Origin of the sequence: Paenibacillus qinlingensis (assembly GCF_031455095.1) — a bacterium.
GTDB classification, from domain to species: Bacteria; Bacillota; Bacilli; order Paenibacillales; family NBRC-103111; genus Paenibacillus_E; species Paenibacillus_E qinlingensis_A.
The window spans coordinates 230,141-345,483 of record NZ_JAVDSB010000001.1 but is presented as its reverse complement, the minus strand read 5'-3'; the positions used below and the strand labels follow the sequence as shown (position 1 = coordinate 345,483).

General features: G+C 45.1%; 81 protein-coding genes, 1 tRNA gene, 2 pseudogenes and 1 riboswitch (2 of these 85 running past the window's edge). Of the genes and pseudogenes, 18 read left to right on the top strand and 66 right to left on the bottom strand.

Annotation, left to right across the window (positions count from 1 at the left end):
• The 11 genes from J2736_RS01485 to J2736_RS01435 all read right to left on the bottom strand — a co-directional run.
• Nucleotides 1–2,008, bottom strand: the 5' portion of a protein-coding gene (locus tag J2736_RS01485; protein ID WP_310222832.1) for a DUF5696 domain-containing protein. 188 nt of this gene lie to the left of the window's left edge; the window shows 2,008 of its 2,196 coding nt (coding positions 1–2,008); the start codon lies at nt 2,006–2,008; its stop codon lies beyond the left edge, outside the window.
• The gene (locus J2736_RS01480) at nt 2,001–4,064 is read right to left on the bottom strand and encodes a YIP1 family protein (protein ID WP_310222830.1); all 2,064 of its coding nucleotides are present in this window, start codon (nt 4,062–4,064) and stop codon (nt 2,001–2,003) included. Before J2736_RS01480 ends, J2736_RS01485 begins: the two co-directional genes overlap by 8 nt.
• 46 nt (nt 4,065–4,110) lie before the next feature.
• A complete protein-coding gene (locus J2736_RS01475) occupies nt 4,111–4,983 on the bottom strand; it encodes a carbohydrate ABC transporter permease (RefSeq protein WP_310222828.1) in 873 nt (290 codons plus the stop codon).
• Nucleotides 4,984–4,985: 2 nt separating this feature from the next.
• Entirely contained in the window at nt 4,986–5,954 is a 969-nt protein-coding gene (locus J2736_RS01470; protein WP_310222826.1) for a carbohydrate ABC transporter permease, read from the bottom strand.
• The gene (locus tag J2736_RS01465; RefSeq protein WP_310225150.1) at nt 5,951–8,935 is read right to left on the bottom strand and encodes an extracellular solute-binding protein; all 2,985 of its coding nucleotides are present in this window, start codon (nt 8,933–8,935) and stop codon (nt 5,951–5,953) included. Before J2736_RS01465 ends, J2736_RS01470 begins: the two co-directional genes overlap by 4 nt.
• A complete protein-coding gene (locus tag J2736_RS01460; protein WP_310225148.1) occupies nt 8,904–10,022 on the bottom strand; it encodes an ABC transporter ATP-binding protein in 1,119 nt (372 codons plus the stop codon). Before J2736_RS01460 ends, J2736_RS01465 begins: the two co-directional genes overlap by 32 nt.
• 90 nt (nt 10,023–10,112) lie before the next feature.
• Complete coding sequence (locus J2736_RS01455; RefSeq protein ID WP_310222823.1) at nt 10,113–11,819, bottom strand: right-handed parallel beta-helix repeat-containing protein; 1,707 nt, start codon at nt 11,817–11,819, stop codon at nt 10,113–10,115.
• 162 nt (nt 11,820–11,981) lie between these two features.
• On the bottom strand, nt 11,982–12,995 hold the full coding sequence (locus J2736_RS01450; RefSeq protein ID WP_310222821.1) for a LacI family DNA-binding transcriptional regulator: 1,014 nt from the start codon (nt 12,993–12,995) through the stop codon (nt 11,982–11,984).
• 244 nt (nt 12,996–13,239) lie between these two features.
• On the bottom strand, nt 13,240–14,442 hold the full coding sequence (locus J2736_RS01445; RefSeq protein ID WP_310222819.1) for an MFS transporter: 1,203 nt from the start codon (nt 14,440–14,442) through the stop codon (nt 13,240–13,242).
• A gap of 63 nt (nt 14,443–14,505) precedes the next feature.
• Complete coding sequence (locus tag J2736_RS01440; RefSeq protein WP_310222818.1) at nt 14,506–15,105, bottom strand: TetR/AcrR family transcriptional regulator; 600 nt, start codon at nt 15,103–15,105, stop codon at nt 14,506–14,508.
• Nucleotides 15,106–15,312: 207 nt separating this feature from the next.
• A complete protein-coding gene (locus J2736_RS01435) occupies nt 15,313–17,253 on the bottom strand; it encodes a beta-mannanase (RefSeq protein WP_310222816.1) in 1,941 nt (646 codons plus the stop codon).
• A 152-nt stretch (nt 17,254–17,405) separates the two neighbouring features.
• Here J2736_RS01435 and J2736_RS01430 point away from each other — a divergent pair, with 152 nt between their 5' ends.
• Nucleotides 17,406–18,311, top strand: a complete 906-nt coding sequence (locus J2736_RS01430; protein ID WP_310222814.1) for an AraC family transcriptional regulator — start codon at nt 17,406–17,408, stop codon at nt 18,309–18,311.
• A 200-nt stretch (nt 18,312–18,511) separates the two neighbouring features.
• On the opposite strand, the gene J2736_RS01425 is transcribed toward J2736_RS01430, so the two are convergent.
• Nucleotides 18,512–18,874 (bottom strand): cupin domain-containing protein, encoded by a 363-nt coding sequence (locus tag J2736_RS01425; RefSeq protein ID WP_310222812.1) that lies wholly within the window; start codon nt 18,872–18,874, stop codon nt 18,512–18,514.
• A gap of 162 nt (nt 18,875–19,036) precedes the next feature.
• On the opposite strand from J2736_RS01425, the gene J2736_RS01420 reads away from it, so the two are divergent.
• The gene (locus J2736_RS01420; RefSeq protein ID WP_310222810.1) at nt 19,037–19,582 is read left to right on the top strand and encodes a helix-turn-helix domain-containing protein; all 546 of its coding nucleotides are present in this window, start codon (nt 19,037–19,039) and stop codon (nt 19,580–19,582) included.
• 89 nt (nt 19,583–19,671) lie between these two features.
• Here J2736_RS01420 and J2736_RS01415 read toward each other — a convergent pair whose 3' ends face one another.
• Both J2736_RS01415 and J2736_RS01410 read right to left on the bottom strand, forming a co-directional pair.
• Nucleotides 19,672–20,610, bottom strand: coding sequence for a 6-bladed beta-propeller (locus J2736_RS01415; protein ID WP_310222807.1), 939 nt, complete (start codon nt 20,608–20,610; stop codon nt 19,672–19,674).
• 266 nt (nt 20,611–20,876) lie between these two features.
• Nucleotides 20,877–21,773 (bottom strand): AraC family transcriptional regulator, encoded by an 897-nt coding sequence (locus J2736_RS01410; RefSeq protein WP_310222804.1) that lies wholly within the window; start codon nt 21,771–21,773, stop codon nt 20,877–20,879.
• 151 nt (nt 21,774–21,924) lie between these two features.
• Here J2736_RS01410 and J2736_RS01405 point away from each other — a divergent pair, with 151 nt between their 5' ends.
• Entirely contained in the window at nt 21,925–24,618 is a 2,694-nt protein-coding gene (locus tag J2736_RS01405) for an MGH1-like glycoside hydrolase domain-containing protein (protein WP_310222802.1), read from the top strand.
• A gap of 59 nt (nt 24,619–24,677) precedes the next feature.
• Here J2736_RS01405 and J2736_RS01400 read toward each other — a convergent pair whose 3' ends face one another.
• On the bottom strand, nt 24,678–25,532 hold the full coding sequence (locus J2736_RS01400) for a helix-turn-helix transcriptional regulator (protein WP_310222800.1): 855 nt from the start codon (nt 25,530–25,532) through the stop codon (nt 24,678–24,680).
• A 122-nt stretch (nt 25,533–25,654) separates the two neighbouring features.
• Here J2736_RS01400 and J2736_RS01395 point away from each other — a divergent pair, with 122 nt between their 5' ends.
• Both J2736_RS01395 and J2736_RS01390 read left to right on the top strand, forming a co-directional pair.
• Nucleotides 25,655–27,028: a DUF455 family protein gene (locus J2736_RS01395; protein ID WP_310222798.1), complete on the top strand. Its 1,374-nt coding sequence runs from the start codon at nt 25,655–25,657 to the stop codon at nt 27,026–27,028.
• A gap of 20 nt (nt 27,029–27,048) precedes the next feature.
• On the top strand, nt 27,049–28,908 hold the full coding sequence (locus J2736_RS01390; RefSeq protein ID WP_310222796.1) for a heparinase II/III family protein: 1,860 nt from the start codon (nt 27,049–27,051) through the stop codon (nt 28,906–28,908).
• Nucleotides 28,909–29,248: 340 nt separating this feature from the next.
• Here the strand turns inward: J2736_RS01390 and J2736_RS01385 are convergent, their stop codons facing one another.
• The 9 genes from J2736_RS01385 to J2736_RS01345 form a co-directional block, all read right to left on the bottom strand.
• Nucleotides 29,249–30,121 carry a phytanoyl-CoA dioxygenase family protein gene (locus tag J2736_RS01385; RefSeq protein WP_310222794.1) on the bottom strand — a complete coding sequence of 291 codons (873 nt, stop codon included), beginning with the start codon at nt 30,119–30,121 and terminating at the stop codon, nt 29,249–29,251.
• A gap of 129 nt (nt 30,122–30,250) precedes the next feature.
• Nucleotides 30,251–31,084, bottom strand: coding sequence for an AraC family transcriptional regulator (locus J2736_RS01380; protein ID WP_310222792.1), 834 nt, complete (start codon nt 31,082–31,084; stop codon nt 30,251–30,253).
• 113 nt (nt 31,085–31,197) lie between these two features.
• Nucleotides 31,198–32,361: a DUF4317 domain-containing protein gene (locus tag J2736_RS01375; RefSeq protein ID WP_310222790.1), complete on the bottom strand. Its 1,164-nt coding sequence runs from the start codon at nt 32,359–32,361 to the stop codon at nt 31,198–31,200.
• Between the two features lie 200 nt (nt 32,362–32,561).
• On the bottom strand, nt 32,562–33,323 hold the full coding sequence (locus tag J2736_RS01370) for a DeoR/GlpR family DNA-binding transcription regulator (protein ID WP_310222788.1): 762 nt from the start codon (nt 33,321–33,323) through the stop codon (nt 32,562–32,564).
• A gap of 78 nt (nt 33,324–33,401) precedes the next feature.
• Nucleotides 33,402–33,950: a D-lyxose/D-mannose family sugar isomerase gene (locus J2736_RS01365; RefSeq protein ID WP_310222785.1), complete on the bottom strand. Its 549-nt coding sequence runs from the start codon at nt 33,948–33,950 to the stop codon at nt 33,402–33,404.
• A complete protein-coding gene (locus J2736_RS01360) occupies nt 33,937–35,172 on the bottom strand; it encodes a carbohydrate kinase family protein (protein WP_310222783.1) in 1,236 nt (411 codons plus the stop codon). Before J2736_RS01360 ends, J2736_RS01365 begins: the two co-directional genes overlap by 14 nt.
• 2 nt (nt 35,173–35,174) lie before the next feature.
• Nucleotides 35,175–36,332 (bottom strand): Gfo/Idh/MocA family protein, encoded by a 1,158-nt coding sequence (locus tag J2736_RS01355; protein WP_310222781.1) that lies wholly within the window; start codon nt 36,330–36,332, stop codon nt 35,175–35,177.
• A gap of 29 nt (nt 36,333–36,361) precedes the next feature.
• Nucleotides 36,362–37,195, bottom strand: a complete 834-nt coding sequence (locus J2736_RS01350; RefSeq protein WP_310222779.1) for a class I fructose-bisphosphate aldolase — start codon at nt 37,193–37,195, stop codon at nt 36,362–36,364.
• A gap of 88 nt (nt 37,196–37,283) precedes the next feature.
• Nucleotides 37,284–37,622 carry a helix-turn-helix domain-containing protein gene (locus J2736_RS01345; RefSeq protein WP_310222777.1) on the bottom strand — a complete coding sequence of 113 codons (339 nt, stop codon included), beginning with the start codon at nt 37,620–37,622 and terminating at the stop codon, nt 37,284–37,286.
• A 118-nt stretch (nt 37,623–37,740) separates the two neighbouring features.
• Between J2736_RS01345 and J2736_RS01340 the strand changes: the two genes are divergently transcribed.
• Nucleotides 37,741–39,297 (top strand): GGDEF domain-containing protein, encoded by a 1,557-nt coding sequence (locus J2736_RS01340; RefSeq protein WP_310222775.1) that lies wholly within the window; start codon nt 37,741–37,743, stop codon nt 39,295–39,297.
• Nucleotides 39,298–39,344: 47 nt separating this feature from the next.
• On the opposite strand, the gene J2736_RS01335 is transcribed toward J2736_RS01340, so the two are convergent.
• From J2736_RS01335 to J2736_RS01280, 12 genes are all read right to left on the bottom strand, one after another.
• Nucleotides 39,345–39,962 carry a polysaccharide deacetylase family protein gene (locus J2736_RS01335; protein WP_310222774.1) on the bottom strand — a complete coding sequence of 206 codons (618 nt, stop codon included), beginning with the start codon at nt 39,960–39,962 and terminating at the stop codon, nt 39,345–39,347.
• A 14-nt stretch (nt 39,963–39,976) separates the two neighbouring features.
• Complete coding sequence (locus tag J2736_RS01330; RefSeq protein WP_310222772.1) at nt 39,977–44,908, bottom strand: sugar-binding protein; 4,932 nt, start codon at nt 44,906–44,908, stop codon at nt 39,977–39,979.
• A 141-nt stretch (nt 44,909–45,049) separates the two neighbouring features.
• Complete coding sequence (locus J2736_RS01325; RefSeq protein ID WP_310222770.1) at nt 45,050–46,588, bottom strand: extracellular solute-binding protein; 1,539 nt, start codon at nt 46,586–46,588, stop codon at nt 45,050–45,052.
• Between the two features lie 71 nt (nt 46,589–46,659).
• On the bottom strand, nt 46,660–47,541 hold the full coding sequence (locus J2736_RS01320) for a carbohydrate ABC transporter permease (RefSeq protein ID WP_310222768.1): 882 nt from the start codon (nt 47,539–47,541) through the stop codon (nt 46,660–46,662).
• Between the two features lie 11 nt (nt 47,542–47,552).
• Nucleotides 47,553–48,518, bottom strand: coding sequence for an ABC transporter permease (locus tag J2736_RS01315; RefSeq protein ID WP_310222765.1), 966 nt, complete (start codon nt 48,516–48,518; stop codon nt 47,553–47,555).
• A gap of 91 nt (nt 48,519–48,609) precedes the next feature.
• Nucleotides 48,610–50,337 (bottom strand): sensor histidine kinase, encoded by a 1,728-nt coding sequence (locus J2736_RS01310; protein WP_310222763.1) that lies wholly within the window; start codon nt 50,335–50,337, stop codon nt 48,610–48,612.
• A 111-nt stretch (nt 50,338–50,448) separates the two neighbouring features.
• Nucleotides 50,449–52,065, bottom strand: a complete 1,617-nt coding sequence (locus J2736_RS01305) for a response regulator (RefSeq protein ID WP_310222761.1) — start codon at nt 52,063–52,065, stop codon at nt 50,449–50,451.
• Nucleotides 52,066–52,388: 323 nt separating this feature from the next.
• A complete protein-coding gene (locus tag J2736_RS01300) occupies nt 52,389–53,408 on the bottom strand; it encodes a GGDEF domain-containing protein (RefSeq protein ID WP_310222759.1) in 1,020 nt (339 codons plus the stop codon).
• 138 nt (nt 53,409–53,546) lie between these two features.
• Nucleotides 53,547–53,642, bottom strand: a riboswitch (cyclic di-GMP riboswitch).
• A gap of 65 nt (nt 53,643–53,707) precedes the next feature.
• Nucleotides 53,708–54,034, bottom strand: a complete 327-nt coding sequence (locus tag J2736_RS01295) for a helix-turn-helix domain-containing protein (RefSeq protein ID WP_310222757.1) — start codon at nt 54,032–54,034, stop codon at nt 53,708–53,710.
• A 190-nt stretch (nt 54,035–54,224) separates the two neighbouring features.
• Nucleotides 54,225–55,757, bottom strand: coding sequence for a methyl-accepting chemotaxis protein (locus tag J2736_RS01290; protein WP_310222755.1), 1,533 nt, complete (start codon nt 55,755–55,757; stop codon nt 54,225–54,227).
• 69 nt (nt 55,758–55,826) lie between these two features.
• Entirely contained in the window at nt 55,827–56,621 is a 795-nt protein-coding gene (gene srtB, locus J2736_RS01285) for a class B sortase (protein ID WP_310222753.1), read from the bottom strand.
• Nucleotides 56,622–56,719: 98 nt separating this feature from the next.
• Nucleotides 56,720–61,042: a DUF7601 domain-containing protein gene (locus J2736_RS01280; RefSeq protein WP_310222750.1), complete on the bottom strand. Its 4,323-nt coding sequence runs from the start codon at nt 61,040–61,042 to the stop codon at nt 56,720–56,722.
• Between the two features lie 723 nt (nt 61,043–61,765).
• On the opposite strand from J2736_RS01280, the gene J2736_RS01275 reads away from it, so the two are divergent.
• Together J2736_RS01275 and J2736_RS01270 are read left to right on the top strand one after the other, a co-directional pair.
• Nucleotides 61,766–62,947 (top strand): stalk domain-containing protein, encoded by a 1,182-nt coding sequence (locus J2736_RS01275; protein ID WP_310222748.1) that lies wholly within the window; start codon nt 61,766–61,768, stop codon nt 62,945–62,947.
• Between the two features lie 46 nt (nt 62,948–62,993).
• Nucleotides 62,994–63,680 carry a DUF5050 domain-containing protein gene (locus tag J2736_RS01270; protein ID WP_310222746.1) on the top strand — a complete coding sequence of 229 codons (687 nt, stop codon included), beginning with the start codon at nt 62,994–62,996 and terminating at the stop codon, nt 63,678–63,680.
• Between the two features lie 257 nt (nt 63,681–63,937).
• On the opposite strand, the gene J2736_RS01265 is transcribed toward J2736_RS01270, so the two are convergent.
• From J2736_RS01265 to J2736_RS01195, 15 genes are all read right to left on the bottom strand, one after another.
• Nucleotides 63,938–64,429 carry a nucleoside deaminase gene (locus J2736_RS01265; RefSeq protein WP_310222744.1) on the bottom strand — a complete coding sequence of 164 codons (492 nt, stop codon included), beginning with the start codon at nt 64,427–64,429 and terminating at the stop codon, nt 63,938–63,940.
• 183 nt (nt 64,430–64,612) lie between these two features.
• Complete coding sequence (locus J2736_RS01260) at nt 64,613–65,143, bottom strand: cysteine hydrolase family protein (RefSeq protein ID WP_310222742.1); 531 nt, start codon at nt 65,141–65,143, stop codon at nt 64,613–64,615.
• A 121-nt stretch (nt 65,144–65,264) separates the two neighbouring features.
• Nucleotides 65,265–66,011, bottom strand: coding sequence for an alpha/beta hydrolase (locus tag J2736_RS01255; RefSeq protein ID WP_310222741.1), 747 nt, complete (start codon nt 66,009–66,011; stop codon nt 65,265–65,267).
• Nucleotides 66,012–67,130: 1,119 nt separating this feature from the next.
• A complete protein-coding gene (locus tag J2736_RS01250; RefSeq protein WP_310222739.1) occupies nt 67,131–70,343 on the bottom strand; it encodes an InlB B-repeat-containing protein in 3,213 nt (1,070 codons plus the stop codon).
• A gap of 126 nt (nt 70,344–70,469) precedes the next feature.
• Nucleotides 70,470–73,001 (bottom strand): LuxR C-terminal-related transcriptional regulator, encoded by a 2,532-nt coding sequence (locus J2736_RS01245; protein WP_310222737.1) that lies wholly within the window; start codon nt 72,999–73,001, stop codon nt 70,470–70,472.
• A gap of 548 nt (nt 73,002–73,549) precedes the next feature.
• Nucleotides 73,550–74,107, bottom strand: a complete 558-nt coding sequence (locus tag J2736_RS01240; RefSeq protein ID WP_310222736.1) for a TetR/AcrR family transcriptional regulator — start codon at nt 74,105–74,107, stop codon at nt 73,550–73,552.
• 40 nt (nt 74,108–74,147) lie between these two features.
• Nucleotides 74,148–75,284, bottom strand: coding sequence for a cytochrome P450 (locus J2736_RS01235; RefSeq protein WP_310222734.1), 1,137 nt, complete (start codon nt 75,282–75,284; stop codon nt 74,148–74,150).
• 444 nt (nt 75,285–75,728) lie between these two features.
• Nucleotides 75,729–76,088 (bottom strand): hypothetical protein, encoded by a 360-nt coding sequence (locus J2736_RS01230; RefSeq protein WP_310222732.1) that lies wholly within the window; start codon nt 76,086–76,088, stop codon nt 75,729–75,731.
• 59 nt (nt 76,089–76,147) lie between these two features.
• A complete protein-coding gene (locus J2736_RS01225) occupies nt 76,148–77,386 on the bottom strand; it encodes a cation:proton antiporter (protein ID WP_310222730.1) in 1,239 nt (412 codons plus the stop codon).
• Between the two features lie 3 nt (nt 77,387–77,389).
• Nucleotides 77,390–77,881: a cation:proton antiporter regulatory subunit gene (locus J2736_RS01220; protein ID WP_310222728.1), complete on the bottom strand. Its 492-nt coding sequence runs from the start codon at nt 77,879–77,881 to the stop codon at nt 77,390–77,392.
• Between the two features lie 307 nt (nt 77,882–78,188).
• A complete protein-coding gene (locus tag J2736_RS01215) occupies nt 78,189–78,548 on the bottom strand; it encodes a hypothetical protein (protein ID WP_310222727.1) in 360 nt (119 codons plus the stop codon).
• 843 nt (nt 78,549–79,391) lie between these two features.
• Nucleotides 79,392–80,114: a 5-oxoprolinase subunit PxpA gene (locus tag J2736_RS01210; RefSeq protein ID WP_310222725.1), complete on the bottom strand. Its 723-nt coding sequence runs from the start codon at nt 80,112–80,114 to the stop codon at nt 79,392–79,394.
• Complete coding sequence (locus tag J2736_RS01205) at nt 80,111–81,592, bottom strand: amidase (RefSeq protein WP_310222723.1); 1,482 nt, start codon at nt 81,590–81,592, stop codon at nt 80,111–80,113. Before J2736_RS01205 ends, J2736_RS01210 begins: the two co-directional genes overlap by 4 nt.
• A gap of 114 nt (nt 81,593–81,706) precedes the next feature.
• Nucleotides 81,707–82,987, bottom strand: a complete 1,281-nt coding sequence (locus J2736_RS01200; RefSeq protein ID WP_310222722.1) for a cytosine permease — start codon at nt 82,985–82,987, stop codon at nt 81,707–81,709.
• A 97-nt stretch (nt 82,988–83,084) separates the two neighbouring features.
• Complete coding sequence (locus tag J2736_RS01195; RefSeq protein ID WP_310222720.1) at nt 83,085–83,735, bottom strand: GntR family transcriptional regulator; 651 nt, start codon at nt 83,733–83,735, stop codon at nt 83,085–83,087.
• A 342-nt stretch (nt 83,736–84,077) separates the two neighbouring features.
• On the opposite strand from J2736_RS01195, the gene J2736_RS01190 reads away from it, so the two are divergent.
• Nucleotides 84,078–84,590, top strand: a complete 513-nt coding sequence (locus J2736_RS01190; protein WP_310222719.1) for a restriction endonuclease — start codon at nt 84,078–84,080, stop codon at nt 84,588–84,590.
• Nucleotides 84,591–84,702: 112 nt separating this feature from the next.
• Here J2736_RS01190 and J2736_RS01185 read toward each other — a convergent pair.
• The 3 genes and pseudogenes from J2736_RS01185 to J2736_RS01175 form a co-directional block, all read right to left on the bottom strand.
• Nucleotides 84,703–86,283 (bottom strand): annotated as a pseudogene (locus J2736_RS01185) (TSCPD domain-containing protein); the annotation flags it as partial.
• A 73-nt stretch (nt 86,284–86,356) separates the two neighbouring features.
• Nucleotides 86,357–87,295 carry a PDDEXK family nuclease gene (locus J2736_RS01180; RefSeq protein WP_310222718.1) on the bottom strand — a complete coding sequence of 313 codons (939 nt, stop codon included), beginning with the start codon at nt 87,293–87,295 and terminating at the stop codon, nt 86,357–86,359.
• A 217-nt stretch (nt 87,296–87,512) separates the two neighbouring features.
• A pseudogene (locus J2736_RS01175) lies at nt 87,513–88,577 on the bottom strand (adenosylcobalamin-dependent ribonucleoside-diphosphate reductase); the annotation flags it as partial.
• A gap of 281 nt (nt 88,578–88,858) precedes the next feature.
• On the opposite strand from J2736_RS01175, the gene dat reads away from it, so the two are divergent.
• The 4 genes from dat (at nt 88,859) to J2736_RS01155 (ending at nt 92,830) form a co-directional block, all read left to right on the top strand.
• Entirely contained in the window at nt 88,859–89,692 is an 834-nt protein-coding gene (gene dat / locus J2736_RS01170; RefSeq protein ID WP_310222717.1) for a D-amino-acid transaminase, read from the top strand.
• A 308-nt stretch (nt 89,693–90,000) separates the two neighbouring features.
• Nucleotides 90,001–91,053: an ABC transporter substrate-binding protein gene (locus J2736_RS01165; protein WP_310222716.1), complete on the top strand. Its 1,053-nt coding sequence runs from the start codon at nt 90,001–90,003 to the stop codon at nt 91,051–91,053.
• Between the two features lie 68 nt (nt 91,054–91,121).
• Entirely contained in the window at nt 91,122–92,036 is a 915-nt protein-coding gene (locus tag J2736_RS01160; RefSeq protein ID WP_310222715.1) for an ABC transporter permease, read from the top strand.
• Nucleotides 92,036–92,830 carry an ABC transporter ATP-binding protein gene (locus J2736_RS01155; RefSeq protein WP_310222714.1) on the top strand — a complete coding sequence of 265 codons (795 nt, stop codon included), beginning with the start codon at nt 92,036–92,038 and terminating at the stop codon, nt 92,828–92,830. Before J2736_RS01160 ends, J2736_RS01155 begins: the two co-directional genes overlap by 1 nt.
• 305 nt (nt 92,831–93,135) lie before the next feature.
• Here J2736_RS01155 and J2736_RS01150 read toward each other — a convergent pair whose 3' ends face one another.
• The 6 genes from J2736_RS01150 to J2736_RS01125 form a co-directional block, all read right to left on the bottom strand.
• Nucleotides 93,136–95,010 (bottom strand): right-handed parallel beta-helix repeat-containing protein, encoded by a 1,875-nt coding sequence (locus tag J2736_RS01150; protein WP_310222713.1) that lies wholly within the window; start codon nt 95,008–95,010, stop codon nt 93,136–93,138.
• 141 nt (nt 95,011–95,151) lie between these two features.
• On the bottom strand, nt 95,152–96,072 hold the full coding sequence (locus J2736_RS01145) for an ABC transporter permease (RefSeq protein ID WP_310222711.1): 921 nt from the start codon (nt 96,070–96,072) through the stop codon (nt 95,152–95,154).
• Nucleotides 96,073–96,221: 149 nt separating this feature from the next.
• A complete protein-coding gene (locus tag J2736_RS01140; protein ID WP_310222709.1) occupies nt 96,222–98,453 on the bottom strand; it encodes an AraC family transcriptional regulator in 2,232 nt (743 codons plus the stop codon).
• A 148-nt stretch (nt 98,454–98,601) separates the two neighbouring features.
• Nucleotides 98,602–100,266, bottom strand: coding sequence for an extracellular solute-binding protein (locus J2736_RS01135; protein ID WP_310222707.1), 1,665 nt, complete (start codon nt 100,264–100,266; stop codon nt 98,602–98,604).
• A gap of 176 nt (nt 100,267–100,442) precedes the next feature.
• The gene (locus J2736_RS01130) at nt 100,443–101,315 is read right to left on the bottom strand and encodes a carbohydrate ABC transporter permease (protein ID WP_310222705.1); all 873 of its coding nucleotides are present in this window, start codon (nt 101,313–101,315) and stop codon (nt 100,443–100,445) included.
• Between the two features lie 134 nt (nt 101,316–101,449).
• Entirely contained in the window at nt 101,450–102,289 is an 840-nt protein-coding gene (locus J2736_RS01125) for a lipoate--protein ligase family protein (RefSeq protein ID WP_310222703.1), read from the bottom strand.
• Nucleotides 102,290–102,581: 292 nt separating this feature from the next.
• On the opposite strand from J2736_RS01125, the gene J2736_RS01120 reads away from it, so the two are divergent.
• From J2736_RS01120 to J2736_RS01110, 3 genes are all read left to right on the top strand, one after another.
• The gene (locus tag J2736_RS01120) at nt 102,582–104,372 is read left to right on the top strand and encodes a DEAD/DEAH box helicase (RefSeq protein ID WP_310222701.1); all 1,791 of its coding nucleotides are present in this window, start codon (nt 102,582–102,584) and stop codon (nt 104,370–104,372) included.
• Nucleotides 104,369–105,373: a YqhG family protein gene (locus tag J2736_RS01115; RefSeq protein WP_310222700.1), complete on the top strand. Its 1,005-nt coding sequence runs from the start codon at nt 104,369–104,371 to the stop codon at nt 105,371–105,373. Before J2736_RS01120 ends, J2736_RS01115 begins: the two co-directional genes overlap by 4 nt.
• A 116-nt stretch (nt 105,374–105,489) precedes the next feature.
• Nucleotides 105,490–106,434 carry a hypothetical protein gene (locus J2736_RS01110; protein WP_310222697.1) on the top strand — a complete coding sequence of 315 codons (945 nt, stop codon included), beginning with the start codon at nt 105,490–105,492 and terminating at the stop codon, nt 106,432–106,434.
• Between the two features lie 912 nt (nt 106,435–107,346).
• Here the strand turns inward: J2736_RS01110 and J2736_RS01105 are convergent.
• Complete coding sequence (locus J2736_RS01105; protein WP_310222695.1) at nt 107,347–107,538, bottom strand: YqzE family protein; 192 nt, start codon at nt 107,536–107,538, stop codon at nt 107,347–107,349.
• A 91-nt stretch (nt 107,539–107,629) separates the two neighbouring features.
• A complete protein-coding gene (locus J2736_RS01100) occupies nt 107,630–107,911 on the bottom strand; it encodes a hypothetical protein (protein WP_310222693.1) in 282 nt (93 codons plus the stop codon).
• Between the two features lie 168 nt (nt 107,912–108,079).
• On the opposite strand from J2736_RS01100, the gene J2736_RS01095 reads away from it, so the two are divergent.
• On the top strand, nt 108,080–108,310 hold the full coding sequence (locus tag J2736_RS01095; RefSeq protein WP_310222691.1) for a hypothetical protein: 231 nt from the start codon (nt 108,080–108,082) through the stop codon (nt 108,308–108,310).
• Between the two features lie 101 nt (nt 108,311–108,411).
• Here the strand turns inward: J2736_RS01095 and J2736_RS01090 are convergent, their stop codons facing one another.
• The 3 genes from J2736_RS01090 to J2736_RS01080 all read right to left on the bottom strand — a co-directional run bounded on the left by J2736_RS01090 (nt 108,412) and on the right by J2736_RS01080 (nt 114,846).
• Nucleotides 108,412–109,065: a Bax inhibitor-1/YccA family protein gene (locus J2736_RS01090; RefSeq protein WP_310222689.1), complete on the bottom strand. Its 654-nt coding sequence runs from the start codon at nt 109,063–109,065 to the stop codon at nt 108,412–108,414.
• A gap of 317 nt (nt 109,066–109,382) precedes the next feature.
• A complete protein-coding gene (locus tag J2736_RS01085) occupies nt 109,383–114,410 on the bottom strand; it encodes an NACHT domain-containing protein (protein ID WP_310222687.1) in 5,028 nt (1,675 codons plus the stop codon).
• 352 nt (nt 114,411–114,762) lie between these two features.
• Nucleotides 114,763–114,846 (bottom strand) — tRNA-Leu (locus J2736_RS01080).
• 112 nt (nt 114,847–114,958) lie between these two features.
• On the opposite strand from J2736_RS01080, the gene J2736_RS01075 reads away from it, so the two are divergent.
• On the top strand, nt 114,959–115,144 hold the full coding sequence (locus J2736_RS01075) for a hypothetical protein (RefSeq protein ID WP_310222685.1): 186 nt from the start codon (nt 114,959–114,961) through the stop codon (nt 115,142–115,144).
• A 111-nt stretch (nt 115,145–115,255) separates the two neighbouring features.
• Here J2736_RS01075 and J2736_RS01070 read toward each other — a convergent pair whose 3' ends face one another.
• A protein-coding gene (locus J2736_RS01070) for an adenosylcobinamide amidohydrolase (protein ID WP_310222683.1) crosses the window boundary here: on the bottom strand, nt 115,256–115,343 show its end. Its footprint extends 689 nt past the window's final position; only the last 88 of its 777 coding nucleotides appear in the window; the start codon falls outside the window, past its right edge — the gene reads right to left on this strand; it ends in the stop codon at nt 115,256–115,258.

Sequence of the window (115,343 nt, the reverse complement as noted above, 5' to 3'; positions counted from 1 at the left end):
AGGCATAGCGGGAGCTGTATACGCCCCAAGAGTAGGTTTCCTGCAACGTACGCGTCGACTCGTAAGTCAGCATAAACGAAGGAACCGCACCGTATTCGACAGCTCTTAGAAACTCTTCTTGGTCATTATCCCGAATATTACCCGCTCCCATCGAATAGGAGATGTTGCCATGTAAAACAATTGGCGCGAAAGGCACCCTTTCATTAATATCATAGAAATGATTGATATCATTCGGCAGATTCTGAATATGTTTCGCATGCTGCAACGCATAGGCATTCCCTAAACTTATCCCGTTCGTCCCCAGCTCACGGTTTGAATAGTCTAGCATGTGTTGGTACACATAAGCCGAATCCTCTCGCTGATAGTTATAAGACGGATTATAGTCTCTAAAGAGCAGATTACCTATATCGGAAAACTGGATGCCATCGATGCCATAGCCCTTCAATTTGTCGCCGATGCTTCTCGTCAAGTTATACGAAACATTCGGCGTAAACCAAAACCAATCTTTATCCATCATGACATTGCCTTCAATGGAGCGGATACCGAATGATTTGGGGGAATGGTTAACAAATTCAGTGCTGGCTTCCACAACATCTGTTTTGAAGAGTACTTTGTAGCCGTTGCTATGGGAAGAATCGACGAAGGCTTGCAAGTCTTTGTCACCACCTAATTTTCCTTCCAGTGAAAAAAGTCTAGATGGACTTAGGCTGCCTTTTTCCTGCCACTGTTCATACGTAATATGCATGGCTTCAACGCCGCTTTTCTTCAAGTCTTCCTCAATATACTGCGCTTGTTTGAAGGTAGTCGCTGGCGTATATCCCGAGTTTCCGTTCCAGTCCGAATCCCCTCCGATTAAGGTGAGATCCAGCGGTACATGCGGAGTAGGCGCTAGTTTATTCGTGATCCGATTCGTATCCAACATATACGTCCGGTACGTCTGTGCCATGCCGACATAATTGGCCTGGTCACCCCTTAAAAAATGATAATCCACGACCCGGTCCTGTGCCGCCATCTCATCTTGGAATACGCGCACAGACTTCCCGCCGAGACTTAACCGGCGATCATATTCCTCCCGGTACACAAACTTCGTGCTAACGGAGTTCATATTACTGATAATGCCTGGCCGATACGCTTTGATGGACGCCGTATACTCGCCTTTATCAATGATAGCCAGAAATGCGTTGCTTCCTTGCTTCATTCCGAATACGGGCATCGAAACCGGACTCATATTGGTTTCAGGGAAGTTGCCTGTGGTAAGTTCCGCTCCATAAACCGGCTGCTCATAGCCTTTCCCAACCAGATCCTGCTCCTGAGGGAAGCGAATTAAGCCACCAGGGCCATCCGGTATGAATATGTACCCCGCTATCGAGTCCACGCCAGCCGCCCCGAAGAAAGGCAGCGATTCAATGGAAATCAGTTTGAATTTGTTCTTCTCCGAAATGCTTTGTACCGGGATGGACACTTTCACCCCATCATCCGTTAAGTCAAATTCCATCCGGAAACCAATTTCAATATCCTTGAAGGTGTAATCGGCTGCAAATCCTTGATTGGTTTGGGAGTAGGTAATCAAGGCATTCGGATCTTTCGCGTTTTTGATCTTGCGCTGAATTGCGGAAGCTTCGAAATATTCCATGATAAACGGAGATTCCAAATTAGTTCGCAGCGTTCCACCTACTTTTTCCTTGTCTAAGAGCTCCTGCTTCGCAAAAGCTGTCCATTCAAAGCCGGTCGAAAGATCTTTGACCGCTAAATTACCGGATTTTACATGTAGCTTTAAGGCATATCGTTGGTTTTGCTTCACGACTGTCCAGCCATTCAGGTCCGTCGCTGATGTGTTCAGAGCAGCACCTTGTGTGATCGGCATCCTTATGGTCTCACGTGGTGAGAAATCAACGGTTCCCGTAAGGGAAGCCGAAGAGGCGATCGTATATCCTCCTACACCAAGGATCACAAGCACAGCACCGGCTGCGATCCCTATTTTTCGGTTTTTCCAGATCGGTTTAACCAAGGAAAGCAACCTCCTTATACAGCTGATAGATAAAGTCCCACAGATTGAAGGTTAGTCCGATACCGACCGCAATGAACACCCAAATAATCCCAATCGTAAATACTGTCGTTACCGAATTGCGAATGTTCTCGATAAACTCAAAATTGTGCGTGACTTGGGTCTTAACAATAAACAACGTGCCGATCCATAGCCACATGATCGTTGTCAGCATCGTAATCAATATCTTCTCTTCAAGTACCAGAATGTTCGATAGAATCAGAATTGGAATCGAGAAAAGTATGTAAGGAACCATGGCGAATATGGCGCCCTGCAGCACTTCCCGAAAACGACCTTCGCCATCTTTAATCGTACTGATCAAATAGTTGGCAACGACCCATGTGATGACAGGCGCAGCCAAGAATATCATTTCTTGTCCCCAAGCAATAGCCTTCAGATTGGTCGGAAAAAAGCTAAAACCTGTCCAGTAAATCGTAGCCAATTTCGTGAAGAACAAAAGAAGAGTAAGCGTTCCAAGGCTCCAGAACGAGATCTTCCTGCCTTTTAAACGATAAAAACCTTCATACGGATGAAACATGGTATACACGCAATCTCGTAATTCATCTGCGATGTGCCGGAAGAAACGCGGAGCGCGCTGCAACAACACACCCAGCCATCGTTTGAGCACATACCGGTACAAGAGCCACAGCGCAAGCAACCCTGCCAACGTTCGGATCAGATCTTGGTCGATCCAGTGCATCCGATACGTCCAGAAAGCTTCCGAGTAACCGTCAGCATCGTACGTAATTCGAAAGTTAGTCATCGCCTCTTCGATACGGCCTTCTTTAATAGCTACTTCACCCAAGCCGCTGTACGTTAAGCTAATCAACTCGTTCTGTTCGAGAACCTTCTGCCAATTCTCTTTACTCCTCTCAAAGTCCCCGATGTAATAATCATAGGCAGCGCTTAAGAACGTTTGGCCAAAAGGGGTCCGCTCATACACTTGAATCATGTTTAATGTTTTATCCAGCACCCAGAGCTCATTCCGAGAATTGACGCCGATACTTACCGGGTAAGCCAATATCCCCTTCTGTTCCGGTGCCTTGAACGTTTTACCAAACCGAAACATTTCCGTACCGCCAGGGCTATGAATCGAAATCATGCCCAAGCCTCGCGTCTCTCTGCTAGCCAACCGCTGATCCAGCACATACATGAACTGCTTGCTGTCCATCGCAACATCCACAATTTGATCGGAATCATTGAATTTGACTGTTTTTAAATTCTGAAATCGGTCCGTTCCACCTGCACTTAATTGCTTAATTTGGCTGGAGGTTACTCCCTTCGTATCCGTGTAAATGAACCCTTCGCTGCCTAAGGTGACATTGCTTACCTCCAGCGGGCGAATTGCCGTTTCTTTCTCTAATTGATCTTTCGTGAAAAGGAGTCTTTTCAAGCGATCCATCACAGAAGCCGTGGATTTATTCCCACCGAAGAATCCTTCAAACTCGCCTGTTTTTCCAATTCGCACCATGCCTTGATAAGCACCTTTAGACACGACATAGAGAACATCTCTGGCGTCTACGACCATTTTGACAGGTACAAAATAGAAATCCTTAGGGAGATAAGGAGAATTCGGCTTCTTCATCTCCTTGATAAAAGCACCCTTGCTGTCATAGACAACAACGCGCTGATTGCCTGTGTCGGCAACATAAATGGTACCGTTATTCGTGACAAATACACCCTCAGGCGCCCGTAATTGCCCAGGCCCTTTCTCCTTGCCAATCTCTCTCACATATTTGCCATGTGCATCTAATTGCACAACACGTTGATTGCCCGTATCGGCGACAAACACCTCATCCGAGCTTGTTATAAACAAGTCAGAAGGACTATTGAACGCCGTTGGTCCCATGCCAACAATGGTATCGCCGGTCGTATAGACATCCTGCATCCACGATATGTAATTGCCATCTGATGTTTGATTCACATAAAAGGTATCGTATGGCTGCGAAGCGCGGGCGGATGCCGGAAAAAGAAGCATGAAAACCAGCGCAATCCAAACGATGTTTTTGCTTGTAAGCATACAAGACCCTCTTTCCATCATAGCTTCGTGCTCCTCCGCCCCGTCGTTACTTCACGCCGGAGTGCAGCATCGTCTCCATAATTCGTTTTTGGAAAGCTAGAAACACGAACAAGTTAGGTAAAAACATGAGCAATCCAGCTGCTGCCGCCATCCCTTGCCCGGCAATCGTATTGCCGCCAGCTGCTGCTGTCGTTAACGTCGTTATATAGTACGGCAGCGTCTTCATCGTTTCATCCTGCATAAACAGCGTAGAAGCCTGCGTATCTCCCCATACCCCTTGAATGGTGATAATGGAGATTGTCGCGACAGCTGGAAATGAGAGCGGAACGACCATTTTGAAGAAAATTCGCAGTTCGGATGCACCGTCGATTTTGGCGGCCTCGAGCAATTCATTTGGAATTTGATCAATAAATTGCTTCATCAGAAATACAGCAACCGGTGATGCGACGAATGGCAGAATGTGCCCCAAGTAGGTGTTGTTAATGTTTAGCCAACTGATCATTAAATAACGCGGGATTGCGACGGTTTCCGGCGCATACATCAACGCCAACATGATGACACCCATAATAATCGCTTTGAACATGAATTTATGCTTAGAGAGCACATAAGCGGCCATGCAGCTCGAGACGATAACCGCAACCAGTGTGAAAATGACAACAATAATACTGTTAAATAAATAGCGGGTAAACGGCACGGCGCCTGTTGATGTACGTTGAAACAATTCATAAAAATTCGACAGTGTTGGCTGTTTGACGATAAAGGTAGGCGGAAAAGCAAATAGCTCGCTAAATGGTTTAAACGCATGATTCACGATAAAAACGATGGGAAGGGAAAGGAAAGCCGCAGTCAGCAGCAAGATTATTAACAGTACAAGCTCCGACCAAGTCATTCTTCGAAATTGCTGGACGAGTGTCGCCACCCCTATTCACCTTCCTTATGGCTAAACAGCCGATAGCTGAGTTTCATCGCAAAATACGAAATAATGAGAAGCACAAAGGACACCATCGAGGCATAGCCTAGCTCGTAGCGAAGAAAGGCATAATCATCGATGTGATTCAGAATAAGATGTCCAGAGTATTGCGGGGAAATCTGCGCCCCCGACAATTGTGTCGAAATGGCTCCCGCTTTCAAAGTCCCGACAATCGCCATAACGGAGCTAAATAGCATTTGCGGCTTCATGGAAGGTACGGTGATGTAGTAGACTTCCTGCAGGCGATTGGAAATCCCATCAATGCGTCCCGCTTCATACAACTCTTTGTTAACAGTATCAAAGCCAGCTAGCATCGCCAGGAAACCGACACCAAAGCTCATCCAGATCGTCACGATAATCATAATATTTAAGAAATACGTTGGTGTCTGCAGCCAGAGAACGGGAGATTGAATAAATCCTAAATTTAGTAGAAAGTTATTCAAATATCCCACATAATCGCCGCTAAAAGCAGCCTGCCAGACCACGGTGAGCGCTACGCCTCCTACCATGGAAGGTGCATAAAAAGCGAGCGAGACAATATCGCGAATACTCTTCGGCATCTGGTAGATTAACCAAGCTACAAAAAATGTGAGCAGGTACCCAATCGGTCCCACGAAAAAAGCAAATTTGATCGTATTGGGCAGCGCATATTTCATAAAAATCTGATCTTGTGTCAGTAAGGATATGAAATTGCTAAAGCCAATAAATTTGGGCGATTGAAAAGCATCATACGAAGTGAAGCTCATAAACATCGCCATAAACACAGGCACTAAAATAAAGAAAGTAAAGCAGATTAAGAACGGTGCCAAAAATAGAAAGGACAGCCTTTGTTGATACAAAGTTGACACCAACTTGTGGATCGAGAACACAGACAATCTGGATTGTACCGTACGTTTTGTCGTCATCACATTTGGTTTCATTGGCGAACGGCCCCCCAATCATATGGCTGGTTAAACGTCTCCACATTCAAATTATCGGTAGGCAAAATGCCTAGATTTTTTTGCTTCCGCACCATTTCCTTCTCAAGAGAAACCGCCCCTTTATCGAGCGAATCCTTTGGCGGCAGCTTATTGACAACAACTCGGTTCCAAGCAAATTCCATCTCGCGAGACAGAAAATATCCACCAGGGATATTCGGCACATTTTTCACCCAACGATTCTGCTCTTCAATCACAGCCAAGTCTTCCGATGGCCACGGCATCGAAGCGAGTGCTCGCATATTTGCTGTATTCCAGCGGTACGCAATGCCATAGTACGACTCTATCTCACTACCGTATTGAAGCTGCACCGCATCTGATGTCCACCATTTGAGGAACTCCCATGCTTTATCTTTCTTATCACTTTTATCTAACATCATGGCAGACGACATCGTATTCTGCGACCATCTGGCAATTTCACCATCTGCCTGCTTGACGCCCGGTATGGGTGCAATGCCCCAGTCACCAACAATTTCTGGCGCAGAGGACAGCAGTTGCAGATACGTATTATAATCCGAAACCCCGATTGGCATATCCCCCAGTTTAAAATGGTTAAAAAACGAAGGGACATCTTTCGGAAGATCGAATTTATTAAATAGATCTGTCCACAACTTAAAGGCTTCATAGCCCTCTTCTGTTTCAAATGCCGCTTTCAAGCCATCCCTCGAGTAAAACTCTGCCCCATACATATAGAAGAAGGGTACATAGTCCTTGTTTGGATAAAAGAAAGACAAACCTTTCTCTTGCAGCGTTGGAAGTATTTTTCGAACCTCATCCCACGTTTGCGGAACTTCGATACCCAGCCCCTTCATCACGCTCTTGCGATAAAATAACAGATGAAATACCTGTGTTTCAGGCAGTGCGTACACACCATGGTTATAGTTCATGTTTCGCATTGCGCCCGGATTAAATCGCGCAGCTACTTCCTCATAATCGCTGAACGTCTTCAAGTCCGCAGAAGCACCTCGCATGGCAAAATCAACAGGGGTGTCCTGAGCTACGCCAAGCGCAAGATCTGGTTGATCCCCTGCCGCATTACTTAGCGTAAGTGCATTAGGATCTGGCATGAGATTGACGTTCACTTTGATACCCGTAGCAGGTGTGAAATCCTGATTAATCATCTCCTGCAGCAGCCCTGCATAATCTCGGTTACGGCCAATCCAAATCTCAAGCCCGTCTTTCTTGTTTTCTTCTCTTGTGTCGTACTTTTGATAGAAGGTACGAAGAAAGTTGCCAGCCGAATACGCCATTTGTGATACCATATTGGATTCTTTCAACCCCGTCTTGGCCTCTGGCGCACGTAAAACCAAGTAATCAAGTGTTAGGCTTTGATCATTATATGTATCCAACCACGTGCTAAGCCGCGTCTTCAAATCCGGGAACACTTTAAGTTTATTCGGGATTTTGTCCACATCTTCCATCAAGTCTTCCACCATCGCAGCAGCCATTCGAATCGTGTTTGTAGCCGTTGTAGCGCTCTGGTTAAGCCCATTGAGGTAATCAGTAATGAGATTTAAACGGTCCAAAATCGACTGAAGTCGCTCACTAATATCAGGCATATAGCTATCCAAATCCCAAGTTCGATAGGTATCTCCAGCATTTGCCCCGTAATCGCCAGTTACTTTGCGCAACTCCTGCTCAAGCGTGTTCACGTCGCTAATTGTAGAGGTTAAAGACAAGAAAGCTTGATCAACCAAGGAAGCGTCCGCGATCATTCGAATCTCATGCTTGCCTTTCCCCAAATAGAACTGATATGGTTTTCCTTGTGCATCCTGAAGCGTATAAATTTCCAGCCTATCATTATAAGGAAACGTGTAGTGCAGCATCTCCTGAAAAGGAACGGCGCCATCAATCATTACCGTACGATATACATTCGTTTTACCTTGAAACCGTTGATAATATTTGGTATCTAATTCATACCAACCCGTTTCGGGGACATCGATTTGCCAAGCAATCCATTCACCCGGTTTCTTCCACTTCTCACCATCTATGACATTATAGATGATCCGCCCTTTCGGATCAGGCGACACTTGCGATTCATTGCGCGTGCCGGTTTGAATGGACGTATGTGATTTAGAACTAAGCTGTTCCGCTTCAAATTTGATAAACCATTGTGGATCAACCTGTGTCCTAGGCTTATCCTTCACATAATCCTTGTAACTTACAATTTGGTTAGGGGCGACCAAGCTGATTGATTTCCATAACATAGGCTCGTTGACGGCCTGAAAGCGAATCGTATGTTTCCCTGCTTTCAAATGAAAAGCGATCGGTTGAGAAGATACATTGTAATCCGTATACCGCATCGTCTTCCATTCCTTTACTTGCTCTTGCTGGGAACGAATCTCATTACCCAACACATCCTTCTTATAAGGGAACGTTTGATCCTGCCACTGCTTTAGAAACTCCACGGACTTCGCTTCAGCAAAAGGCAACTTTCCATCGATTTGTAAACCATAAAAAATGGAGCTGGAACTCTCACTCTCCGGTTTGTAAGCGATCTCCAGATTGTACAGCCCCTCTTCAGGGACTCCAATCTCCCATTCGACCGCCCCTGCACCGTTCTGCCAGTGGAGAACGTCAGTGCCAGACGCTGAATCCTTTACTGTTGCCGTTTTGGCCCCATCCTTCGTTGCCAAGATACGTGCCGAAGGAACCGTTATCGGTTGGCCGGTATACCCTTTCATGCTTGCTGCCGCATATTGGCGCTGAAGTTCCAAATAATAGGGGATTCCTTCGGCATTCACAGTAGGAAGTTGCACACTTTCAGCAGAAACGACGGGATACGTGCTCTGTCCCAGATTAGATCTAATTGCGTAAAATCCGACGATAATTGCGAGAATCGTAGTGTAGGTTATCGCTTTCCGATATTTCATCATTCTGCCTCCGTTCCATCTAGCAGCAGATAGAGTTTCCTGATTTTTCATCAAAGAAATGTGCCCTATTCATGTTCAGCGCGATTTCAAGCGATTCGTTAGCTGCATAATTCTCCCGGGCTTCGACGACTCGTGAGATCAGTTGATCTTCGCCAATTTTCAAATAGAGAAACGTGTCAGCACCCATCATCTCTTTGATCTCCATTAAAGCGCTTACTTTCCAGTCCTGAGCTTCACTGACTGCTTGCTGATCGCTAATTACGTGCTCTGGCCGTATGCCAAGGACAATTTCTCGCAAATTGCAGGTTGTCTTCCTGAAAAAAGGATAATAAGATTCCGGAACCCGCAAGTTCAAACGTTTATTCATAAAATAAAACTTTCCTGAGCTCTCGCTTATGGATCCTTTGATAAAGTTCATCGCTGGTGACCCGATAAAGCTAGCCACAAACAGATTGGTTGGATTGCTGTAAACCTCTGCTGGTGTATCCACCTGCTGGATGACGCCATCTTTCATAACGACGATACGTGTCCCCATGGTTAATGCTTCCGTCTGATCGTGTGTGACGTACACAGTAGTCGTCTGCAGCGCTTGATGCATCTTGATTAACTCGGCTCTCGTCTGAGTTCTGAGCTTCGCGTCAAGATTGGAGAGCGGTTCATCCATTAAAAATACCGCAGGTTCCCTGACAATCGCTCTGCCTAAAGCGACGCGCTGCTTCTGCCCCCCGGAGAGTTGATTCGGTTTTTTATCCAAATGATTCGTAATTTCAAGAATGCGTGCTGCTTTTTTGACTCGCAGTTCAACCTCATGCTTAGCAACCTTGCGAAGCTTGAGCCCGAGTGCCATGTTTTCGTAAACCGATAAATTCGGGTATAACGCATAATTTTGGAACACCATCGCAATATCTCGGTCTTTGGGCGAAACGTAATTAACGAATCGACTTCCAATGTAAATTTCTCCTTCGGATACTTCTTCTAATCCGGATAGCATGCGCAGCGTTGTTGTTTTACCACATCCCGAAGGTCCAACTAACACCAAAAACTCACCATCCGCAACTTCAAGATGGAAATTATTCACCGAGGGCTTCTTTTCTGACTTATAGTACTTACATACATGATTAAAAGAAATACTAGCCAATGTACTCACCTTCGTCCCTTCTCGATCGCTGGTTAGTTAGCATTCACTAACATCTTAGACGACTCCATGTTAGATTTCAACCTTTTTTTACTAATATTTTACTATAATTAATGGTTCAGAAGGGTATTTAATATGATCAACAATGACATTTTTACAGTTTTTTAAAATCACTTCAAACGTCATTTGCTTTGGGGACGGGTATCGCTCAGAACGTTTGACAACATTATTTCGGACAAATACACCGTTTACACTTTGCCCCTTCACTAAGTAGGGGTGAAACGCAATAAATGTATTGTTTTCAATGATAATGTTCGCGTGATAACAATCCCCTTGACTATCTGGTTTCTGAATCTCTGGATCGATGTCGATTGCCGCGCTCCCCCATTCTGGGAAGCAAGTATTACAATCTTGGAAAACATTATTACGTATGGTAATGTCTTGAACCGCACCGGATTCGAACCAATAATTAGCGTCTCCGGAGATTTTGATTGCAGCACCAGGTGTGGAAATCGTATTCCCTTCGATCCACACTTTCCCCGAGGTGGTGATCAGAAATCCTCTAGCTCGGTTGCCCCTCGCGATACAATTCCGAATGCGTAAGTCAGCAGCCCAAGACACATTCTCCACGGCACTATGCAAATCAATCGAGTTCGGCAGCTTACGATCAAACGTGACGAGATAAAACTCAGGATTCAAGCAGCGAACACTTTTCACTAGCGTTTCGAAATGAGGCATCAGGCTTTGCTTCTGGATAAATCGCACACGCTCACCCGGAAGGAATACTTCCGCACCTCTTTGCTGCTTATGATTCAATCTGAGCAACAGCGTATCCTCAGCGATGCGTTTGAAGAATGTCATATAAATGCCATGTACATTACAAGGATCATCCATTTGATTCTCAAACAGGCAACCTTCGATGTCGATGATACCGCGGCAATACACAAAATGTGTCGCATCCGCCGATGTTGTGAATAATCGGTTGGTGCCCTCTCGCAGCTTCACATTAAACGACTGCAAGCTAATGTTCTCACTTCTTTGCCCAATAACCCCCATACCAATGGTATGGTGCATATCAATGGCCATGAGCTGCGTATCCGTGCTGTTGTTGATAAAGAATCCAGGACAGTCACGTTCTCCGCATTGGAAAATCAATTGGCTCCCTAATTTCGGGAGCTGGCTGCCTGCCTCCGAGAACCGCACGACACCAGGTGAAACTTCCTTCACGTGTAACTTTGCATAGTTCCCATAGTTCAGGTAGTCCCCTGATTGAAACAGAGGTGATTTTGTAAGCGGATCCATTTCAATTATGCCTTTGCAAGGTTCTTGCCAACCTTCACCTTTGAATACTAACTGTCGATCAACAATGTCGTACGGATAATCCCATGGGATCTCCACATCAAAAGACTGATTGGCAACACCAATGACTTGCCCTTGTGACAACATGGGCCGCTCCCAATCGATGGTAAGGTTCTTCACCGTCATTTCCTGACAGCCATCAAGCACAAAGGGAAGTGTTAAGCCATGGAAAATAAATTCGGAACCCCGGCCGTCAATCGTCAGCCCTTTCATGCCAATCAAAGGGAAAGTAATTCGCCGATTCTTGTTTTGATCGTGATTCGGAATGAAATATTGGCGCTCTACCGCATACTCCGGCCAGAAATGGTACGTCCCTTTTGGGAATACAAGGGTTGGGCGTTCTAGTTCTTTACACTTTTCAATTGCTGCAAATACAGCTAGGGTTGCATCTGACCCTTGGTCAGGCTCTACTCCAAAGTCTTTCATATTTACAATGGACAATACCAACTCTCCATTTCCTATGATTTAGTTTAAATTTTAGTTTATTATAGTAAATTAGTCAATGACTATTTTACTTTATAACCTGTAATTCATTCCTAAAGGCACAATAAAAAAAGTCTGTCTCAGGATCGACCTGAAACAGACTTTTGTCATGTGTGATAACTAAAGGGTTTGTCTTTCTACAAACCGTGTTGGCAAAATATAGCGTACCGGGAAGCCGCGGTCTTCTTTTAACCGGGAGATCGCGGCTTGCACAGCCATAACCCCAATCTCAAAGGTCGGGACACCGATCGTCGTAAGTCCAGGCGTCAAATACGCCGCCATTTCATTGTTGTCAAAGCCAAGGATTTTCACTTTTTCGGGTACTTGAATACCATGATCTCTAAAAGCATTCATCGCTCCAATTGCGATGATATCACTCGCTGCAAAGAAAGCCTCTGGCAATTGATTATTTCCTTCCAAATAAGCCGACATCGCGGTTTTTGCGGCACCAGCATCCCATTCATCATGTGCAACGATGAAGGCTGGATCCACCTTTTTATCCAGAATTTTATTCGCATCCACGAAAGCTTCATACCTAGAGCTATACGTAGGACCAATGTACCCCACCCGCTCAAACTGGTTAACGAATTTGGTTTTGAGCCACTTGAGTGTCTCCGGGTAAAAGTCGACGCCTACATAATCTACATGTTCAGGAAAATAGCTCGGTTCAATACCTGCAACGGTCACCTGAATATGTTTATTTTTGAGCATATTGAGGTATTCTTCTTCCGTTCCTGCCACCCAAACAACCGCATGCACACCTGACTCTAACAGTCGATCACATAACTCCTCTGGCTTGTACAAATCCAAATTCAAACAATTGAAGGAAATCGATGATCCACTTTTCACCGTTTCGGACTCAATCCCTTTAATAATGTGATATCCGTAGGAACCTTGCGCCGCATAGGACGACTGTCCAAGCACGTAGGCCAACTTATAGCCACCCTGCGTATCGCCATCTTTACTGGGCTTCGGTTTTTTATTTTTTACTTTATAATTCATACTTTCAACTAAAGACCAAATTAATTTCTGCGATTCCTCACTGCAAATACTTGTATCGTTAAAATTCACGACACGGGAAACCGTTGTGACCGATAAATTCGTCTTTTCAGCAATATCTTTCAGCGTTACCATAGCAGCCTCCTCTATTCGACATCCGTGCATGGACTCATCCGACCTGTATATCGAATTCCTTTATTCATTAATTTAAACGTTTAAATATGAAATAAAGCGATTACATCATGAAATAACATGCATGCCTATACAGTCAGTATACTAGATCACAAACAAAAAAGCAGTAAGAAACCCGAATTCTTAACTGCTTTTTTACTTTATTATGCTGCTTTGGTTTTATTATTTACTATAAATAGCTGTTTTATCATGAATGGTTAACTCGCAAACTGCGCTTTTTACTTCTAATCGATAAGCCGCTACAAATCAACAGGACTAAGCAAGCCAGCGTATACGGATAATTGACATCCAAGTCTAATAGAAATCCAGCTGCAATAGGCCCAGCTATATTACCAAGACTCGTAAAAGCGGAATTCAAACCGGCAACATAGCCTTGTTGATCCTCAGCCACCATAGATAATTGGGTACTAATGGCCGGCCGTAAGATATCGATCGCCAAAAATACAATAAAGGTAACAGCAAAAATCATCCAAAATTGGTGAACAAAAAGCGTCAGAAGTATAAACAAACCTGCAAAGAAAAGGCAAAGTGTAATGACGCGCTGCTCCCCAAACCTTTTCAATAACCAGCTGAATGCCGTAACTTGAACGACAGCGCCAGCTATAGACCCGAACGTAATAATAAAAGCGATATCCTTAGGCTGAAAACCAAATTTTTGATCCACAAACAGTCCATAGATCGTTTCATAATTAGCAAGTCCGAAGGACATAACAAAAACGATAATTAAGCTAAAGAAATAGGGCTCTCTGTAGGCATATCTCAATTGAGAGAACAGACCTCTTCGTTCAACTATACTAGAGGGTGTATCGGATATGTTCTCTTGCGTCCGACGCGACTCCCGAAGGATAAACAGTGTGATACATGCCGCGAAAAGCCCCGCGGCTCCTGCAGCGTAAAAGGGGACACGAATCCCAAATTCAGCAATATAGCCGCCTATACCAGGTCCAATAATAAAGCCCGTTGTAATGGAGGCTGTGATATATCCCATCCCTGCCGCACGTTCTTTCGGTGTCGTAATATCAGCTGCGTAAGCCATTACGGCCGGCATTATCATGGCTGCACTGATGCCGCCTAGCATTCTCGATACAAAAAGCAATTGAGACGAACTGGCTAATCCAAACAATCCCTCAGAGACAGCAAATACAAGCATGCCGATGACAATCATTTTTTTCCTGCCGAAGGAATCGGCTAGTCGGCCGGCCAGCGGTGAACAAAGCAGCTGCGTCAATGAGAAGGAGGCAATCAATAAGCCAATAATTCCTCCTGTAATACCTAGACTATCCATGAATTTAGGCATAATAGGGATAACAAGTCCAATTCCGGAAAAAACTAAAAAAAGATTAAGCATGAGCACCAATAATGCTCCCTGATGTCTTGTTAATAATGTCATTTGTAAATCCTCCTATACGCTAATAATACTGAACATATATTCAGTATTATGGCAAAAAAAAGGCTAGTGGATCCGCCTGGAAATCCCCAACAGAAACACATCCATAGCCAACCGATATGCCGCTAGCGCTTCCTCTCGTTCCATCCTTCGGCTATGTTGACTGAGCCCAAGCAACAGACTGTCCAAGATAATCGCGAGACCGGACACATTCGCACTTTCAAATTCATTGTTATCGATCCCCTTCTGAAGCAACTGCCGATTAAAGTCAATGTACCCTTTAACCATTAGATTTATTCGCTCCTCTACTTCTGGGGCTTTCTCCGCATTATTGAAAAACTCATCAGCAGCCCTCGTCAACGGATGATTGAGTTGATCAAGTGCCAAGTATTCAACCATGCCATATAATTTATCGGTTGTCGTCGTGTACAGCTTTTCCTTGACCAACCAGTTACGATCCCATTCCCTGTTCCAATCCTCAAGTAAAAATAAAAATAGCCCTTCCTTGTTCTTAAAATGATAATAAATGTTACCTGCACTGCACCCGACTGCTTTTACAATGTCTTCAATCGCGGTTGCTTTGTACCCTTTTTGAGCAAATAAACCTCTGGCCGCATCAGCGATTTTCTTCTTCGTTTGCTCGGTTTGCTGTTGCTTTTTATTCACACATGCTTCACCACTTTCTAGCTATCCGATCCTGTAAAATGAGAATCAAATTAATACTGAACATTTATTCAGTATTATAGGTGATTTTTCAAATCTTTGCAAACTTCACTAGTGTTCGACTACTTATTTGACACTTATTCCATCAATTCTGCTATTTTCAGGATATCATCCATCGTAAAAAGGGACGCCATAAGCGCCCCTTTTCATTTACTTTTCTTTTTTAAGCAAAATAATCATTCCGTCATTCGCCGGCAGACTACACTGTGCAATATACCCAGTTATGGAAGGATTTTGCCCATACCAGCACTCGGCCACTTTCCACCCGTCAGCCAAGCTAACCGACTCCTCGCTTACAACAGGCGAGTAGTTGATGATCACCGCAACCCTTGTCCGCTCGTCAATCGGATGCTCGGTTATTCCCCAATTCGGCGTCTCTGCGCGCATAACGCGGCTTCCGCTTCTAATTTCGGCTGAGACCTTCTCATACAACTTCCAAAATGGATTCTCCTCTGGGCGGAAGCTCGTCCCTTTGCCTTGTACCATCGCCAGCTCAACTGGCACGGATAGGAAATAGACGGTCCCCTTTCCATAAAAAGCCTTCGTCAAGACGGGATTGCCATCCGACTCCTCAGCCAGCACTTCTGCCCGATCATTTCGGAAAGTGAGGCAGAATGAGGCCGGAATGGACATCTGCACGTTGCCGCTTTCTGCTGCCAATGTCAGCTCCACAGGCTCAGCACGACGCTGGCGGTTCACCACAGTCAATCCTGTCAGTTCGGCAAAATTAAGTGTGTACCCGTCATCCGTTGACATGTACAAAGTTGCACCATCGGCTACTCTGCGCAACAACTCTTCCCAACGTTGCTTTGGGATACCTAGCACGCCGCTCAAACTAGCCAACAGGTAGATATCGGCTTGCTTTAATGGTTGATCCTCGAACTGGTACGCGAGATCAAACCCCGCCTGCTTCGCCAGCATAAAGGAACCTAACGCCGCAGCCCAGTGATCCTGGGATGTATTCACAATGCAGACAGCCTCTGTTATCCGTGGAGGCAGTTTCGGCGTCGGCAGCGATTCAATAGCTTTCTTCAGCTTGCCCATCTCCTGCAAGGCTGGTTTTACGCGCCCCTCTTCGGTCAACAAGCCAAGCTCGCCTTCGCAGGCAACCCAGTCGTAGGGCGCATGCTGTAGCTTCGTCTGGTCGTTGGCACACCACCACAGCAAGCCATCCAATCCATGTGCCCATTGCGACAGCATACTGGTCCGTGCAAAAGCAGCCGCCGTTTCCTCACTGCATACCATAGGGCCCATCGTCCCCATTTCTTCTGCAAAGCTCGGTTTGCCCCCGATCTGTCCATAAAACAAACTTTCCGCAGTCGCATGGATGGTGGGTCTAATCGTATCCAATGGATCAAAGTCCATGTATGGCGTCCAGAACGGATACGGATGTGTGGTCAAAATATCCGTTAGCTCTCCCTGATCTTGCATCGTCCATTTCCCCGCGGGAAGCAGACTATGCATGCCCGAAACGAGCGGCCGGGAGCTATCAGCGGCTTTTATCGCGTTTGCGATCGAAGAAGTCCACAGCCAGGCTTCTTCCTGGCTCGCAACTTCGCCCATCTCATTGCATTCATTGCCCAAATCCCATGCGACAATCGTAGACTCATGCTTCATCTCCGATATAAAATACCGCACAAATCGCACCTGCCAACGAATCGCATCAGGGTCGGTCAGGATGGGTTTACCTTGCAGTGCGGGAGGCACAAACAACCTTCCGCTCATCCAGCCCGCAAGCAGCCCAACGATCAATTTCAAACCGTGGCGCTCGGCAATAGCTGTAAAGACTCTGAATCTGTCCATCATGATTTCGGAAACCCCGGCTTGTCCTGCAGCCGTATCCGGCAATCGGTCTTCACCAAATCGATGCCCATGCCGTTTTCCGCGACCCGTATACAGGGTATTTATGGGCTGAAAATCGGGCCAAAGCGGAAATACACGCAGGATTTCAACACCTGCAGCCGCTAGATTTTGCAAATCTCTATCTACTTGCTCCGGACGCCAGTCCGACCACATCGCCGTCCCTGCATGCGAAGCCCAGTAATTAACTCCAAGAAAGAATGAACTTTCTACTTGAAACATAGCATTCATCGTCTAATTATCCCCTTCCACACATTCACACATGACATTCTTTATCTGTTTCTAGCCTACTAAAGATAAGAGAAGTAAACTATAATGAAGATATCAAAAAATATAACAATTCTACTATCGCTGTGTTTGCTAAAAGGAGCCTAGGTACATACATGACGAACATCACGCCTTACTGGGAAGCGAACAAAGATCAGTCGCACAGTGGTAATGTCGAACGTCCATTCTATATAGGATCGCTTAAAACCACAACAGAAGGGTACTCCATTGGACACCATTGGCACTATCATATGGAACTCGTATATTGGGCCGAAGGAAGAGGCACCGTGACGACAGGCAGTTCCACATTCAACGTCCAAGCTGGCGACTTGGTACTCATTCCCCCTTGCGAAGTTCATGCTGTGCAGATTGAACCTCATCTTTCAACGCTCCATTACGTCATTGGGTTTGACCCTGAACTTATATCGCCAATGCCCCAGCTAGCTTTCGACTTAAAATATCGACTGCCTTATGCCATGAATCGAGAGCTTAATTGGAACTTACTCAAGCTTTCGAATGAACAGAATCATCGATTAGAAGCCATGATTACCACAATGCATAACGAATTTAGATCCAGAGAGATCGGCTTTGAGCTCACTGTTACATCAGGGATTCACCAACTTATGCTGTTTTTGCTCCGTCACAGCTCCCTGCTTACCCACTCTACTCCGAACGCTGCGACTCATGGCGCTGAGCGCTTACAAACTTTCGTCCACGTGCTAGCCTACATCGATGAGCATTCCCACGAGGAGTTGAATGCGGTCGACGTTGCGCGAGTGGCGATGATGAGCTACAGCCGGTTTGCCACTGTTTTTAAACAATTCATGCACATGCCGCTGGTCAAATACATCACGTTTCTGAGAATAAGAAAAGCCGAGCAATTGCTGCTCGACCCCTCTAAACCAATTACGCAAATTGCCACAGAAACCGGGTTTAATCATACCAGTTATTTTATCAAGCATTTCCGATCCCTAAAGGGAATTTCCCCTATGCAGTATCGGAAGAGGCAGCTCGGTCTATAGCTCTATGGGGCCACATCACTATACGTCGTTCCCCATTTGTAATTATCGTAATAGACCTTCAGCGTATTGTTCTGGGCACCGCGTTAACCGATGCGCCTTCAAGGTCGATTGTCGCAATGACACTTGCTGAAGCCGAAGCAGCGAAGAATGTCAAAGAACCTACAACGCTGATCAATCCCAAAGTCCATTTTCTGTTTTTCTCATAAATAATGGCCTCTTGTTTGTCGATCAGGTGCGGAATACATAATCATCATGCGACAAGGTTCCCAGCTGGTTGCTTTGGCATTATGCCAAACACCTCTCGGAATGCGCAGCATCATCCCTGGCTTCAAGTGAAAACTTTCATCGCCCAATGTGTGATCACATTCACCAGAAAGTACGAAAATAAATTCCTCACAGTTCGGATGATAATGCTTGTTATTCTCAGCTCCCGCATGGATATAGACCATCCCGAACGTCATTTCACATTCAGGATCAATTTCCTGACCACATAACCATTGAATTTTGCCCCAATCGAGATCAAGCACATGTTTTTCGTCCGTCAAACTTGTAATCGTTGCCATGTTACAGTCATCACCTCATCGATCATTTATTAAATTCAATTTCATTTTATTCAACTTAGTTGAATAAATCAATCCTATTTTTACATATATCCAAAAGCTTGACTGATTCTACTTCGTTTCGTTATGATAAACTCAATTTCATATTATAGGAGCAACCACAAGATGGATCTTGGAGCCCGAATTAAAAAGTTAAGACTTGAACAGAATCGCAGTTTGCTGGACGTTGCCACCATTAGCGGCTTCTCCAAAAGCTTGCTTTCCAAAATTGAGAACGGCAAAACAGTTCCCCCCATTGCCACATTAGTCAAAATTGCCGATGCGTTAGGGACGAAAGTGTCTACTTTGCTTGATGATGAGCAGCAGACAGGCAGCATCTATACCTCCTCATCTGTGAGCAAATCGAAATTGGTTAAAACGGATAAAGGTTATTCCTTTTTCGCCTTTGCTGTAGAACGCGGCGATAAAATGATGCAGCCCTTTTTGTTTACGGCCAAAAAAATAGATTATGAGCGCGGATCCTTATACAGCCACGTCGGAGAAGAATTCGTCTATGTGCTGGAAGGGGAAATGCAGTACAAGGTTGGAAACACAGATTACCTCCTGAAGGCAGGTGACAGCTTATACTTCGATTCTATTGAGAAGCATACGCTTATCCCAATTAGCGACGAAGTTGTTTATTTGGCGATATTCAGTCAATCCAAACCCTAAATTACACAAAAATAGGGGTACGCTTCGCGTCATAAAAAAAACCGCGCAACAGCGCGGTTTCCATACATGCAACTAAGACATTCTCTTGTTTATACGCGTACCAATTTCGTAATCCGACCATCGCTGACCCACTCCGCTATGTACACATTGCTTTGAGAATCGACACAAACGCCATGCGGTGAACTCAATTTATTGTCACGATAATAGGATTTGTTAATGTTAGGCCAACCCTCTTGCCCCTTCGCTTGTCGATCTTCGCCGAGGTGTGCAACGAGTCTGTCATGGCCATCAAATATGCTAACACGTGAGTATAGATCAGGAATGTACATTTCCTCACCATGAAAGAAAAAGGAGCAAGGCATATCCAAATCGTCATCCAAACTGCGTATAAATGAACCATCTAGGGTGAAAACCTGAATACGATGGTTGCCCCGATCAGCCACATAGATTTCAGGTTCACTTCTGCGCAGATCGATCGAGATGCCATGCGGACATTTGAACTCACCGAGTTCAGAACCTTTGCCTCCCCATGAACGCAAATATTCGCCATCAGCTGTAAATTGATGTACCCAACTTTGTCCATAACCATCGGAGACATAGATATCACCGTTAGGTGCAACTGCCACGTCAGTTGGCACATATTTTCTTTCGTCGTCATAAATATCAGGTCGATCTGGAGCGCCAATCGTAAGTAACTTCTCCCCTGCCAGTGTCGTCTTCACAACAACACCCTGCTTCGTATCCGTCAAATAAAGAAATTCGCCATCTGACTCCTGATGTAAATAGAAACCATGAGCTCCGCCTGCGAATTCCTCACCCCATGCCGTAACAAAGCCGCCATCTGACTCAAAAACTAAAACACTGGGCTTGCCAGTATGGAATATGTAGACACGGTCGTTTTTGTCCGTCACAATACCGTGGGTATAGCCAAGCTCAACGTTAGGTGGAACTTGAAGCCAATCCGATTGCACCTCATATAAATGAGAAGTATTACCCGCATACAAACGCTTCGTCTTTTGTGCTTCCATTTTACCACACTGCCCTTCTATTTATGATTAATGTGTTCACATCGTTCGTGCCGATTCCTTCGGAACCGCCATTTGTACGCTTCACTTCGCGAGGCTGCTTCTTCCACAGTTCCACCATTTATATTAACAAATAATGGACATGAATACTTGCACTATTTTAAGTACAATTGTGTTAAAAACTGCGCTTGCTCGGTAGACTCTCTCCTGGCCATACGTTTGACCCTCTCCACGGAAATCAGTTCAATTTGACCTGCCCTTATGACTCGCTATCCCCCTACAAAAAAATTACGCCTCGACATATATTTCTTCGGAGAACAGCCATAGTGCCTTCTAAATAATTGATAAAATTGAGCCGGACTAACAAAGCCGACCTTAGCGCTGATTTCGGTAATGGATGATGACTCCGTTAGCAGAAGCTGCTCCGCTCGTTTCATTCTACGAAGTTGAACATACTCCGTGAACGTGATGCCCATCGCCTTCTTAAACATTTTGGCAAAATAACTACTGTTGTAATTCAGTTTGGAGCTAACATCCTCAAGCTGGCATTTATCCTCCAGCAATTGCTCAATATAGTCGAGCGCTGGACTAAGTTTCAAGGCAAATTGCGGATCCATAGGGACGATAACGTGCTCATCGTCATATTTGACTAGAACATAGAGAAGCCGTTTCAAAGTAGCATTAACAGATAGCTCGTATCCTCGTTGCTTCGTTGTCATATCTTCCAACAAATCGTTTAATAACTGGCTGATGTCAGTCCTGCATTGCGGGTATTTGCTGAAGAGACTGTTTAGTCGCGTCAGGTTGGCAGATCGTCCCGTCCAAGCGGCAAAATAGGGCATCAAAGTCTGATCCATGAACGCCGCCATGTCGACATGACAAACGAGGTAGGTTAATTCCTGTTCCATATGTTTGTGGGAACGATGGATTTCATTGGAGCCAAACAAGACAACATCTCCTGCTTCAAGCTTGTACGCTCGTTGTGTCGTTTCCATCGTCATCGATCCCTGAAGAATAAGAATCCATTCCACTTCCTCATGGTAATGCCATGGTCCATATAAGTCTGAACGAATGGCTGGATGGTGAATCTCCCATATTTTCAAGCGCAAATTCGGATTTGAATAATCCACTCTCTCTTTATCGTAAGCTTCCAAATCGACGTTCAATCTGCATCAACCTCGCTCTGATCTCAATTCCTTCCAGTGTAACACGAATATCCGATATCAAGATAAAAATGACGTATTATAAGACGTATTTTACTAAGCATTGAACTAAAATGAAGATAAAATACGATCTCATTAGAAGGAGTAATCATCGATGAAGGAACTACAGAACACCCATGATTTGCGGCTGCCTGATTGGGGCCCTTACACGAAGCAATATATCGGCATCTCCCACATTAGTGACCAAGCGCGCGGTTTGCGTTTTGATCTTAGCCTAATGCCTGGCTTCTACCGACGGAAAATGGATATTCCCAGTGTCCTGTGGGAGTCTGGTTATCACCCCTGGGAAGCGACGCCTGATTATAGCTACTACGCCCATCGACACGAGTTGGAGTGGAAAGATCAAGTTTATACCGATATTTCTTTCAGCAAAGTGGATGACGACAGCCGCCTAGTCCGCGCTTCACTTGTCAATCGAACAGAACATCCACAGAATCTCGTGTTGCACTGGATGGCTTCGTTACATCCCCCCCGTCTTCCGGGACATGGCCAGACGCATATTTTTGCCGAGGCTCAACTACCCGAGGGGGCGGTTTGGATGGATGCCCTTGAATATAAAGAACTGACTTTCGCACGACCACGCCCTGCAGACGGACTCGGATATGACGGATTTCTGCGCGGTGAATTTCGCGGACAACATTGGACTGGCGGCTCTGCCATTGGCCAAGGATTCGGAGCAGACAAGGGTGACATACTTGTCTACGAATGGACTTCTTCTCGCGACTTGCATAATGGTCTATTCTTAGCGAGATACAAAGCGGATCACGATGGCGAACTACGCATTACCATCCAGAATTGTGCCTATTACTTACCATTGGAGAAAACAAATGAGGCAATCACCGCTCAAATCGACATAGGGCAATTGCCAGCAGGTGACTATCTCATTGAAATATGTTCCACAGGGACAGGTGCTATAGATTTCGATGGATTCACCCTCATTGAAGAACAAGAACGAAATGCTGTTGCATTTCCCGATATTCCGTGGCAAACAGAGCCTGAACGGCTGGAAGGTCCTGTTCCAGGGAGCTTGATTTTACGCTATCCGGATAGCCCATATCACTACGGGTTGATGTGGGATTACGACGATGTAGAAATTCGCACCTATAAAAATGATGAGTTGGACCGCTTTGCTCGTCATACCGTTCATAATCACGTAGACGAGGTTCTGCTTGGCAATGATAAGGGACATTATACTAATATATTTATGAGACCGATTCATGTATTGCCTCAATCATCTAAGGTCCTACATGGCATGGTCTGCTCTGGCTCCTATGAAGACGTTACTCAGAAGCTGCTGAGCTTTCGGCTTGCCTCTACACATTGTGAATCTATTTATCAAGCAGCAAGGTTAGGTCTTGAACGGCCTGCCTCCTATGAGACCGGTGATCCCTATGCCTTTGGTCAACAGTTAATGCGAGCCACCTTGTTAACCAATACCGTATTCCCCGTGTATACCAAACGAAGCTATATTCGCCATAGTACACCCGGCCGCTGGTGGGATTCGTTGTATACATGGGACTCCGGCTTTATTGGACTCGGCTTCTCAGAGTTGGACGTTCAGCGCGCAGTCGACTGTCTAAATGCGTATATGACGGAGCCTGGCGATACGCAGGCAGCGTTCATCCACCATGGAAGTCCTGTGCCCGTGCAACATTATCTGTTTCTCGAACTATGGAATCGTACACGTTCTCCAGCGCTTTTGGATCATTTTTATACGCGCCTGCGGCAATATTATCGATTCCTCTCTGGTAAAATTCAAGGCTCCACAACGAGCTCTATGCGTTCAGACTTGCTAAAAACATGGGATTACTTCTACAATTCCGGTGGTTGGGACGATTATCCACCGCAGAAACACGTACATTTCGAAGGGCTGAAAGCAACGGTTTCCCCCATCATAACTACGAGTCAAGCTATCCGTACGGCCAAAATTTTAAAAATGGCTGCCACAATGCGAAGCGAATGGCAGCCAGATATGGCGGAATATGATGCCGACATCCATAGATGGAGCGAAGCCCTTGAGCGTTACGCATGGGATGAAGAAGCCGGCTATTATGGCTATGTCGTGCATGACGAACAAGGCGTGCCTCTGCACATTCTACGACACGAATCCGGAGCCAATTACAACATGGGCATGGATGGATTATACCCACTGGTTGCTGGCGTATGTTCAAGAGAACGGGCCGAAAGATTAATAGCCGCTCTTTTTGACGAGAAACGATGCTGGACATCCATAGGTCTGTCTACAGTGGACCAGAGTGCGCCTTACTATCGCGCGGACGGCTATTGGAATGGCGCTGTATGGATGCCGCATCAATGGTTTTTCTGGAAAACGATGCTTGATCTGGGGCATGCCGATCTTGCCAATCTGATCGCCACTACGGCACTTGATCTTTGGCAACGGGAAACTGAACTTACCTATAACTGCTTTGAACATTTCATCGTTCAAACAGGTCGCGGAGCCGGATGGCACCATTTTGGCGGCTTGTCTGCACCGGTATTGAATTGGTTTGCTGCGTATTATGAAATAGGCAAAGTATCAACCGGGTTTAACGTATGGATGATTTCGCAGCAAGTCAATGAGGATTGCACAGAGTTCCAAGCGAAATTCCATTACGGTGCGAGCTCACAGCAACCATTCAACATGCTGGTTAATATGTCCCTAGACCAGCATTACGCAGTCGAAGGCATTGGCTGTGCGGTTCAAGCTGTCGTTCGTGAAAGCGGAGGACTAGAGCTGCGAATTGAAAATTGTCAGCCACAGGCATCGATCTGGATAAAAGCTATTTAGCTTTACGCTGTCCAGGTTCTTATCCCCTTCATTATCTTACGATGATGATTACCCCCAACCTATCTGTCCTGTGTTCGATATTGGTAAGGTGTAATACCCATGTGCTTTTTAAACGTGTAGATAAAATGGGAAGCCGTTGCGAACCCTACCTGCGAAGCGATCATCTCTACGGATTGCTCCGTACTTTGTAGGAGAAGACAGGCTTCCCTTAACCGTTTGACCGTCACATACTCTGTCAACGTACTCCCCGTATCCTTTTTAAACAAATGTGATAAGTAATAGGGTGAAATGTGCAGCTCTGAAGCTAGATCATTCAGACGAAAACTCTCCCGATAGTTGGTATCAAACCAAGCCATCGCCTGCTCAACTATCGCAATTTTGCGAGAAGCTCTTTTCACATGAGCCGCTTCCTTCTCATCCATCACTTCGCGAAGTTTACGTAATATAGCAATAACGGTGAGCGCAACAACTTCTAACTGATTTCCATGATCTTGGTTGTCCAGTTCGTGTTGTAATAGGGCAAAGATCGGACCAGCCTCACTAATCTCGAAAAATTGTGTTGGTAATATCTCTTTCCAAACTCTTTGAAAAAAAGCGGATAGCTCTGGAAATACAGCTAAATATGGTAAGACAGTTAATGGCTCAATGACGATAAGACTACGAATATAAGGTTGATCGCTGCTCGCTTTCGCGTTGACTTTATGCAATTGATAAGGTTGAAAGCAGTATAAGGTTTGCGGATGCATAGGAATGAGCTTATTATCGATAATGATATGGCCATCTCCCTGCTCCACGTAAAGGAACTCCAATCCCTGATGTGCATGAAATATCGCATAGCCCTTCTCATCCGTCGTAAACTTTCGAACCGAAGACAAATAAGGATGCTTACCAAGTACATTGTCTATGAGCTTCATTCCGCACCATCCCCGAGAAAATAGCAATATAACGATATTTTAACATAGATACAGGAAACTTTTCTTGCTTCCCTTGGATTAAACTAAACGTATAGCTTTACATACAAGGGAGGGCAACGATTATGAATGAACATCGTGAAGTCAATGTGATGGATAACGAAGTCACACCTCGCATCAACGCCAACCAAGCCGGGAGATTCTACCGTCCCAAAGATACAGCCAATGCACTAGTAGCACTGTTTTGGCTAGAATTCGAGCTGTCTCGCGCAGTCTTCGGCTGGGTTCCAGCTGTTAAAGAGTTTGAAACCAAAGCGCAATTAGGTCGATTTGCTTATTTGCATAACCAACATGCCAAATACCTTTATGGGCGCGTTTCTGAATTACCGGGGCCGTCTCTGGACAAACAGGACACCCCAGCCGTCGTACGTGAGACGTTCGAGAGAATTTCACTCGCTCCTTCTGAGCATGCCTTCTTCGCTGGGTATCTCTATGTTCTTCAACATGTATATGCCGAGTATGAAAAATTACAATATCGCCTAGATCCGATTCTTGATGTACCTACTTTTGATATATTGCGGGTAATTATGCTAGACCGTCCAGATAGTATTAAATGGACGAATGAACAGATCTACTTTGCTGGAAGTGATCATCAGGAGCTTTTTCAACAAATAACGGAATGGCGTAATTATGTGCAAAGTGTATGGCAGACCTATGCAACGGCTCCGTTGAGCGAGCAAGTTGCTTCTCTGGATTGGCCAATCCCTCCTGCCTATGAAGCTGTTGGACCTGTACCCTCCGATTCTGCCTGGAATGTGGAACGATTCCCGATTCATGTGCCGGACAGCAAATATAAAACCACTTATGAAGATCCTGGCATGTCGCCGCTTCATGATAGTATTAAACAAATGCACTTCATCAACGCCACAGAGATGGGCGCGGCAGAGTCACTCTGTTACTTGTATTACGGGGTACAGCACATGCCCAAACAATTCTTTTTTGACCTCGCTAGACATCTGTGGGATGAGATTCGCCATTGTCACATGGGGATTCGTCGCTTGGAGCAAATGGGCTATACAACATCACAATTTAAATATTTCAAAGGTTCACCTGGGAAGGGGCTAACGGACCTAGCAGCGGAATGGTTCCCTGATATGTATGCGGGTCTGACAATGGTTGCCGAGCCCTGCTCCTTCATCAAGAAGCGTAAGAGTGCTGAACAATTCTGGAAATTTGGAGATGCCCTATCCGCCATTCAGTGTGAATTCGATATGGCAGATGAGCGTATGCATGTAGATTTTGGTAAGATATGGGGACCTGAGTTATATAAACAAATCAACGATTTAATCACAGCTGCAGAAATGTCCGAACGCTCACGTTTGCGCCGTATTGAACAGCTTGGTGCAGCTGCTACTCCTGAAGAAGCGAAGAAAATCGCGAAGAATTTCCCTGGTTTTTGCGGACTATCAACGGTTGAGTTGAATTACACATCTTACTAATCAGGGAGGCATGGAAGACAATGAGTCACAATTCCATTTACGAGCTCCTGCCCGACGGCAGCCCCGGCATCGGTCATTGGCTATTTCGGGAAGATCGAGAAGCCGTACGCAGACGAATTATGTCGGAGCCTGAATTCCAGCCGGTTCTTGAACGATTAGCTGCTGATGGAGCAGGATTTCTAAGGCAGCCTATCACTGAATTGCCCTGGACACTATTCCGTCGAGTTTGGGAGGATGGCTTCCGCAAAACATATGAGCCCGTCTTTTTCTCCAGGAGACAGCGACTAACGACATTTGGCTTGTTGAGCTGGCTATTTCCTGAACGCGCCGATTATCGAGACGGACTTTTGGATACGGTGTGGGCCATTTGCGGAGAATTTTCCTGGTGCGTGCCCGTCACTTTTGAGAGCCCGCCTGGACTCCGAACGGATGGATACTCCGTACATGAGCAAAATATACCGGACCCGGGGATCTGGATTGATTTGTTCGCTGCGGAGACTGCTTTTGCATTGGCTGAAGTCATGATGCTGACAGGGCATAGTTGGCCGGAGACTATACGAGATCGTGTGAATCGAGAAGTGTACCGCCGCATTTTTACACCTTTTCTCGTGAACGATTTCTTCTGGGAGCATGTTCGTAATAACTGGGCGGCGGTCTGTGCCGGTTCGATCGGTGCGGCAGCTATCTACTTAATTGAAGATAAGCAGGAATTAGCTCTCATATTAGACAAAGCGCTGCCTACGGTCCAATTATTCCTTGAAGGCTTTGGCGAAGACGGCGCCTGCTTGGAAGGCTATATGTATTGGGGGTATGGATTCGGTTTCTATACGTATTTCGCAGAGCTTCTCTCACGGAGAACCGACGGAGCGGTAGATTTACTCGCAGATCCTAAAGTGAAACAAGTAGCCTTATTTCAGCAGAACTGCTTCCTAGACGGTCGTAAGGTTGTTAATTTTTCTGATTCGCCAGAAGAATGGGATGTGTACATCGGGCTGACGCATGAAATGGCGCGGCGGTTTCCAGAGGTACAACTACCAGCATATACGTTTCAGGATAAAGAGATTTGTGATCATTGCGGCCGATGGGCGCCTGCGTTCCGCAATTTGATTTGGTACGAGCCGAGGTCACAGGGTGAAGAATGGAGGGAGGCGTCGATCTATCTAGCAGATGCACAGTGGATGGTGTCGCGGGTCGAGAAGTTAGATGGGAAGTTCTCCTTTGCCGCCAAAGGCGGAAATAACGATGAGCCCCATAATCATAACGATGTCGGGCACTTTATCGTCCTAGCTGGACAAGAGACGTTTCTGGCTGATATCGGAGCTGGGCAATATACGAAGCCTTATTTCGCACCCGCTACAAGGTACTCCTTCATTTGTAACAGTGCATTGGGGCACTCTGTCCCTATAATCGATGGCGTTAGCCAACAAGCTGGTGCAGCTTATAGAGCGACCGTACGACAGGCCGAGATTACAACCGAGTATGACCGATTCGTCGTAGAGCTGCAGGATGCCTATCATATCCCGGGGCTGCTGAAGCTGCAGCGAAGTTGGACTTGGCATAAAAACGACGTGCTGCCTAAGCTGGAGCTGGAGGAACACTATGTGTTCTCAGCACGAGCTGGTGCTGCGTTAACCGAGCGTTTCATTTGCCAGGTGAAGCCTGTGATTGCAGGAGCTGGTCGGGTCGAGCTTGTTGGCACTGCATTCAAACTAGTGTTGAGCTATGACGCAGCGTTGATGGAGCCGGTTGTAGAGCCTCTGCCATCCTTGAACCATTTTGGCTATGAAAAAGTGTACTATGCGTTGGATATGAGGGTACGTGTAACGGATGATTTAGAGCGAAGGTTGCAATTCGTGTTTCATTTTGAAGGGCTGGCTTAACAACAATGAGGCTGTCCCAAAAGACCTAAAATGACGCAACTACTTTACTTAACGTTACGGGAAAACGCTAATCCGTGCTAATTGGCGACCAACTGAACAATAACGTTATGCGATAACCCTAAAAGCTCCAAAATCGAAGTTTCCTGCGTATTTCAACACTTTAGCGTTATACCATCCACTAGCGTGGTCTTCCAAGAAACGAAAAAAGGAACTTAGCAGGTACCATGTATCAAACCGCTAAGCTCCTTTTTCAGTCCCTTATTTACTTTTCCAACGTAGTTATCTGCCTCAATCATTAGCATAACTTACTTCTGGGACAGCCCCATTTGTTGTTTGTGTTCTAACACTCCGCGCCTGTCATTTCATTGGTGAACATCCGTTTATATTCCTTTGGGCTAAGCTTGCTTGCGGATTCAGGCGCGTAGTGAACTTGCAAGGCACGGCGGCGCTTCGCAGAGAAATTCGGCGGCGTTCCGTGGTGAAGCAGCCCGTGAAAGATCAGGACGCCTCCTGGTTGCAGCGGAACAGCCATATCATGCTCAACCTGCACCGTGCTATCACACAGCTGCCAATCACGGACCGCATAGTGTGGTGCACCGCCCTCACGATGTGAGTAAGGGATGATATGCATACAGCCATTGTCTAATTCAGCAGGATCAAGCGCAGTCCATAAGCCGATAACTGCTTTGTCATAGGCAAGTGGGCCATAAGCCATATCTTGATGCCAAGGCTTCTCCGCACCACCTGTTGGCGGTTTGAGAATGGCTTGATCCTGCGCAACCTTGGCATTTTCACCAAACAGCTTACTCAACGCTTCCATGATGGATGGGTGATAGGCAATGTCACGTAAGCGCGGTTCATGATCAATATAATCACTGAGCTTACGAGCGGCTAGCTCGATCTCTTCTAACGTTTTCAATTCATTGCGCGGCTTGACGAATTGGATCTTCGTGCCGGTGGAGGCACCTGAGAGTATATCCATGACTGCCGCCAGCGAGGTGTTTACTTCCTCCATGGATAATGCTTGTTCTACGACCAGATATCCACGTGCCCAAAATTGCTTCACATGCTCCTCCGTCAAATCACGCAAGGTGGAAATACGATTGTCTTCAACCTGATCATACCGATACATCGTATTTGCAATCGTATGAGCCAATTGACGCTCTTCCTCATTATCATAAGCATAAAGTGTCTTCTGTTCATTCGTTGACATGCATGCTGCCCCCCTCTTCAAGCTTGGATAAAATGTCATCCTATCTAGCTTTATTGTAGCTTAAGAGGGAATTGAATGAACATGGCTTAAGTCTGTGATTCTTTGTACTTAAACGTCTTTTCTTAACAATTATAAAGTTTTCTTCTCTCCATGAGATCTAGGTTGAACACCGTCAAACTTGAAGTGGGAAGGCGGAAGACCATAATGCTGCTTAAACTGCTTGCTAAACAAAAAAATCGAGGAATAGCCTAGCGTTTCAGACACTTGCGACACATTCATTGACGTTTGCGAGAGTAAATATTGGGCCCGCTGCAGTCGAATATGCGTGATATATTCTTTTACCGAAATCCCCGTAACCTGTTTGAATAATTTAGATAAATACCCGGGTGTTAATCCTACTAGTTGTGCAAGCTCTTCATAGGGCCTACTCCGTCCATTGTCCTCTTGAATGCGTCGCATAACCTGGGATACAACTTGACGCTGTTTTTTGGAAACCGAGGAAGTAGGTAACCCTTGAGCTTGTTTTCGACTACGATATAATTTCATTAACATTTGTTTCATCAAACAGTCAAACTCCTGAGCCGTCCATTCATCCTTCTTGAACTTCGTTTCCAGTACCTGATTTAACAGTTGCTCAAGCTCGTAAACTTCCTCAAGATAAATAACTCGCTCAGGCAGCAGTTCATCTTTGTAAGGAGCAGCTTCCTGCTCTACTGTAAAATGGATAAAAACAACCGTCAATCTATTCTCGGGGTCTTGATCAGCTTCGGGTTGGTCACCGGGATGCACAAGGAAACAGGCACCTTTTTGAATAGGGTAGGCAATCCCATTGATACGCATCGTACCCTTGCCAGCTAAAGCACACCACAGGTCATAATCTTCCAGCGGAGCCGTACGCCAATTCCAGCCAATCTCACATAAGGCTTTTCCACTATTATTAACGTCTATGATACTAAATTTCACTCAGGTCGCCTCCCTTTTGGGCAAGTTGGTGTAAACGCTAAGCTAATTTTTAATCTCAATAAAATGGCATTCGTAACAGCCGCGGCGCTCCGTGCCTATGCGAGTTCCTTACTCTATAACGTCTCTGAAGTCAGTGTAAACCCTTCAATCACGACATCCTCGTCAACCTCGATCATGACACATCGTTTCCCTTGATAATTCACCTGTCTCACGAACTTTAAATCTTGCGGGCTTACCGTAATCGTCGCTACCTTCGTTTCGATCTTAATCGATTTCGACGTGAACTTTGGCATCACACTGCTTGCTTTGAGTTCGTAGTTTTTGTCGTCGACGACGTTTTGAAACGCGCGTTCTACTCTTTCCACCGTTACGTTTTCAACACCACTCGTCGCTAGAATACGTTCCACGTCTTTGTAGTCCAACTTCGGAGGCTCTTCCTCCTCATTCGACTCGATGACCCGATGAATTTCCTCGTACACATGAGCGATCTTCGCAGCATCCAGCTGATCGCCTGCCAATTCATTTACGATGTCTTCAAAAATAGCTCTCTCTTCTAACGCTGTCACTGTTTTCTCAGCATTTAACACTTGGTCGATGAATTGCCAATTCGGTTCATGCGCTCTCCCCGAGCAATACAGGATGCGATTCACATCGGAATAGTTGTCTGTCACACTCGGATAGAAAAAACCTTGTTCCGGCGTATTCAATTTAATAATCGGATCTACGAAAACATTATATTTAAATTCTCTCTCCACATAGTCAAACATGAGTGTTTTCTTCTGTTGTTCCGTGGAATTCACGCTACACAGGATGAATAGATTCGAGAACATCTCATTCTTTTCGCTCTCCATGGCATCTTCATTCCTGCTCTTGGTTGGATTGGCGTATTGGCCGCGAACAAAAGTAATCACCGTATCCTGTTCGTAGACGGTATCCGTGAGCATTTTCTCCACCAACAAAAGCATGAGATCTTGCCATTCTTCCGGGTTCCCCGTCACTAAACCTTGATGAAGAAGTACCTTTGTAGGCTGCTCCGCTTCCTCCTGAAACTTCAACTCATACATCTTCTGATCTAGTTCGCCGGTCAACAGTTTTTTGAAATTAGCCATATATAATTCCTGCTTCTCTCTGTCAACAAAGGAAAATGGTTGGCGCTCATAATGGTAAATCTCATTAGTTTCTTTCATGATATACACGTTGAAAATATCGTGAATTTTAAGCATTTCGTTATCCAATTTAAAATGTTTACGAATGTGAGCGATTTCTTTCTTTATCATGGTTCGATAGACAACTCCTAAGAAGTGAAATTTGTCTTTCTGTGCGTTCGCACCAAAACAAAAGCCCTTCGTGAGAAGGGCTTCCAACTTTACTTCCTGTATGTTAAATCATATTGATAGATTTCTCAACCTATTTGAAAATCTATCTTTATCCTGCTATCTGAAATCAGTCGGAATGCGCTCAAAAGACGTAAGGTCTGCTAAGAACAAACCAGCATTTGAACTTCACTTTCTTTCAAAGCCTCGTGAAGTTCACCTTCCGGATACCTGTCTGAAATAATGCGATGAACGTCACCGATTTCAGCAAATGAGAATAGATCCCGAACGCCATACTTCGTGTGATCCATCATCATATTCACTTCAGACGCTTGTTCCAAAACAAGCCTTTTGATTTCGGCTTCATGCATATTCGAATTGCTGAATCCATGTTTGATCGTGAACCCTGTAGTACCAATAAATACGCGGTCAAAAGCCATTTTGGCAATCGCGACGGAAGCGACTGGCCCTACGAGTGTCGAGGTTTTATCCAGGAGCATGCCTCCCACGACAATCGTAGGAATCTGCTTGCCTTGCAGCTCCGCAGCAACATTAAGTGCATTAGTAACCACCGTGATTGGCATATTCGGTGTTAGATATCTGGCAACTTGAAGTGTCGTTGAACCTCCATCCAGAAAGATGGATTCCCCTTCTTTAATGAGCTGTGCTGCTCGGAGGCCCATTTTCATTTTTTCTTCCATCATGACACCTGTACGATCCTGCAAGGCAATATCCTTGCCCATGAGGATAGCACCACCAAAAGTTCGTCTAAGCATTCCCATCGTCTCAAGTTTCTCTATATCACGACGTATTGTCATTTCAGTGACATCAAACATTTCTTTCAATTCAGCAATTCGAACCTCGCCATCGAGTGCCATCCGATCTAAGATTTGCTGCTGCCGACCATTGATTTGATTTGTTAGCATGGAGAACCCCCGTTGATGTTTCTTTTCACCTTATTATCCCAATCATTTTACTGAGGTTCAACCTGATTTCATCGAGCCCTACACATCTTCATGAATGCGGGGCATACGTTGAATGCGCAGATCCGTAAAAATATCCAACTCATCCCGACTCGTGCTTGAAAATTCGGAAATGACAGCCCCGTCATCACCAGCTTGAAACCAATGTTTAATCCCAGGTTCAATCGTATATTGCTCTCCCGGATGGAGGACGATTTCGTTCATGACGGTATAGGAATCCTCACTGCCTGATGGCACAATGGCTGCTATCTCTGGTGCAGGATCCCCTTCCACATATAAATAGACGACCCCTGCACGACAGCGAAAGGTTTCCATTTTACCAGGTTCGTTCGCAATACTAGGATGAAGATGCTCGGGACAAGTTTGTCGCGGAAATAGTACTAAATCTTTGGCACAATAACGATCGGTATTGATATAAGTAATGAGCTCCAGCCCTTGTACCTCAAGCTGTCCCAGTCCAAAATCTGCCACTTCAATGCGCGCAATTTCTTCCTGAGTGAGTTGAATGCCTAATGATGTCAAGATCTGTTCAGCCCGCAGCTGAGCTTGCCCAATTTCACTTCGCTTCATTCGCTTCAACGCCCTCTTTCGGAGACTTATGATGGGGTCCTATCCAAATCTGATCCTCATGCAAATGCCAATTGACCAGCTTCAACTTCGTCGCGCGCTTCTTCCATCCTCTGTACATTCGGTCCTGTACGACTGCCATTTCAGGTATGCCACTGGTAGCATCTGCCTGTTCAACATTACAAGCACCCACGCCAACGGCGCTCTGCAGTGACTCCTTCAGTGTTAATCCCCTTGTCAGACCGAAAAGGAAACCTGCAATGGTACAATCGCCAGCTCCTGTTGTACCTACGACATCGACTTCATAACAGGAGGATATCATTTCGCAGTTTAACCAATCATCGAGCAGATCTTGCTTGGGAGAACAGAATCCCATCTGCGCCAATCTCTTCTCATCTGAAGTTGTTCGTACGTATACCCCATGCTCACCTAGCTTAATGACCACAATCGCCACTCCCATCTGGATGAGTTCAGCGGATAATTGAGCTAATAATTCAACATCTACATAAGACAACAGGTCGCCATCTGGACTTGCTTTTTCCATAAGGTCGTAACGCTCTCGGTCGAGCATATACACAATTTCCTCAAAACTAGGTAAAAACACATCAACAAACGGCAGGGATTTCGTCAGAATGGCTCGCCAGTTAGCCCTTCCAGCATCGGATTCTGGATCAGGTTTGGCCAAATCAAGTGATACCGTCAATTCACTCTCTTTGACTTTCTTTAATAAGGATAGGAGTTCCCCACCCTCATTCTCGAACATTCTCTTCATGAGAGGTGGATAACCAAAATGAAACAGCTTTGCTCCTTGCAAGTGTTCCTGTTTCAAATCAGAAGCCGCATACGTATCATTAGTTCCTGTCGAGTGAAGAAACATCCGATCCATATTCGGTGGACTAATGACGATGGAATAGGAGCTATTCCCCTCACGGGAAATAATCATTCCCTCGACAAGCGAAGCCTCCTGCTGCCTCAACAGGGTAAGTATAGCTTCACCGAAGGGGTCCGCACCTATCTTCCCCATTAATTTCACCTTGCTTCCCAGACGGTGAAGCGCAATTCCGGTGTTCGAAACCGCACCTCCGGTCGAAATAACCGCTGGGCCGATATTCACAAGCTTCCCAGGTGATAGCAGCTCAGCTATACTCGTTTGTTTCTCGTCCATCGTTGGAATAATATCCAAGCAAATATGTCCAGCCACGACGACTTCCGCTTTGCCGCTCACAGTTATTCCTCCCAATGTAGCGCAATGGTTTGACCCGTTCGATTGGACGCTAACGCGGCTGTAAACACCTGATGACTAGACGCCGCTTCTTCTGGCGTAGCGCAATAAAAAGGCTGCGCCATCTCCTTACCATGTGTTAACTCATCACAGAACGCGGCCCACATCTGCAAGATCGAATCCGAGAAGCCGAACTCAAAGATAGCTCCAGTAATGGTGCTGTACGCCGATTTATAAGGAGCATCAGTCACATGCCAAGACTGTACTCCGCCAGGGCTATAAGGCAATGAACTCACTTGCTTAGGATTCTTCGTAGTAAATTCCGCTGAGAATTTCGTACCCGTGATTCGAATGAACCACGTATTCGCATGTCCTGGGGCAATACGCTTGGTCGAGATGACCATCGGAAATTGCTGATCACCGGTGTCAACTTCACAGGCCAATATCGCATTATCCCACGTTTCGCAAGGAACCATCTCTCCCTTGCCATCGGGCCGCTCTGGTACAATTTTAGATAAAAGTGCTCTTACAGATTTCGGTCTCCAACCAAAACGCAGGGGCAAATGAAGAACGTGCATCCCTAGATCGCCCATACAACCATATTCGCCATTCGTAGCGATACGCCTCTTCCAATTGATTGGTTTCGTAGGATCCAAGTCACTTGAATGCCAGAATCCAGCCTCAACTTCAATGATCTTTCCAAATTTATTCGCAGCTACCCACTGAACAATCTGTTGAACACCTGGGAAGAATGGAAATTCAGAAGAGCAGCGGACGATGACATGCGGATTTCGTTCAATGGCTTCCATAATCAATGTATTAGCCGCCTGATCGATACCGAATGGCTTTTCACCTAGCAGATGTTTCCCAGATTCAATAATATCGATATAGATTTGAGCATGCAGATTGTGTGGAACCGCACAGTAAATCGCGTCTATATGAGGGTTAGCAAGCATTTCCCTATAATCGGTATAGGTGGCTTCCACACTGGATACGTTGTCTTGGAACCACTCCGTCGCTGCGGGGTTGGCATCACAGACAGCTACGATTCTGGGCTCACTGTCGATCTGGGTAAGATGGCACCATCTTGCTGCGCTGCTCGCAAATTCTTTGCCCATGAGTCCGCAACCGATAACGCCAAACCGAATGATTTTCCTTTTCAAAATGTGATCCCTCCTCCTAGTACGTAAAGTTATTGACGCAATAACACCAGTGCCTTTTCTTCTGATGCCCCATGATGAACAATGGCCATTAAAGCTTTGGTCATGCCAGCTGGGTTCGGATGTTGAATGACATTGCGGCCATATACAATACCCGATGCGCCTTGCTTCATCAGCTCCACCGTACGGCTCATAATTTCCTCATCGCTTGCTCGTCCTCCGCCCCGTACGAGGACTGGAATACCCGAAGCAATCCCAATGACTCGATGATATTCTTCCACATGATCACAAGGGTCCGCTTTAATCACATTTGCACCTAGTTCAACTGCCTGCCTGACGAGCGGCATGATCTTGTTAATATCGCCATCGACCATATAACCGCCCCTCGCTTCATTAGCTAGCATGACTAAAGGCTCCACCATGAGCGGCATGCCATACTTTTCACATGCTGTTTTGAGCAGTGATACATTTTTCACACATTGATAATGAAGTTGGGGTTGATTCGGTAATTGCAACAGATTCACACATACAGCCACCGCATCCATCCGGACTGCTTGCTCAATAGCGTTGTCGATCAGTTCGCTAAAAAGAAATGTAGGAAGCACCTGCCCATAAATATTGGCAACATCTGTACGAAGAACAAGACCTGGTTTGTTTCTTCCCGGTATGGCTTGAAGATGGTTGGCTTGACCTATGCTCAGCTGGATACAGTTAGGACCCGCATTCACAATGGTTTCGATGGCTTGCTTCATATTTTCGATCCCGGTTAAAAATTGAACTTCATTAAAGAAGCCATGATCGATGGCCACATCAAAGCATTTCCCCTGTTCACTAAACATGCGATTTAATCTTGGTTGAACAGACATGTTTATCACCCTTTTTCACGTGTTTTAAAATAACATCATTAAGTTCGTTTATAACATAATAGTAGGTTGTTTTATAACATATGTCTATCTATTTTTCTAAGGTGGCACAAAATTGGCTCAGGCTCGTGCCGTTTTTTTTCTTAAACATTTTTCCGAACGTGTGAATATCACTGTAGCCAACACGTTGTGCAACCTCGCTAGGTGTCAGCCCTTCATGAACGGCCAGCTCTTTCGCCTTCTCAACCCGAAGATGAATCTGGTATTGAATAGGCGTCATCCCGTACGTCTGTTTAAACTGCACGATTAAGTAATCGCAGCTAAATCCGCAAAGTGCTTCCAGATCTTTAATTTTTACCTCTTCGGCAAAATGCTCAATGATGTAGTTTTTGACCAGCACTAACCTTGTAGAATTGTTCCGTTGCGCCACGGTTGCCTCTTGTTTAGAAGAGGTTCTTCGATGATTTATTGCGCCAATAGTAAAATTCGTGCTACTGTGAGAATGGAAATTTATTATTTCACTCTGCCATTACGATGAGGAATATACGATGAACGAACTATTCATGGACTTCTTAACGATTCTGCTCCCTACTTATTTCTTTTTCTACATGGCCTTTACCTTAATACATCGAAATATGAAGAGCATGCTTAACCGAATTGCTGCTGTTCTCATGTTTGCTTTTCAGTTATATTTTTTAGGGGAATACATTAAAACGTCATTATTGCCGCAATATCAAATGCAGATCGTCCTTTACGGAAACAGTCCGATGATTCTACTGGTCATATGCTGCTTAGTTCACTTGAGCATTCTCATGGGAGGACCCTCAGTTTCATCCTTAAAGCGATTCTTGCCACTCGTTTACGCAGCACCGTACGCATTATGGGCTATATTTTTAATTAGCAAGGATCATAGGGTCTTATACAACGCTGCAGTGACGGATGGACGAAGCCCCCTTGATCCGCTATTTCTACTCATTACCGTTTCTTTTATTGCAGGCTATATCCTGATTTCCGTTGTCATTCTCACAGTCTCCTGGTATCGTGCTCGCGATGTGTTGCATAGGAAAATTCTTCTTTCTCTGCTTCTCAGTTTATTCTTGCTTTTTACCTGGTTTGTCTTGGTCACCCTTCTCTTGCAATCGAAGTTCGTCACTGCACGAAATGCCATGATCTTATTTTTTATCGGTTATTTGTTCTGGGGGGTTGCACTTCGTCATTTGATTGGTAAATACGACATTATGCCCGATTACCGCAAGCTCTTCCATCATCTATTCAAGTCGGCCCCTACAGCTATTCTTCTTCTGGATCAAAAGGGAGCCATGAAAGAAATGAATCCAAAGGCGCAACAATGGCTTGATGGGATCCTTGCTTCTGACATGTTGAACCATTTTCAGTTCGGTGATGGGCTGAGTCTAGCCGCCAGATTGGCGTTGGTTGAGCGGGAGAGTGAAGTTCAGTGGGAGGCAAAGTTGGTTACACCGAAAAAAGGTGATTTGGATATGATAATAGGCCTAGAATTGATCGAGGAGACCAACGAGAAATTGTATGTGATGCATCTTACTGACGTTACTTCGTTGAAAGATACAGAACGTAAATTATTGGAATCCGAGCAAAGCTACAAATATATTGCACACCATGATTCATTGACCAATTTATATAATCGCGCGGCCCTTCAGGAGCAAATACTGCAAAAGATAGCCAATCATGAATTTTTTGCCCTCATCGTAGTCGACTTGGATAGTTTTAAACCAATTAACGATGTACACGGGCATTTCGTAGGTGATCTTTATCTGAAGCATATGGCACAAATTTTAAAAAGTTGCTCTGAGCCTGGTGATCTCATAGGACGAATCGGTGGAGACGAGTTTGTTTGGGTCATTTCATCCATAGATGAGCACAGCGAACTAGACACGACTATGAATAGACGATTATCACTTTTATACGAGTCCCCCTTCCAATATGAAGATATCACAATCCCCATTTCGTTTAGTGCTGGAATCAGTCTATACCCGAGAGATGCGGCGGATGTTACAACATTAATGAAGAAAGCGGATGAAGCTATGTATAAAGTGAAACGAAGCAGGAAGAATGGTTCCGTGCTTTAAAATAGAAAACGGAGCCTGCTACCTGCAGCGCTCCGTTTTTGTTGTTCCTATTCTGATTCCGCCATTTGCAGGAGCTCACTAACCGTGACAAGTTGATAACCGAGTTCCGTTAATTCCTTTGCCAAGATTCGAACAGCCTCTACCGTTTGCGAGCGATCTTCAAAACCATCATGGAAGAGAAAGATGCTCCCGCATCCGATGTGCTCTCGGGTTACCTCCAGAATATGTTCGACGCCGGGCATCTCCCAATCCCTTGTTCCCCCGTTAAGAGCTCCGATGACTTGATAGTCAAATTTGGCTGTAATCTCGTGAACTTCCAGATTGTAATCCAAGTAAGGAGGACGCATAACAACTGGCCGGGAACCCGTAACCTGTGTAATTAATCTGTCCGTATCGAGAAGTTCTTGTTCACATGCCTCCAAACTAATCTGGGTCATAAAAGGATGGGAGTAAGTATGATTCCCTATCTCGTGTTTCCTGATATGAACATCAAGAGCTGTCTCAGGATAAAGTTCCATTTGTTTTCCCATCATAAAAAAAGTAGCACGGCCGGATACCTCTTCGAAAATATCTAACAATTGAGGCGTATACTCGGGGTTAGGGCCATCATCAAATGTAAAAGCAATCGCTTTTTGCGTTGTTGATACTTGTTTAATTATATTCATCCATTGAGCTCCTCTTAAGGTAATACTAGTTTCAACTCTCCGAATGCAGAGGTGCTCGACCAGTTATTCGATGTACCTGCCCAGACCGTTTGGCTTAGCCGCCCGTTTCCATCGTCCTCGTCATTGTTCGCAATGTCAAAGCCGATTATCATCCCTGCGGATGGTGTAAGGCCCAGTGAACTCCACGGAATCGCCATCTCCACACTGTATCCATTTGTCACTGATGCCCATGCATGCTGCACGCCATTCGTGAGGCTTCGCGCCTCGAACAAAGAAGTGTCGTTCCAACCCTTGATGAACTGCCGGTCAAAACCGTCATATGTCGCGCCTTGGTTATGATTGCCGTCGATATAAATCTCGACGGAATCGTCCGAATAAGGCTCTGGCGAGTTGTTGTACAAAGCTCCGTCTAAGACAGTAACTCCGACATACAAATAGGTCTCATCCCATAATACCCCAAATTGTGCCGAGTTGTTAGAGGTTCCGAACACGTTTTTGTTCGCTTGATTCCCGATAGACCAAGCCGTTTCGCTCAGCGAGCCATCTACTACGATGGCGGCATTCGTTTTGGTGACAGGGATCAGCGTGTAGGAAGCATCCATCATGACATTGACTGCGTTACTCGCTGCAGACCAATTATTTTCTGCGTCTTTCGCTATTACAGTAAAGGTATAGCTCGTTCCCGGCGTTAAACCAGTGACCGTGTAGGTCATCGAAGTGACGGTTGCAATGAGATTGCCGCCGTTATAAATCGCATAACCTGTAACGCCCACATTGTCCGTAGAAGCCGCCCAGGACAAATCTGCGGTCCGATCCGTGTGTGAAGGCGAAGTCAGATTCATCGGAACTGTCGGCGGTTGCGTATCACCTGTTGAGACAGCGGATAGTTGCAGGCTTCCGAAAGCAGCTGTATTCGTCCAGTTGTCGTTCGTTCCAGCCCACATCAGCTGGCTTTCACGGCCCGTACCGGTGTCGCTGTCATTATTTGCTACATCAAAACCGATTGTCATTCCAGCAGAAGGTGTAAGGCCAAGCGTGCTCCACGGAATCGCCAACTCCACGCTGTATCCACCAGAAATCGGAGCCCATCCATGCAGCACTCCGCTCGGCATCACTCTCTGCAGCCATAAAGTACTGTCATTCCAGCCCTTGATATACTGCTGATCATTGCCGTCATACGTGGTCCCCTTATTGTTGTTGCTATCGATATAGAGTTCGATGGAGTCATCATAATAAGGCAGCACAGAAGTATTGTACAGATGACCGTCGATGACTTTGACACCTACATACAAATAAGAATTGTCCCACAGCGAGCTGAATTCCGCCGTATTGTTCGGAGTTCCCATAATAGGCTTCTTAATTGGCTTGAACGACGACCATACTTGTTCGTCCAGCACCCCGTTAACGTTGATAGCAGTGATCGTTTTCTTCGCTTGAAACAGATACGGGTCTGTCGTTACACCAAGCGAATTGCTTGCTCCCGACACATTGCCTGCTGCATCCCTTGCCTTCACACTATACATATAGGTAGTATTCGCCGTAAGATTGGTTGCGGAATACGTGTTGGACGTTACGGTTCCCATCAAAGTTGAACCTTGATACACCTCATATTGGGTGATACCGATATTGTCCGTGGATGCATCCCAAGACAAAACTGCTGTGGTTTCACTTTTAGAAACTAAACGCAAATTACCTGGAGCCGTCGGTGGTGCGAAATCGCGATCATGAACGACTTTTACATTGTCAAACTCAACACTTGTTTTGAAAGCATATAGACCCATTTTTCCTGAGGTCAGACTCGTATCTGTAACTGTTAATTCCTTAAACCCATTCACATATAAATCGAGTGTGCTATTGTTTAAAACCGCTGTGAACGCGTACACTTCATTCGTCGTCATTGTATAATTTTTTGCAGTCAGGATCGTGACAGCTCCGTTCACCGATTTGCCAATCTGCAGTTTGCCAGCTTTAATTCGGAAATAGTAGAAATTGTTTGGATCGAGATAGCGGGCCGTAATACCGGCTGCCAGGTCGATATCATTTTGCGTAAGTTTGATATTCGTTTCCACGCTATAGTTGGTATATGTGCTGGTATCGACGGTATTGAATGCATTGGTTGCCAGCCAAGAGGCTTGCTTGTAAACCTTGGACCCCCCTGATGTTACGACAGACCACGTACCGTTCGCAGGCGTCCAACCGTCCGCTACCCCATCCTGAAAATCGTCGCTGAACGCGAGCGTGCCTGGACCTGTCGCCGTCGTTGCAGCAAGCGTATTACTAGCTGTGGATGTGCTGTTTGCACCGTCTACGGAACGAACAGTAACCGAGTATGTTTGGTTCGGAAGTAAACTCGTGAGTGTATACGACGTACCCGAGGTCGCTGCCACTTGTTTGGACCCCACATAAATGTTATATCCGACGACACCAGCAAGATTCGATGGCGGACTCCAACTGAGGCTTAAGCTCGTGAGCGTCGCCGATGTGGTAATCAGATTCGTCGGAGGTGCCGGCGGAGGGGCAGTCGTCACACTAAGCGCATTGCTCGAAACCGAGAGATTGCCCGCTCCATCCTTGGCTTTTACCGTAAATGAATAAGCAGTACTCGGTGTTAGACCGTTTACGGTATAATTTGTACTGGAAAACGTTGTCGTGGCACCGACATATACGCTTCCGTTGTAAATGTTATACCCTGCCACACCGGTATTATCGGTCGAAGCCGTCCATGATAAGTTGACGCTCGTAGATGTTTTCGATGAAGATATCAAGTTCGAAGGACTTGTCGGAGGTTCCGTATCGGTCCCTTCACTCATCAAAGTGTCACCGTAAAAAACACCCGTTCCATTCGTTCCGATATAGACACGCCCCCATGTCTGACGGTCGCCCTCCATCGTATTGGCTTCAGCACCAATCGCTGGTTCAGCTACGTCAATCTTCACCCAGGTGACGCCGAAATCATCGGAGCGGAAAATACCCACGGTACTATCCACCTTGCCGTATACGAAGACCGTGGGGTCCGTAGAACCGAGCTTATTTTTACCAAATGCAAACAAAGTCGCCTGCTGCACATTTGCCAGTTGCGTCCAAGAATCACCAGAGTTGCTGGAACGCCAGAGACCTCCCCCATCTAGGCTGACCCATACTTCGCCTGCTTTGCCTGGGGCTGCCTTGATGCTGAAATAGGCAGGCGTTTTCGTAGGTATTGTCGGCATGGTCGATGCTACGTTCCAAGAAGCGCCTCCGTCTGTACTGCGGAATAATTTCCAAGTATTCCGTTCCAATAAATAGAACGTATTATTGTTAACACGGTCAGACGCTAATGGTTGGTACCAGACCCAAAAATCGTGAACAGCTCCAGAAGGCGCCCCTGTGCTAGAATTCCACGTTTGTCCCCGATTGGTTGAAAAGATTGGACTTCCGCTCTGCGGAACCCAGACCATCGTTTCGCTTCCAGCCGATACTGCGATGCGACCTGCCATACCAGGCGGATTGGGAAACGCCGACCAAGTTGCTCCGTTGTCGGTGCTGTAGCCGCCGCCTCCTGTACCGGCATACCGTGTGGAACCTACCCGAGCGATGAAATTCGGATTACTTTCTTGAAAGTCAATGGACACCGTATCGCCTAGCGACGGATTACCCAGTTTACCACTCGGATATGTCGTGAGGGATGTATGACGCATACCATCGACATCTGCATGCCCGCTCAGCAACGGTGCACCAATCGGCGTACTGCGCAGAGCAAACGTCACCACTTCCTCATGACCTTCTTCATACGTATACCAATGGGACGGTGTTGCTGTTATATCGTCTGTACGCCATGTACCGTAGAAGTCGGTTAACCATACCCGCTTCGGAAAATGAGGATCAATGGTCAAGGTTGATGTATTCGCAGAAAACCAATTACTGGTCCACCACGGAACATCCGGATGTTTGACGAAGGTGACCTGTGTCCAGTTCGTTCCTCCATTGACAGACCGATAAATCGGCGCTGGTGTGTTCGATCCGTCCTCAATGGCCGTCATGATGATGTTCGGGTTCGTAGGATCTACGGTAATTCCGTTGTATCTCCCCGTTGACGGAGGAGTAATATCGGTCCATACGCCGCCAGTAAACTTCGTAACACCAGATTCATAGGTGACATACATGGTGTCACCGCCTGCCAGAACAGCCCGACGAGGCGTTAGCGGACTTCCAGTCATCAGCGTCCATGTCGTACCGCCATTTACACTCTTATAAATGCCTGTACCTTTAACCCCGACATAAATCGTTTGTGTAGAAACCCCTGGAGATCCCGTACTTTTATCAAATAAAACGAAATTGAGTCCAGTCGGATTGGTTCCGAGTGTTGGGTAGTTCGTTACTTGCTCCCATGACCCAGTGCTAGCACCTGATGTGCTTTTCCACAGCCCGTCATAACGCGTTCCCATATACAGGACTTGACTGTTGTTGGGATCTACCACAAGTCGTTCACCTAAGTCTCGACCTGACCCATTGCCATAATGCCTAGGAGCAAACCCAGTTGACGTCCAATTCTCTCCGCGGTCGGTTGATTTCAGAATATCCGCAGGAGCGCCTACATAGTCATATTTGCCAGCTGCGACATAAACGACATTGGGATTCGATGGATCAAGTGCGATAGCATCAACGCCGTACAAATTGTATTTTTCTCTTGGAGTCTCATTTAATAATTGAATCCATTTATGATTGACTTCATCCCAGCGTAGGGCACCGCCGACGTCAGTGCGAATATAGACAAGATTCGGCTCTGTCGGATGAATCGCGATTCCGGTTACGAAGCCGCCTCCGCCGATGCGTACATTTTGCCAATTGTACGGTTCTTGCTGAGCAGCCTTGGCAGAATTTACAGACAATAGCTGCATACTAATTAACATGAAGAGCATCATGAATCCATAAAACTTCCACCTTTTCACAAATTCCAAAGCATTCATCCCTATTCCCTCCCATAATGGATATCCTCTTGCTTAACTTACAGCATCCATCCCCCTTTCCATACTCATCCTTTTCTAAAAAGGCTTAGCGGAAGCGGCAGTCTGCATCGCATGAGCGTCATCACAGACTGCCGCACTGTGCTATTTACGAGTTGTCACGTACCAAGCATTAATTTCATCGTAGCTCGTTTGGCCACCGGCTTTTTTGAATTTATCCGTAAATGCATCGAATCCTGTAAGCTGTTCGCCGCCAACAATGATCTTGACCGCATAATCGTTGACCATTTGGTTAAGCTGTGCATTTTCCTTCGAGTAATTCGGAAAGTAAGGTGCTAATCCCAACGGATTCTGCTTAAACACTTCTGGCTTCTGCAACTTGTTCAGGAACTCCCAACCTTTGTAGAGTCGATCATCTTTGCGGACGCGAGCTTGCCAGTAGATCGGATATTTGGTTTCGTCGATACCAGTCAAATAATTGCTGGCAGTTCCTCGCTCGTCATTGAAAATAGGCAAAACTGGGAAAAAATTTCCGTCTTTCACTGTATGGTGCGTACCTTCTACGCCAATCGCCATGTTTTTGAACGTATCCGGTTCTAACTTGGCGTCCATCCATTTGATCGCATCTTCCGGATGTTTAGAAGCTTTCGGAATAAATGTCAATCTATCAAATCCCGATGATTGTGCCAGACCTGCCTGGCCGTTCTTGCCAATCAATGCCGGAATGTAGCTATAGGTCGCATTCGGGAAGTTTTTCTTTAGGGCATCGTCGATCGTTGGAATGTCAGCCCAATGCAACACGATCGCACCCGCTTTGCCGTTTGTAAACTTCTCCTTCACTGTTGCATCTTTGTTAATCGCAAACTCTTGATCAAGCAATCCTTGCTTATACAAATCAGACATATAAGTCAAATATTCCTTAAACGCAGGATTCATAGCTCGGGGGATCAGCTTACCGCTCACATCGTTCCAATCGTTGACCATGCCAAAGGCACCTACGAGGTTATCAACCAACGGATTGTCGCCCTTAATAGACATTGGAATATTTTTAGCCCCGTTACCACCAGGGTCCTTCTCCTTGAACGCCTTAAGTACAACCAATAGCTCGTCAAGCGTTGTCGGGACTTTCAGACCCAGCTTATCCAACCAATCCTTACGGATCAGCAGACTCGTGCCGACGGATTCGAGGGTTCGCGTCGGAATGGCATAGATTTTACCGTCGACTTTGGCCATTTCCAGTGTCTCTTTGGACAGCGATGCTTTGATGTTTTTACCGTACTTCTCAATGAGCGGAGTTAGATCAACCAGTGCGCCTTTTTTGGCATAATCGGCGTAGATCGCTTTGGAACTGCTGTCCCCAGCTGTCGAGACGATATCATAAGGCTCCGAGGAGGCAATCAGAAGATTGAGTTTGTCTTCTGGCTTATCGACCGGAAGGGCTTCGTAATTGACTTTATACCCCGTCTTCTCTTCCAGCATAGCGGCAATTGGATCTTTAGCGAAGTTAGGTCCTAATCGCATAAGCGCTTTCAGTTCAGGCTTGGGGCCGGCAGTCGCTGGCTGCGTGGACGAGGCCGGCGTTGGGGAGCTGCTTTTCTCGCCTTCACTGCTTGCACCACAAGCGGTAAGAAAAATCAGGCTGACTGCGACAGGGAGTGCAGCCCATTTCATCGTTTTCTTCATTTGTTAACCCTCCTATATATTCTAAGATTTATCATTAAGCAGCGGTGGATTCCGCCGGCGTTAATGCAGCATTAACCTTTGACGGAACCAATCAATACACCTTTAATAAAATATTTCTGAAGGAACGGATATACGAGCAGGATAGGTACCGTAGAAGCGACCACAGTGGCAGCTCGGATGCTTTCCGGTGACACATTCATCAGATCATCTGCTGACTTGTTAAGCGCATTCGCCGTATCGTTCTCCATCACGATATCACGCAGATGTAGTTGAAGCGTTTTCAATAATGGATCGCTAATGTACAGCATCGGACTGAAGTAGTCGTTCCAAAAGCCTACAGCATAGAACAAGGCAATCGCAGCCAGCACGGGCATACTGAGCGGTAGAATGATGCGGAACAAAATCATATACGTTTTTGCTCCATCCATTCGAGCCGATTCTTCAAGTGCTTCGGGAAGACCTTCATAATAGCTCTTGATGACCAGCATATTGAAAACACTAATCATGGCAGGCAAAATGAGCGACCATAGATTGTTGAGTAGATGCAGCTCACGAATTAACAAGTAATTCGGAATTAGTCCTCCGTTAAAAAGCATCGTGAACACGAACAAGATCATGATTCCTGAGATACCAGGCAAATGCCGCTTAGATAGCGGATAAGCTGTTATGGCGGTCACCAATATGCTCAAAAGTGTCCCAACTACGGTTACGATGACCGAAATGACGAATGCCCGGCCAAATGCATAGGATGTGGCGACTTTTACGAGCGTATCCAGCTGAAAGCCTACCGGGAGCAGATTCACCTGTCCAGATACAAGCGCCCAATCCGAGCTGACGGATTTGGAGAACACGTGGATCATCGGCAATAAAGTAATGAGGCCTAGCACAATCATGAAGCCGTAGACGAAACTGTCTAATACCCAGTCGCTGAATGTTCTTTTACGGATTTGCATGTCAGGCCTCCTTACCATATTCCGCGGTTCAGCGTTTTTTTGCTGAGCCAGTTGCCGGAGATGATGAGAATAAAGCCAACGACCGAATTGAAAAGGCCGACTGCCGTGCTGAAGCTGTAATCCATCTTTCCGAGACCAATTCGGTAAACAAAAGTACCGATAACATCGCCGGATGCGTAAACAGTAGGGTTATACATTGTCAGAATCTGTTCTGTGCCTGCATCCAGCACCATACCAAGGCGGAGAATGAGCATTAGAATAATCGTCGGCACAATGCCGGGAAGCGAAATATGCCACATCTGCTGCAGGCGACTCGCTCCGTCGATGGAAGCCGCCTCGTACTGCTCTTGTTCAACACTCGCTAAGGCAGCGATGAAGATAATCGCGTTCCAGCCAATCTCCTTCCAGCCTGCTGTGAACACGACGACACTTCTAAATACGTGGTTGTCCATAAAAAATCGTATGGGATCGCCGCCGAACCATCGGATGACGGTATTGACAAGTCCGTCAGAAGGGGACAAGATCGTCATGAACAAGCCAGATATAATGACCCAGGACAAGAAGTGAGGCATGTAGATAATCGTCTGGATCGTCCGTTTGAACGCCGGGAACCGAATTTCGTTCAGCAGCAGGGCGATCAGGATGGGTATCGGGAACAACAACACAATTTTGTAAATACTGATGAGCAATGTATTCGTGAACACTCCCACAAATTCTTCAGATTGCATGAGCTTTCGGAACTGCTCCAATCCGACCCATTGGCTTCCTTTGATCCCGTCAAAAATGTTGAAATCCTGAAAAGCGATTAAGACGCCATACATCGGCGTGTATTTGAACAGCAACAGTAGAAGCAGCCCAGGCACCAGCAGTACATACGTATCTAGGTTCCGCCATACCCTTCGCCATCTGCTTTCACCCTTGCGGGAAAACTTGGTCTCCCCTGCCTTCCCATTCAAATGTGTGATGATTTCGCTCATATTGTGGTTGCACCTCCTGCACTTATGGCTTTATTGTACCTACAGGAGAATGCGTCATGTAGAGGGTAATCCGACACTTTCTAGTTGTATCCTACTCAGTTTGTTCCTCTTGCATCGCCTTGAGACGAACGATTACCACAGTCCCCTCACCAAGACGTGAACGAACCGTCAATCCATAATCGGAACCAGCCATAAGCTTGATTCTCTCGTTCACATTATATAGTCCATACGAGCTGCCATTTCCTTCTGCATGCTGTAAAGGACGCGAAGTAGACAACAGACTGGAAGCTAGCTGCTCGTCCATGCCGATCCCATTATCTGTGATGGTAATCTCAAGCACGTCCCCACTGCGCTTCGCATGAATGTTAATGATTCCGATTTTGCCCTTATTTTTACGTATGCCGTGAAGCAGCGCATTCTCAACGATGGGTTGCAGCGTCAGCTTCGGAATGACACAGCGACTCGCCTCCGAATCTGCTTCAATGACGAACTCAAATGTGGAAGGGAAGCGATTCTGTTGAATCTCCAAATAGACTCTGGCGAGCTCAAGCTCATCCACTACGCAGACATGATCCTTCCCTTTATTCAGGCTAAGCCGAAAATAATCAGACAGACTCTCAATCATGTGGCTAATATCTTCGGCTTCGCGAGAGATCGCCAACCAATTAATCGTATCCAAGGTATTATAGAGAAAATGCGGATTGATCTGAGCTTGCAGCGCACGAAGTTCTGCCTCTCGCTCCAGCATTTTTGAGCGGTAGGCCTCCTCCATCAAATCTTTCAATCGATGCACTAAATGATCGACAACTCGCTCAAGCAACCGGAAGTCGCCTCCCGGCTCCTCCAGCCCTTCGACACCTTCCGTGCGGATCGTCTTGACCACCGATTTGATTCGCCGGTTCATCCCGTTAATAACGAAAGCCAATAACATGAACACGAGGATCAAAAACATGATCGTCATGCCAACGACCGTCGCGATGCCGGACCACTGACTTAACGTTGTTGTGCGATGCGTCAAGCCCGTCTTGGGCACCTCTAGCACGAGACGCCAATCCGCAGCCCGGATGGGTGCACGTACTTCAAACACGTCTACACCGTTTTCAGACCGTTTGATGATTCCTTCGTCAGATGCGCTCGCGAGGGCAGTCTTTGTGCCGATCACCGAATGCTCCGCGCTGTAAATGATAGTCCCACTGCGATCCACGATATATACACGACTTTGCGCTGGAAAATTAAGCTCGGAAATAATTTCAGTTAGCATCTTCTCAGGAACATCAAGCATGAGCACTCCAAGACTCTGGGCAAAATTCCGCGGATGTCTCAGCAATCGAGCACAAGAAAGAATACGTGCAGGTCCCGAGTCCAGATAGTTTTCTTCGTAGATGCCCGTCCACACAATACTGCCGGCAGCGTTCATGACCTCATTATTCCATGGGCGATCTTTCAAGCTATCTAGCGGAAAAAGATTCAATAAATCGAATCCGTATAAATTCCCCGGATCGGTGAAAACACGTACCCTGACAATGTCTGGTGCCGACTGAACAGATTCGAGCAAGTTGCGCAGCTCCTTGGACTGAGCGATGCGTTCGATAATCGGGTAAGCAGGATCCAAATTTTCATACAGTTTATTATTCATAAATATAGAATTGGATGAATTCTGCACATTGTTAAGCCGCGAACTTAAATTAATACCTGCCTGTTTGAGCGTCTGCTGCATGGTCTGGGTCACTTCCTCTTGCAAAATCCGGGAGGACTGTTCATAGTAGACGAACAACATGATGCAGACTGGCAGGAAAATCATCAGACCATACGCGAGCATCCACCTCCTAGCCGCCACAACGCCTTCCCACAGGTTAGAGGGCCGTATCCTTCTTTTTTGCAAATTCCCTCTCACTGAATCACCCCTTTTGAATGCTACAGACTACTTCTCCTATTGTTGGTCCCGATAAGCGCTTGGGGTAAGTCCGGTCATTTTCTTGAACAGCTTGCTAAAATAACTCGGATCCGTATAGCCGACTAGCTCGCACACTTCGTAGAACTTGATACGAGGATCTGCCAGCAATTCCTTCGCTTTCGCAATTCGAACTTTCATCAAATATTCGTAAATCGTTTCGCCAGTCTCCTGCTTGAACAGTAAGCTGACGTAAGTTTGACTGAGATAAACGTAAGCGGCGATTTCCGCGATGGCCAAGTTCTTGGCGTAATTCTCAGAGATAAACTTCTGAATCTGTTCAATCACATTACTCGAACGTCCACTCCGTTTCTCTTGAATCCAGCAGCATATGCTGTAAAGGTAATCGCTTACAAAAGTTGTTAACTCGGCCATCGTTTCCAGCTTCAGGAGTCGATCGAGCGCCCACGCTTCCTCCTCTTCTTTTTCACGGGATAGCAAATTAAGATCAAGCAGCAACCTGCCCGCGAGAGCGATCATTTGCAGTCCTACCTGCCTGCCGTACTTAAACCCGTCCTTGCGAATTTGCGCCATCGGCTCAAGAATGCTTGCCATTTCAAACTCTACTTGTTGCTTTTCCCCCGATTTCAGAGCGGATACCAGTCGCTCACTCTGACTGCTATCGAACCGAATTGGACTGGCAACTCCAACTTCTAAACTGTCCATCGTAATCACTTGATTCTTGCCCATGTACCACTTTTGGTCCGCCGCATCGCGTGCATGCCGAAAAGACGCTGGCAGCATCCAGATATTATCGGCACGCTCGCCTACACCAATCGTAACGCTGATATTTAACCAGCGCTTCAGATTGTCGCGAATCTCCTCTGCCAGCAAAAGCAGCGCTGCTTCGGGGTCTTTCATTGGATCATCCAGCACTAACAGTCCAACGAATTCAGCCGCTCTGTTCTCGAATGCATACCCATGCAGGTACTGATCAATCAGTTCTTGAACGACGTTCAAGAGTGAGTAAGACAACAATTGCTTATCCCTCTCCGAGCGACAACTTAACATCTCCCTTGCATCATCAATGGTTATCACGAGCACCAGATATGGCGTTTCCATCGGCAGTTCCAGATTGAGAAAAGCAGCTCTTTCCCGCAGCACCTCAGGCTTGGCGTCCCCATCTTGGATCAATGCCATCAAAAATTTCTCCCTAAGCAGTGGCATACTCTGGGTCAATTTGACCTCCATATCTTTAAGACGTTGCCGATCCATCTCTTCCGAACGTAAGTCTCGCACGACACCTTCAATCACCTTTTGGAGCTCGGTTCGTTTCACTGGTTTGAAAATATAATCGGCAGCATGAACCTGCAAGGCCGAACGCAACAGGTTGGCTTCATTGTGGCCACTGATAAATACGATTTTCGTCTCTGGAAGCCGCTCTCGAATCTCCCTCGACATTCGAATACCGTCCATGACCGGCATCATCACATCCGTCAGCACGATATCAGGTTTCACTCGCTCGATCAGCTCTAATCCCGTATCTCCATCATCTGCTGTTCCAGCCAGAACAATCCCATAGTTACTCCACTCAACGAATTTGCTAAGCCCTCCCCGGACAGCAGGCTCATCATCGACAATGACCAATTTATACATAATTCCAGTCCCCTTATTAGAAAATGAAGGAAGATATTTCAAATAAATATAACAAATAACCTACTTTTGTTGCACACACCTTCTATTATAAAAGTTTTTGGGAAAATGCAGCAGGGGGGATCCTACTATTTCTGGTCGGATGTGACTGTTGTGTTGGAGAATAAATCTAACCTAAAGGCTAGTTCAATCGAGTTCGCAGTAACTTAAAGAGGAAGACCAGCGTTGCGGATCACCGTGTCCGCGGCAGCCAGCTCGAGAAGATGCGGCGCACGCTAGAAAATCAGTCATGCAATTATGTATTGTTATGACTATATAAGTTACGTTTAATCTTTAATTCCCTCCGTATCCAGTTCGTCTTTATATGCTACAATTTTATTCTTACCGGACCGTTTAGCGGAGTACATGCCTAGATCAGCTTGCTCGAGCAGCTTCTCAGGGCTTATACCATTACGGGATATACTGAATCCTATGCTTAAGGTGACATTACTCTCTCTCTCTACTCTAGAACGGAAGTTCTCTGCCCACTCTTCAATACGCGAGATCGTATCTTTATCATCAATTACAGCAATGAGTTCTTCACCTCCATAGCGCCCGGGAAAACCAATTTCATCTGTCTCTTCTTGTAAAATTTCAGCGACGGTCTTTAATGCAGCATCCCCAGCATGGTGGCCAAGGGTATCATTGAGCTGCTTAAAATTATCAATATCCGTGAATACGATCACACATCCCCCTTTTTCCACACATTGCTTAATCCTAGCGCTGATAGCTTTACGATTGTACAGTCCAGTTAGCCCATCTATTAATGATGAGTCCACAACACTCTGAAACATAGTTAGGAAACGTTCGATAAAGATTAAGAGCAGGATAGAATAGTAAATAATCGGTAGAATATCATTTGCAATTAGGATCCATTTTTCTGTTCGCCAAAGGTGGTCTGTTTCAATGTTTATCACAATAATAACTGAATAGATTATTAATGATAATCGGTATTTAATCATCTCATCTATATGAGGGCTGATAAGTATCCAGGAGATACATACAGCTGCAAGTTCAATGATGAAAAGTGATAAATCTGCATGGAAAGAACTGCTAAAGAAGAGTAAGAGTGGGATGAAAATCGCAGTAACCAAATAGTAAATTATGCTTCGTTTTATCTTATTGAGGTATGAAGCGTAAATTCCAATATTTATGTTCATGAACATGATGGCACTAGCAATGTGCAGTAGTGATTTGGATCCTATCGAGGTCATTTTAAGGACTTCATATACCACTGCAAGTATCAGGCCGAATGTTAGTATCAAATATACTTGTTTTTTTCTCAGTCGAAATAGTCTTAATGCCATAATGAGCATTACAATTAGCAAGATACAACAAATTGTAATGGTGTAAAATTGGAACGTTATTTGCAAACATATGCATCTCCTTATTTACAAATTAAAGAGGATTAGTTCAATTCTTTTTCATGCAAAAAACAAGCCTCTAAAGGTAACCCAGCTATCATCCCAGAATGAATATGTTCCTGGCTTAGACCTGTGGCTTTGCGTCTCCACCTTTCGATGGATTTGCCTTTCTTCATTATTGCTTGTTTGCGGGTACTTTTCACTTAGAATTTACGCGGTTTAGCATACAAATCTATCTGAGATCATCGCTGAAAATAAAATGGCTCCGACATATTCTCTTCATTTTTAAATATATTGACGAGAAGCAGGTTGAAAGAGTCTCGATAAATAAATGCTTGAAGCTCCCGAATGGAATGTGTTCTGGTTTTAAACTTAATCTTAGTAATATGATTATTCAGCGTTTTTTCAGTGATATGGAGTTGTTCACCTAACTCTCTATTATTGTTTCCACAAACGATCAACAGGCTCAATACCTCAATCTCCCTCGGAGTAAGACAAAACCGTTCCTTAAACGTATTGAAGTACGCATTAAATACGCGTGACTCTACAATTAATCGGTTTACTATCATCGCTAGATTCATTCTCCTAACATAGTAAGTATGTGTTTCAAAATCTCATTAAAAATGTTTCCGCAATGCGGGCTATCACGCAGACAAATAAGCCCGACATAGGTTACACGGGCAATGACATCTCTCTATAATTTTCAAGAATAAAAATGGAAATGTCACAGAAACATTGGAATGGCGGTCCTTTACAAACTTAAGCAGAAAATTGTTCCTGTAACGTTTTGGAAAGCTCCTTCAAACGGAGTAACTCTCTATTAATGTGGTAAGAAGTATTCGATTGGGTTTCTGTAGTGCTATAAAGCTCTTGTACAGTGGACACGCTTTCTTCGGTGACCGCTGATATGTTAGTCATTTCATTAGAAATCACTTGTGACCGCAGTTCAATATGTTTCACAGATTCATTAAGGGCTTTAACAATCTCAATCATCTCGGTAATGGCCTGGTTCATTTGCTCCAAACTGGATATCGACGCTTCTGCAAGTACAACCGTGTGAGATGTGGCTTGTCTTCCAACTTCAATCTGGGTTAAAGATTCTTCACTTTCCTCTTGAATATTAGTTAGAATTGCCTTTATTTCATATGTAGCCTTATTACTCTGCTCAGCTAATTTCCGAATCTCACTGGCAACGACCGCAAACCCCCTGCCATGTTCCCCAGCTCGAGCTGCTTCTATTGAAGCATTTAAAGCTAAAATACCCGTTTGGCTAGCTATTTGTTGAATCGTGGTAATAATATCCCCTACTTGGTGAGAAGACTCATATAAATTTTGCATGGTGTCCGTCGTTTGGTGTATCGCATTGGATACGATTCTAACTTGCTCAAACAAAGGTTCAATATTATTTTGGTTGTTATGCATCGTTGTTGCTGTTGTAGCAGCCGTTGCTTGCAAGTCAGAAAAGGATTGGGAGTTCTGCTCAATCATCTCATTAATACTGTGCAGATTAGTCTCCATATTGCTTAGTGATTCGCTTTGATATTCAAGACCTGTAGACACTTCTTTAAAAGTAGCCAGCATATCATGATTAGCCACAATGTTATTTTCAGATTTCTCTGAAATGATTACAGATGCTTGTTCTAATTCTTGAGAATGTTTTCGTACCGTTTCGAGAAGCGCTTCAGCTTCTTTTTGTTTAATCGCTTTTTCCAATTCTACTGCCCTCATAATTCTTTCCTTAGATACAACCTGGAGACTTGTTGCACCGGACGTTAAGATCAGGAAAATAGCGTGTACAAGAAGCATTACGAAGGAGTAATCGCTACTCCCAAAGATCAACTTAGGCACAAAGAAATATCCTAAAACATGCTGCAAGGCGAAAATGCCTGTCATAAGGGCAATTAGCTTAATATCTTCATAATAGGCTACTATGGCAACCACCATAAATATAGAAAAATGCAGCTCTATCCCCCCTCCCCCACCAGCAATAATAGAGATACTAGAAAACGTAAGAACTAATGTATTAAGCATTGGTATTAGGGGTTGATCTGTTTGCTTACGATAAAGAATATACGCTACCCCCAAGAAAACCACGGGAATAATTAAAAAAATGCTCAGTGCGAATGAATAGTATTGACCGGTATCATGACCAGTAGCCATATTCTCCATCGACATCATGTGTCCCATGTTTTTCATAAAATTAAATTTTCTATACAATAAATGGATGATAAAGCTGAGTGCTATGGTGCCCAAAGATACCTGTAACATGAACCTGTTCTTTTGTCCTGTCAATTTCCACTAGCCTCCTATTTTAATGACATATTGTAAAACGTGCATTCTGTACCGTTCACAGCTACGTAGCTACGCCGCTTCCGGAACTAGCTTCCCTAATAGTGCATACCTGGCATTTGTGTACTCGTAAGAACAAGTAATCAAGGCCACGATTCTCTCGTCCGCCCCCACCGTTACATTCGTACGAAACGTAGACGCTTCCACCAGCGAATGGATATAGGCCACGTAATCATCCTCATCGTCGAAGTCGCGCCGGAGGAACTCCTCCTTGCCATCCGCGATGATGCCCGCGAACAACTCCAGGGTATAACTGCCGCTTGGCGTCTCAACTTGCATCTGCGGGTGAGCATCGTAATACATCTGCTTTTTATACTCAAGCAGCGAGGCGAACATTGAGCCGTTTTTCATTTGATGGCCGTAGATAATCGTCATTCGCCCGGAGAAGTCGCCCGGCGTCCGGTAATCGACGAACAAGCTGCCCATCCGATTCGACTCGCCCGTGAACAGATGCTCGAGATAATAGGCATTATCTTGTCCTTGCACGACCGGGTAATCGATCTGCGTATTTTCGGACTTCAACCAAGCCACCGTATACGGATTAATGTCCGCCAGCATGGCAAAATCAACTGCACTCTTCGCCGGTTCACGGGGGTCAACAGACTCTTTCTGATCCGAAGCCGGCAGCGACGCCGAAGCAGATAGCTGCTTCGGCGTCTGGTTGTACAATCGGATTTGATCGTAAGCTGTACCGCCATATGTATATGCCCGATCTGCCGACAGCAACACATATGCCGAGCAGACGATACCGACGATGCATAGGCCCATGAGCAAGCATAAATACCGCTGCGCTCTACTATGCTTCATGTTGTTTCCCTTCTCCGCGTAAAGGACCTGCGGCGGCATTGTTCATTCGCTACACAGGCCCTCCTGTCGAGGCTGTTTATTGAACTCTTACTTGTTAATTAACGCTTCCTGCCGATTCTTCTGCGCAAGATGACATTCGTGCCGATTAATGCAGCAAGCGCCGCTCCAAAGATGACCAACCCGAGTTGACCGATCTGCTTGTCGTTGTGGTCACCTGTCTTCGGCGTGCCGTTGTGGCCTGTCTTGTCGCTGTTGCCGGTATCGATAGTACTGCCAACATTCGAGCCATCCGTCGAATTGTCGCCGGCGCCGCCGGAGCTTCCCCCATTACCGCCTCCCGGTTGTTGGCTTCTTCCACTACCTTCGCCGCTTATGTCATCCATACTGTCGTTGTCCTTCCCGCCGTCCTCGCCGCCGGTGTTATCCTTACTGTCGTTGCCCTTCCCGCTGTCCTCGCCGCCGGTGTTATCCTTACTGTCGTTGCCCTTCCCGCCATCCTCGCCGCCAGTCGTCGGCTCCTTCGCCATATAGATGTTCACAAAAGCCGCGCTCTTGCTTTCGGATGAGTTGAAGACGCCGGATGCGCCCGTGCTGGTTGTCTTGTACCCCTCAGCCGAGTAATCTACTTCGCTAACCTTATAGCTCGTTCCGAGTGGCAAGCCGGTAATCGTGATCGCCTCTCCGTGCGCGAGTGCCACCGTCCCACCGCTCTGAATCGTTCCGCTGCCACCACTACCCGAATACACGTACGTACCCAAAGCGCCGTCCAGAACGACCGAGAAGCTAAACTTCTTCGTCAGATCGGTGACTGTTCCATACACATTCTTGCTGATCGTCAGACTGCCCTCGCCCGACGCGTACCACACGTTCTTCGTGTTGACGAATGCGACGGTTTTCGTTTCGTCGACCAAGATTACGTCTGTTGCATCGAGACTTGTCGTCTTGTATCCGTCATTATCATAGTTCGTTTCTGACACCGTATACTTAGAGTCCGCAGGCAACCCTGCGATGATGATGCTCTGCCCGTGCGCAAGAGAGAACGTACCACCGCTAACGATCGTACCACTTGCTGCGCCGCCAGTGCCGGTATAGTTATATACGCCCGGCGCATCGATAAAGGTCACAGTAAAATCGAACTTCTTGGAAAGATCGCCGTCATTGCCAGCAACGGTCTTGGAGATAACGAGCTTGCCCGATGTATTCGTCAGATAATTCGCTACCGCGAGTATATTAGCGTCCGCTCCCGTCTTGCCGTCGATAGAAGTCACGACATTCAGGCCGGAGGTATCGACGCTGACCGTATGATCGATGCCTTCCAATTCATAGCCCCCAGCAGGAGCGGCCGTCTCTCGGAGCACATACGTTCCCGCCGGAATAGCTTTCATCTTCAGTTTGCCGTCGGCGTCGCTAACAGCCTTACGAATGATCGTGCTGCCATCTTGCGAATAGAGGGTGAATTCAGCGCCGGCAAGCGGGGCTGACGTAGATCCGATCGTCTTCACCACTACGAGCCAGCCGCCTCGCATTAATGTCGCCGAGCTGTCCGCTTTAGTGATCGTATACTGGATCTCTTGTTTGGACGCATTAGCGTCGCCTTGAGAGAGTATCGCATAGTTAATAATCGTGCCGATCTCGCCAGTAATGTCCGTCAAGTAGGTCAGACGGTAAGCCTTGCTGTAGTCCGGAATATTGAAGGTCAATTCACGTGTTCCATTATCGTAGGTCAGATTACTCCCCAGTGTAAGCGTTACGGCAGCTCCGTCCACCAGCGATCCATCTGGCTTCAGCGTCAGTTCCGTAGCGGTCAAGTAGCTGACACCGTGACCGTCATCCAACAGCAGCTTGCCTGTTGAATCCGTGCGCAAGTCCAGGCCGAGCGGCAAGGTATCGACGATCGTCTGGCCGCTTGCTCCTAACTGATTCGGATTGTACACGATGGTCCATATCAGCGTTCCATTCACAGGTAGCCCATGGGACTTATTCAGAATCTCGCTATGAATGGACACCTGCTGCGAATTGGAAGTCCCTGGGGTCCAATTCGCAGCTTGCAGGTTCAGGTTGTTGGTCATTGTCGAAGTTTCATTACTGTCAAAGTACCCTGCAAGCTTAGCGTCCGTAGGCTTGGCCTTCACGAGAATCACGTATGGCTTGTCCAATTGGGCAAACGTGAATATCACCTGGCCTGGGGTGCCGAAGTTCGACGTCAGTCCGGTTACGCTCGCTTCCGGCGTTGGCGTCGTGCTAGTCGCATTTACGGAAGAACCGGAACCCGCTGTTCCTTCGAAGATCATATACTTCTTACCTGGCGCGACGTCGTCGAACTCCCAGCCAGCCGGCAGCGTATCCGTTACGGTAGCTGTGCCAAGCATATCATTTCCTTCGTTGCTCGCCACGTTCGACGAGTTGAAATTCAAGCTGTCCGCATTAACGCTCAAGCGAAAGATAACCGACTTGTCCACATAGTCAAATCCATCATTCGCGCTGGTCGTGCGTTGCGCGTTGACCGCCGCAGCCGGATCGGCCATCGCCTCACGCTTCAGCAGTTCCTTCGCCAGCGTGCGGCTTTGATAGGTGACGGTGCCTGTTGCGCTCCTCAGCCTGCTCATCCCCTTAAAAAGCGTGGCGGTATTGTTCACGTTTTTATTACTGTTACCTGCATACACCGCCGGGTCCACGATCCGTGTTTTAAAAGTTATCGTATTGACCTCAGTCGTCGACAATCCCGTCACTTCGATCAGATCGGCGACTTGTTGCCCGTTCTTCATAATCGGAATCACGTTTAATGTCCCCACGGAAGTCGTATCGCTACCCGGTATATACTGCAATCCCGACTGCTTCGACACGTTCGCCTCGGAGATGCCTCCTGGCCAGCCAGTCGTGAGGGACATGCTCGTGCTAGCGTCGTAGACGAGCAAGTCATACACTCTCATATCGGCGATGGGCTGATTCTTGGCATCGGCCTTGATTGTCCATGTAATTTCGCGGTTAGTTTTATCCAGCACGCCTGACTTCTTAAGCGCATCATACCCGATGCCAACGCCGACGCTGCCTGTGCTTATCGTTGAACTGCTTGGCTTGCCAGTCCAGTCCAGCGTGGCGGTGTTATTGAAGGTTCGCTTGTTTACGGTTATGTCGGTGCTGTTATACGGCACTTCACTCGTAATTATGAGCCGGACCATGGTGGTGGTCGTTCCCGAGCGCGTATATGCGCCCCCTGCCGGTTCGACAACAATACTGGCACCGTCATCCGTCCAGGTTACAGCGTCCGTAGATGTCTGCCATTGCGCCGACACGAAGTTCAAATTTATTGGCAACACGTCCGTAATGGTCAGACCTACTAGCGCCGCTTGTGACCTGTTGGCGGTAAGCGTCCATGTGATATATTGATCGTCTGGATCATACGTAGATTCGCTGTCGGGATTGTTGTGCTTAGCTGCTCCCGTCTTCTCGATCCACGTCGGCGTCGTATAGGTGACCGTGCCCGTACCGCTCTTCACCAGTACATTGTCCTTCAGCAGATTGGCAGTATTGCTGACTGACTCCGCCTCGTGATTCCTATAATATTTATCATCCGGAATCGCGGTATCGAACATGATGGTTCGTACACTAGCCGCATCACCCAGGGTATACGTCACCATGTTGCCTGTCTCGTCAGGAGTGGCGGCGACGCCGTCGACTTGGAACGTGTTCGCCACATACGCACCCACGCCGCTCAGGTCGTCGCTGAACACATACCCGTCCAGATTAACCGCGGTTGCCCCCTTCGTCCCGGACAGCTTCACCGTCCAATGGATGATCTTGTTGGTCAAATCCGCAGTCCCCGTCTTCAGCACGTTGTACACGATTGGTTGTGCTGGCACCACGACGGTATAGGTCTTGCCTAGAATCTGTACTTGGTGGGTACCTTCACCCCCGGCGGCACCGGAGCTGTCATATTTCAACCCTACGTTAAATCTCCCCTGGACGCCATAATAGCCCCCATTCTCATCGAATACATCCGCATCTCCATCAAACACCGTAACGGCCGTCACGGTATTGGTTCCGGTCGTGTTTAGCGACGTCGTTCCTACGAGCTTTCCGTCGAATTGAAGCGGCAGCGTTGTTGCCGATGTAAGGGTGAACCCCTCACTGAGCGAGAAGCTGGCCGTATCATTACGCTCCACGACCGTCGTCGGAGTCGGATCATCGCCGGCAATAGGCACACCGAACGATACTTCGATGCTGAGTTCATCCCCATTGGCTAGATCGATCGTACCGCCTTCTGGAATAACGGTGGTCCCCTGCTTCACATTCCACGTAAGCCCCGTCAGCGCGCCGGACTTGTCCGCACTCGCCGCCCACACGTCCATACTACTTGGCGGCGACACCGCCCCAATTATGAGGGCTATCGTCAGCAGCCACAAACCTATTTTTAATTTCATGAAAACTTCTCCTTCCAAACTTTTAAGGTATAATAGCGATTTTGCATTAAGGTTAGAATAAGCTGTTTACATTCAAAATAAATCTCAAACAAGCATTCATTCGAGACGTTTTGAGCAGTCTTAGTTATCTCCTGTTCTTCTAAAATTAGCGGGAAACGCCTCATAACGATATCTCCATTAACATGAACATTATATTATTTAAACGAGTATGAACAATCTAGAGATTGTTTACACCGTGTACAGTTTTTTTAACTACTTGACATTGTGAAACAGAAAGAAAAGTAACTTTCAGTACCAAGTCAGTGCGTTCCATGCCAATAGCATTCAACACTCAGCAAAAAAAGACTTGATTCCTCAAGCCTTTAAAAAGAGCAACTTATTATGAAGTTGTAAACAGTCATTACACTCGAGAAATATTTTCGATTGTTTCATGATTTGGAGGCATGCATCCAGATCCTCTTACGACGAAAGACCCCAAATAGGAGCTTCCATTGTGCGGCGGAGGGAAACTTGCTGCCTTGGGAGACCTTTTTTTCAGGTGACCCAAGAATTCAGAACAGATCTGATCAAGAACCGTTTTCATCGGGAATGAAATTTTGTCTAGCTTTCCCTATTAAATCCAGTTACAATCTCAATCATAGATTGAGTAGTTTAATAAAAAGAAGAGGGGAACGTTTTAGAATGACACCGTATTTGTATAATTCAAGAAGAGTATATACCTGGATGGGTAAAGTTTTTTCGGCACTGCTGATCATGTTTGTACTGCTTTCCGTATCTTTCTTAGAGGTTCAAGCAGAGTCCAATCTCATTGAAGATCCTCAATTAGACAAAGTGATTCGTGCCTCCATAGGTAAATCGTCGGGGAACCTGACTGCAGATGATTTGTTGAAAGTAACTTCCATTTATGCGTATCAAAAAGAGGGAATTAAGAGCTTGAAGGGATTGGAGTTTGCCAAGAATCTGAATAGGCTTATTGTTAGTAATCAACCGCTTACGCGGATTGATGAAGTTGCTGGGCTTTCAAAGTTAACTTTTGTAGATATCAGCGGTACGCAAGTTTCTGATTTATCGCCTTTGCAAGGGCTGACCCAACTTGGACATCTTAGTGTCTCTGGTGCCAAAGTAAAGGATCTGACACCATTATTAAAGCTTACAAGACTTAGTGAACTATTTTTAGCCAAAAATGAAATTGAAGATATTACGCCGTTAATTCAGTTGAAGCTAGTTTGGTTAGATTTGGCTGATAACAAAATTGACGATATTTCACCGTTGTTGATCCACGGAGAGACGTTAGAGCATGTGTTTCTTTCCCGTAATAACATTTCAGATATTTCATATTTGGTACTCTCGGAAAGATTGAAACATGTCTATGTGGAAGGAAATCCGCTGGATGCAATCAGCTTAAAACTTATGAAGTCGTTCAAGGACAAAGCGATAGACGTTAAATATGATGACAAGCTCTCCATACCTCCGATCTCGGTAAAGATCGATGGTCAGCCTCTAACGATAACGGGAGCTAAACCTCTTTTGATCAAAGAAAAGACATTTGTTCCGTTAAGAGATATTTTTGAAGCACTAGGAGCTGCTGTGCAATGGAATCAAACGGATAATTCGGTTACTGCTACGAAAGGTAAAACAACAGTTTGGCTTCAGATTGGGTCACGCAAAGCGAGAGTGAATGGAACGGAAGTCGCCTTAGAAGTAGAGCCGCAGTTAGTCGGCAATTTCACCATGGTGCCCGTACGTTTTATTAGTGAGGCATTAGGAGCTAATGTGAAATGGGATGGCACCACCCAGACTGTTTCAATCCTTACAACAACGGAATCTTCGCCGCCAGATGTGAGTGAAAAACCAGAGGATATACCAGTGCCATCAAGAGAAATAAATAGATCCGACTGCCGATAATAATAAAATTTATAAACTTTCTCTGGATGGTAAAGAAAAAATAAAAGTGAATGATCAAGCATCTTCCCATATTTCAGAAGCAGGTGACTATCTATATTATTTAGCTGATGATGATAAAGTCTATCGTATATTAAAAAGTGGCAATGAAAAAGCCTCTGTTGTAATTGATGCACCTGTCTGGTTTTATCAAGTTTATGAATCTCACATCTATTATACAGATCGAAACATAACGACGTATAAACCGACGAATTTACTACGCATGAATATGGATGGTTCTAATAAAAAAGTGCTAGGTGAGGGTGTTTCCATTCATTTTGCAGTTCAAAATAATAACGTATATTACGAGACTTTTAGTAAAAGTGGTACCTTTTTAAATAGGATGAATCTAGACGGCACGGAACCAAAAAAAATAACAGAATTAAGTTCATTATTTGATTTTCAAATCGTCGAACCTTACGTTTATTTCGGATACAAAGATATTTGGGAAATGCTAATTGATGGAACTGGTAATGTGAAGAAAATAAACAAAGATGTGAATAACCCTCTCGAATTTATTGTTGATCAGGATTGGATTTATTATATGGAAGGCTCCTCAAGCGCAGATATCTATTTATACAGAATGCGCAGGGATGGATCAGAAATTACTGCATATAGTCCAAATAACATGCGCGGGTTTAATATTGCTGGTGATTGGATCTATGCGATTGTTTCGGATCCAACCAAGTTTCTGTAGGATCAAATTCAAGAAAGATGGTACCGGTGAAATTATCCCCATGAACTAAGATAGCGTATGATAGTGAATGGAATGGGCCGATTTCTAATGTTTGTATTGGGTCTTTTACCAGAAATTATCTTCACAGCATAAGTCAGCTTAAGTTGTATAGTAGCTCTTAATGCACCTTGCTAAGCAATTCTGCCCTTAGTTCAACAGGCTGCCGTGTAAATCGGCAGCCTGTTGTTATTGAGCTATAGTTCGCCTTTAGTAAACTTTCACACAATATCACTAACATTGTATTTTGTACCACGACGTTCATTCCATTTTCGGTGAAGTTCCTGTGAACGGATTGCTAAGTCTTTATAAGGCATTGCTATCACAGAGATTTTATCAAATTTGTGTCTAAAGTGATTACCTTGCTTCATTATTCGCATAGCCCCTAAGTAATCGTCACTTAATGCTCGTACAGCTCTAGAAATATCAGCTAAAATTAATGCGCCTGAACACATTGGGCAAGGTTCAACTGTCGAATATATAGTACATTTTTGCTTATATGTAGGGTCTAACAACTTGCTTCCAGCTTGCCTTATGACATCAATTTCGGCGTGACCAGTAGGGTCATTAGCAGTAAAGATTCTATTTCTTCCTTTATTTAATATGTTACCCTCGTGGTCAACCAGTACTGCCCCTATAGGTACCGTTCCTACACTGGATGCTATCTCTGCTTCTTCTAATGCAATCTCAAGAAAATGCCGGTCCATATCCATAGAGTTTCGCCCCTAAATTCACAATTTTTCCTAGACTTATTCTCCAGTACTTTAGGCAGTTCCTTCCTCATGTATTCTGCCCGATAGTTGAGCGGATCGCACAGAAACGAAAACATGCAATAGATCTGTTCCATCGCCACGCTATAGTTCCCAGTTAGCGCAATGGAGTGACGCACCAACTTCTTAAAACTGAATCTGTGAGCTTTCTTTTACTTCTGCAAACCAACATAGAAGATTGTTGTGATGCTCTATAATTTGCTCAGCATCTAACTCGCCCCTCTTCCACGTACTGTGAGCATCTTTGACGAGAACCACGTTATATCCTAGACTCTGAGCTCGTCGACAAGTCGAGTCAATACAAAGTTCAGTTTGAATACCAGTCAGAAAAATCTGCTTTACTCCCATAACCAATAGTTCCTCTTGTAAATTGGTTTCGTGAAAAGAATCTGGTGTATTCTTTTGAATGATTGTATCCCCAACATTAGGGCGAATTGCAGGATGAATTTCCCATCCAGGTGTCTCACGTTCGAATGGTTTTCCAGGTCTAGCGTTATGTTGAACGTAGATGACCTTAGTTCCATAGGAACGCGCTTTATCAATTAGTGATTTTATATTCTCAATTAATAAATCAGCTTGATGTACGGGGTCACTTTTATTAAACATCCCAACTTGTACATCAACGACCAATAAAGCAGCTAAATTTTTATCCATCATTTTTCTCCCCCTTTTTTTTGAGATTTGATAAATAACTATAACTGCCAGTTACTTTAACGAAAATAGGGTGCAGTTGCCTTGTGGCGGGCTACTCCCTGCATATTCCGCTAACGTTCTTACGCTAGCGTAGAGGCAGCAAGATATTATCAAGGAACTCCTTTATCTTTTGCAACATACCTAGTGTGATCTGATGATTGACTCTCGGGAACTCAATTAATTGGATATGATCTGCTGGTTTACCCTCAGTTGCAATAGCATTAATAAAATATATTTGACTATCTATAGGTATTGAAGTGTCATCTTGGCAATGAAGAAGCAATAATGGTTTTTCATTATTCATTCGAATATAGGAAATTGGGTCATTTTGTTGTAAAAGAGATTTTGTACTTGCTTCTATTGGAGTCAAACCATTTTTTTCGCGATATAGTTCTTCAAATTGAACCCAAGCACAGGAACCATTAATAACAATTGCGGATTGAACCTGTCGATGTTTAGCATATGTTCCAGCGGTAATAAATCCACCTGTTGAGTGGCCAACCACAGTTATTGGACCATCACTGTTTTGTATGATCTCTGTAACGATTTCCTCTGCTTCTTGTACACCTTGGAAAACGACAGGCCAGAAATTTGTTTGTAACGTTTCTTTATCGAAATAGCTAAGATTTCCGCGCTCACCATGGCAAGGTAGTTCAGGTATAATTACTCGATATCCCCAACTTGATATTAACGATGCAAAAAACTTGTAACTTTCTATCGTTGATCCCCATCCGTGATACAGAAGGATTTGTCCAACCTGTTTAGATGAAGGTTCTAGTATAATGCATGGTACTCCACAAATATCCTGATATTCATCAGAGATTCGTTGCATAAAAACATCCCCTTAACTACTCCAATTCGAAATTATATTATTAGTTTTATAATAACATATATTGAAATTCTGCCAGTTGCTTCAGTTTGCATTGTGGCATCCCTCCTTGACGAAGCGATGTTCCCACATTCCTACCAGATCGGTGCAATTCATGTTTGGAGAATGATCTTTCTTTTCAATTAGACTTAGGGCTATTCCTCCACCTTCATTACAAAGGCTTCATCAGACATGCCCCTGCCCTTAAAAAGATAAACTCATTTCGTCAATGCCTTATTGAAACCGTTCCGGGTAACAGCCCTTGTTGCAACGTCCCTTGTTTTCCAAGTCCCTTACATCCTAGCTACCCGTGCTGAACTTAGGTGCTTCCTCTAAGCCAGTGAGATCGATGCCACCATAGTTTGGCATAGCGTATTTTTCATAGGGAAAAGTCTTACTTTACGCCTCTCACCACATCGTTTCATGATACTTACGTTTCCGCATGCTCTAACTTTAGACCTGTACATTCGGAAGTTCGTCAGTTCGCTTCTGTACGAACATACTCACCGTACTCAGTTTTTCAGACGGACAACATATCCATTAATATACTTTTTTCAAAAAAATTGGCTATAACCTTTGTTCTGCCGAATCTACCTGTACCTCATACGGGATGGTTCGAGATACGTGGTTCCTTCATTCCCAGCCTCGGTTGTAAAGTTGATAATACTGCTGTAATCTACTGCTTTTCGAACTACTTCCTCGTTAGTTCAACAATCATACTTTGATTTTTCCTAATTGGGGAATGTTTACTTTTCTTATAGAAGAGTATATTAACCACCCAAAAACTGAACCAAAAACATAAAATAAGATATCATTCACATTTAATGCTCCAGTATTTGTAATGTACTGAACCAATCACTTTTGCAAGAAAAGTAGATCCCACTTAGTGCATATCATACCCCCAGATACTCTCCAATAATAATACTCCCTCATTATCAACACACAGTACTCCACATATATCGAGACTTCCTATTTGAAATAAGGCAAGGGCTATCCCCTAAGCAGTTAATTTTACCGCTTTAAAGATAACCCTTGTTATTTACACATCTAAACTTAAATCAGTTTGGGTTGACGATTTCTACTTTACTTGCTCTTTTGAGCCAGCATGTTCAGCATAACCGTTACGGCCTCTGCTCTTGTTGCAGGGTCCCCAGGGGCAAATTCATTGTCGCCTTTCCCTTGCACGATGCCTGCTTGCTTTACATAAGCAACCGCAGCTTTTGCCCACGCTGGAATGTCCTTGTCGTCTGCGAAGCTAGTTGCTGTGGCATTCGCTTCGCTATATTTACCCAAAGCACCCGCAATCATCGCTGCCATCTCTGCACGCGTAATTTCCCCAGCTGGACGGAATGTACCGTCCTCATAGCCATTAATTATGCCTGCTTGCACCGCTTGCGCGACCGCTTTCTGCGCCCAGCTTCCGATCTTTGCTGTATCTGTGAACGTCAGCGCCGCTCCCGCTCCTTCCGTCTTCAACGCATTCATCAGCATGACGGCAAATTCCGCACGAGTCACGGTTTTGTCCGGCTTAAACGTGCCGTCCTCATAACCAGTGACGATGCCGCTGCTTACCGCTTGCTTAATGATTGCCCTCGCCCAGTGTTCAGATATATCGCTAAAGTTAATCGTTGGTTTTGGCTCACTTGTTGCTTGCCCTACAACCATTACCGCAAATTTTGTAAAGTGGGTTACTTCTGCGGTAATCTGATTACCGCTAACAACACCGCCAACTTCCACCCATTTCTTCTGCACTTCATCATAATAGAACACGGCTGCTCTTCGATCACCGCTCAATTTTGTCGGATCAAACTTAAAAGTCAGTGTTACCGGTTTACTGAAGTTCTCTGAGAAATTTTTTAGAATCTCGAAGATCGGACTAGCCAGAACGTCTTCATCCGTTAGAAGATCTTGAGTTTCAGTAAGTTTTTCAATCGTTAATTTCAGTTCTTTGTCCGTTACATTTGCCGGAATATCTATTGTGATTGCGTCTTCCAAACTAACCTCGCCCGTTTTGCCTGTGGGAAGCGATAATTCACCATTCTCTGAGATTACTTTGCTGTCATCTGGTGGCGTTAGGATGCCACCGCTACCGCCGCCAATGCTGGCCGTCCACTGTGCGTACAGCGTCACATTCGCTGCTGCCATGGTGAAAGCAGCGCCCGCCACATAGCTTGTGCCGCTTCCGTTGGCCGCCGTGTTCCAACCTGCGAACGTGTTGCCCGGCTTCACCAAGCTTCCCGTGTTTCCTAATACGGTTACCGTTGCATTTTGCTCGTACGGATTGCTATCCGTTGGCACGGTTCCTCCCGTACTGCCGTTGCCGTTATACGTTACGGTGTATGTCGGGTTGGTAGTCCACTGGGCGTATAGCGTCACGTTCGCTGCTCCCATGCCGAACGTTGCATTTGCCGCATAGGGTGTTCCTGTTCCGTTGGCCGCCGTGTTCCAACCTGCGAACGTGTTGCCCGTCTTCACCAAGCTTCCCGTGTTTCCTAATACGGTTACCGTTGCATTTTGCGCGTACGGAATGCTATCCGTTGGCACGGTTCCTCCCGTGCTGCCATTGCCGTTATACGTTACGGTGTATGTCGGGTTGACCGTCCACTGCGCGTACAGCGTCACGTTCGCCGCTCCCATGCCAAACGTTGCATTTGCTGCATAGGATGTTCCTGTTCCGTTGGCCACCGTGTTCCAACCTTTGAAGGTGTTGCCCGACTTCACCAAGCTTCCCGTGTTTCCTAATACGGTTACCGTTGCATTTTGCGCGTATGAATGGCTATCCGTTGGCACGGTTCCTCCCGTGCTGCCGTTGCCGTTATACGTTACGGTGTATGTCGGGTTGACCGTCCACTGCGCGTATAGCGTCACGTTCGCTGCTCCCATGCCGAACGTTGCATTTGCCGTATAGGATGTTCCTGTTCCGTTGGCCGCCGTGTTCCAACTTTTGAAGGTGTTGCCCGTCTTCACCAAGATTCCCGTGTTTCCTAATACGGTTACCGTTGCATTTTGCGCGTATGAATTGCTATCCGTTGGCACGGTTCCTCCCGTGCTTCCGTTGCCGGTGTACGTTACGGTGTATGTCGGGTTGACCGTCCACTGCGCGTACAGTGTCACGTTCGCCGCCCCCATGCCGAACGTTGCATTTGCCGCATAGGATGTTCCTGTTCCGTTGGCCGCCGTGTTCCAACCTTTGAAAGTGTTGCCCGTCTTCACCAAGCTTCCCGTGTTTCCTAATACGGTTACCGTTGCATTTTGCGCGTATGAATGGCTATCCGTTGGCACGGTTCCTCCCGTGCTGCCGTTGCCGTTATAAGTAATCGTGTATGTCGGGGGATCAATGTTTTGAAATATGTCTCCTCTGTTACCTACCACGATAAACGTGCCGTTGCCGTAGGTGACGCCATTAAGAGACCCGTTCGTACCCGCATAGCTTTTCGTCCAATTCACTAAGTCACTGGAGGTATAGATAGAATTAACGGGTCCCACCCCCACATACGTACCATTGCCGTAGGAGACACTATGAAGGACACCAGAATTTGTCGACTCGCATGCCGCGCAGATAATGCCCGACGTGGTGATCTTACTCCAACTCGCTCCGTCAATGGAGGTCAATATCGTTTTTCCGTCTACTGTCCAGGACACAAACTTACCATTTAGGTATTTGACGCCTTTAAGATCTGCCGCAATGCCCGATTGTTGGCTCGGCCAGCTCGCTCCGTCACTGGAGGTCAGTATCGTTCCATATTGCCCCACCGCCACAAACTTTCCGTTGCCGTAGGTGACGCCCGTAAGAATTGACGTGGTGCTTACATTGCGATCCGTCCATAAGTCAGGCGTCTCACTCGTCGTAGAGGTGTATACGGCTCCTTTTCTAGCATCAATTTTGCCTCCCACTGCCACATACAGGCCTTTGCCGTAGCTAACGCCCCAAAGTTGTGCATAATTATTGAGGGTATAACCCGTTTTCCAGTTCACCCCGTCACTAGAGGACGATGCATCTCCAGCTCTACTCACAACCACAAACTTGCCATTATCGCAACTTATACTAGTAAGCTTGAATGTAGTTGCCGGTTTGTAATTCGTCCAACTTGTTCCGTCACTCGAGGTTAAGATGGCCCCCTCATCAGTAACCGCCATAAACTTGCCGTTGCCGTAGCAGACGTCCTGATTACTGGTAACAAGGTTATTAGGTTTCAGATTAACCCAATTATCAGTAGAAGCAGCGCTAGAAAAAGTGGGGATCATCCCTAATAGAATAACGAATCCCATTACTAAAGAAATCCAACGTTTGTTCATAAATTGTTTCACTCACCTTTGTCTAGATTCGACATTCACATCTACTATAAATTAAAATAAACAAAAAAAAACCTACCCGCCAGGGGTAGGTTTTGTAAAAACAGAATAGGCATTTTAACCAAGTCTCTATAATTGCTTTGCACGTTCCAGTGCTTGTTTACGATTGTTTACCCCAAGCTTCGTGTAGATGTTTTTAATATGATATTTCACGGTATCTACCGTAATATTCAGACGTTCAGCAATTTCCTTGTTCATCAATCTATCCATAATTAGCAGCAAAATTTTAATTTCCTGCCCTGTAAGTTTTCCTTTCGGTGATTGATCATCCTCTGGTGTATCATTCATAGCACGCAACAGTTGCTTTACATAGTAACCCGAAGAAGAATTACTATCTTCCTGAACCTTTGAATAAGCGTTAAGCATCTCCGCCATTACAGAACCTTCGTCAATAAAACTACGAATATATCCATCTGGCTTAGCCAAATCCAAAGCAGTGCCCAATTGAATGAGCGCAGCCTCCGTTTGACCCGAATGCCATAGCGTCACACTTTGCACAATTAATACTTTTGTGTGATCACGGAGACAGTCTCCCTTGCGTACCAAGAGATATAATCTTTCCAACAGGTACAGAGCTTCTTCTATTCGTTCGGACGCCGCAAGCACTCTAGCCAAAATCAGATGCTCAGCCAAAAGGTTCAATGAAACCTCATCCGTGTGCGCAAGACCGCACCTTTGCGACCAATCAAGCGCAGCTTGGAGTGAGCCTTGCCGCAAAGATAGATAAGCTTGTTCCGTTTCGATTTTCACTACAAAAAAAGCGTAATCGGGTGAATCAATTTTTGACTTCAATTGCACCAATAGTTCGGACGCTCGCTTTGGATTTCCTTTGGCTTGCTCAATCCGCGATGCAGCGATGTCTAATTGGATCATAATTCGTGCAAGAGGCTGATGGTTTATGCGCCCCAATGACTGACCATAGTTAAATTCTGCCTCCTCCAACCGATTCCACTCATACAGCAAATGGATATATGCCAAGTAAAAATATCCAATGAAAGGATAATTCCTTTTATGCTCCCATGCTTTAATCCATTTTAAAATGAAGTCTTCCGCCGCATACAGATCTTTAATTAAAGTTAATTGATCATAATTCCTACTATACCCTTCATACCGGTTTACCCCCATCACCTGAAAATAGCTTCCCTCTGGCATATATCGTTCGGTAAGGACCAAATATTCCGACGCTCGCACAAAGTCATTTTGGATATAAGAGGCCATACCGCAATAGAAATAGATATTACCCATAACCATATTCCAGTCTACATCGGGTAATTTCCCTTGCAGTGCTTCAAACCGAACTTTGGTTTGCTCCATTCTCTGAATAGCGGCTTCCCTCTTACCTCCTAGCAACATTACGGCTATATAAAACATTTCAATCATTGGCTTCTCTGCAAAGGAGCTTTCTGGTAAAACAGTTATCCACCTCATCAACGCATCACTCTTCGATTGCATCAAGGCAGGGGGATTTTTCTCGATCAACCGAATAACATCCAAAAACTGTTGGCCTTCTAAATAATGCTCCACCGCTTCCTCATCAAACCCATGTTTTTCCAACCAATTCGCCGCGCGGATGTGCACTTGATTCCATTTCTCCGAATCCGTTCTGGACCCTAGCTGTCGCAAGAAATCGGAAAGCAAATGGTGATATCGATACCAATTCCGCCCCTCGTCTAAGGGTATAATGAATAAATTTTGCTGCTCCAGTTTCTCCAATTGCTCTTGACTGTTCATTTGTCCCGTTACTGCTTGGCATAAAGAATGGTTCATTCTACTTAAAATGGACGTTTCCAATAAAAAGGACCGCATGGTTTCCGACTGATGCAGGAACACTTCTTCCAACAAGTAATCGGATATATGATGCTGTTGACCCGTAAATTGCTGGATGGACTGCTTTATATTCGTACTGCGTTTCAGAGAGATTGCCGCCAGCTGCAATCCACTGACCCAACCCTCAATTTGATGGAACAGCTCGGTTACTTGCCCTTTCGTTAGCGATAAATCCGTCGTATCTCGAAAAAATACAAACCCCTCTTCCAGTTCAAAGCGTAAATCCTGCATTTGGATATAATGCATTTCACCCTTCGCCAGAAGTCTGGTAGTAGGAATCGGCAAATCGGTACGGCTAGCGATATAAAGATGAATATGAGGAGGTAAATGTTCCAGTAAGTAGCTCAATGATTGGTGAATATCGGGGAGTTCAATGACATGATAATCGTCGAGTATGATTACCAGTTCACCGGTTATATGATTCAATTCATTCAAAAGTTCCTTAATCATAGGCTCTGAAGACTCCGACGGTCCATTCTCAATAAGACACCCACTCGTTTGGCCAAAGCCCGGGATTCTCTCCTGAATGGAGGCCGTTACGCAACTCCAAAATGAAATCCACTCATTATCATGCTTATCTAAAGAGACCCACGCAGCAAGCGCGCTGCATTGTTTCACCCATTCACATAAAGCTGTTGTCTTTCCATAACCAGCCTGCGCGGAAATAAGCATCAGCTTGGTTTCCATCCCCTCATTAAGCTTGCGCATCAGCTTCGGACGGGATACCATAGTATTTCGTATATGGGGGATCTGAAGTTTCGTACTTACAATCACTGTTAATTCCTCCACAAAAAAGGATAAATCGTGTTTTTTCTTTCTCTAGACAAAAAATACCTTCTTCGTATGGTTTCATTGGAGTGACTAGCAACCATGCAAACAAAGAAAGCTGTGTAATCTATGGTACACCATCGTTCTCTGTCTGACCAGTCTCGTTTTTCGTCTGTTTTTACTCTCAGCACTCGCTGTCTTTCAGCTGCTATTCTCGCTTTGTCTTGGAAGGAATTCGCCTTGCAACTAGACTCTGGTTGTGCAAAGAGGTTAGCGACATCTTCGGCAGATAAGTCTCTTGTCCTAATGGACTGAGCCCGCTCCCATCACCCAGTGGACGACTCACCATGCTGCGTTTCTACCAAGGAGCCGTGACCGCATTTTGCAGTGGATGATCTGGCGTCGTTCTCGTTGTAATCAAAGCGTAAGCTGTTCTTCCGACAACCATAACGAAAAAGCCCATACCGGAGTATGGACCTTGGTTAGAATATCTTAAACTCTATTCTTCGAACGCTCGATACCACCCATAAAAGCATTAATGCGTCATTCCATATTCACGTCGGACTTAATACCGCCGTGACCGAGGCGTACAGCAGGCGATCGATTTGCTCGCGTTTCACTTCATTTGAACGACTTAAATAATAGCTGCATAAACCGTTCATCATGGATAGAAAGCCGGCCGCAGCCAGTGGGCCTTCTTCGGGCGGAATACCCGCTTCGACGAGAATATCGGCAATGAATTGAATATACGCGCTCCGTTCTTTCCGTACCGCCAACAGCGCTTCTTCCTCGATACCGTTAGATATTTCGTTAAAGAAAATATGGGCCAACTCGCTGTATTCCAAGTAAAGATCTACGTTTAACCGAATAACCGTCTCAATCTGCTCTCGAAGCGAACGATCCCGGTCAATCTCCGACCTGATCGTTTCTGTGATCTTCTGCAGACCTTCCGTAATGAGTGCCTGGAACATCTGAGCTTTTCCCGGGAAATGATAGTAAAGTGTTCCCTTGGCAACGCCTGCCTCCAACGCGATCTCATCCATGCTGGTCCGATGATAGCCGCTGCGCGAAAACATTCGAGCAGCGGCTTCTATTATTTTATTTCTGCTCAATATTCATTACCTCCATAATCAAATGAAGTGAAGCCTTCATTCATATTTTAATCCTCATTTGCTTAATGCCAAACATCATATCGCTATCCAACCTCTCAATAGGGCCATCATCGAGACGCTGTAAACTTTCCAAACGATCAACTATGACGTTTAGCACCACTTTCGCTTCAAGCCGCGCTAGCATCGCCCCCAAGCAGAAATGAATACCTTGACCAAAAGCTAAATGCGGGTTAGGACTACGTTTGACGTTGAATCGCTCCGGATCGACGAACACCTTTTCATCATGATTTGCCGCTCCAATGTAAGTATAAACCCTTTGTCCCGCTTGCATCCAATGTCCATCCCAAAAGATATCCGCCTTGACTCTGCGCTCAATGACCTGGACGGGAGAACAAAAACGCAGCGTTTCCTCGATCGTTCCTGGAATTAGCGCTCGATCTGTGCGAAGGTCTTTGTAAGTCTCCGGACTGCTTTCCAAGCACAAAATCATCGACGAAATGAGATTGGTCGTCGTTTCGTTCCCCGCAACGAGCAGCAGAATGCACATTCCGATCACTTCCAGCTCGCTAAGTCCATTATCATCCGTCATACAAGACTGCACGAGCGCCGTAATCAAGTCGTTCTTCGGCTGCTTGCGGCGCTCCTCGATTTGGATGCGGAAATAAGCCGTCATTTCTTTCTGGCATTGCAAGTAACGTGAGTAATCGTTTCCGACGAGATCATCTGACCAGCCCTTGAACAGTTCTCGGTCTTCCGAAGGGACGCCTAACAGCTCCGCGATGACAATTACCGGCAACGGACTAGCCAATTCGCTGACCACTTCGAGGCCTCCCGAGGATGCGGCACGATCCAACAATTCCTCCGCGATTTTTCTGATTTGTGGTTCCATGGCCTCTACGACCTTAGCAGAAAATGCTTTCGCGATGAGCGATCTCATTTGCTTGTGTTTGGGAGGATCCTGCCTTAAGATGCTGCTCTCAATCGGTTCGTTCTCGGTGGGATTCGCTTGCATCTGAGATGAAAAATACGCGTAATCAGCAAGGATTTTTTTGACACCGTCATGTGTGTAGATGGACCATGATCCACTAGCAAGATTGAACACGGCTGCTCCCTCAGCTCGTTGTTGTTTGTACCGCTCTAGAGGAAGCAATTTGTATTGGCTCGCCCAACTCATCATAAACAACCCTCCACTTTTGTACTGACTAGTCAGTTTAATTATGAAGGATGATTAATAACGCTGTCAATACTTGGGGAACAAACTTACTTGAATGTAAAAAATATTCCCAATAAGCTTTCGTCTACTGGGACAAGGGAGGGTTACGAGAGTTTTCGCTTGTAAACTTGTACTCTAGTACCGTATATAGTCCCTGATTGTTCAAATAGGTACTTAAACAAACTCAAATCAAGCATTGTAATCGAATTGTCATTTGTTGCGACGATAGTTATTAGTTGATATCACCCTTAATTTAATGATATTTAGACTTTTTTCATGGTTTTTCTTGAAAACTCAATAAAAAAGACGTCCACCCAAGTAGGGTGCACGCAAATCATTTGTCACTACGTTATTTAATAAAAACAGTTGGAAGAGTCAACGAAAAGGAAGGGCCATCTCTTGTAGCCACTAGTCCGAAAACTCGTTGCCGTACTTGGAAACATCCGGAACATCCTTCTGCGAATGCCGTTTCCATTCGCTTCTCGGTGTTCGTGTGACAGACAGCTGCATTACATCAACCTTAGCTTCAGGATCTATCTCGCGGATGATATCCGTCAACGTGAGCTCTTCCAGACGATAGATGAATAGTTGCAGGATGTGCAGCTCTTTGCCACTGTAATCCTTATGGCTCCTTAGCAATTTCACTTCACGCCCCTCTGCTTGAATCGCTTTCATGATAAGCTCGGGTGAGCTGCTTGTAATTCTCATTAAACGCTGCCACGACGAACCTTGGACCAATCTTCCCCAAATCACATGAACAAACCGCATACTCAAAACCTCCTTACAAGTTTTGGTGAGATGTTCTTCTTACGAAACGGCTGCACAACTCAACGTTCATGCGACACTGCTTTCTCTTTTATTTTCTTATTACGCTTTAACTTCATTAACTTGCCTATCCTTTCCATCCCAGTATAAATCAGCTTGGTTTCTTTGGTTAACAACGGACCCAGCACAGCCAAAATCAGAACATATAATGCGGCAAATGGCTGCACAATGGGCAGCAAACCGCCTGCTTTGGCCAAATTAGCCATGATAATGGAGAATTCTCCTCGAGACACGATAGTTAAGCCGATGTTCACGGAAGCCTTTGATGACAACCCAGCTATACGCCCGGCCCACATTCCGGCAATAAAATTACCTATCAAAGTTAGCAACACAGCTGCTAACGACAACCAAACGGCTCCTCCAAGGGAAAAAGGATCAATGTTCAAACCGAAACTGAAAAAGAAAATGGCGCCAAAGAAGTCACGAAACGGAAGAATGAGTTGCTCGATTCGCTTCATATGTTCGGTTTCGGCAAGTACAAGACCTACCAGTAGTGCACCTATCGCTTCTGCCACATGAATGGTTTCCGAAAATCCCGCAATAATAAACAAAATGGAGAAAATCACCAACAAAAACAACTCATTGGATCGAATGTTCAGTGCTTTGTTAAGCAGAGGAACCGCCTTACGACCGACGATAAGCACTAAAAGCATGAAGCCCAGTGCCATGGCGGCAGAAGTCAGGATACCCCCTAGTGACGACGAACCGCTTAGAACCAGTCCGGAGACAACCGAGATATAAATAGCGAGAAACACATCCTCAAACATAATGATTCCTAGAATCATTTCGGTCTCGGGGTTCGCTGTCCGTTTGAGATCAACGAGAACCTTTGCTACGATTGCGCTAGAAGAGATCGTCGTAATGCCTGCAACAACAAGCATTTCCAGAACCGGCAGTCCCGACATGTAGCCGAATAACAACCCTAATGTAAAATTAATTAGGATATAAATCGTACCTCCGACAGCGATGGTCCGTCCGGATTTAATCAATCGGCCAACGGAAAATTCTAATCCAAGGTAGAATAACAAGAATAAGACGCCAATCCGACCAAGAAATTCGATAAATGGGGTACTCTGAATGAATCTCAAATCGATATGCCACCACTCAAATGAATGCGGTCCTACAGCCATACCAACCAATATATAAAACGGGATAACGGAAAAACGAAGCTTAGCTGATAACAAACCGGATAACGCAATAAGTGCAATCGCCACCCCAATCTCAAAGACAATGTAGTTCATTGGTCACTCACTTCCATTCATTAATATTTGTTTAAAAAGTTTCTGCTGCCTCCTCTCACCTGCTACTACTACTGTCGAATCCGCAGAAAGAACTACATCCGGCCCTGGATTAATCTGTTTCGTATGTTTTTTGATAATGGCAATGATAGTTGCCCCCGACTGTTGGCGCACTTGAAGCTCGCCAATCGTTTTGCCTATACAGCGATAATCGAGCTCTACACGGTACCATTCAATAATAAGCTCATCCAGCGCCATTTCTATTGATTCGAGCGCCTTCGGTTTATAGGTCATACCGCCGATGATGCCGGCGACAAGGCGGGCCTCGTCGTCATCAAGCGTAATCATGGAAATACTCTCATCCAGAGAATCATCGTCAAAATGGTAGCACTCTCGTCTTCCATCATCATGGACAACAATGACCAGTTTATCTCCCCCACGAGTGTTAATCTGAAACTTCTTTCCGATCCCCGGAAGATCGCTTTCTCTAATAGTCATTTTTATAGTTCCTCCTGAATGGTAAATTTTAGCCATGACAAATAAGCTACCGTCTAAGTCATTTTTTTAACAGTAACAAACAGACCTTTAGCTACTCGTTTTTTTAACGAAGCTAAACAGCATATGAGGTACACATGTATAGAAACGGCAAATCTTCATCATGTTTTCGTTTTGTGCCCAGCACAAAGAAACGTCGGACATAGCTGAAAAGAGCCATTAACGGTCAAAATTGGTTGAATTGCGTTTTTTAATGGTAACAACAACATTTGGGTATTAGAAATAAACGAACAACTGGAGGGGGACAACACTACACGTAAATCGATGTAAACTTGAGAGGGGATAAAATCATCCGGGTTAACCGGCGGGCAATCAGAGGATGAAACAATAGATGCGATATAATCCGTGTGTAACGAGTAGCCAACAATAGACCTTGTAAAATAGCGGCCAAGGCTGCAATATGCGTCAATAAGCGAAGCATTTCGGATGAGGAAATTTGTTTACGAACTGTCGTGTGGTTCGAATAAAACTCTATCCCCTGTTGTACCGTTGTCCGAGCGGATTCATTAAGACCAGATTCCGCTACGGGAGTCGGCGTGGCGAAAATCATAAAGATAGCAATAAATACGACAGTAAAATATCGATTAGAAAAGCAAACGTGAGATATCATTCGATTTCACCTCCTTTTACGTCGTATTACTGGAATTATAGCATAATTCGGCCATTTTTTCAATTATTTCAACTCAGAAAGGATGAGATTATATCGATTCATATCAATAATGTATGGGGTTTATTTTCCTATGCATAGTCAACGCTTGCCCATTTCCCCGATGACAAATGTTATTGAGCTGGAAATATTCCTTTAGATGAGCATTTACACGCGTGTACTTGAGCGTTTCATACTTAGGATCGAAATGAGCGTAACTTTTGGAATCAACAAGCAAGTGTCCTTTAATACCAAAACACATTTTAGCCTTCTGAGTTCTTTTTACTGCTTATTCAATTAATCATCCAACAATTAATCATCCAACTACTGACAAAATTATTAATAAAAAAAATTGTGAGTTGTAACTTGTTTTGTCGTTTTTTAAGTATTATTTCTGATGTTATTGCATTTAATTTTTGGCACTTTTTGTATTATAATTTGTCGTTTAATATAGAGTTTGTAAGATGAAATGTCGTAAAACAATCGAAGAACACAAAAAAATCACGATACCCAATTGGCGCTCGTGATTTTCTTATCAACATTGATCTTTATATGCTTCCTTTATAACTAATAACGATTTGAGTTTAAGTAAGTTCCCCAATCGTATAGGACTCCATTTTTAGTCGTGATGTTCAGAACTGTTATTGAATATTTCTTTTAAAACCAATTCATTATTTTCAAGGTCTGAAGTAAACCTTGTGTTCTCTTCTTTAGAATTGTGATCCTCCGGTATATCAGGAACGGGGTTAACGTGCATCCATTTCCTAAACCAATTCACGGAAAAAGCCTCCTAAAGAAACATCATTGTCATTCTTGAGGATCCACCACATGCAATAGCTGGTCGCGAATCGCTTTCATGATAGCTGGAGCTCCGACGGTGTCACTGTGTACACAGATCGTCCCGATACCTGCATAGGCACGATCCTCTAGCATCTTAGCCACGCGCGATGCGATTTCCACAGGCGAACCAATCTCATTGAGCGTCCATCCGAACATCTTCACCTTGCCATCCGTGTAGGGTCGATCGGCGAAATATTCATGAATGACCCGAATGCCGAGGCGCGCTGCACTCATCGAAGTATTGCAACCTGGCAGGGTAAATACGCTCAGCGAAGGGTTAAAGACGTAAACGGCCTCAGCGAATGCTTTGGAAAGCGCCAGATCGTCTGATGCCATCATATAGAGGGCTCCGTGAAGCTTTACGTGTGTCATAGACATTTTTTCCGCACGAAGGAATGCATCGAGCGCCCCTAGCTGATACAACGTAAGATCATACACTTCATTTGGCGACATTTGAATATACCTGCGACCAAAGCCTTCACGATCTGGCAGTCCGATGTGTGCACCTACTCGAACACCATACTTTTTAGCGAGTACCACCGTCTCCCGCATGATACGAGGATCCCCACCATGAAAGCCGCACGCAATGTTGGCAGAAGTAATCAGTGCCATCATCTCTTCGTCGGCCCCATACCGATAGACGCCAAAGCTTTCCCCCATGTCACAATTTAGATCTATTGCACTACTCACAGCCCTGGTTCTCTCCTTGGAGAAGCATGTTGTTCGTAATCGTAAGCGAACCGCAAGAGATCCGCTTCTGCAAACGGCTTACCTACTAATTCAAAGCCTACGGGGAGATGACCGGCGAAGCCTGAGGGAATTGACATAGCCGGAAGGCCAGATTGTGAAGCTATGACCGTATTCGTTGGGAACTTTAGACAACTCCACTTCTGAGCGTACAACTCCTCGCGCTTCGGAGGCAGTACTTGAACAGTCGGATAGAGCAGAAAGTCTACTTCATTGTCCAGCATCAAGTGAACGACGACGCGACGGAATTCCTCTTGACGTACCCGGTAGCGGTAATAGTTCTCGTCACTCTCCGGCTCATCGGGACCGGCGATAATATCGTGGAACAAGTCGTTCATGGGATGAAACGCTTTAGCATCGTATATTTCCTTGAAGCTCTTGAGTGGGACGCTTGGACGCTTCTGCAAGAAGTTGTTTATGTCTTTTTTCGACTGCAAGGTGTATAGCGATGTTTCGGTAATCCATCGATCCATATTAAGGATTTCGAGCTCTTCCACGACCTCGACGCCTTGCTCCTTTAACCAGGCAACAGTCGAACGAATCTGGTCGTTCACAGGAGCACAGTCCGTATCACTGTCTGGTCCAAATGCACTGGAGAGGACGCCTACTCGGTACTTCTTCATGCTTGCGCCTTCGAGCATGGCCTCGTACTGCCCCGCATGCGCGGTTTGAGCAGTAGCAGCCGTAAACACATCGTTCCGATCAAAGCCGACGAGGACGTCCATCAACTTCGCAGAGTCTTGAACCGTACGCGTAATCGGACCCGCCGTGTCTTGGAAATGCACAAGCGGGGAAAACCCGTTCCGACTAATCAAACCGGTCGTGACGCGAAGGCCGAACAAGTTATTGAAGGAAGATGGTAACCGAATCGAGCCACCCGTATCTTCACCGACGCCGATCAAACCGAAATTAGCGGCGATACCGGCGCTCGTACCCGCGCTTGAGCCCCCGGATTCCCGTGCCAGATCGTACGGGTTTTTCGTGTGATCTGTCATGGACGAAAAGGAGAACCACCCTGCAGCAAAATCACACATACTCGTCTTCGCGAGGATTATCGCCCCGGCTTGGCGGAGTCGCTTGATAAGCGATGCGTCTTGTTCTGGTACGTAATCCGCGAACGCTATAGAGCCGAATGTTGTGCGAATACCAGCCGTCTCGGCTTGGTCTTTCACTAACACAGGTACCCCGTGCAGTGGACCTTTGAACTCGCCCGTTTCGGCAAAATAAGCATCTAGCGCATTCGCTTCTTCCATCGCAGAGGGATTGACAGTTACAATCGCTTGTATGCTAGGGCCCTGATTATTATAAGACTCAATTCTATCTAGATACCATCCTACTAAATCTGCTCCGGTAACTGTCTTCGCTTTCAAAGCTTCGTGGAACGACTCCACGGTAGCTTCCATATATGTAAAAGTACTCATATAATCAACTCCTTCTTCTGTCTGAGCAAGTATGTTACAATGTCAACAATGAATCTCTTTGTCTTGGTCGTAGAGACGCGTTGGCAGACGCTTCTCTCGTTGCTAGTTCTGTTATTATTTTGATGCTACCGTTCTGGGAGCAACGACGGATGACTTTTTAGAAATCATCCAATAAGTAATAGCGGATATGATTATCCCACAAATCGCAGTGGATACACTAGGGAACTGATAGTTGGCGAAAAGAGCAGCAGTTGAACCAATTCCCCAAGCAAGGAAGGGTTGGTAGCGAATATTGCCGTCGATTGCAGTCGACGTCTTACGAGTTACTAATTGGTCCATGATGATAATCGTACCGATCGGCGGCACGATCACGCCAAGGAGATTCAGCCAGTTTACGAAATAGCTCCAAATGCCAAGCGCTGCAACCAGAATTCCAATAATGCCGAGTATGATTGTCATTGTGCGCATCTTCGTCCCAGTAATGTGCGACCAACCGACGGCTCCATTGTACAAGCAGTGTGAGCAGACCGTACCTAGATTAACGAACAGAAACAGCACCGCAATCCAAGTTAAAATGCCTCCTTTTACAACGATGACACCGAATACATCACCCGAGCCGCTTAATGTTGCTGCCGCGATAACGCCTCCGACGATCATTGCAATCAAATTTGAAATGGGAAATGCAGCAAAGGTCGCGATTACAGCGTGATTGCGATTTTTCGCCCATCGAGTAAAATCAGACGTCATCGTTCCCGAGTCGGCGAACAATGCGAATACAAGCGTGACACCGACCCAGAAAGCCAATGGGGAATCAGGATTACCAGCATAGCTCATAACTGCATGGCCGTTCCCAACAGCCTCTATTGCCGAGTACACTCCTAATACAAGAAATAAAGGTACTGATATTATTCCTATAATAGATAATGCCTTGATACCTAACAGAGTCAGCAGTAAATATAAAATGCCCGCTATCACCACGATTAGCACTTGATTCACACCAAATGCACTGCCCATGCTAACGCCGGTTAATCCCGTCTGCACAGCAAACCACCCTATGACGAGTGTAGATAAAAGTGCGGAAGAAACCATGTACCCTTTTCGTCCGAACGTCTTTGAAGCTTGTAAGGAGAAATTATACCCGTCCTTTGCCCCAAGTATGCTTAGAAGCCCAACATAAGCAAATAGCAACCCATTACCAAGAACCATTGCAAGTATGCCTCGCAAGAAGCCCAACCCATGCACGAGCGTAGCCCCTGTAACAGCACCAGTAATAATCATTGGAAATCCTACCCACACGGACATAACCGATAACAAGGACTTTCGTTTATCCGCTGGAACGGCTGAATGTTCGTACTCGCTCTCAAAGAGCTCATTATCAACTGATGCTTGACTCATCTGAATACACCTCCGTTAATTTTCAATTCCATTTTTTCCTTCCCGCCTTAATCACACAACACTTCATGGCATGGCATTCACCTCTTTACTTAGTTTACTATTTATTGGATAGAGCCTTTGAAACCACGTCACATGTATAATTCAGGTGGTCGGCTATTTTCTCTAGAAGCAAGGGGAGGTTACGCTGCTGAATCAAATCCAAAATCTCGCGGTGCTGAATATGCGCTTCTTGAAAATCGTCCACCGATGACGAATAGATTGTCATGTAAGGTTCCACCTTATCCCACACATTTTTGATTAGCTCGAGCACATGCGAGGATTTGGAACATTCGTAAAATCGTAAGTGAAAGAGTTTATTCAACTTCCTCCATTCTGTAACGTCCATGTTCGGGTTGGCCATCGATTCTAAAATATCTTCCAAAGCCCCAAAGTCATCATGTGTTACCTGTTCAAGAGACCACTCCGCGGCAAGCATCTCAAGGTGCTTGCGAATGGTGAACATTTGCTTCACTTCCTCAACTGACAGTTCGTTAACGGTAACACTGCGCCTTTCGAAAGTAATAAAACCTTCCGCCTGCAACATGCGCAGCGCTTCTCGCACTGGCATCGTGCTAACACCAAACAACTCTGCAATCGTACGGATCGAAATTTTCTTCCCGGGCGGAATCACCCCAAGGGTTATCCGCTCTCTCAAGCGGTCATACACTTCGTTATTCACCGATAGTACTTTAATGATGTCACTACTCATTCTTCCGCCTCCAAGATATGTGATTTGTGATATGTGATCACACTTAATTAATAATATTATGACAAAGCAAAGGAGATTCGTCAACACTTTTTACTAGAAGACTCCCTTGTACTCATAATTCTTTATGTTGCTGAACAATGATTCCTGTAAAAGAAGTGAAGAGCTGCTATGAGGCAGCCCTTCGAATGTTTTAACGATTGTTCTGCATTAGCTCAGATCCCAATATAAATCATTTAATATTCACGCGATTCAAACATGGTTGGTGCTAGCTCATCAATCAACATTGATCGAGAATAAGTAGTAAAAAGGCGAGAACAATTTCGAAAACATACGAATGACCAAATGTATAAAACAATTGCAATGGGTCTGTATTATCGCTTTAAAAAAGAAGACAAGAAAGAAGTCGAATTAAGCAACCAGACCTTAACTAGCAACTTTATAAAGAACAGTCCTTACGAATTTGAATACTTTGTAGCCGATATTCTAGAAGGAATATATGGAGGAACCACATATGTCACAGAAAGTTCGGGTGATTATGGGGTAGACATCGAACATCAACGGAGTAAAGGTCTCTTTCTTGTTCAAGTAAAATGCTATAAAGAGGATGTATCGTTTGACCCAATAGCTATTATCCATTCTCAAATTGTCAAACAGAATGCTAGTGGTGGTATTGTACTCACAACAAGTGGGTTTACTTCAAACGCACAAAAGTATGCAAAAGAAGTCGATGTAGAATTGATTGATGGGCTTCAACTTGTTCATTTTTGGTCGCTCTATTTGCAAAAACAAGCACATGAACTTGGCCATCCTAGCAATGATACAAATGACAATAATCGTGATTTGAAACCGGCGTGAATTTCAAATAAAAATGCTAACTAGTTAAAGAAACAAATTGAAACATACAACAAACTATAAATAAAAAAATAACAAAAAAAAAAAATCCAGGGCCCCCGCCCTGGATTTTCCATCAATTACATCTGCTATATCCGCAGTTGACGCAATTCTTACACCCTTCGCTGTTCACCAGCGAAGCGGAACCGCATGACGTGCACAGGTCCATCGCTGCGACATTCGTCGCGCTCGGAGCCGAGTGCCCGTTCGCAGCCGCCGCCACAGGCGCGGCCCCAACAACTTCACTCGTCGCGGTCACATAGTTCCGCGCGTCGTCAGGCTCGCTCATCACTTCGTCGTGCTGTTCGAGCGCTTTGGCAACCGCGTCTGCGATCGATTCCACGCGGTTATTCCCGAAACCAATGGCGCCGGAGCCGCCAATGCCTTTCAAGTGCTTCACGAGCAGCTTCACTTTGTCACCGTGATCACCATAACGCAAGAACAAGGAGCACACGCGGCCGAGTGCTTCGGACATCGCGAACACGTCAGATCCCGCTTTTCCAACGTTAAGGAAAATCTCACTCGGTGTTCCGTTCATATCATTTATCGTGATATATGCCATACCGAATGGTGTATTCACTTTGTAAGTAGCGCCACGCAGAATTTGCGGACGGCGCTTGTATTGTTTGTCGAAGCTTTGCTCCGTCTTCGCATCTACATTCACTGCGAGCTTGCCAGAAATAGCAGCAAAGCTTTCTTTCTCCACAACAGCTTCCGCCGCGACAGCTACTGGCGCTACTTCAGGCTGCACTTCTTTAGCTTCTGCCTTCACTTCTTCCTTCTTATCAGAACTTGTACTCAACACCTGAACATCACGACTGCCATCGCGATAGATCGTCACGCCTTTACAGCCCAGATCAAACGCTAATTCATAGAGGCGTTTGGTTTCTTCAACCGTGAAGTCTGCTGGACAGTTAGCCGTTTTGGAAATCGAGCTATCCACCCAGGTCTGAATAGCAGCTTGTGCACGAATATGATCCTCAGCGGACAAGCTCATCGAGGTAACAAAGTAGTCCGGCAGATCCTGATCAGGGTTGGCGTCCTTCCAGTTCTGCGCAATCGGCACATACTGTTTATCGAAACCTAGGCGGCTTTGACGATAGTATTCGAAGGCGAAATATGGCTCAATCCCTGTCGATGTACCGACCATTGTACCCGTACTCCCAGTAGGAGCTTGTGTAATGACGGTTACATTACGCATACCTTGCTGACGAATGGAAGCGCCAACTTCTGGATAGACCTCCGTCATTTTGCGCATAAAGCCACTTTCCATAAATTTATCTTCGATAAAGGCTTGGAAGGATCCCTTCTCGCCTGCAATCTCAGAGGAAGCCAGGTAGGCTTCTCTCGCCATGAATCCATAAATCTTGTCTAAGAACACGAGTGATTCTGGACTTCCATAACGTATTTTCAAAAGAATCATAAGCTCTGCCAGACCCATCGTACCCAGTCCTACACGACGCTCATTTTGTTGATTTGCTCGATTTTCTTCAAAATGATACGGCGTTTTATCAATCACGTTATCTAGGAAACGCGTTGAGTAACGCACGACAGTAGCAAGTTCTTCCCAATCTACATCATGTTTCTCCGCATCATAGAACTTCGACAGATTGATAGCTGATAAATTACAAACACCCCATGCAGGTAAGCCTTGTTCCAATTTTGTTATCCTATCGGCTTTTTATCCAATAGTTCTAACGGTTCAATTCCCGTTAGGTCGGCATATCTTTTCACTTATCATTCAAAGCATCTTTTAAGAACTTTAAAAGTTCTTTTCGTCCTAGCTGTTCCCCTAAAACAGCAATAGTAACGACTCTTATATCATTCACATCGTAATTGTTAGCAATATCATTAAGTAATGGCTGCAAGCTCGATTTTATTCTGTTATTCGGAATATTTTCGACATACTCGCTATTCTTCTTCGTCCAATCGAGTACATAGCTTCTAATTCTCCAATGAACATTTTGCCTATTTTTCGTATAGGCTGCAGTAGCTAGCTTAAAACCATATTTACCACCACAAATATCACTGCAAAATCTTTGTACGCTCGTATCTAATGTACTGAATGCTTTTTCACAAAACTCGCAGACTCGAGTTACCCTTGGAACTTTTATCCACGTTCCTTTTTTTGCTTTTACCGCTTCAGCACCCTTTAAAGAGCCAGCCAACATTTTATTTCGAAGAAAGGGATCTTTCCATCGTTCTCTTGTTTTATCAGAAATGTACTTTTTAGTGTTTTCATTATGCTTTCGATTAAAATGTGGATTAAGGGACCCTTCCCATTTTTTATTAATTGTTGTCTCTTCTGAATCTATCCAATGACTTAAAGTTGAAGTAAGTGACATTGGAAGTTCTTTATACAAAAGTAGTAATTCTTCGTAAGATACTATCTCTGCAGAGATACCATACATCGATTTCAAGCGTTCAAGATCTTTTTTCGTTTTAATAATAACTTTTAGATTTCTTTGTTTTACTTCAACAATTTTTATTAAAGTATTCTGCTTATCGTAAATAAAAAAATCAGGTTTATAATCTTTATATCCCAGATTGTATGTTCTTTCTTCATACATCCATTTAATGCCAAAGTAATCTAAATATCTAGCATATGCGTACTCGTATGAACTTCTCAAGAAAGTTTCTCGATAATATCCACTGTAACCTCTATTCAAATTATTCACCTCCTTTTTCAAAATATCATTAGGGGATAAGACGCTTGAATTCTTTAAGTGTCGCGGCCTCGTGGATGGGTTATATTCTGCTTTCATGCAGGTTCACCATCTATGCTCTGCCCCTGACTGGTTCTTTATTTCCAGCCTTCGGTTCGGATTAGCTTCTCAGCCTTCCCGCTTTATTCCGCGATGTTTAACGTGAGGCAAATTAGGCTACCTTACCACACGGATTCGTACAAATAATCGGATTAAAATACCAACTGTTGGACATTTGATTGTAGTATTCCAAGAATACTACACCAGGTTCAGCTGATTTCCATGCCGATTCAATAATGGAATGCCATACATCGCGAGCTCGCACAGTACGATATGGCTTAACCGCTTTGCCTAGCTTTTTCCATGCGTCTAAATTGCCATCCCATAACTCATTGTATTCTGGATCTGTTGTATCCGGGAACACCAGTTCCCACTCCAAATCTTCCTTCACTGCTTTCATGAAGCCATTACTTACGCACACAGATAAGTTCGCGTTCGTAATTTGTCCCATCGTGGACTTCACCGTAATGAAATCCTCCAAATCTGGATGCCAATCGTTAATCATCAGCATCAGTGCCCCGCGACGACTTCCACCTTGCTCAATTAAGCCCGTCGTGTAGCTAAATAATCCGCCCCAAGAGACCGCACCGCTGGAAGAGCCATTAACACCTTTCACGACAGAACGTCTCGGACGAAGCGAAGACAGGTTGATCCCAACGCCACCGCCGCGTGACATAATTTCTGTCATTTCAGTCAGCGTATTCATAATGCCGCCACGGCTATCCTTCGGTGAAGGAATTACGTAGCAGTTAAATAACGTCAACTCATCACTGGCATCCGCTCCTGCTGCAATACGGCCTCCAGGAACAAGCTTCCAATCATTTAAAATATATCTGAACTTCTCCGTCCATTCCTGACGTTTCTCCGCTGTCTTCTCAACGGATGCCATGGCGCCAGCCAAACGGTCCCACATTTCTTCTGGTGTTTTCTCCATATTTAACGTTAGCTTCTCAACCGCAGATTCCACGGTTTCCCCGCTGCGTGTACGAACCTTTACGGTATTTCCTTCACGGCTAATAATTTCGCCAACCTCTTTGGCTGGAAATTTAGGATCATCTTTGGTGAGGACAAGAACGGTATCCCCAACCTTTGCATGACTCGTGTCTGCATTTTTAAGTGCGTAGCGATCCAAAAATATCTTCTCACTCAATCCCGTTAGCTTCTTACTCTCATACACATTCCCCATGAACATAAGCCTCCTAATAAAGTGCATATACAGCTGCATTTAAGATAATCACTACGAGATTCGGTATCCCGCATTTCTCAATATATGGTAGTGCCAAATTATTATACTACACAACATATGGATGATCCATTGGCAAAAGAACCAAATTCACTCTAGTCACGAATTTACTAGCTTTGACGCTTCTCTCTTCCTTTGTTAACCTATAAGTAGGATACCACATCAGCCCATTTTTTAGAACATATGTTCCGTAAATATTTTTTTTATAAAAGGAGTGAAACCACATGTATTATTTTTATAAAAACGAATTCGTGCATAAACAAGACATTCAAATCTCACCTGACGATCGCGGCTATTATTTCGGTGACGGGATTTACGAAGTATTTCGCGTCTACAATGGCCAGATTTATGAAGGAGCAGCGCATATACAGAGGCTCGAACGCACAGCAAGCGAGGTACGTCTGCAATTACCATACAGCAACGAAGAAATCATCGACATCATCAATAGACTCATTCAAGGAAACAACCTCGTCGAAGGTACGGTATATATGCAAATCACTCGCGGAGAAGCGCCTCGCGCACATCCTTTCCCTACACAAGCTGAGCCGATTGTATTGGCTTATTGCACTGAGGTAAAGCGTCCGCTCACCACGATTCAAAATGGTATCCAAGCCATCACGCAACCCGATATTCGCTGGCTGCGCTGTGATCTCAAAACCTTGAACTTGCTTCCTAATGTGCTCGCCAAACAAACTGCGCTAGATCATGGCGTCCAAGAAGTCATCTTGCATCGAGAAGGAACGGTCACCGAATGCAGCGCATCGAACCTGATGATAATCAAAGATGATGTTCTTTACACGCATCCTGCGAATCACTTGATTTTGCATGGTATTACGCGTGCAGTCGTACTTCGATTAGCACATGCTTTACATATACAAGTCAAAGAGGAACCCTTTACGACCAATCAACTTTTGCAAGCAGATGAAGTTTTCATAACAGGAACGACGGTAGAGATTACATCCATTCTACGAATCGACGGACAAGTCATCGGTACGGGTACACCTGGTCCAACTACCCAGAGGCTCAAAGCTGAATTTGAAAAAACCTTTCTCCAATAGAAGTCCTAGACTCCTCCACATTCAAGGGCAATCCTAATCATCTCAAATGTTTTCTAGGGTTGCTCTCTTTTTTACCAACATCTCTCACTCCCCAAATAAACTTCTTCCATATCCCGCCAAATTTTCACAAAAAAATCACAAATACGGATAAAACAATTGACGGAAACCCTCTAATCCAATTAAACTATGGTTAATTATATAAGAACTTGGACACGCCACGCCTCATACTTTGCTGAACAAAAGCGTTAAAGTGGTGCGAGAGCAATGCGTCCAAGTAACAAGTGTGAACTTCGAGAGGGGTAATTTATTTGAAAAAGAAAGCATTCGCATCCATCGTTTTATCAGCTGCAATTATGCTAGTCGCAGGTTGTGGTCAAAAAGCTGATCCAGCACCTGCAGCAACTGGCGGAGCCTCAACTACACCAGCAGCTACTGCAGCCGCCTCCAAGACGTATAAAATCGCAATTTCGCAAATTGTTGAACATCCTTCTTTGGATGCAACACGTCAAGGTTTCTTGGCAGCGCTTAAAGATGCAGGCATCGTGGAAGGCACGAACTTGAAAGTTGATTTCAATAACGCACAAGGCGATCAACCGAATAACTTATCTATCGCTCAAAAAATTGCTTCCGCTGACAACGATCTAGTACTTGGAATTGCAACACCATCCGCACAAGCCCTTGTACAGCAAGTGAAAAAAGCTCCAATTCTTTTCGCAGCTGTAACAGATCCGCTTGCAGCTAAAATTGTAACCAACGTGGACAAGCCAGGCGGCAATGTTTCCGGCGCTTCAGACACGAACCCAATGGCCGTTGCACAATTGATGGATTTTGTTGCTGCTAACATGCCTAAAGTAAAAACGGTTGGTCTTGTTATTAATGAAGGCGAACCTAATGCCGTGATTATGGCAAAAAATGCAGAACAATCCTTAACTAAGCATGGCATTAAGCTAGTTAAAGCTCCTGTAACGAATACATCTGAGGTTAAACAAGCAGCGCAATCCCTTGTAGGCCGTGCTGATGCATTCTTGATTACACTGGATAACACAGTAGTTAGCGGTGTAGATGGTATCATTCAAGTGGCGAACGAAAAGAAAATTCCTTTCTTCTCCAGTGACCGTGATACAGTTGAAAAAGGTGCATTCGCAACCGTTGGTTTCAAATACTACGATCATGGCTATCAAGTAGGCCAAATGGCTGTCGACATTCTGAAGAATGGCAAAAAAGCAGCTGACATGAAAGTAACCGTTCCAGACAAAATGGATCTAATCCTTAACCTAAAAGCTGCTAAAGCGCAAGGAATTGAAGTAACAGATGCGATGAAAGCTGCTGTAAAAGATAAAGAGAAAAACATCATTCAGTAAACAATGAGACACAAGGGGTGAACGTCACTTTCGTTCACCTCTTTTTTTCAAAGTAAGGAGGAATAGTCATGATAGATTCAATGACCGGAGCCGTTGAGCTCGGTCTTCTCTACGCCTTAATGGCGCTAGGTGTATACATTACGTTTCGCATTCTTGACTTCCCCGATCTAACAGTCGACGGAAGCTTTACAACAGGCGGCGCTATCGCTGCGATCATGATTGCACATGGCTATTCACCATGGTTAGCTTGTTTGGCTGCATTAGCAGGCGGAATGATCGCTGGCGCATGTACAGGACTCCTTCATACGAAGGGGAAAATCAATGGGTTGCTCTCTGGTATTCTCATGATGATTGCGTTGTATTCCATCAATATGCGCATTATGGGCAAGCCTAACATTTCGCTGCTCGGCGCTGATTCGATATTCACTTCGATGAAGCCCATCGCAATTGGGTTTATCATCGTAATTGTGCTTAAACTTTTACTGGATGCGTTCCTCCATACAGATCTGGGTCTTTCTCTCAGAGCTACTGGAGACAATGCACGGATGATTCGCAGTTTTGGTGCCAACACGGATCGAACAACGATCCTTGGCTTAAGCTTATCCAATGGATTAGTCGCGCTCTCCGGCGCTCTAATCGCACAGCAGTCAGGCTTTGCTGATATCTCCATGGGGATCGGGATGATCGTCGTTGGATTGGCTTCCGTTATTATTGGGGAAGCGATTTTTGGCTCTCGCTCGGTATTCCAGGCGACACTAGCTGCTGTACTTGGATCCATCGTGTACCGTATCGTTGTCGCACTAGCACTTCGCATTGAGTGGCTAAAAGCATCCGACCTCAAGCTAATCACCGCGATTATCGTTATTATCGCACTCGTACTACCTTCCGTGCAGCGAGCGATTAAGCAAAAAGCGACAGCCAAGCGTCGTTCTGCTGAACTCATCGAACTCGCGCTGAAAATGAATAAAGGAGGTGAGCGTTAATGCTTCAACTCTCGAACGTATCCAAGCTCTTTAATCCCGGTTCTGCAGATGAGAAAATTGCGCTCATCGGCATTAACTTAACCCTCAAGCCCGGCGACTTCGTCACGGTCATCGGCAGTAACGGCGCCGGCAAATCGACACTGATGAACATCATCTCCGGCGTCATGACGCCAGACGCCGGCGAAGTGCGTATCGATGGTGAAGTCATTCACCATCTGCCTGAGTACGAGCGCAGCCGCTGGATCGGCCGCGTCTTTCAAGACCCCATGGCGGGGACCGCTCCTCGAATGACCATCGAGGAAAATCTCGCCATGGCGTATGCCCGCGGCAAGAAGCGCGGGCTGGGCTTCGGCACCAACGCGCGTAAGCGCGCGTTGTTCCTGGAACAGCTGCAGCGCCTCGGTATCGGCCTGGAGGGCCGCCTGCGCGCAAAGGTGGGTCTGCTCTCCGGCGGCGAGCGTCAAGCCCTCAGCTTGCTCATGGCGACGTTCACCAAGCCGCAGATTCTGCTGCTTGATGAGCACACCGCCGCGCTGGATCCCGCGCGCGCGGAACTAATCACACGATTGACCGAGGAAATCGTGCGCGAAATGAAGCTGACCACGCTGATGGTCACGCACAATATGGAACAAGCGATACGCCTCGGCAATCGCTTGATCATGATGGACAAAGGCCGCATCATCCTTGATGTGAACGAAGAACGGAAGAAAGACCTTACCGTCGAGCAGCTCCTCGGTGAGTTTGAAAACATCAGCGGCAATAAGCTGTCAGACGACCGCGTCGTACTCGGATAAAAGACTGTCTCAAAAGTAAAATAGGAGGTAAGCGTTTTTTTACGCTTAGCTCCTTTGTTTTTACTTAGTCCGAATTTGCCGAACTAATCACAGTTTCTGCACGGATAAGATTGAATTAATCCGAATTAGTCTAACTAAATCGCCAAAACTGGGCCACACCTAACGAAAACAGGCGAATAGTTGGGCATAATCGGACTATCGGCCCGCAATCGAGGGAAAACCTTGATTTAGTTCGGCAGAATCGAACTATCTTCGGTTCCGGAGATAAGACTCTTTTATTACCTATCAGAAATTCCTTTTCCCTATCAATACGTCGTCATCGTAACCTTACCAATCTGCGGATTCCACACCGAACCAGCCGTATTGTTCCATCTCATCTTCACATAGTTCACACCGCGCAAACCGGTTAAGGTGTAGGTGTACTTTTTCCAATCACCCGATCCGCCTGTAATCGTAGGCGTCGCTGTCGTCCAAGTCGATCCATCTGCCGACGTGTAAACCGTGAACGCATTGACAGCTTCAGATGGCCAGAAGAACGTAACCGCTGTAAAGCTATTCATCCCAGGCTGATACCACACGATCTCCTCATTCGTCTTCGTTGTTCGCTTGGCACGTGACGTGTCTCCCTCGAATTTGGCCGTATTCAGCGTATCAAAGCCCACATTTGCCGTCGTGCTGTAGGTTTTACTCCAATCATTCAAATCATCGACAATGGTGATACCGCTTACAGGAATGGCTCTGTCTTTGGCTGGATTCGTGTTGCTAGCTCCCCAATCTGTTCCTACATTAGGTCCGAACAGTGGCCACGATTTCCCGCTTAGGAACGACGGCGCCGCTGTGGCATACAAAGATGCCGGAATGTTCGACGAAGCACTTAATGACCCCCAATTGATCGTGCCACTCGTCAGTTTATTTGCACCTAGGTAATGACCTGATCCAGCAGTAGAAATACTGCCGACATAATTACCGATCATATTTTGATTAACCGTAGACGTGTTGTCTGTACCGATCTTGCCAGTTGCTTTATTGCGGAACCAGGTATTGTAAGGCCCAGTGGCCGTCATCACAGGATCGCCAGCCTTGGAATTATCGGCGTAGCCTTCCTTGAAGGTGTTCCCTTCAACCAAGTTCATATAGGCATAATTCGAATGAAAGGCTAAGTCGTTATAATCGGTATACGGCGACTCCAATGAGTTGTAGCTGACGACCGAATGGTTAGCCCCTAATTGCAGCAACATATGATGCCGCAGATCCCACAATTTATTATCCGTAATACGTACGCTTGTTGAGGCATTATTGACGATACCATAGGCGTACCCGCCAACATTTTTAATAAAAGCATCATGGACATAGTTGCGCTCAACAACGACGTCTTTACTGTTATCAATCGAGATATGTCCTCGGCCGCTCAGAATCGATTCATTGTCTTTCACATAGCTGTTCACGGTCCGATTCAGAACGAGATTATTCGTATTTTCAATCGTAGGCTGAACCGTACGCACGAGCTTCACTTTTTCCACGCCAACATTGGACAGCAGGTTCAGCTTTTGCACTTTCGGGAGCTTGGCGGCTGGATAATCGAGCCCGATGATCTTACCCAGCGTGAGCACGTTACCGCTTTTCCCTGTGATTTTAAACGTTTGAGACTCCGTATACGTACTCCAAGCAAGCTTGCCCCCTGAGAGATACAGCAGGATATAATCATCCACATTCAGCGTGCTCGCATCGTCTACGGTAATGGTTTGGCTGCCAGCCCCAGGAGAGCCTGTCACGCCTACCGGGTCACCTACTTTGCTGCCATCAAAGCGCAGCTCTGTATTCACATTTGCCGAATCGCCAATGAAAAACGTTGTTTTCGTCAGTCCATTTCCCCGAATGATGATATTTCCCGTTGTAATACTTAGCGGTGTTTTAAAATAGTAAGCCCCCTCCGGAAAATACAAGATGCGACGCCCTGACGTACTGTTGATCATATTCTGAACTGCCGCCGAGGCATCTACACTTGGATTGTTGACAGGAACGCTGTACGAAGTTACGTCGAGTGTCGTCCAGCCTCCTGGATCGCCCCATACGGTGTTGGTATAGCCTCCTGCCGGAAAGATGTTTGTCGGTAAATCACCGTAATCAAAAGCAAATACCGATACAGGAGCAGCTACCGCAAGTCCTAACGTGATAAGCATGCTTTTTAACCAAAATGTTGGCTTTTTCAAAATTTCATTCACCTCATTCATGGGATTGTAAGCAAGATCTAGTTGCCCTAATGACCGTCAACCGTTCCCTCTCACCTCCCTTCCGAGGCACCTAGCAACTACGCTTCCTGCTTACCACATGCTCTGACCGAACCTCCGAGCGATGCCATTCGCAATTACAACGAGGATAAGCCCAACCAAGGATTCAAATAATCCAACGGCCGTCGATAAGCTAAATTGGGCGTTGCGCAGCCCCACATTATAACTCCATACACTAATGACATTCGCAAGGTCGGAGACGACTGGATTACCTAGCACGTAGATTTGATCAAAACCTACATTCATCACACGATCCATCGATAGAATCAGCATCAAGGCAATAACTGGTGCAATCCCCGGCAGCGTTACATGCCACATTTGCTTCAACTTATTAGCTCCGTCCATACTTGCTGCTTCATATAAGCTGGGGTCAATGGAATTCAAAGCCGCCAAATAAATAATGGCCGAGAAACCAGCTTCTTTCCAAATCCCAGATCCTAAGAAAATCGCTAACCAAGTACTCTTATCATACAGAAAAGGAAAACTTTCGCCGGTAATCGCTTTGCTTATAGACGCCATGACCCCATGCTCTTGCGCGAAAATAAGCACAACAAAGGATCCAATTATCACCCAGTTTAGGAAATGCGGGAAATACACGAGCGTTTGAATCGTTTTCTTAAAAAAGGACTTTCTAACCTCATTCAGCAAGATCGCTAAGATAATCGGAAATGGAAATCCGACAAAAATACTTAACGAGCTTATCACAAACGTATTTCGAATGATTTTAAACATGTTCGGATTACTGAACATCAATTTGAAATTCGCTAAGCCCGTCCACGGGCTGCCCCATATGCCGTCTGTGAAATTATAGCTTTTGAAAGCAATCACCAAGCCGCCAATCGGCACATATTTGAAAATAATAAAATACAACAGCACTGGAATAAACATAACCAGAAGTGGCGCATTGAGCACCCAATATTTTTTTCTGGAATAAAGCGCACTTGATCTCATCATGAACCTCTCCTCACTTGGTGTAACTTCTTCACCCACTACCTCTACTCTACGTGCCACACTGTCCCTTCTCAATACACAAGAATCCAGTATATGTAACCTTTACGCATAGCAAAAAAGCATCCACCCTTATCGGGCAAATGCTTCCAACTTTACAACGCGCGATGCAGCTTGCGATAATCACCTGGCGTCATCTGCATCATCTTTTTGAACATCCGAATGAAGGACAGTGAATGAATATACCCAACTTTCAACGAAATGGATTGTATCGATTCATCCGTATCTTCTAATAATCGCTTTGCATATTGAATGCGCAGACGTGCCAAGTAATCCACGAACTTCTCGCCTAGTTCTTGCTTAATTAATTGGCTGACTTGCTTGTCATTCAGATCAAAGGCTTCACCGATCATGTTCAACGATAAATCCGGATTAACGAGATGCTCATCAATAAATTTCTGAATTTGTCGGATCACAGAACGATTCGAACTGCTGTCATGAATAACCTTTATGTTACTATATTCCTCGTCCAGCACTTTCAAATAGTGATCCGCCAGCTCATCCAGCAGCTCATAATGATCCAAAATCTGCAATAAAGCTGGATACGCTCGCGATTCCCAATGCGCTGTATAGACACTATTCAATTCCTTCATCGCTTGATTCAACTGATAGTTGAAATATTCCATTGTGATGACGATATCATCCTTAACCGCATGCTCGTCTCGCAAATTGCTAATCAGATTGTAAAAAGACTTGCGCCATTCCTCGTTGCCTTGCTTGAACATAATCACAATGCCACGTACATTTTGAAGGCGATTATACACGTCGCTATCCATCTTCGGTTTTATTTCCAGGAAATAAATAACACGGCCTAGTCCAAGTACTGTCTTATATTTTAAGGAGGTGACAGCCTCTTCATAAGCGATAGGAATGTCCTCTGACTGACCTGCCAGCGAGCTTAACCCTGTTGTGACCGTAAACCGCAAATGCTCGTTCACCCATTGGTGCAACTCTTCCAGGACAGATTTCGTTCCTTGCCCATCCGATGTTTCCTTCTGAAACAAGAGCACGCCTAACCGATCGTTATCAATCCATTCGCCCCAAGCAGCTAACCCGTGCTTTTCGGCAATCTCACCTGTTACACTTTTTAGCGCAAACTTCAATAACGTCTGATCCCGATGGTTATAAATCTCACAAAACTGCTGAAATTTATCAATTTCAACAACAGCCATCTGGAGCGCAGTGTATTGAGTGGGCAGACGATACGTCGCTAGTTGTTCCTGCCAAGCTTCCGATGAGAACATTTTGCTTCCTTGAAGTAAATCAGTAAACAGGACTTGCTTCCGATATACCATGTCTTGCCTGTGTTGCTGCCTAAACTCATTCGATTGATCAATGAGCTCTGTTATGGCATTTTGGATAAAATGAAACTCATCCTGCTCATCCGTCTGTTTATCGAGCACCTTCTGGAACGCGCCCGTACGTACTTGACGCAAAATGGATTCAACAGGTCGATAATGGTTCTTGGACACATGGATAATCCACCATATGCCAATGCCTAACATTACCACCGTGATTACGATCCAAAGAATATAGAGACTCGAGAACAAGTAAGTAAATCCGCCTTCTTTCAGACCAATCTGCATGATCCAGCCGGTGTACGCTGATTTCATAATCCCAGACTGCATCGAAGTGGGCGTCTCCATAGTTTTGCCAGTTCCATTAATGGCGTAATTATTGGTATCCAAAACTTGAATAAAGCTGTAATGCGAGTAAGCCATGGCATCGATCATTTTCGCGATATAATCCGCATTCACATTGATGACAATGAATCCTTTGTCCCCTGTCAGAAGAGGCGCTTTACGTACAATACTGATGACACGTCTCGGGCTCTCCCCGATATATTCCGAATAAGTACGAACAGGCAGCCAGCCTGTAGCATTTCCATTTTTAACAATATTAGCGATAAATTCAGCATCCCCATACAATTCCGATGGGACTATAAGACTTCTGCTGAGCACTTTACCATCGCTGTTGCGATACAAATAGGCAGAGTCAATTTCGGGATAGCCGGAAACCAGCTGCTCCAGTTTAGAGGCAGGAAGCGCAAGACCGTTGTACCGATCACCTTCCTGTGCAAAATAAAACCCATTTAAGCCATCGTTATAATTCAGCTCTCGCAGCACGCCTTGATCGATCTGTTTTAGTGTCCGATCCAGATTGCCAAGCGCCTGTTCCATGAATATTTCGCTGGCCTTCTTCGATTGGCTTTGCGTCATGTAATTGGTGAACACGAAAAATAAAATAGACAGTACAAACACAATAATGACGAACACGGGTATGTAGGAAATGAGCAGCCGATTAAACCAGTTTTTATTGATTTGCATGGTACAATGCTCCTTCGAAGTAAGGCTGGTAGAGTTCATTGTACCTTGATCGGGTCCCCTTGCAAATACGCTTTTTTCAGCGATATACATTTTTCGGAAGCGTATGAAAAAAACCGGATCAGAGATCACACTCTGTCCGGCCCCTCACCTATTTCAACGTATAGATATCAGTAACTAAAATAGCTTTATCTTTATTCGTTTTGTACCAATTCTGGAACCACTCGTCCACCTTTGGACCACCTGCTTTGTTCCAAATATCTTGGGACGTTTTAATCGCTTGCTCAGCAGAGATACTTGGCGTCACAATCGCTTTCACGAATTCATCAGGTGCACCTGTTTTGGAAGCGGCACTTTGAATGTTCGGCACGCTTTGCACAATCATATCCAAATCTTTGGGAACCGAAGGCACCTCTAGTAAAAAGCCAGCTACCGGGCGCTCAGGAGCAAGATACAGCTTGCGCGCTTCGATAATAATACGCTTCAATTCTTTCTGCGCAGGCACGCTGTCACTGAGTGAATCAATGCGCGTATCACACGTTGGCATCCCCGGAATCGTTGACATAATCATACCGTAATCCCCAGCATAGCTGCGTTCTTTCTTAATTTTATCAGGATCCGTAATTTGCGGGCAGCCCTTCGCATCCAGCTTATAGTGCTCCCCTTCAATGCCCCATTTTAAAGCTTTCTGGGTGCTTTCTTTGGTCAAGAAATCCAAATATTTAATGACTGCGACTGGATCTTTCGCTTTTGCATTTACAACGGCTGCATTTTGTACAGGTGATGTGACTGGAGGGCTGAATTGACCGAACGAGCTTTTCGGCAGGAGGATCGGCGTCACGACCGCATTGGGATCGTTTTTCAGCAGCGTCTCCATCTCGATCGCACTTGGTACCCCACCAGTATAGAAACCAAGCTTACCGTTTAAGAAATCCCGCTTCGCCTTATCCCCTGTCGTATCTGCAGCGAAATCCTTATCAATGGCATTTTCTTGGAACAACTTCTTCTTAAACGTTAAACTTGCCTGCTGATTCTCCCAAGAATATTGCAGGTTACCGTCTTTCGAATTGTAATTGGAAAACACGGGCACACCGAACATGAAATCAATCACTTTTTGATTGTAGCCGCCACCAAGAGTTAGACCATATGTATCGTTCTTGCCATTGCCGTCCGGATCCTTCTCTGTAAAAGCTTTCGCCACAGCAAACAACTCATCCGTCGTTTTCGGAGCTTCCAAGCCCAGCTTCTTCAGCCAGTCCGTACGAACCATAAACACCCAGTTCACTTCCAACTTGCCTAGAACCGCGATATCATACAGCTTGCCGTCGGAACGTGTGCCGAACTTCTTAAGAAGTGGATTGCGTTCCAGCAGTGCTTTAAACTCCACGCTATTTTTCGCAATTAAGTCATCCAATGGCAGTAATTGCTTGGACTCGTACCAAGAGCTGCGATTTTTCATATCATAATCTTGAATTAAATCAGGCGCTTCACCCGAAGCAAACAACACGTTGAGCTTATCCTCTGGTTTCGTACGAGGAATCGGCATAAAAGTGACATCAACAGGGCTGTTCTTATTGATCCATTCTGTCCAACGATTTTTATCCAGTGTCCCTTCTTCTGGCACCATATTCCCGCGATCATAAATGGAGGTCGTCATCTTGCCTCTTTTTTCAGGCGCTTTCGAAGCCTGTGTGCTGGACGTGCTCGTCGATGCTTCCGTTCCCTTGCTATCTTCTTCTTTGCCGCATGCTGCAAGTAAACTGATCGACGCTAAAGCAACTGCTACCGTGGATACAACGAGTATTCTCTTTTTCATTCGGGTAGACCTCCTCAAGAATGTACGACCTTGTGCTCATCAGCGGAATCACCGATGCGGTTCGCTTGACCTCAATGTAATCTCGCGGCTTTCCTTCCAGCAATATACAAGAATCTCTGTATATACATCTTTTTAGGGGATATACCTTTTTCAGAGATATGCCAATTTCGGGAACATCACCCTTTGACCGAGCCAATCATAACACCCTTCACGAAATGTTTCTGGACAAAAGGATACACAATCAGCATCGGAAGAATCATGACGATGACACCCGAAGACTTGATGGATTCCGGTGTTATTTGAATCGCTTCTTCCGGACGTAAATATTGATCGACCTGCAGCATGCTGTTCATAATCATTTGTTGGACGATAACCGTCAGGTTCTGTTTAGCCGGGGAGTTAATGTAGATAAGGACATTTTGGAACATGTTCCAATAACCGACCGCGTAGAACAAGATTAATGTTGCGATCGCAGGCACCGCCAGCGGTATGTAAATTCGTCCGATGAGCCACCACTCATTGCAGCCATCCATTCTAGCAGCCTCATCGAGCTCAGCGGGGATATTTTCAAAAAAAGTTTTCAAAACCAACGTATTATACACACTCACAAGCGCAGGTAACCAAAGCGCCCAATACGTATTCACCATCCCCAGTGACTTAATCAATAAGTAACCGGGAATTAATCCTGCGCTGAAAAGCATGGTAAAGATCAACATCATCGTGAACGTCTTTCTTCCAAAGAAATAACGCTTAGACAACGGATACGCCGCCAAAATCGTAAAGCCAATGCTTAATAAGGTCCCTACGACCATGATCTTGACACTGTTGGCGAACGCAGGCAAAATTTGTGTCCCTTTGAACAACAAGTTGTACGATTCCAAATTCCAACCTACTGGCCATAAACCGACTTGTCCTGAGATGACGGCTGGCTGATCACTAAAGGACAACGCGAGCAGATGGATCAAGGGCATCACACATGTGATCCCAATAACGGTTAGCACCAAATAATTCAATGCGTAAAATAATTTCTCTCCTGGTGATGCTTTCATCGGACTCCTCCATCCCCTTCTTGTGGTATGACACCACTTTAAAGTGTGGGGAAAGTTCCTACAATACACACGATTCGGGTATATCAAAACAAAAGGTTGGACAGGCATTCCCGCCTGACCAACCCTCATTCCTGCTAACGCCGTAGATTCCACTCATCCGTACCATATTTCTCGGCAACAAGACGATTCGTAAGTTCAACCTCATAATCCGTCAAAGACGACTCGACGAGTTCGACACCAAGTCCAAGGGCGATTTCACGTCGGAACGCTTCCTCGACTTCGCCTAGTGTCACTTCCGCTTTCCCTTGCGCGCGCAGCAATTCATTAATCGCCACCGCTTTCTTCAGAAAGCTTTGCTTCATGCGATCGGCCACTTTCTCGTTCGAGAAGCGCAGCATCCGAAATAATTGATCCGTATCCATATCCAGCAGAATCGAGCCATGCTGCAACACAACATTTTTCTGGCGAACCTGCGCACTGCCAGCGACTTTGCGACCTTCTACAACCAACTCGTACCACGAAGGTGAATCGAAGCACGCCGCAGAGCCCGCCGAGGCGTATTTCTCTTTTTCCTCATCACTCGCCAGCTGTACCATTTCTGCTGCAAGGCCTAGCGCACGAAAACCTTGCAACAGCCCCTCACTCAATACGCGATAAGCGTCAGTTACATTACGTGGGATGCCTGGATAATCCTCAGCCACGATGATGCTATACGTCAGTTCTTTATCATGCAGCACTGCTCGTCCGCCCGTAGGCCGTCTTACGAAGCCAATTCCCTCGCTCGCTACCGATTCCTGATCCACTTCTGCTGCTTTTTGAAAATAACCAATCGATAACGTGGCTGGATTCCATCCATAGAAACGCACCGTTGGCGGTACCTTCCCTTCACTGTGAGCGGTAAGAATCGCTTCATCTAAAGCCATATTTTCAGCAGGAGAACGGTCTCCTGTATGTATAAATCGCCAAGCTGTCATCTCTTTCGACTTCCTTTCGTGTAGAACGTCAACTTTTTTCCCAAAACTAACCTCTATCATAGCATATTCATGTTCTGTATTCGACTTCTCGCCCCAGCACCAGTAAAAGTCTTACATGGGAAAAGTTATGAAAGACTCTTCTCTGGACATACTAACCTGTATGCGACGTTTGCGAGGGTAGGCGCAGAATCAGAACGTAGCGTATGCGTACGATGCTAGTTTTGCTACGCAAAACTTAAGTTTATGCTTACGAAGTCAGTTTTCTAGCGAAAACTTTTAGGAGGGCACAGCCATGCGTCAACATGATCAGCAAGAGAACATTCGCCCCATTCATAAACATCTAGATATGCATTTTGAGAGGGACTGGTTTACTGAGCTGGACAATCGTGTACATGGAGGGGGTCCTTGGGATGATTGGACCTTATATCAGCTTGCCTACGAATCGGAAGAGTCGGGGCTTATTTCTACGTTTGATGATATGCAATGCCTCGCACACTTAGGGACACTTGAACCAATGGCTCATCAGATTGATACAGCGAAACGCGTGCTCAATGAGATGCGTGGACGTGCCATTTTGGCCGACGAGGTTGGACTTGGGAAGACGATTGAAGCTGGTTTAATTTTAAAAGAATACATGATCCGCGGGCTTGTCCGCAAAACGCTTATCCTTGTCCCCGCTTCCCTGGTCTTGCAGTGGGTTCGGGAATTAAATACGAAGTTCGGGATTCCCGCTGTTGCGCATAAGAAGGCTTACATGTGGCAGCAAGCGGACATTATCGTAGCCTCGATGGATACGGCCAAAAGAGACCCGCATCGCGATATTGTCATGGCTCTAGAATACGATATGCTCATCGTCGATGAAGCCCATAAGTTGAAGAATAAAAAAACAACGAACTACACCTTCGTCGACGAGCTGCGCAAAAAATATTGCCTGCTCCTCACAGCGACACCTGTGCAGAACGATCTCAAAGAGCTGTACAACCTGATCACCTTGCTTAAGCCAGGCCAGCTTGGTGGACAGAACAGCTTCAAGAGCAACTTTGTCGTGGGCAAACGTACGCCGAAGAACGAGATTCAGCTGCAGCAGGAGCTCTCCAAAGTGATGATTCGTAATCGCCGCGGCGATGGCGGTGTGCATTATACGAAGCGGATTGTGCGCAATATTCCCCTCACGCTCTCAGATGAAGAGCAAGCACTCTACGATGGGGTTACGAATTTCGTACGAACGCGTTACTCCGAGAATGGCGGCGATCTCAGCTCCATGCTTTCTATGATTACGCTTCAGCGTGAAGTGTGCAGCTCTCGGGATGCGGTGTTCATTACGTTAGTGAATTTATTTAAAAAGACAGCTGAAGACTCGCCTGTACGTCCCAAGATCTGGGAGCTCGTCGAGCTTATTCGTAGTATCAAGTCGAATAGCAAAGCGGAAACGACGATGAGACTTATCCAAGACATCAATGATAAAGTCATTATTTTTACCGAGTATCGGGCATCCCAAGAATATTTGTTAAATTACCTCAAAGAACGGAAAATTACAGCGGTCCCTTATCGGGGAGGTATGAATCGCGGTAAGAAAGACTGGATGATGGATTTATTCCGAAATAAGGTACAAGTTCTTATAGCAACCGAGGCGGGTGGCGAGGGCATTAACTTGCAATTTTGCCATAACATGATCAACTTCGATCTCCCTTGGAACCCAATGCGTGTGGAACAACGGATCGGGCGGGTCCATCGACTCGGGCAGACGCATGACGTCAACATTTACAACTTATCCACAAGGAATACGATTGAAGAACATATCCTATCGTTGTTACACGAAAAGATCAATATGTTCGAGTTGGTTATTGGGCAGCTGGATACGATTTTGGAGAAAATCGAGAAACGAGGCTCGCTTGAAACGTCCCTGTTCCGTATGGTGATGGAAGCTGGCTCCGGCGAAGAAATCCGCCGCAAAATCGATGAGCTCGGACATTCCATCTCCGAAGTAAGAGAAGAAATCGAACAAAATCCGCAGTACGGCGCCAAGTTCCAAGATATCCTTGATGCCGTAAGCGGTTCCCAGAGTGTAGAGGTGGGGCCATGAATAAACGAAACATCCATTCATTCGTGATGCGTTTTCTGGAGGCTTACGACTGTACAATTCTGGAGAAAACACCTTCCTATGTAACGGTGAAGCTCTCTCCCGAAGCAGATCGGGAAATGACAGGCCGCCCTTACTATTGGAGTTTTATTGAGCGGACGGGCGCTGCAGCGGAGACGATGACGTATAAATTTGTCATCGATCCCGAGCAAATGAAACTAGAAGTTAAGCCCAAGGCTGCCGCTGTTGCGACTGCTGCCACTAGTCCATCTTCCACTGGCTACGGGCCACCTGGTCAAGGCGGAGCTGGTGCTCCTGCGGGCAGTGCGCCGGACAGCATACTGGGGCGTTATTTCGGCTTCGTTCCGACGACCATCACCACGCGAGTTCCACAAGATGACGTGACCTTTGGCAGCCGGCGACTCGACCAGATTTTCGGCATCGTGCGCGAACGCGGTCGCTTCATTCACTTATTCGAAGAGCCCTTCCCCGTGGGGGCGACGTATCATGCTTCCCTCGTTTACAATACGTGGCTGTGTGTGAACTACAAGGTTGAACTGCTCTGTGACCGTAAACGGACAGAAATACATTCCCTTGCCATTCAGCTGGGCACCGGTGAAATTCGCGAGCATTTTCATAAACAAATGCTGACAAAGACGTTATCACCGAAGCTCCCAGCGAATAGTCACATTTTACCGGACACCATTTCAATTCCGAAGGCCATCAATGCTTTGGAAATGACACTTGAGCGCAAAATCAGCACCTACGACCATCGCTGGGCCGATGATGCGAATGCGCAGCACCGTAGTGAAATTGATCGGGTGGAAGGCTACTATAACGGGCTTTTGCTTGCAGCAGAACCCAATAAAAGAGATGAGATCGAAATACAGTGTCGGAATCGGCTGGAAGAAATCGATTGGCAGCATAAACCGCGAATCGTGGTATCCGTCATTAATGGCGGTTTATTCCACCTCAACGCGAGTCGTTTATCATCCAGAAACTGACGCAAGTCGCTAAAACCTCGCAAATAATCCGCAACAGGTTCTAACATTCTTTTTAAAGCATACGAATTACAATAGTCACATACACTAGTAGGTTAGCGAGAGGCAGGTGAACGAAGATGAAGTCGTGGACCACTTGGACCGCCACTTGTATCATTCTGTGCAGTATTGGCTTCATGCCCTTACACACTTCGGCCGTAGACAATCTAGCAGGGACAAGCCCTACACAGACGCAAGTGAAAGAACCTAATACAGCAGTTACCTCAACCCCTGACATGGCGAGTACAGCATCTTTTGGTTCAACGATCAGCAATTGGCAGGCGACGCTTGCGAAGGAAGCCGGTTTTGCAGGCTGGCTGAACGCACGCTGGAACAGCTATCCGCTCGGTCCTGGCACGCATGGCTGGGTCATTATCCTATCCGATAAAGGCCAAGAGGTTGGCTATATGATTGTGCATGCCGTTGACAGTGGCGGTTTTCGTTTGACCGAATACGGGACAGGCCCATCTCCACTATTTAGCTTAGCTACGTTGTATCGCTCTTTGATACAACAAGAACTCATTCCTTCAACTACCTCATACGACAGTTTTGTGCAAAATGAAAAGCTCATTAATAGCCGCTTATATATGGATACTCTTACGTCTGTTTGGAAAATCGTGCAAGGCGGCGAGACCTATTATCTCGACGCCAAATCAGGTGAGTTGCTTCCGCTCACCGCGGATCCAACCCCACGTCTAGTCGATAGCCTAGCTAATAGGCCGACTGATTTATCTGGTGGTGCTCGATCCTTGGTTCGGCCCGCATTTGATCCTTATGACCGTTTGCCATGGATTGAAGGCACACCGCTGCCTGTAACCTCCTTGCCTGAATTACAGATTGCAATGGAGCAGCAAGGAGATCTCACCTACGTCACCCTGTTATATGATGAACTCGTGACGATGCCTTTAGCTGTGCTTGGTTATCAACAATGGCTGCATGGGGATAACTATCTTGTCTTGGACCATGAGGGTCCGCGATATGTGCAATTGGATGCTTCCATTGGACTTGGGGAGCTGTATCCCTGAGCGTCGCCGACGTGGACGTGAAGGGCGAAAACGTGAAACTGTGAAAAGGCCAACCCGGCACACGGGTTGGCCTTTTTATTGTGCGAGCAGAGTTGCTCGGAAAAGTCGAGTAACTCTGGCGCGGCGGTGCAAAACCAGCCCAGTTACTCGAATAATTCGAGTATCTCGAGCATACAAGCACGAAACCAGCCCAGTTACTCGAAAAAGTCGACTAACTCGAGCACACAAGCCCCAAACCAGCCCAGTTACTCGAATAATTTGAGTATCTCGAGCATACAAGCACGAAACCAGCCCAGTTACTCGAAAAAGTCGACTAACTCGAGCACACAAGCCCCAAACCAGCCCAGTTACTCGAATAATTCGAGTATCTCGAGCATACAAGCACGAAACCGGCCCAGTTACTCGAAAAAGTCGACTAACTCGAGCATACAAGCGTCAAACCAGCCCAGTTACTCGAAAAAGTCGACTAATTCGAGCACACAAGCGTCAAACAAGCTCAGTTACTCGAAAAAGTCGACTAACTCGAGCTTACAAGCGTCAAACCAGCCGAGATACTCGAATAATTCGAGTATCTCGAGCATACAAGCACGAAACCAGCCCAGTTACTCGAAAAAGTCGACTAACTCGAGCACACAAGCCCCAAACAAGCCCAGTTACTCGAATAATTCGAGTAACTCGAGCGCGCAAGCACGAAACCAGCCGAGTTACTCGTATTAAGTCGACTAACTCGAGCATGCAAGCACGAAACCAACCGAGTTATTCGAAAAAGCCGACTAACTCCGGCATACAAGCCCCAAACCAGCCCAGTTACTCGAATAATTCGAGTATCTCTAGCCCTCAAGCACGTAACCCACCAAGTTACTCGAATAATTCGAGTAACTCCGGCACACCACTCAAGCTCAGCAACTCGTCTCATTTTCTCGACTTCATTCGTCCAAACAACATCCGCGCCGCTAATGGCAGCATCCCAAACCAACGCGTTTGCCAGCCTTCACGCTGCTCTTTAACCGTCGCTTTTGCTTGCTGACGGACTTCTTTCGGCGTGTCAATATAGGTGACGACTTGTTGAGTTATGTACTTCACGAGATCATCGCTCTTTGCCATACGCCCACCTGCCTTTTATCCTTATTCTAACCAGAGCAATAAGGCTTTAAACTACGCAAAGACAGGTGGCGAACCGCTTACTCATTGGCAATCATCCTGGTCTTCCGCCACTCTCCGCAATAATTTTATCAGCAAAGGATTTGATCGTGCCGCAGCCTAACAGCATGGGCTTATTATCGCACAGCAACATCAACGTTTGTGCATTCGTATCCCAGGCATATTGGAAGCCAACATTCATGCTGACCACTGTAATCGTAAATTTGCCTGATGCTGTGCTCGGTATAGAGAAACCTTGTCTCCTACCTACCTGCTGCAACGCTCGGAATACCGAAGGCGAAATCCCTTTATATATCCATGTGCTACAAGTTGCCATAGGTCTTCTCACCTCTTTCAATTAGGATCATTAAATTGTATGAGGCAAGTGCGGAAATCGTGCTTATTTCCATAAAAAGCATCCATCCCGTTCGTTGCATCTGCTTCTAATCTCGTCCTACAAACATAAGCTAGGAGTAACTAGAGAGAGAAAGAGGTGTTGGTTTGAATGTGGGAACTAATGCTTGCAAATGAGCAGCTAGAAATTTATATGGATGAAGCAAATCTTAGGCTTGAAATACGTATAAAATCCGAAAAGTACACGGATCCATTTACGCTTCGTATGAACTACACCGATTTAACCCAGTTAATCCATACGCTACTGGAAATCAATCGAAGCTTCCGAGGAGATATCCCCTTTTTCCATACCAAAAAGCTGCCTGGTAAGTCTAAGTCTTAGATAGCCTCCAGCAGCCAAAAAAGCACGATGTTCCCCTTCCACATTTCCGTGGATCGGAGGAACCATCGTGCTTTTTATTAATCAGCGTTATTCGCGCATGTTTAGTTTCTGTTGAATCCTACAATTGAAGCGATGAAACGCAAGATATACAGGAACAAGTTAATGAAATCGAGATAAATGTTCAATGCGGCAAGTGGCACTGCTTCGGATGCAACACCGTTGCGGTATTGGGCAACATCATACAGAACCCAACCGCTGAAGATCAGAATCCCAACCATCGACCACACCAAATTCATGGCGGAACCGAAGTTGAGGAACATGCCGAGTACACTCATCAACACAAGTCCAATCGTACCCGCGAACAAGAAGCCGCCTAGGAAGCTGAAATCACGTTGGGAACGGTGTGCATAGAAAGCTAATGAGCCGAAAATCGCTGCCGTTGCGAAAAATGCACCTGATACTACGCTAGCACCAAGCTGGCCGCCGTACGCCATAATAACTGGATATAATGTCACACCAGAAATCGCTGTGAACGAGTAGAGAAAGCCATAGCCAATGTTCTTGCCGCGAATTCGGATCACGATCGCCGCTACCAACATGACGACCTCTGCAACAACGAAGATCATCACCATAGATGGAGGCACGACCATTGCACCAATCAATGTCCCCAAAAAGGAAACTAAGAGGGAACTTGCAAACGTTTGGAGCACATGTGCAAAGCTACCGGATTGTGTAATCGTAACGGATCTCTCCATGAATCATTCAGCTCCTTTGAAAAAAAAGATGTACAATCTATGGTATGTATTATACCTGACATTCATGAAAACTGCTATGGGGTGGCGGTACAGGAGAAGCAGAAATCAATGCATTATCTTTACTTTTTTCTGGGTTTAGGCCTAATATCTACATTTCAAATACCTGCTTGTCCTTTCGTACTATGGCAAATATCATTTTGATAATATTACTTAACAAGTAAAAGTTGAGATTTCATTTCTCATTAGAATTCAGACTTTTTATATTTGCTAATCTGCATTGTTTGTAGGACTTAGTCTTTATTTGATTTTTGAGACTGTTAATTTAATTGTCTTGCCTGGTTTAGAAGAGGATTAAGGTCAAGTATTTCCGTATGGATTCTAATGGCTAGCCGATCGCCTTGCTCCACTAATCGTTCAACAATCAACGCAAACTTGTTAAAGTTTTTAGGCGAACTGCAGATCCTACTTTTATAGTTTGACCAAATGCCATAAAGCAATGTAACTGTTCTGTCCGCAAATTCCCCGTCAGTATAAAGATCAAGTTGGTTGAAAGAAAAAACATATACCCAGTTGATTTTATCAATATAAGATGCGTGATTACCAACTGTATTTAGGAAAATAAGCAGATTATTAAAACAAGCAGGTTCGTTGCCTACTGACTCACACCACATTGTAATAAAATCCCTAAACATACTTAATCGTCCCCACTCCTGTAATTCCAATACAGGTTCTCTTCGAATATTAGGAGCATTCGCTGGTAAGGTGGGTCTAATGAGTATCATTAAATTAAACAACTCAATAAGCGATAAATTTTTCTTCTTACTATTTGAAACAAGCAATGTTCTACAGATTAATATCCAATTTTTCAAAAACACGATTCGGAATGTTTCATCATTCATTGAGTGGGCTACCCTTACCATCTGATCCAGCACAGCTTTTTTAAGATTTGGATTTGCATGGTGGACGGAAAACATGTTCATATACAAAGTAGACTTCTCGATTGAAGGATGTCCTACAAAATAGTGAGCTATTTTATAATAAACCTGAATCACCCAATTACGCTCTTCCGACATTTGTCTAAATGAAAAGTTGTTCATCTTTGTTGTGATAGTAAAAAAGTAAATCTCCTGCAAAAATTTATCATAGCGTTCAATATTAATCATGGCGGAAATATAACTATAATCCGGCAAACTAAAAGCAATAGGGAAAACATAGTTATAATCTAATGGATACTTATAAAATCTTTTCGTGTAAATCTCTTTTCCATTAAAAAATCTAATGAACAGACTTTTTGCCATTGTCCATGGATTGTATGCTAATTTATTTTTCTTTGCGGCTTGGATCATCGTTATATTAATACAGCTCCATACCAAATCCGGGCTCGTTCCCCATAAGTATCGCATGGAAGTAAACAGATTTTCTCTGATCAAATTGTTATCATGTTGGGCTAATTTATACATTTGCTGTTGAATTTCTTCATTATCTGGTTCCCTCAGTGCGAGTATAGGTAACGATAATGAAGCTGCCCATAAATAACCCATATTAATCTCTGATGTGACTGACATATTGCCAATTTTTTTGTATTTTTGAAATATATCAGGTCTCTTAACTGCAGTTGTTATTTGCCGGATACACCATTCTTTTAAATCATGTTTAACGACCCATTCCCACTCGAAATAAACTAGTGCCGATGCAAAGGTGACTAGTGAATCAGCAATTATTACCTCCTTTTCTCTAAAAAAATAACCATAAGGAACGTAGGTAATATCATCCTGATTTTCCAAATCCATAGCGTAATTCAAGCCAGATTCTAAGGTAAAGTACCGTCCAATTTCATTTTCTTGGAAAAAAGTAGTCGTCCAGCTCCAAAACCTATCTAATACACGATCCGCGTCAATCACCAAGAGTCCAACAGCATCCTCTTCTCCTTCTAATTGCCCCTGATCCTCATCTTCCGATTGTTGCTCATAACTTTTTCTTACTATTTCTGAAAACATTTTGCTGAGCTGCGTCCGTTCCTCTATCATTCTTTTATTTGTCTTTTCCTCTTCAAAAAAGAATGGCAGATTCTCTGGAAGTTGCTCAGCATGAGACACCATTTCTCTGTCCTTCTTAGTATTTGCTAAATAAGCAGCATAAAATGAGGCATCGCCGATAAACTTCTCATCGATTTCAGATAATATTAAGAAATGTTCATCCTTCACAATTTTATTCCAGAATAATCCTGTATCAATGTCTCTCTCAGATTTAATCATTTTGCGAAAACGCTCATAATCCAAATGCCAAAAAGTACTATTATTAAACAATGGTCGAATAGAATGCTGATTCTCTTCAAACCGATCTAAACATACAGATGCGCATACTCCAAGAATCGCTACTGAATTAGTTTTCTCGAATATTTTCTTAAATAACTCATCTGGGTCATCCTGATCGTTCAATCTATCGTATATCCACTGCTCTAGTGCCATAAGACAACTTGTTAAGATTGGCGGAACACCGAGTGAGTATCTATACCAGCAGTACACTGTCGAGTCTCCCCACAACTGTTTGGTCATACCGACAATCACGAATGATTGTACGATCGGTGTTTTGCTGCTTTTAATTTGTCGCTTTCTCCAATTTTCTGTTGCGTAATTAATGATATTATTAATTAATTGCAGACCATGAATTGGATTAGCCTCTAAGAACCCTTTAAATGGTCCGACAAGATAGCTCGGTGTCTTTATGCCAAGTTGGTTGATACCGAAACTATCATCCTCCATGGGAGTTACGCTTAAGTTTCGATTAATTACAATGTCAGTAACTACGCGTAACGCTTCATCGGGAATATACCTGCATAAACAAGACCAAGCCTCATGGAAAATTCGATACTCCAAGTATGCTTTAACCGCCCCTGGCAGCTTTTGTTGTAAAAACCACTTCGTCAATTCAGGTGCAGTATCCGCAGACCAAACAAGAATATCCGCGGTATTTTTAAGTAATTCCTCACATTTCTTTTCATTTAAAGGAACAGATCGCTTTCCTGAAATATACAATGAATAAGTGTTGCATATCTCTATTCGCAATTTAGAATTTCCAACTGTATTTCTCATCCACTCTCTGGCAGTAAACGAAAACTGATAGAGAGTGTCATCATCTAATTGATCAAGATAGTTTATAACCTGTTCAACCACTGGTTCCCATTTATGTACTTTGATAGAAAAATGTATTTTAGGAGTCTTATTACTCATTTCACGATCAATGTCTACACAATAGTTTCTTAACACCTTCAACAGGTTATGCAGCACAGTGAATTTTTTAGAAAGGATAACTTGAGAGATAAATTCACCTATGTTTGTTAATTCAAAAACGGACGCGTAAATCGCATGACGCCAGATCAAAGCTAATTCTTCCGCACTCTCAATCTCGCCAAGAATATCGAACCAAGCTTCCATCTTATTATCGAGTTCTACAAGCTTACAGCAATATAAGGTTAAAGGTTTTAACAATAGTAAATTTGATTTGGAATCGCTAATCAATTGTCGTATAGAAACTTTATTTCTATCCATAATTGATACTAATGCCCATTCTTCCAAAACATCATGAGTAAATCTCAATTCATTATCATTCAGAGTCAATATTCGATCCTCGATCAAGCTCTTCAAAGCATGCTTATTTAATTCTTGCAAAAGTACAGGTTGTTTTTTAAGGCTGGATTCTGCCACTGTTAATAAAACTGATTCTCTTTCATCAAATAGTCGATCTTTTTTGACAATGCGTTCCCAAAACCATTTTCTAAGCCAAACCTCCGTTATTGCTGCTGGTGTGTAGTCGAATTCTGCACTCGGCAATGTTATTAAATCTAATATTGCTGGCCTCCAGATCATCTGCTGTATCCGAGTTTGTGAAAGTAAGCTATGTAGTTTCGGAAAGTGGGAGACAATGTGGGATATTTCTTCCTCTGATAAATTAGGAAGCTCAATTTTTTTAAGACTTCCTTCAAACATCAAATCTTTTGTTTTTAGAATTGGTATAAGATGATTTGCCTCTTGACTCCTGCATGTAAAAACTATCTTCCACTTCTCGTTTTGGTTACCACCTTGAGAAAATATAAATTCATTGCATTCCTGCACCGTCGCTATTATGTCATTAACAATTTGGCGTTTTTCTTCACTTAGAGCATGCTCCAGACCATCTATGAAAATATAATTATTGTTCTTGGATCTAGTCAACAGCAGGATGGTCTTCAAACTATGTTCCACCCCATGATTCTTAAGAAAATTGTCAAAACTACTCCCATTAAAGCTCTTTAATGCAAATAACAATATCTCATTATTATTAGAGAGATGCTCTTTAAGCAGTTTCAATATTACCGACTTGCCTACCATTGGCTCCCCGGTAACGACAATTGCATCGGAATTCTGCAATTGATTGGTTACTGTTTCTAAAAAAATCTCTTTAGTCAAACGTACTTCGGAACCAATAGAATCCTTAATTCGTCTAAAGGCTTCTTCAGAATAACTCTGCAATTTTATCAAGTCTTTCCTCACTCTTTGTGTTAACGGAGTCCCCCTAAATAATCTTTTTAAAGAGTCATCCATGTTCTCTTCAGAAATTATTGAGGAGTTCTGGTCTGCCTCACTTACATATTTAAACACTTCCGACCAGACCTCTCTTGCAGAAACCGTTTCATTATTACTCACGCTCAAATAAAGTGACAGGTGCGCGATAAGTTGATCATAATCCTTACTATCGCTTAAGTAGTCCAAATCATAAGTAACTAAATAAAAACACTTCAAGAATTCCCAAAGAGTTCTATCATCGATAGGACTACCGTTTGCCTCTGTAAGAAGATGTTCGAAGATTTGCAAATACTCTTCCTTTTCCTTTGAACTGAACCCATGAGTCCTATTAACTTTGCTTATAAACTCCGTCTCATTGTTACAATCCCGAGCCCAGTTAATAATAGGCCTCAAATGATTTAAGATTTTAGCTGATAACGGCCCTGTAACCAGTACAATTTTATCTTTTGTCCTATCAAAGAGATTGCAGTTATTGAAATCTGCCCATGCATCAGCAAGAAATTTCCGAAATTCCTTATCGTTTTTTGTAATGGCAATGGTGTGCTTAATTTGGCCTAGCCATCTGACCCTATCGCCAGTTTCGGATACTACCCACCAAATGACAATATCATCAACTTGATACCCCTCTTCTTTAGCTTGGAATCTCATTTTTTCTAGTTTACCTTCGGGAAAAAAAGCAACTCTGCCACAAATTAAGCCATTGATTAAATATAATGTCTTAACTTTATGTTCAAACGTGCCTCCACCACTACCAGTTTGAAAGGAGCTTGCTAACTTTGACATTCAATCACTACCTCCTAAAATCTATTACTTTACAGCGGGTAGGTATTCAAAAAACTCTCTTGGTTTTCATCTCGTATACTAAAAGCAGAGTTAATTATAAATACATTATATTCGACGAATAATTAAAGTTCCTCCTATAATTTTACAATATTTGAGCAGTAGATTCCATATTCCCACCGCTCCTGCTCATTCCGAAGCAATAACAATCAGATATGCAAGCTTAAGCCGCGCGGAAACTATCATATTCCCTGACGTTGTTGAGAAAATTGGTGTTTTCGCTGAGCTTGAAGATTATGTACATAATAAAAAATAACCCTTCGATTAAGAACGAAGGGTTTCACAATAGCTATGATGCGATCAAGAGGACTCGAACCTCCACGGGGGTAAGCCCACACGGACCTGAACCGTGCGCGTCTGCCAATTCCGCCATGATCGCGTTTACAAAATTAATATACCATGTGACGTAAAAGCTCGTCAATGAAACTTTTCCCATGCATGCATAATTCCATTACCACTTCCTAACCCTAGTTGGAAAGGAGGTATGACCCATGGATAAGAAAGAAATTGAGGCGCTAGAGCCGAAATACACGGGCAATCAGCGTCATTTAACCGAAGGTGAAGCTGAGGGTATCGTTCACGATCCCAACTTCAAAAACGAGAATGAAGATAACGATGTCTCGGATATCGACAGCTTAGCTGCCGGTCTCGGTTTTGGCGTATTCCGTAGAACATAACGTTAACTACACCCGATACCTTAACGCAGTAGAAGACCTCCCGTCCACATGGACGAGAGGTCTTTTACATAACAGCCCAATTCAAGCTTACCTATGTCGTTCAGCAGCATCCTACCGTTTACTCATTTCAAGCTCATTCAACTTAGCTGAAGCAAGTGTGGCTTCGTAAACTGCTCTGCCTATGAGATAGCCCACAGTT

Coding starts and splice junctions, on each gene's coding strand:
- J2736_RS01480 (WP_310222830.1), bottom strand. CDS start 4,064: ATGCTTACAAGCAAAAACATCGTTTGGATTGCGCTGGTTTTCATGCTT.
- J2736_RS01470 (WP_310222826.1), bottom strand. CDS start 5,954: ATGAAACCAAATGTGATGACGACAAAACGTACGGTACAATCCAGATTG.
- J2736_RS01465 (WP_310225150.1), bottom strand. CDS start 8,935: ATGAAAAATCAGGAAACTCTATCTGCTGCTAGATGGAACGGAGGCAGA.
- J2736_RS01450 (WP_310222821.1), bottom strand. CDS start 12,995: ATGGTAACGCTGAAAGATATTGCTGAAAAGACGAATTTATCGGTCACA.
- J2736_RS01445 (WP_310222819.1), bottom strand. CDS start 14,442: ATGACATTATTAACAAGACATCAGGGAGCATTATTGGTGCTCATGCTT.
- J2736_RS01435 (WP_310222816.1), bottom strand. CDS start 17,253: ATGAATGCTATGTTTCAAGTAGAAAGTTCATTCTTTCTTGGAGTTAAT.
- J2736_RS01430 (WP_310222814.1), top strand. CDS start 17,406: ATGACGAACATCACGCCTTACTGGGAAGCGAACAAAGATCAGTCGCAC.
- J2736_RS01425 (WP_310222812.1), bottom strand. CDS start 18,874: ATGGCAACGATTACAAGTTTGACGGACGAAAAACATGTGCTTGATCTC.
- J2736_RS01420 (WP_310222810.1), top strand. CDS start 19,037: ATGGATCTTGGAGCCCGAATTAAAAAGTTAAGACTTGAACAGAATCGC.
- J2736_RS01415 (WP_310222807.1), bottom strand. CDS start 20,610: ATGGAAGCACAAAAGACGAAGCGTTTGTATGCGGGTAATACTTCTCAT.
- J2736_RS01405 (WP_310222802.1), top strand. CDS start 21,925: ATGAAGGAACTACAGAACACCCATGATTTGCGGCTGCCTGATTGGGGC.
- J2736_RS01400 (WP_310222800.1), bottom strand. CDS start 25,532: ATGAAGCTCATAGACAATGTACTTGGTAAGCATCCTTATTTGTCTTCG.
- J2736_RS01395 (WP_310222798.1), top strand. CDS start 25,655: ATGAATGAACATCGTGAAGTCAATGTGATGGATAACGAAGTCACACCT.
- J2736_RS01390 (WP_310222796.1), top strand. CDS start 27,049: ATGAGTCACAATTCCATTTACGAGCTCCTGCCCGACGGCAGCCCCGGC.
- J2736_RS01385 (WP_310222794.1), bottom strand. CDS start 30,121: ATGTCAACGAATGAACAGAAGACACTTTATGCTTATGATAATGAGGAA.
- J2736_RS01375 (WP_310222790.1), bottom strand. CDS start 32,361: ATGATAAAGAAAGAAATCGCTCACATTCGTAAACATTTTAAATTGGAT.
- J2736_RS01370 (WP_310222788.1), bottom strand. CDS start 33,323: ATGCTAACAAATCAAATCAATGGTCGGCAGCAGCAAATCTTAGATCGG.
- J2736_RS01365 (WP_310222785.1), bottom strand. CDS start 33,950: ATGAAGCGAAGTGAAATTGGGCAAGCTCAGCTGCGGGCTGAACAGATC.
- J2736_RS01350 (WP_310222779.1), bottom strand. CDS start 37,195: ATGTCTGTTCAACCAAGATTAAATCGCATGTTTAGTGAACAGGGGAAA.
- J2736_RS01340 (WP_310222775.1), top strand. CDS start 37,741: ATGAACGAACTATTCATGGACTTCTTAACGATTCTGCTCCCTACTTAT.
- J2736_RS01335 (WP_310222774.1), bottom strand. CDS start 39,962: ATGAATATAATTAAACAAGTATCAACAACGCAAAAAGCGATTGCTTTT.
- J2736_RS01330 (WP_310222772.1), bottom strand. CDS start 44,908: ATGAATGCTTTGGAATTTGTGAAAAGGTGGAAGTTTTATGGATTCATG.
- J2736_RS01325 (WP_310222770.1), bottom strand. CDS start 46,588: ATGAAGAAAACGATGAAATGGGCTGCACTCCCTGTCGCAGTCAGCCTG.
- J2736_RS01320 (WP_310222768.1), bottom strand. CDS start 47,541: ATGCAAATCCGTAAAAGAACATTCAGCGACTGGGTATTAGACAGTTTC.
- J2736_RS01315 (WP_310222765.1), bottom strand. CDS start 48,518: ATGAGCGAAATCATCACACATTTGAATGGGAAGGCAGGGGAGACCAAG.
- J2736_RS01310 (WP_310222763.1), bottom strand. CDS start 50,337: ATGCTCGCGTATGGTCTGATGATTTTCCTGCCAGTCTGCATCATGTTG.
- J2736_RS01305 (WP_310222761.1), bottom strand. CDS start 52,065: ATGTATAAATTGGTCATTGTCGATGATGAGCCTGCTGTCCGGGGAGGG.
- J2736_RS01300 (WP_310222759.1), bottom strand. CDS start 53,408: ATGGCATTAAGACTATTTCGACTGAGAAAAAAACAAGTATATTTGATA.
- J2736_RS01295 (WP_310222757.1), bottom strand. CDS start 54,034: ATGATAGTAAACCGATTAATTGTAGAGTCACGCGTATTTAATGCGTAC.
- srtB (WP_310222753.1), bottom strand. CDS start 56,621: ATGAAGCATAGTAGAGCGCAGCGGTATTTATGCTTGCTCATGGGCCTA.
- J2736_RS01280 (WP_310222750.1), bottom strand. CDS start 61,042: ATGAAATTAAAAATAGGTTTGTGGCTGCTGACGATAGCCCTCATAATT.
- J2736_RS01275 (WP_310222748.1), top strand. CDS start 61,766: ATGGGTAAAGTTTTTTCGGCACTGCTGATCATGTTTGTACTGCTTTCC.
- J2736_RS01265 (WP_310222744.1), bottom strand. CDS start 64,429: ATGGATATGGACCGGCATTTTCTTGAGATTGCATTAGAAGAAGCAGAG.
- J2736_RS01260 (WP_310222742.1), bottom strand. CDS start 65,143: ATGATGGATAAAAATTTAGCTGCTTTATTGGTCGTTGATGTACAAGTT.
- J2736_RS01255 (WP_310222741.1), bottom strand. CDS start 66,011: ATGCAACGAATCTCTGATGAATATCAGGATATTTGTGGAGTACCATGC.
- J2736_RS01250 (WP_310222739.1), bottom strand. CDS start 70,343: ATGAACAAACGTTGGATTTCTTTAGTAATGGGATTCGTTATTCTATTA.
- J2736_RS01235 (WP_310222734.1), bottom strand. CDS start 75,284: ATGATGAGTTGGGCGAGCCAATACAAATTGCTTCCTCTAGAGCGGTAC.
- J2736_RS01230 (WP_310222732.1), bottom strand. CDS start 76,088: ATGCGGTTTGTTCATGTGATTTGGGGAAGATTGGTCCAAGGTTCGTCG.
- J2736_RS01225 (WP_310222730.1), bottom strand. CDS start 77,386: ATGAACTACATTGTCTTTGAGATTGGGGTGGCGATTGCACTTATTGCG.
- J2736_RS01220 (WP_310222728.1), bottom strand. CDS start 77,881: ATGACTATTAGAGAAAGCGATCTTCCGGGGATCGGAAAGAAGTTTCAG.
- J2736_RS01215 (WP_310222727.1), bottom strand. CDS start 78,548: ATGATATCTCACGTTTGCTTTTCTAATCGATATTTTACTGTCGTATTT.
- J2736_RS01205 (WP_310222723.1), bottom strand. CDS start 81,592: ATGAGTACTTTTACATATATGGAAGCTACCGTGGAGTCGTTCCACGAA.
- J2736_RS01200 (WP_310222722.1), bottom strand. CDS start 82,987: ATGAGTCAAGCATCAGTTGATAATGAGCTCTTTGAGAGCGAGTACGAA.
- J2736_RS01195 (WP_310222720.1), bottom strand. CDS start 83,735: ATGAGTAGTGACATCATTAAAGTACTATCGGTGAATAACGAAGTGTAT.
- J2736_RS01190 (WP_310222719.1), top strand. CDS start 84,078: ATGTATAAAACAATTGCAATGGGTCTGTATTATCGCTTTAAAAAAGAA.
- dat (WP_310222717.1), top strand. CDS start 88,859: ATGTATTATTTTTATAAAAACGAATTCGTGCATAAACAAGACATTCAA.
- J2736_RS01160 (WP_310222715.1), top strand. CDS start 91,122: ATGATAGATTCAATGACCGGAGCCGTTGAGCTCGGTCTTCTCTACGCC.
- J2736_RS01155 (WP_310222714.1), top strand. CDS start 92,036: ATGCTTCAACTCTCGAACGTATCCAAGCTCTTTAATCCCGGTTCTGCA.
- J2736_RS01150 (WP_310222713.1), bottom strand. CDS start 95,010: ATGCTTATCACGTTAGGACTTGCGGTAGCTGCTCCTGTATCGGTATTT.
- J2736_RS01145 (WP_310222711.1), bottom strand. CDS start 96,072: ATGATGAGATCAAGTGCGCTTTATTCCAGAAAAAAATATTGGGTGCTC.
- J2736_RS01140 (WP_310222709.1), bottom strand. CDS start 98,453: ATGCAAATCAATAAAAACTGGTTTAATCGGCTGCTCATTTCCTACATA.
- J2736_RS01135 (WP_310222707.1), bottom strand. CDS start 100,266: ATGAAAAAGAGAATACTCGTTGTATCCACGGTAGCAGTTGCTTTAGCG.
- J2736_RS01130 (WP_310222705.1), bottom strand. CDS start 101,315: ATGAAAGCATCACCAGGAGAGAAATTATTTTACGCATTGAATTATTTG.
- J2736_RS01125 (WP_310222703.1), bottom strand. CDS start 102,289: ATGACAGCTTGGCGATTTATACATACAGGAGACCGTTCTCCTGCTGAA.
- J2736_RS01120 (WP_310222701.1), top strand. CDS start 102,582: ATGCGTCAACATGATCAGCAAGAGAACATTCGCCCCATTCATAAACAT.
- J2736_RS01115 (WP_310222700.1), top strand. CDS start 104,369: ATGAATAAACGAAACATCCATTCATTCGTGATGCGTTTTCTGGAGGCT.
- J2736_RS01110 (WP_310222697.1), top strand. CDS start 105,490: ATGAAGTCGTGGACCACTTGGACCGCCACTTGTATCATTCTGTGCAGT.
- J2736_RS01105 (WP_310222695.1), bottom strand. CDS start 107,538: ATGGCAAAGAGCGATGATCTCGTGAAGTACATAACTCAACAAGTCGTC.
- J2736_RS01100 (WP_310222693.1), bottom strand. CDS start 107,911: ATGGCAACTTGTAGCACATGGATATATAAAGGGATTTCGCCTTCGGTA.
- J2736_RS01095 (WP_310222691.1), top strand. CDS start 108,080: ATGTGGGAACTAATGCTTGCAAATGAGCAGCTAGAAATTTATATGGAT.
- J2736_RS01090 (WP_310222689.1), bottom strand. CDS start 109,065: ATGGAGAGATCCGTTACGATTACACAATCCGGTAGCTTTGCACATGTG.
- J2736_RS01085 (WP_310222687.1), bottom strand. CDS start 114,410: ATGTCAAAGTTAGCAAGCTCCTTTCAAACTGGTAGTGGTGGAGGCACG.
- J2736_RS01075 (WP_310222685.1), top strand. CDS start 114,959: ATGGATAAGAAAGAAATTGAGGCGCTAGAGCCGAAATACACGGGCAAT.